Annotated in this window: 92 protein-coding genes and 3 tRNA genes (2 of these 95 running past the window's edge); 66 read left to right on the forward strand and 29 right to left on the reverse strand. The window is 57.9% G+C overall.

The annotated features are described in order from the left end of the window. A protein-coding gene (gene galR / locus ACA373_RS13960) for an HTH-type transcriptional regulator GalR (protein ID WP_125287364.1) crosses the window boundary here: on the reverse strand, positions 1–510 show its 5' portion. The gene continues 492 nt to the left of window position 1, outside the view; only the first 510 of its 1002 coding nucleotides appear in the window; the start codon lies at positions 508–510; the stop codon falls past the left edge of the window. A gap of 353 nt (positions 511–863) precedes the next feature. Here galR and ACA373_RS13965 point away from each other — a divergent pair, with 353 nt between their 5' ends. The 8 genes from ACA373_RS13965 (at position 864) to ACA373_RS14000 (ending at position 18385) form a co-directional block, all read left to right on the forward strand. After that, on the forward strand, positions 864–3134 hold the full coding sequence (locus ACA373_RS13965; protein ID WP_301730079.1) for a molybdopterin guanine dinucleotide-containing S/N-oxide reductase: 2271 nt from the start codon (positions 864–866) through the stop codon (positions 3132–3134). 235 nt (positions 3135–3369) lie between these two features. After that, entirely contained in the window at positions 3370–3717 is a 348-nt protein-coding gene (locus ACA373_RS13970; RefSeq protein ID WP_370734686.1) for a hypothetical protein, read from the forward strand. Positions 3718–4068: 351 nt separating this feature from the next. Continuing rightward, positions 4069–5787, forward strand: a complete 1719-nt coding sequence (locus ACA373_RS13975; protein WP_301252527.1) for a penicillin-binding transpeptidase domain-containing protein — start codon at positions 4069–4071, stop codon at positions 5785–5787. A 250-nt stretch (positions 5788–6037) separates the two neighbouring features. Further along, positions 6038–8968 carry a S8 family serine peptidase gene (locus tag ACA373_RS13980; RefSeq protein ID WP_370734687.1) on the forward strand — a complete coding sequence of 977 codons (2931 nt, stop codon included), beginning with the start codon at positions 6038–6040 and terminating at the stop codon, positions 8966–8968. Positions 8969–9495: 527 nt separating this feature from the next. Then, on the forward strand, positions 9496–10689 hold the full coding sequence (locus ACA373_RS13985; protein ID WP_370734688.1) for an MdtA/MuxA family multidrug efflux RND transporter periplasmic adaptor subunit: 1194 nt from the start codon (positions 9496–9498) through the stop codon (positions 10687–10689). Continuing rightward, the gene (locus ACA373_RS13990; RefSeq protein ID WP_370734689.1) at positions 10686–13856 is read left to right on the forward strand and encodes an efflux RND transporter permease subunit; all 3171 of its coding nucleotides are present in this window, start codon (positions 10686–10688) and stop codon (positions 13854–13856) included. The genes ACA373_RS13985 and ACA373_RS13990 overlap by 4 nt, the downstream gene beginning before the upstream one ends. Then, positions 13853–16942 carry a multidrug efflux RND transporter permease subunit gene (locus ACA373_RS13995; RefSeq protein ID WP_370734690.1) on the forward strand — a complete coding sequence of 1030 codons (3090 nt, stop codon included), beginning with the start codon at positions 13853–13855 and terminating at the stop codon, positions 16940–16942. The genes ACA373_RS13990 and ACA373_RS13995 overlap by 4 nt, the downstream gene beginning before the upstream one ends. Before the next feature lie 9 nt (positions 16943–16951). After that, positions 16952–18385, forward strand: coding sequence for an efflux transporter outer membrane subunit (locus ACA373_RS14000; protein WP_370734691.1), 1434 nt, complete (start codon positions 16952–16954; stop codon positions 18383–18385). A 211-nt stretch (positions 18386–18596) separates the two neighbouring features. Here the strand turns inward: ACA373_RS14000 and ACA373_RS14005 are convergent, their stop codons facing one another. Together ACA373_RS14005 and ACA373_RS14010 are read right to left on the reverse strand one after the other, a co-directional pair. Further along, complete coding sequence (locus ACA373_RS14005; protein ID WP_253458721.1) at positions 18597–19172, reverse strand: cupin domain-containing protein; 576 nt, start codon at positions 19170–19172, stop codon at positions 18597–18599. Positions 19173–19337: 165 nt separating this feature from the next. Then, positions 19338–19805, reverse strand: a complete 468-nt coding sequence (locus ACA373_RS14010) for a hypothetical protein (protein WP_253458725.1) — start codon at positions 19803–19805, stop codon at positions 19338–19340. 379 nt (positions 19806–20184) lie between these two features. Here ACA373_RS14010 and ACA373_RS14015 point away from each other — a divergent pair, with 379 nt between their 5' ends. Next, entirely contained in the window at positions 20185–23208 is a 3024-nt protein-coding gene (locus ACA373_RS14015; RefSeq protein ID WP_370734692.1) for a hypothetical protein, read from the forward strand. Here ACA373_RS14015 and ACA373_RS14020 read toward each other — a convergent pair. Next, positions 23189–23440, reverse strand: coding sequence for a hypothetical protein (locus ACA373_RS14020; protein WP_370734693.1), 252 nt, complete (start codon positions 23438–23440; stop codon positions 23189–23191). The two genes, ACA373_RS14015 and ACA373_RS14020, sit on opposite strands and share 20 nt — an antisense overlap. Positions 23441–23493: 53 nt before the next feature. Here ACA373_RS14020 and aas point away from each other — a divergent pair, with 53 nt between their 5' ends. Together aas and lplT are read left to right on the forward strand one after the other, a co-directional pair. Beyond that, positions 23494–25659, forward strand: coding sequence for a bifunctional acyl-ACP--phospholipid O-acyltransferase/long-chain-fatty-acid--ACP ligase (gene aas, locus ACA373_RS14025; RefSeq protein WP_369895941.1), 2166 nt, complete (start codon positions 23494–23496; stop codon positions 25657–25659). Continuing rightward, positions 25652–26866: a lysophospholipid transporter LplT gene (gene lplT / locus ACA373_RS14030; protein WP_253458737.1), complete on the forward strand. Its 1215-nt coding sequence runs from the start codon at positions 25652–25654 to the stop codon at positions 26864–26866. The genes aas and lplT overlap by 8 nt, the downstream gene beginning before the upstream one ends. 83 nt (positions 26867–26949) lie before the next feature. Here lplT and ACA373_RS14035 read toward each other — a convergent pair whose 3' ends face one another. From ACA373_RS14035 to mutH, 4 genes are all read right to left on the reverse strand, one after another. Next, entirely contained in the window at positions 26950–27990 is a 1041-nt protein-coding gene (locus ACA373_RS14035) for an NADP(H)-dependent aldo-keto reductase (protein WP_301252541.1), read from the reverse strand. 180 nt (positions 27991–28170) lie between these two features. Further along, positions 28171–28386 (reverse strand): YgdI/YgdR family lipoprotein, encoded by a 216-nt coding sequence (locus ACA373_RS14040; protein WP_125287384.1) that lies wholly within the window; start codon positions 28384–28386, stop codon positions 28171–28173. Positions 28387–28550: 164 nt separating this feature from the next. Then, positions 28551–29261, reverse strand: a complete 711-nt coding sequence (locus ACA373_RS14045) for a TerC family protein (RefSeq protein ID WP_370734694.1) — start codon at positions 29259–29261, stop codon at positions 28551–28553. Positions 29262–29329: 68 nt separating this feature from the next. After that, positions 29330–30016 carry a DNA mismatch repair endonuclease MutH gene (gene mutH / locus ACA373_RS14050; RefSeq protein ID WP_253458745.1) on the reverse strand — a complete coding sequence of 229 codons (687 nt, stop codon included), beginning with the start codon at positions 30014–30016 and terminating at the stop codon, positions 29330–29332. A 687-nt stretch (positions 30017–30703) separates the two neighbouring features. On the opposite strand from mutH, the gene rppH reads away from it, so the two are divergent. The 8 genes from rppH to ACA373_RS14090 all read left to right on the forward strand — a co-directional run bounded on the left by rppH (position 30704) and on the right by ACA373_RS14090 (position 37426). After that, positions 30704–31228: an RNA pyrophosphohydrolase gene (gene rppH / locus ACA373_RS14055; protein WP_125287387.1), complete on the forward strand. Its 525-nt coding sequence runs from the start codon at positions 30704–30706 to the stop codon at positions 31226–31228. A gap of 11 nt (positions 31229–31239) precedes the next feature. Further along, positions 31240–33486, forward strand: a complete 2247-nt coding sequence (gene ptsP / locus ACA373_RS14060; protein WP_253458747.1) for a phosphoenolpyruvate--protein phosphotransferase — start codon at positions 31240–31242, stop codon at positions 33484–33486. Between the two features lie 139 nt (positions 33487–33625). Then, on the forward strand, positions 33626–34507 hold the full coding sequence (gene lgt / locus ACA373_RS14065; protein ID WP_253458750.1) for a prolipoprotein diacylglyceryl transferase: 882 nt from the start codon (positions 33626–33628) through the stop codon (positions 34505–34507). Continuing rightward, positions 34504–35298 carry a thymidylate synthase gene (gene thyA / locus ACA373_RS14070; protein WP_253458753.1) on the forward strand — a complete coding sequence of 265 codons (795 nt, stop codon included), beginning with the start codon at positions 34504–34506 and terminating at the stop codon, positions 35296–35298. Before lgt ends, thyA begins: the two co-directional genes overlap by 4 nt. A 296-nt stretch (positions 35299–35594) precedes the next feature. Further along, positions 35595–36137: a prepilin-type N-terminal cleavage/methylation domain-containing protein gene (locus ACA373_RS14075; RefSeq protein ID WP_370734695.1), complete on the forward strand. Its 543-nt coding sequence runs from the start codon at positions 35595–35597 to the stop codon at positions 36135–36137. Continuing rightward, positions 36128–36679 carry a prepilin peptidase-dependent protein gene (locus tag ACA373_RS14080; RefSeq protein ID WP_253461231.1) on the forward strand — a complete coding sequence of 184 codons (552 nt, stop codon included), beginning with the start codon at positions 36128–36130 and terminating at the stop codon, positions 36677–36679. The genes ACA373_RS14075 and ACA373_RS14080 overlap by 10 nt, the downstream gene beginning before the upstream one ends. After that, a complete protein-coding gene (locus ACA373_RS14085; protein WP_253458756.1) occupies positions 36676–37116 on the forward strand; it encodes a DUF2509 family protein in 441 nt (146 codons plus the stop codon). The genes ACA373_RS14080 and ACA373_RS14085 overlap by 4 nt, the downstream gene beginning before the upstream one ends. 16 nt (positions 37117–37132) lie before the next feature. Next, the gene (locus ACA373_RS14090; RefSeq protein WP_253458758.1) at positions 37133–37426 is read left to right on the forward strand and encodes a prepilin-type N-terminal cleavage/methylation domain-containing protein; all 294 of its coding nucleotides are present in this window, start codon (positions 37133–37135) and stop codon (positions 37424–37426) included. 1 nt (position 37427) lies between these two features. Here the strand turns inward: ACA373_RS14090 and ACA373_RS14095 are convergent, their stop codons facing one another. Next, complete coding sequence (locus ACA373_RS14095; RefSeq protein WP_253458761.1) at positions 37428–37574, reverse strand: hypothetical protein; 147 nt, start codon at positions 37572–37574, stop codon at positions 37428–37430. 230 nt (positions 37575–37804) lie between these two features. Between ACA373_RS14095 and ACA373_RS14100 the strand changes: the two genes are divergently transcribed. The 7 genes from ACA373_RS14100 (at position 37805) to ACA373_RS14130 (ending at position 51255) form a co-directional block, all read left to right on the forward strand. Then, entirely contained in the window at positions 37805–38554 is a 750-nt protein-coding gene (locus ACA373_RS14100) for an oligogalacturonate-specific porin KdgM family protein (RefSeq protein WP_253458764.1), read from the forward strand. A gap of 104 nt (positions 38555–38658) precedes the next feature. Continuing rightward, positions 38659–42027 (forward strand): exodeoxyribonuclease V subunit gamma, encoded by a 3369-nt coding sequence (gene recC, locus ACA373_RS14105; RefSeq protein ID WP_370734696.1) that lies wholly within the window; start codon positions 38659–38661, stop codon positions 42025–42027. 139 nt (positions 42028–42166) lie between these two features. Continuing rightward, positions 42167–45052, forward strand: coding sequence for a pitrilysin (gene ptrA / locus ACA373_RS14110; RefSeq protein ID WP_370734697.1), 2886 nt, complete (start codon positions 42167–42169; stop codon positions 45050–45052). Continuing rightward, positions 45049–48585, forward strand: coding sequence for an exodeoxyribonuclease V subunit beta (gene recB, locus ACA373_RS14115; RefSeq protein WP_370734698.1), 3537 nt, complete (start codon positions 45049–45051; stop codon positions 48583–48585). Before ptrA ends, recB begins: the two co-directional genes overlap by 4 nt. After that, positions 48576–50399, forward strand: coding sequence for an exodeoxyribonuclease V subunit alpha (recD, locus tag ACA373_RS14120; RefSeq protein WP_301252548.1), 1824 nt, complete (start codon positions 48576–48578; stop codon positions 50397–50399). The genes recB and recD overlap by 10 nt, the downstream gene beginning before the upstream one ends. Before the next feature lie 11 nt (positions 50400–50410). Then, the gene (locus ACA373_RS14125) at positions 50411–50743 is read left to right on the forward strand and encodes a hypothetical protein (RefSeq protein WP_370734699.1); all 333 of its coding nucleotides are present in this window, start codon (positions 50411–50413) and stop codon (positions 50741–50743) included. After that, entirely contained in the window at positions 50740–51255 is a 516-nt protein-coding gene (locus tag ACA373_RS14130) for a type II toxin-antitoxin system YafO family toxin (protein ID WP_253458783.1), read from the forward strand. The genes ACA373_RS14125 and ACA373_RS14130 overlap by 4 nt, the downstream gene beginning before the upstream one ends. Before the next feature lie 360 nt (positions 51256–51615). On the opposite strand, the gene argA is transcribed toward ACA373_RS14130, so the two are convergent. Continuing rightward, a complete protein-coding gene (gene argA, locus ACA373_RS14135) occupies positions 51616–52959 on the reverse strand; it encodes an amino-acid N-acetyltransferase (RefSeq protein ID WP_253458786.1) in 1344 nt (447 codons plus the stop codon). A gap of 224 nt (positions 52960–53183) precedes the next feature. Here argA and amiC point away from each other — a divergent pair, with 224 nt between their 5' ends. Further along, positions 53184–54434, forward strand: a complete 1251-nt coding sequence (amiC, locus tag ACA373_RS14140) for an N-acetylmuramoyl-L-alanine amidase AmiC (RefSeq protein WP_370734700.1) — start codon at positions 53184–53186, stop codon at positions 54432–54434. A gap of 83 nt (positions 54435–54517) precedes the next feature. Here the strand turns inward: amiC and ACA373_RS14145 are convergent. The 3 genes from ACA373_RS14145 to ACA373_RS14155 form a co-directional block, all read right to left on the reverse strand. Further along, positions 54518–54594: transfer RNA gene (locus ACA373_RS14145), tRNA-Met, on the reverse strand. 59 nt (positions 54595–54653) lie between these two features. Beyond that, positions 54654–54730, reverse strand: a tRNA-Met gene (locus tag ACA373_RS14150). Between the two features lie 57 nt (positions 54731–54787). After that, positions 54788–54864, reverse strand: a tRNA-Met gene (locus ACA373_RS14155). Between the two features lie 203 nt (positions 54865–55067). Here ACA373_RS14155 and mltA point away from each other — a divergent pair. Together mltA and tcdA are read left to right on the forward strand one after the other, a co-directional pair. After that, positions 55068–56210: a murein transglycosylase A gene (mltA, locus tag ACA373_RS14160; RefSeq protein WP_253458791.1), complete on the forward strand. Its 1143-nt coding sequence runs from the start codon at positions 55068–55070 to the stop codon at positions 56208–56210. A gap of 52 nt (positions 56211–56262) precedes the next feature. Next, a complete protein-coding gene (tcdA, locus tag ACA373_RS14165; protein ID WP_253458794.1) occupies positions 56263–57063 on the forward strand; it encodes a tRNA cyclic N6-threonylcarbamoyladenosine(37) synthase TcdA in 801 nt (266 codons plus the stop codon). A 17-nt stretch (positions 57064–57080) separates the two neighbouring features. Here the strand turns inward: tcdA and csdE are convergent, their stop codons facing one another. Together csdE and csdA are read right to left on the reverse strand one after the other, a co-directional pair. Then, complete coding sequence (csdE, locus tag ACA373_RS14170; RefSeq protein WP_301730098.1) at positions 57081–57524, reverse strand: cysteine desulfurase sulfur acceptor subunit CsdE; 444 nt, start codon at positions 57522–57524, stop codon at positions 57081–57083. Between the two features lie 2 nt (positions 57525–57526). Next, a complete protein-coding gene (csdA, locus tag ACA373_RS14175; protein WP_370734701.1) occupies positions 57527–58732 on the reverse strand; it encodes a cysteine desulfurase CsdA in 1206 nt (401 codons plus the stop codon). A 224-nt stretch (positions 58733–58956) separates the two neighbouring features. Between csdA and ACA373_RS14180 the strand changes: the two genes are divergently transcribed. From ACA373_RS14180 to rlmM, 4 genes are all read left to right on the forward strand, one after another. Then, a complete protein-coding gene (locus ACA373_RS14180) occupies positions 58957–59181 on the forward strand; it encodes a YgdI/YgdR family lipoprotein (RefSeq protein WP_253458800.1) in 225 nt (74 codons plus the stop codon). A 338-nt stretch (positions 59182–59519) separates the two neighbouring features. After that, positions 59520–60434, forward strand: a complete 915-nt coding sequence (locus ACA373_RS14185) for a transcriptional regulator GcvA (protein WP_125287404.1) — start codon at positions 59520–59522, stop codon at positions 60432–60434. 57 nt (positions 60435–60491) lie between these two features. Then, positions 60492–60887 carry a DUF423 domain-containing protein gene (locus ACA373_RS14190; RefSeq protein ID WP_253458802.1) on the forward strand — a complete coding sequence of 132 codons (396 nt, stop codon included), beginning with the start codon at positions 60492–60494 and terminating at the stop codon, positions 60885–60887. Next, positions 60880–61980 carry a 23S rRNA (cytidine(2498)-2'-O)-methyltransferase RlmM gene (rlmM, locus tag ACA373_RS14195; RefSeq protein ID WP_301730100.1) on the forward strand — a complete coding sequence of 367 codons (1101 nt, stop codon included), beginning with the start codon at positions 60880–60882 and terminating at the stop codon, positions 61978–61980. Before ACA373_RS14190 ends, rlmM begins: the two co-directional genes overlap by 8 nt. 97 nt (positions 61981–62077) lie before the next feature. Here rlmM and xni read toward each other — a convergent pair whose 3' ends face one another. From xni to queF, 3 genes are all read right to left on the reverse strand, one after another. Beyond that, positions 62078–62830, reverse strand: a complete 753-nt coding sequence (gene xni / locus ACA373_RS14200; protein WP_301252645.1) for a flap endonuclease Xni — start codon at positions 62828–62830, stop codon at positions 62078–62080. Between the two features lie 39 nt (positions 62831–62869). Beyond that, positions 62870–64228 (reverse strand): nucleotide 5'-monophosphate nucleosidase PpnN, encoded by a 1359-nt coding sequence (ppnN, locus tag ACA373_RS14205; RefSeq protein ID WP_253458809.1) that lies wholly within the window; start codon positions 64226–64228, stop codon positions 62870–62872. Positions 64229–64406: 178 nt separating this feature from the next. Then, positions 64407–65249, reverse strand: coding sequence for an NADPH-dependent 7-cyano-7-deazaguanine reductase QueF (gene queF / locus ACA373_RS14210; RefSeq protein ID WP_253458812.1), 843 nt, complete (start codon positions 65247–65249; stop codon positions 64407–64409). Between the two features lie 125 nt (positions 65250–65374). Between queF and syd the strand changes: the two genes are divergently transcribed. From syd to ACA373_RS14230, 4 genes are all read left to right on the forward strand, one after another. Continuing rightward, on the forward strand, positions 65375–65929 hold the full coding sequence (syd, locus tag ACA373_RS14215; protein WP_253458814.1) for a SecY-interacting protein: 555 nt from the start codon (positions 65375–65377) through the stop codon (positions 65927–65929). Between the two features lie 566 nt (positions 65930–66495). After that, complete coding sequence (locus ACA373_RS14220; protein ID WP_253458816.1) at positions 66496–66822, forward strand: YqcC family protein; 327 nt, start codon at positions 66496–66498, stop codon at positions 66820–66822. Continuing rightward, on the forward strand, positions 66822–67616 hold the full coding sequence (gene truC, locus ACA373_RS14225; protein ID WP_370734702.1) for a tRNA pseudouridine(65) synthase TruC: 795 nt from the start codon (positions 66822–66824) through the stop codon (positions 67614–67616). The genes ACA373_RS14220 and truC overlap by 1 nt, the downstream gene beginning before the upstream one ends. A 2-nt stretch (positions 67617–67618) precedes the next feature. Beyond that, a complete protein-coding gene (locus ACA373_RS14230) occupies positions 67619–68068 on the forward strand; it encodes a flavodoxin (RefSeq protein ID WP_301730103.1) in 450 nt (149 codons plus the stop codon). Between the two features lie 37 nt (positions 68069–68105). Here the strand turns inward: ACA373_RS14230 and garD are convergent, their stop codons facing one another. Beyond that, the gene (gene garD, locus ACA373_RS14235) at positions 68106–69665 is read right to left on the reverse strand and encodes a galactarate dehydratase (protein ID WP_301252643.1); all 1560 of its coding nucleotides are present in this window, start codon (positions 69663–69665) and stop codon (positions 68106–68108) included. A gap of 499 nt (positions 69666–70164) precedes the next feature. Here garD and ACA373_RS14240 point away from each other — a divergent pair, with 499 nt between their 5' ends. From ACA373_RS14240 to ACA373_RS14265, 6 genes are all read left to right on the forward strand, one after another. After that, positions 70165–71508 carry an MFS transporter gene (locus tag ACA373_RS14240; RefSeq protein ID WP_253458824.1) on the forward strand — a complete coding sequence of 448 codons (1344 nt, stop codon included), beginning with the start codon at positions 70165–70167 and terminating at the stop codon, positions 71506–71508. Positions 71509–71517: 9 nt separating this feature from the next. Beyond that, on the forward strand, positions 71518–72855 hold the full coding sequence (locus tag ACA373_RS14245; RefSeq protein ID WP_253458827.1) for a glucarate dehydratase family protein: 1338 nt from the start codon (positions 71518–71520) through the stop codon (positions 72853–72855). 21 nt (positions 72856–72876) lie between these two features. After that, positions 72877–74211 carry a glucarate dehydratase gene (gene gudD, locus ACA373_RS14250; RefSeq protein ID WP_301252642.1) on the forward strand — a complete coding sequence of 445 codons (1335 nt, stop codon included), beginning with the start codon at positions 72877–72879 and terminating at the stop codon, positions 74209–74211. A 20-nt stretch (positions 74212–74231) separates the two neighbouring features. Continuing rightward, positions 74232–75002, forward strand: a complete 771-nt coding sequence (garL, locus tag ACA373_RS14255; protein ID WP_253458833.1) for a 2-dehydro-3-deoxyglucarate aldolase — start codon at positions 74232–74234, stop codon at positions 75000–75002. A 21-nt stretch (positions 75003–75023) separates the two neighbouring features. Next, entirely contained in the window at positions 75024–75905 is an 882-nt protein-coding gene (garR, locus tag ACA373_RS14260; RefSeq protein WP_253458835.1) for a 2-hydroxy-3-oxopropionate reductase, read from the forward strand. Positions 75906–75967: 62 nt separating this feature from the next. After that, entirely contained in the window at positions 75968–77110 is a 1143-nt protein-coding gene (locus tag ACA373_RS14265) for a glycerate kinase (RefSeq protein WP_253458838.1), read from the forward strand. Between the two features lie 169 nt (positions 77111–77279). Here ACA373_RS14265 and barA read toward each other — a convergent pair whose 3' ends face one another. Next, complete coding sequence (barA, locus tag ACA373_RS14270; protein ID WP_370734703.1) at positions 77280–80021, reverse strand: two-component sensor histidine kinase BarA; 2742 nt, start codon at positions 80019–80021, stop codon at positions 77280–77282. Between the two features lie 86 nt (positions 80022–80107). Between barA and rlmD the strand changes: the two genes are divergently transcribed. From rlmD to eno, 5 genes are all read left to right on the forward strand, one after another. Further along, positions 80108–81424 carry a 23S rRNA (uracil(1939)-C(5))-methyltransferase RlmD gene (gene rlmD / locus ACA373_RS14275; RefSeq protein WP_301252640.1) on the forward strand — a complete coding sequence of 439 codons (1317 nt, stop codon included), beginning with the start codon at positions 80108–80110 and terminating at the stop codon, positions 81422–81424. A gap of 27 nt (positions 81425–81451) precedes the next feature. Next, the gene (gene relA / locus ACA373_RS14280) at positions 81452–83680 is read left to right on the forward strand and encodes a GTP diphosphokinase (protein ID WP_253458847.1); all 2229 of its coding nucleotides are present in this window, start codon (positions 81452–81454) and stop codon (positions 83678–83680) included. Positions 83681–83903: 223 nt separating this feature from the next. Continuing rightward, positions 83904–84686 carry a nucleoside triphosphate pyrophosphohydrolase gene (gene mazG / locus ACA373_RS14285; protein WP_253458850.1) on the forward strand — a complete coding sequence of 261 codons (783 nt, stop codon included), beginning with the start codon at positions 83904–83906 and terminating at the stop codon, positions 84684–84686. Between the two features lie 326 nt (positions 84687–85012). Further along, positions 85013–86650 (forward strand): glutamine hydrolyzing CTP synthase, encoded by a 1638-nt coding sequence (pyrG, locus tag ACA373_RS14290; protein ID WP_253458853.1) that lies wholly within the window; start codon positions 85013–85015, stop codon positions 86648–86650. A gap of 199 nt (positions 86651–86849) precedes the next feature. Continuing rightward, the gene (gene eno / locus ACA373_RS14295) at positions 86850–88145 is read left to right on the forward strand and encodes a phosphopyruvate hydratase (RefSeq protein ID WP_253458856.1); all 1296 of its coding nucleotides are present in this window, start codon (positions 86850–86852) and stop codon (positions 88143–88145) included. A gap of 92 nt (positions 88146–88237) precedes the next feature. Here the strand turns inward: eno and ACA373_RS14300 are convergent, their stop codons facing one another. Then, positions 88238–89242 (reverse strand): hypothetical protein, encoded by a 1005-nt coding sequence (locus ACA373_RS14300; protein WP_253458859.1) that lies wholly within the window; start codon positions 89240–89242, stop codon positions 88238–88240. A 136-nt stretch (positions 89243–89378) separates the two neighbouring features. Between ACA373_RS14300 and queE the strand changes: the two genes are divergently transcribed. Further along, the gene (queE, locus tag ACA373_RS14305) at positions 89379–90050 is read left to right on the forward strand and encodes a 7-carboxy-7-deazaguanine synthase QueE (protein WP_253458861.1); all 672 of its coding nucleotides are present in this window, start codon (positions 89379–89381) and stop codon (positions 90048–90050) included. A gap of 86 nt (positions 90051–90136) precedes the next feature. On the opposite strand, the gene queD is transcribed toward queE, so the two are convergent. Continuing rightward, on the reverse strand, positions 90137–90496 hold the full coding sequence (gene queD, locus ACA373_RS14310; protein ID WP_125287429.1) for a 6-carboxytetrahydropterin synthase QueD: 360 nt from the start codon (positions 90494–90496) through the stop codon (positions 90137–90139). Positions 90497–90801: 305 nt separating this feature from the next. Between queD and cysJ the strand changes: the two genes are divergently transcribed. The 3 genes from cysJ to cysH are packed head-to-tail and all read left to right on the forward strand — an operon-like array spanning position 90802 to position 95119. After that, positions 90802–92607, forward strand: coding sequence for an NADPH-dependent assimilatory sulfite reductase flavoprotein subunit (gene cysJ / locus ACA373_RS14315; protein ID WP_301252636.1), 1806 nt, complete (start codon positions 90802–90804; stop codon positions 92605–92607). 52 nt (positions 92608–92659) lie between these two features. Further along, entirely contained in the window at positions 92660–94375 is a 1716-nt protein-coding gene (cysI, locus tag ACA373_RS14320; protein WP_370734704.1) for an assimilatory sulfite reductase (NADPH) hemoprotein subunit, read from the forward strand. A 12-nt stretch (positions 94376–94387) separates the two neighbouring features. Then, the gene (cysH, locus tag ACA373_RS14325; protein WP_253458870.1) at positions 94388–95119 is read left to right on the forward strand and encodes a phosphoadenosine phosphosulfate reductase; all 732 of its coding nucleotides are present in this window, start codon (positions 94388–94390) and stop codon (positions 95117–95119) included. A 246-nt stretch (positions 95120–95365) separates the two neighbouring features. On the opposite strand, the gene ACA373_RS14330 is transcribed toward cysH, so the two are convergent. The 4 genes from ACA373_RS14330 to ACA373_RS14345 all read right to left on the reverse strand — a co-directional run bounded on the left by ACA373_RS14330 (position 95366) and on the right by ACA373_RS14345 (position 97759). Further along, positions 95366–95911 (reverse strand): hypothetical protein, encoded by a 546-nt coding sequence (locus ACA373_RS14330; protein ID WP_301730118.1) that lies wholly within the window; start codon positions 95909–95911, stop codon positions 95366–95368. Between the two features lie 17 nt (positions 95912–95928). Beyond that, positions 95929–96318, reverse strand: coding sequence for a hypothetical protein (locus tag ACA373_RS14335; protein WP_301252633.1), 390 nt, complete (start codon positions 96316–96318; stop codon positions 95929–95931). A 149-nt stretch (positions 96319–96467) separates the two neighbouring features. Next, entirely contained in the window at positions 96468–96752 is a 285-nt protein-coding gene (locus tag ACA373_RS14340) for a YciI family protein (RefSeq protein WP_125287434.1), read from the reverse strand. Between the two features lie 8 nt (positions 96753–96760). Then, positions 96761–97759, reverse strand: a complete 999-nt coding sequence (locus tag ACA373_RS14345) for an aminopeptidase (RefSeq protein WP_253458873.1) — start codon at positions 97757–97759, stop codon at positions 96761–96763. A gap of 252 nt (positions 97760–98011) precedes the next feature. Here ACA373_RS14345 and cysG point away from each other — a divergent pair, with 252 nt between their 5' ends. The 13 genes from cysG (at position 98012) to rpoS (ending at position 109208) form a co-directional block, all read left to right on the forward strand. Further along, on the forward strand, positions 98012–99418 hold the full coding sequence (gene cysG, locus ACA373_RS14350; protein ID WP_253458876.1) for a siroheme synthase CysG: 1407 nt from the start codon (positions 98012–98014) through the stop codon (positions 99416–99418). Between the two features lie 9 nt (positions 99419–99427). Further along, the gene (cysD, locus tag ACA373_RS14355) at positions 99428–100336 is read left to right on the forward strand and encodes a sulfate adenylyltransferase subunit CysD (protein WP_253458879.1); all 909 of its coding nucleotides are present in this window, start codon (positions 99428–99430) and stop codon (positions 100334–100336) included. Between the two features lie 9 nt (positions 100337–100345). After that, positions 100346–101773 (forward strand): sulfate adenylyltransferase subunit CysN, encoded by a 1428-nt coding sequence (cysN, locus tag ACA373_RS14360; RefSeq protein WP_253458881.1) that lies wholly within the window; start codon positions 100346–100348, stop codon positions 101771–101773. Beyond that, positions 101773–102378, forward strand: coding sequence for an adenylyl-sulfate kinase (cysC, locus tag ACA373_RS14365; RefSeq protein ID WP_301252628.1), 606 nt, complete (start codon positions 101773–101775; stop codon positions 102376–102378). Before cysN ends, cysC begins: the two co-directional genes overlap by 1 nt. A 56-nt stretch (positions 102379–102434) precedes the next feature. Continuing rightward, a complete protein-coding gene (locus ACA373_RS14370; protein WP_253458885.1) occupies positions 102435–102752 on the forward strand; it encodes a DUF3561 family protein in 318 nt (105 codons plus the stop codon). Positions 102753–102954: 202 nt separating this feature from the next. Continuing rightward, the gene (gene ftsB / locus ACA373_RS14375) at positions 102955–103260 is read left to right on the forward strand and encodes a cell division protein FtsB (protein WP_125287441.1); all 306 of its coding nucleotides are present in this window, start codon (positions 102955–102957) and stop codon (positions 103258–103260) included. 3 nt (positions 103261–103263) lie between these two features. After that, positions 103264–103974 carry a 2-C-methyl-D-erythritol 4-phosphate cytidylyltransferase gene (gene ispD, locus ACA373_RS14380; protein WP_301252626.1) on the forward strand — a complete coding sequence of 237 codons (711 nt, stop codon included), beginning with the start codon at positions 103264–103266 and terminating at the stop codon, positions 103972–103974. Continuing rightward, positions 103974–104453, forward strand: a complete 480-nt coding sequence (gene ispF, locus ACA373_RS14385) for a 2-C-methyl-D-erythritol 2,4-cyclodiphosphate synthase (RefSeq protein WP_125287443.1) — start codon at positions 103974–103976, stop codon at positions 104451–104453. The genes ispD and ispF overlap by 1 nt, the downstream gene beginning before the upstream one ends. After that, the gene (gene truD, locus ACA373_RS14390) at positions 104453–105490 is read left to right on the forward strand and encodes a tRNA pseudouridine(13) synthase TruD (protein ID WP_301730123.1); all 1038 of its coding nucleotides are present in this window, start codon (positions 104453–104455) and stop codon (positions 105488–105490) included. The genes ispF and truD overlap by 1 nt, the downstream gene beginning before the upstream one ends. Before the next feature lie 77 nt (positions 105491–105567). Next, positions 105568–106329, forward strand: coding sequence for a 5'/3'-nucleotidase SurE (surE, locus tag ACA373_RS14395; protein WP_125287445.1), 762 nt, complete (start codon positions 105568–105570; stop codon positions 106327–106329). Next, positions 106323–106949, forward strand: coding sequence for a protein-L-isoaspartate(D-aspartate) O-methyltransferase (locus ACA373_RS14400; RefSeq protein ID WP_301252623.1), 627 nt, complete (start codon positions 106323–106325; stop codon positions 106947–106949). The genes surE and ACA373_RS14400 overlap by 7 nt, the downstream gene beginning before the upstream one ends. 156 nt (positions 106950–107105) lie before the next feature. Beyond that, a complete protein-coding gene (gene nlpD, locus ACA373_RS14405; RefSeq protein WP_301252622.1) occupies positions 107106–108173 on the forward strand; it encodes a murein hydrolase activator NlpD in 1068 nt (355 codons plus the stop codon). 51 nt (positions 108174–108224) lie between these two features. Then, positions 108225–109208 carry an RNA polymerase sigma factor RpoS gene (rpoS, locus tag ACA373_RS14410; RefSeq protein ID WP_370734705.1) on the forward strand — a complete coding sequence of 328 codons (984 nt, stop codon included), beginning with the start codon at positions 108225–108227 and terminating at the stop codon, positions 109206–109208. A 67-nt stretch (positions 109209–109275) separates the two neighbouring features. Here the strand turns inward: rpoS and ACA373_RS14415 are convergent, their stop codons facing one another. The 3 genes from ACA373_RS14415 to narL form a co-directional block, all read right to left on the reverse strand. After that, on the reverse strand, positions 109276–110574 hold the full coding sequence (locus ACA373_RS14415; protein WP_253458896.1) for a hypothetical protein: 1299 nt from the start codon (positions 110572–110574) through the stop codon (positions 109276–109278). A 163-nt stretch (positions 110575–110737) separates the two neighbouring features. Continuing rightward, positions 110738–113290, reverse strand: coding sequence for a DNA mismatch repair protein MutS (mutS, locus tag ACA373_RS14420; protein ID WP_370734706.1), 2553 nt, complete (start codon positions 113288–113290; stop codon positions 110738–110740). A gap of 321 nt (positions 113291–113611) precedes the next feature. Continuing rightward, positions 113612–114259: a two-component system response regulator NarL gene (gene narL, locus ACA373_RS14425; RefSeq protein WP_253458950.1), complete on the reverse strand. Its 648-nt coding sequence runs from the start codon at positions 114257–114259 to the stop codon at positions 113612–113614. A 313-nt stretch (positions 114260–114572) separates the two neighbouring features. Here narL and ACA373_RS14430 point away from each other — a divergent pair, with 313 nt between their 5' ends. After that, a protein-coding gene (locus ACA373_RS14430) for a NarK family nitrate/nitrite MFS transporter (RefSeq protein WP_370734707.1) crosses the window boundary here: on the forward strand, positions 114573–115343 show its 5' portion. The gene runs 624 nt beyond the window's last position; the window shows 771 of its 1395 coding nt (coding positions 1–771); it begins with the start codon at positions 114573–114575; its stop codon lies beyond the right edge, outside the window.

Consider the following 115343-nt stretch of genomic DNA (forward strand, 5'->3'; position numbering starts at 1 on the left):
ATGGCGCGTTGCCAGCCACGAGCCGTAGCGATCGTCCAGCGCAATGCAGCGCTTTTCAAAACCCGGCAGCGCACGGTTAATCAATACCATGCCGGGGATCTGCTTCATCAGAGGGATCAGGTCGGCGTCCGGGATTTTTTTGGTATGCACCACCAGCGCGCCGCAGCGATGCCGGATCAGCTGTTCAATCGCCTGGCGCTCTTTTTGCTCATTGTGATAACCGTTGCCAATCAGCAAAAAGTTGCCGGTGCCGTAGGCGACCTGCTCGACCGCCTTAACCAGCGCGCCGAAAAAGGGATCGGAAACGTCGCCGACGACCAGCCCCATGGTTTCCGTTGACTGCTGCGCCAGCGCGCGCGCGTTAGCGTTGGGATGATACTGCAACTCTTCCATTGCGCTGTTAACGGCCTGGCGAGAAGCGTCGCTGGCTTTAGGCGAATTATTAATTACGCGAGAGACCGTAGCGACGGACACACCCGCCAGCCTGGCGACATCCTTAATGGTAGCCATAGTGACAAAGCCTTCCAGGGTAAACGTTTACATGGCTCCAGTGTTGCGGAAATTGCCAGCTACTTCAAGCGGGCAGAATGCTGCGAATGTCGCAAAGCCGATGAAAAAGGCGAGGTATTATCGGCGGATCCTTTTACCGGGGCGTCTTTCCCTTAACGCTTTGCCGCTTCCCGCGCACAAGTACGCCAGCCCAGGCATTTGCAAAGAGCAGCTTCAGTAATGTGCTTTTAGCGCATCAGGCACCGGGTCAGCGGGCTTTTACCACCGCATATCGGCCGCACAGAAGTTTGCTGAAACGCACCGGAAAAATGGTAGCCTGTAGGCTGACACGAACACCAGCCGGACTGCCTGCCATGACTCTAAAAAAAGTGCCGCATCTCGCCCACTGGGGCGCCTTTACCGCCGTTGTCGAAAACGGCAAACTGCAGCGCTGCGAACCCTTTTTCGCCGATCGCGATCCGTCGCCAATGCTTAACACTATTCCCGAGCTGGTCTATTCCGACCGGCGCATTCGTCAGCCGATGGTGCGCCGCTCCTGGCTTAAATCGCGCGAGAAAAGCGACCGTACGCTGCGGGGACGGGAAGATTTTGTGGCGGTGGACTGGGAAACAGCGCTGGATTTAGTGGCGGAAGAAAACCGTCGGGTGCGCGATCGCTACGGCGCCGCCGGTATTTTTAACGGTTCTTACGGCTGGTCTTCGGCGGGGCGCGTTAACCATGCCCGCACGCTGATCCGCCGCTTCTACTTTACCGGCGGCGGCGGCGTCGATCAGCTGGGCAACTACAGCTGGGGTGCCGCGCAGTTTTTCCTGCCCTATATCATCGGCACCTATATGCCGTTGACCGGTCGCGTTACCGACTGGCCGAGCGTGGTGGAACATTGCGAAATTTTTGTTGCCTTTGGCGGGCTGGCGCTGAAAAACGGCCAGGTTGCCTCCGGCGGCGCAGGGCAGCACAGCCTGAAACCGGCGCTGCTTGAACTGGCGGCCAAAGGCACACCGGTGATCAACATCAGCCCGATGCGGGATGACTGCCCGGAATTTGTTAACGCCGAATGGATCCCGATCCGACCTAATACCGACGTGGCGCTGATGCTGGCGCTGGGGTACGAAGTGGAGCGGCTGGGCGCGGCGGATGGCGATTTTCTGGCTTCGCACTGCGTAGGCTATCCGCAGCTGCGCGGCTATCTGCTGGGCGACAGCGACGGGGTGGCGAAAACCCCGCGCTGGGCCAGCGAGATCACCGGTATTCCGGCTGCGCGCATTGAACTGTTGGCCAGACAGCTGATCGGTAAACGCAGTTTTATGACCAGTTCTTATTCCGTGCAGCGCGCCCATCGCGGCGAACAGCCTTACTGGATGATGATCGCGCTCTCGTCAATGCTGGGCCAGCCGGGCCTGCCGGGCGCCGGGTTCTCTTTTGGACATGGTTCCATGAACAGCGTGGGCAACCCGCGCATTGACGGGCCGGCGCCGATGATGTCAACCGGCGTCAACCCCATTGCCGACCAGGCGATCCCGGTGGCGCGCATCAGCGATATGCTGCTGCATCCGGGCGAGCCATACGCTTTCCAGGGCCAAACCCATACTTATCCCGATATTCAGCTGATCCACTGGGCGGGCGGCAATCCGTTCCATCATCATCAGCAGCTTAACCGGCTGGTCGAGGGCTGGCAGAAGCCGGAAACGGTTATCGTGCAGGATATCGTCTGGACGCCTGCGGCGCAGATGGCGGACATCGTGCTGCCGGTGACCACCTCGCTGGAGCGCAACGATATCGGCGGCTCGTCCCGCGACCGCTTTGTGCTGGCTATGCATCAGGCGATCGAACCGCAGCATCAGGCGCGTAACGACTTTGATATTTTTGCCGATCTGGCGGAGCGCCTGGGCTATCGCGACGCTTTTACCGAAAACCGGAACGAAGCGCAGTGGATTGAGCACCTTTACCAGCAGTGTGCGGTGGCGCACCAGCGCCGGGGCGTCGACTGGCCGGATTTCCAGACTTTCTGGGAACGGGGCTACGTGGAGGTGCCAGAAGGCGACAAGCCGTTTATTTTTATGGAGGATTTTCGCCGGGATCCGCAGCAAAACCCGATCCAGACCGCCAGCGGCAAAATTGAGCTGTTCAGCGAAACCATTGCGGGCTTTGGCCTGGTGGATTTTGCGCCGCATCCGGAATGGCAGCCGCCGCAGGAGTGGCTGGGAGCGGAAATCCGCCAGCGCTTCCCGCTGCATATGATCTCCATGCAGCCTGGCGATCGTCTGCACAGCCAGATGGATGCGACGCCGACGGTGCAGGCTAACAAAACGGCCGGAAGGGAAACGTTGTGGATGCATCCGGAAGATGCCGAAACGCGCGGGATTGCCGATGGCGACACCATTGAGGTCAGCAACGATCGCGGGCGGATGCTGGCTGGCGTCAGGCTTACGGACGGCGTCAGCCGCAGCGTGGTGCTGATCGCCACCGGCGCCTGGTTCGATCCGGGCTTTGGCAAAGCCTGGCTGCCGTATGACCAGGCGGGCAATCCCAACGTGCTGACGCTGGATATCGGCACCTCGTCGCTGACGCAGGGGCCAAACGCCATGAGCTGCCTGGTAGAGATCCGCAAGGCGACGGAAGTCTGATGCCAGCAACAAAACGGACACCACTCTGATAGTGCCAATAATTGTTGATAACGGAGTGAAAAAGATTAAAAATTAGCCTGCTGACAGACCGGGCAATACAGATAAAAACCGTAAAGATCGTTTCTGCTGTCCTGGAGTGGATGGCAGTTTTGAAAGCTTTCAAGGGATTATCATCCGGTTGCCCGCCGTCTGGCTAAAAAATAGCCATGACATAGCTATCAGGGAAGGATAAATTATGTACGGAACTGAAATGGATGCGGTGCCGTTTCCCGGCTATTGGGAAAAAAGCGGCGGCAGAGGGGGAAATATGCGAAATCGTGTAAGGAAGCTGGAAGAAGACGTAGCGGGCATTCGGATTGATATTGCCGTCATCAAGTCGAACTATATGACAAAGCAGGATCCCGGCGTTTTCAGAGAGGAACTGAAAGGGGAGAACAGCACCCCTTTAGAAGAGGTTCGCAAGTTGAACGTGGCAATTAGCGATGCAAAAAACGCAATTATTTTTTGGTGCGTCAGCGCCGTGATTTTTGCCCAGATCATACCCACTCTGCCAGCTATCCTGAAAATTTTCTTTCCTTCCTGAGCCCGGCAGTCATCCCGCTAAGGCGGGATGTAGCTTTCGGCAACCCACTAACGTTGCAAAAACACATAGAAATCACATGGCTGGTTACATTTTGCGGGTAACTGTTGCGAATGTGGGCTGGCGAGCAGGCTGGCCCGGTTGCTACAGTTTATGTCCCAGAGGTATTGATGGGTGAACATCAAAATAACTTTGTTTCACCGACCTGCGCAGATGCGCAGGTTTTTTTTACCTGACGCTTTTGCTAAACCGCACGGCAATAATCACGATCTGAAACACAGTTTTCCTGTTATCACCCCTGCATTTTTTGTATAACTCCCGGTCAGTTATCCGCTATTCGCCGACAGAAGAGCCATGCCCCGCTTAAAGAAATCACTGGCTAAAGACCAGGAGCCGTTTCATCCCGTTCGCTTTCGCCTGATTTGTCTTGGCGTGTTCGTTTCCATGCTGCTGCTGTTGCTCTGGGTAGGGGATTTGCAGCTGATTAATCATCCTATGCTGGAAAAACAGGCGGATGAGCGCTCGCTGCGCACGGTCACTATTCCGACTAATCGCGGCACGCTGTTGGATCGTAACGGCGAAGCGCTGGCGCTGAGCGTGCCCTCGCGCGATATCATTGCCGATCCGCAGCGCGTGCTGGAAGCCAATCCCGATTTTACCAGCGCGAAATGGGAATATCTGGCTAACGCTTTGGATCAGCGACCTGAAGAGATCGCCCGGCAGATCAAAGCCAATCCCAACCGTCGCTTTCTTTACCTGGGCCATAAAATCGAGCTGGGTATCGCTAAAGATATCGCCAAACTGCATCTTTCCGGCATTTCCACCGTCTATGACGACAGCCGCTTCTATCCGATGAGCGAGGCGACTGCGCCGCTGCTCGGCATTGTCGGCGCGGACAATAGCGGCCTGAACGGGCTGGAAAAAGGTTTTGATAAGGTGTTGCAGGGCACGGCAGGCGTAGAGAAATATCGTCAGGATGCCCACGGCAATATTATCGCCATGATTAACTATGAGCCGCCTCGCCAGCCGCCGACGGTGCAGCTCAGCATCGATAAATTCGATCAGTACACCCTGTACACTAAGCTGCGCGATGGCGTACTGCTGAATAAAGCCGATTCCGGCGCGGCGGTGCTGGTTAAAGTCGATACCGGCGAAATTCTGGGGATGGCGTCTTATCCTTCCTATAATCCCAATAATTTCAGCAACGTTTCGCCTGACCAGATGCGTAATGCGGCCATTAACGACAGCTATGAACCCGGCTCAACGGTAAAACCGCTGGTGGTGATGGAAGGGCTGGCGCGCAAGCTGGTGCGCCCGGATTCCGTGCTGGATACCACGCCTTATCGCGTTAACGGCCACCTGATCCGCGACGTGGGCCACTGGCCGCGACTGACCATGACCGGCATCCTGCAAAAATCGAGCGATATCGGCGTATCGCATATTGCGCTGGCGATGCCCGCTGAAGTGCTGGTCAACACCTTCCACTCTTTTGGCCTGGGGAAACCCACCGGCCTGGGGCTGACCGGCGAAAGCGTAGGCTACTTCCCGCTGCACCGTGAACGCTGGGCCGATATCGAACGGGCCACTTTCTCCTTTGGCTATGGTCTGCGCGTCACGCCGCTGCAAATAGCGCGTGAATACGCCACGCTGGGATCTTTCGGCGTTTATCGTCCGCTTTCGATTACCAAAGTGACGCCGCCCGTGATCGGCACGCGGGTAGCAGACGAAGATATCGTGCGCTCGGTGGTCCATATGATGGAAAGCGACGCGCTGCCCGGCGGCAGCGGCGTGCGCGCGGCGGTACCGGGCTATCGACTGGCAATTAAAACGGGAACGGCCGAAAAAATGGGCGCGAGCGGTAAATATGACGGCGGCTATATCAACTATACCGCGGGCGTAGCGCCAGCCAGTAATCCTCAGGTCGCGCTGGTGATTATGATCAACCACCCGACGGCAGGGGATCACTTTGGCGGCTCGGTCGCCGCGCCGGTCTTCGGCAATATTATCGGCCCCGTGCTCAAGCATATGAACGTGGCACCGGACGCGCTCTACTCCACGCACAGCGGCACCTGATACTGTCCAATACCTGAGGCCGCCGTCAACAAGAAGCCCACGCCAGCGCGTGGGCTTTTTTTATATTAGCCTCCCGTCATCCGCTCCGGCTTTAACGCACAAATACCTCTGTTAAACATCAGCTATTCTGACAATTGGAAATTGTGTGATCTATTAAAATATCAATATCTGTTATATCTCCAGATAAGATCTAAACTGTTTATATCAAAGCATGGATGGCTCTACTTTCATACGATCCAAGAGGACATTCGTGCACATTATCAGATCGACTCCTGACTTTCCGGCACCTTCTCAGCTATCGGTGCTGGCCGTTTTAATCAGTACGTTATTACTTGTCGGATGTGGTGGTGGTGGTGGCGGCGGCGGTGGTGGTGGCGAAACGCTGAACATGGCGCCGGCGCCTGTAAACAATCCCGCGCCAACGCCGACGCCAACGCCGACGCCGACGCCGACGCCAACGCCGACAACCGAACCCGTAGCCGAGACGACGCCGACTACCGATTCGGCGCCAACCCCAGAGCCGATGCCGGTTTCGCCAGTCGTTACCTACGGCAAGGTTAAAGTCGGTATTGTCGATTCGGGCCTGGCGGCCGGTCGTTCTGACATCAACTACGACAACGTCCATTTCGCCTCTTATCTTTCCGGCGGCAGCCAGACCCTGAACGATAATAACGGTCAGGCAGGGCACGGCACGTTGGTGGCGCTGACGGCGGCCGGCCTGGCCAGCGGGGCGTTTGCCGGCGGCGTGGCGCCGGACAGCGATTTATGGATAGCGCAGGCTTCCAGTAATAACCTTTTTTATTACCAGGATACGCAAAAGGCTATCAGCGGGCTGCTCAATAACGGCGTAAAAATAATTAACATGTCTTATGCTTCCGGCGAGCGGCTGGCTACCACGGCACAGCAGCAAAGCGCCAGAACCAGCGGGCGTTACGATCTGCTGCGTGACAGCCTGAGCAGCATCGTCAGCGCTAACGCGTTGGGCGTAGTGGTGACCGGCAACAACGGGACGTCCACGCCTTCGCCGAACGCGCAGATCCCTTTAATCTACAATGACCCCAGCCTGCAAAAAGGGCTGATCGCCGTGACCGGCTATGTGCCTGGCTATACCGTGGCGCAGGGCAGCCGTCCGCCGGAGCTGTTTGTGTTTGACGCCTGTGGCGATGTCGCCGCCTGGTGTCTGGCCGCGCCCGGCTATGCGGATTACCTGCAGGACAACGGCACGCTGGGTCGCAAATACGGCACTTCTTTCGCCGCACCTCGCGTGACCGGCGCGGCATCCCGTGTGTCGGCGCAGTTTCCGTGGATGACCGGCTACAACCTTCAGCAAACTTTGCTGACGACGGCGGATTACCACAGCGATGCCGTGGCGGGCGTCAGCCAGGACACCGCCAACGGGCGGCCCTATAACAACACCTTCGGCTGGGGAAATGTGAATGTCGATAAGGCGTTACGAGGCCCGGGGATGTTTTATGGCGATGACTTTACCGCCGCGCTGACCTACGGCAGCTACGTGTTTGCCAACGATATCAGCGGCAGCGGCGGCCTGATTGTCAGCGGCGCCAGCAACGCGGGCGGCAGCCTGACGCTGAGCGGCAATAACACCTACACCGGCGCAACACGGGTGGAAAGCAACAGTCTGTTTATCGACGGCAGCGTCGCCAGCGACGTGCGCGTAACGGGCAGCGGGCTGCTGGCAGGCTCGGGCCGGATCAACGGTAATCTGAGCAACCAGGGCACGGTGGTAACCACCGCCGCTGGCGGGCTGCGCGTGGTCGGCAGCTATCAGCAAAGCGCCGACGGCACGCTGCGGATAACGCTCTCTCAGCCGCTGACGGTTGCAGGCCCGGCGACGCTCAACGGCGCGCTTCAGGTTACCTTGCCTTCCGATACCTATATTGTGCAGACCAACGAATCGCTGCTGGAAAGCGGACAGGGCATCAGCGGGCAGTTCGCCAGCGTGGATACCGGCGTCTTCCTGAAAGGCACGGTGGCCTACAGCGCCAACAGCGTTACCGGAAATTTTCAGCGAGTGAATACCGTTCAGGCGGCCCAGGCGGCGGGACTGACCGGCAAAGCAACGCTGCAAAGCGCCGCCAACGTCGAGCGGGCGTTGCAGGCGGCCGACAGGCTGTCGACGCAGTCGGGCCTTTCCGCGCAGCAAACCGAACTGTTGCAGGATGCGGCGGCTTTCCAGCGTATCGGCAGCGGCGCGGCGGCTGAAGCGGTGCTGGATTCGCTTTCCGGCCAGGCACACGCCAGCGGCAATGCTATTCTCTTCAACAGCCTGGATTACCAGAACCAGCTGCTGAATAACCGCCTCGATCCGGCGCGGCAAAAGCCTTACGGCATGTGGGCGGAAACGGGCACGCTGCACGGCGATTTGCAGCAGGATGGTTATCAGGGCAGCCACTACCGCACCAACACTACGGCGATTGGCGTGGACAGCAGTTTCGACGTGCCGGGACTGCGGGTAGGCGCGGCCGTCACCGATAGCGAAATCCGGGCCAGCTACGAAGGCAGCGGCGGCAACAGCACCAACAGTTTGCAGGGCGTTATGCTTTATGGACAGTATGCCGTAACGCCGGAATGGTTCTGGCAGGGCAACCTGAGCTATCAGCATGGCGAGACCGATCTCGATCGCGTGCTGCTGCTGAACGGCGTGCGTTCATCTTCATCAGAAACGCGCAACGACAGCTGGCAGGCGCTGGTCAAAACCGGCTACCGCTGGTCGCTGGACGACAAGCTGACGCTGCAACCTTATGTCGGCATGAAGCTGAGCCAGCTCTATACCGGCGGCTTTAACGATGAGGCCGGCGCGCTGGGACTGCAAGGCGACAGTGCCCGTTACAGCCGCACCGTTGGCCTCACCGGCCTTAACCTGAGCGCGCCTCTGCTTGAGGTCGATCAATGGTGGTCGCTGCTTTCCGTCTACGGCGAGCACCAGCACGCCTTTACCAATCCGTCGCTGGATGTGAACGCCCGCTGGACAGGCACCGGTTCTGAAGGCGACAGCTTCGCCATTCCGGGCATGACGCTGGACAGGGATTCTCAGTGGTACGGGATGCGGCTGGACGTAGGCAAAGCGAAAGATGCGCGCCTGTTCCTGCGAGTGGACAAGCACGTGGCGGAGAAAGGCGACGAGTCGGTCTTCCGTGGCGGCGTGGATATCGCCTTTTAATCGCGGCGCGACACTGATAAAAGCTGGCCTTGCTGCCAGCTTCAGACTGCAGGCAAACTTAAATAGCGGATGCAGTCTGGTGTTTTTTACAGCGACCCAGCTGTTTCACGGCGGCAGAGGCTGAGCGGATAAGCGGACCGTTTTGGCGCATGGACGCGCCAAACGAGCCTACAGGGACGTATCTACGGCGTGTCCGTGTTCCGATCTGCCTCTGCTGCTTTTCACCGGCCCGAACGCAATTTGATGACAGAATATGAGTTTGTCAACAACCTCAAGCTGGCCTTGCTGCCAGCTTTTTTTCGCCCGTGCCTTAAAATGCCCACGCCCTGACGGCAGATGGCAATAACGCGGCGGTCTGAATTCGACGGCTGAGACTTGTAAACCACCCTTAACGGAAACCTTACGTTCTGAGCATGGAATTTAATCAGCCTGCTCAATCATAATACCGCCGGGTCAGATGACCTGCTTTTTTCTGGCGGTGACGAGATGCTGCCGCTTCTTTGTTTTATTTGATCCGACTGAGCCTCATGACCTCTACAACAGCAAAACCCTTCCGTCGCAAACTTATCCTTGCCGCTCTTATTATTCTGGCCATTTTGCTGGTCTGGCGTTTCTGGCCGCACGGCAGCGGCGCGGGCAGGCCGGGCGGCCCCGGCATGATGATGGCCGGCCCGGTAGCGGTTCACGCCGGGCTGGTTACCACCGCCGACGTACCGGTTTACCTGACCGCGCTCGGCACGGTGATCCCTAATGCTACCGTTACCGTTACCAGCCGCGTGGACGGGCAGCTGATGAAAGTTTACTTTACGGAAGGGCAGCAGGTCGAAGCCGGCCAGCTGCTGGCGCAGATCGATCCACGCAGCTATGAGGCCACGCTGGCGCAGTACCAGGGCGATCTCAGCCAGAACCAGGCGCTACTGCAAAGCGCGGAGCTGACGCTGGCGCGCTACCGCAAGCTCTATGCGCAGGACTCTTTAGCCCGCCAGGATTTGGATACGCAGGCCGCCACGGTGGGGCAGTATCGCGGGGCGGTCAAAGCCGACCAGGCGCAAATCGCCTCGGCAAAGCTGAATATTGAATTTGCACGCATCACCGCGCCGGTTTCCGGGCGCGTTGGCCTGCGCCTGGTTGACGAAGGCAATATGGTGCAGAGCAGCGACACCACCGGCCTGGTGACCATTACCCAGATGCAGCCCGCCGCCGTAACTTTCAGCGTTCCGCAAAGCAACATTCCCACGCTGATTAAGGCGCTGCACAACGGGCAGACGCTGCCAGCAACCGCGTTCGATCAGGATGGCGATAAGGCGCTGGCTTCCGGCAGCGTGCGGTTTATCAGCAACCAGATCGACACCGCTACCGGCACGGTCGAGCTGAAAGCGCTGTTCGACAATCAGGACGAGGCGCTCTATCCCAACCAGTTTGTGGATCTGCGGCTGCAAACCGGCACCCTGAAGCAGGCGACCGTGATCCCGGCGCAGGCGTTGCAGCTCAGCAGCGACGGCAGCTTCGTCTACGTGATCGGCAGCGATAAAACGGTTACGCGCCGCGCGGTGAAAACCGGGCCGACGCTGGGCGACACGCAGCAGGCGATTACCGAAGGCGTGAAGGCGGGCGAGCAGGTCGTTACCGTAGGCATCGATCGGCTAAGCAACGGCAGCAAAGTCACTGTGGTTACGGCTGATGAAACTCCGGCCGCCAGCGACAAAGCGAAAGCGCAATGAATCCGTCCCGCATTTTTATCGCGCGTCCGGTCGCCACTATCCTGCTGATGATCGGCGTGCTGATCTCCGGCGTTTTCGCCTATAAGTTTCTTTCGACCTCCGCGCTGCCGCAGGTGGATTATCCGACCATTCAGGTCACCACGCTCTATCCGGGCGCGAGTCCGGACGTGATGGCATCGGGCGTTACCGCGCCGCTGGAAAGGCAGCTGGGGCAGATGGCGGGCCTGAGCCAGATGGCCTCCAGCAGCTCGGGCGGCTCGTCGGTGATCACGCTGAAGTTCTCGCTGGATCTGTCGCTGGACGTGGCGGAGCAGGAAGTGCAGGCGGCCATCAACGCCGCCAACAGCCTGCTGCCCTCCGACTTGCCTAATCCGCCAACCTATAAAAAGGTGAACCCGGCGGATACGGCGGTGATCACGCTGGCGGCCAGCTCGGATACGCTGCCGCTGATTAAAGTCCAGGACCTGGTCAACACCCGCGTCGCGCTGAAGCTGTCGCAAATCTCCGGCGTCGGCATGGTGACGCTGGCGGGCGGCCATCAGCCCGCTATCCGCGTGCAGATGGATCCCAAAGCGCTGGCGGCGCACGGGCTGACGCTGGAAGACGTCAATACGCTGATTAGCAACAGCAACGTCAACGGCTCGAAAGGCGGTTTCGACGGCAAATACCATTCGATAACCATCGACGCCAACGACCAGCTGCGCACCGCAGAGGAATACGGCAACCTGATCCTTACATATCAGAACGGCGCGGCGCTGCGGCTGAAGGATATCGCCCATATCGAAGAGGCGGCGGAAAACAGCTATCAGTCGGCCTGGGCCAACAACAGCCCGGCGATTGTGATTAGCGTCCAGCGCCAGCCCGGCGCCAACGTGATTGCGGTGGTGGACAACATTAAAAAGCAGCTGCCGACGCTTCAGGCCGCGCTGCCGGACGGGGTAAAAGTGCAGATCCTCTCCGACCGTACCCAGACCATTCGCGCCTCCATCAGCGACGTGCAGTTTGAGCTGATGCTGTCGATTGCGCTGGTGGTGATGGTGACCTTTCTGTTTCTGCGCAACGTGGCGGCGACGCTGATCCCGAGCGTGGCGGTGCCGCTGTCGCTGGTCGGCACCTTTGGCGTGATGTATCTGGCGGGCTTTAGCCTGAATAACCTGTCGCTGATGGCGCTGACTATCGCCACCGGTTTCGTTATTGATGACGCTATCGTAGTGGTGGAAAATATCTCAAGGCGGCTGGAGCAGGGCGAAACGCCGATGGAGGCGGCGCTGAAAGGCTCGGCGCAGATTGGCTTCACCATTATCTCGCTGACCTTTTCGCTGATTGCGGTGCTGATCCCGCTGCTGTTTATGGGCGACGTGGTCGGACGGCTGTTTCGCGAGTTCGCCATTACGCTGGCGGTGTCGATTCTGGTTTCGATGCTGGTTTCGCTGACGCTTACGCCGATGCTTTGCGCCTGTCTGCTGCGCCATATCCCAGAAGAGAAGCAGAGCCGCTTTTACCGCAAGGGCGGTCAGTTCTTCGATAAGCTGGTGGCCGGTTACGATCGCCTGCTGACGATAGTGCTTAACCATCAGCGCCTGACGTTGCTGGTAGCGCTGGCGACGCTGGCGCTGACCGCGCTGCTCTATCTGGTTATTCCCAAAGGCTTTTTCCCGGCGCAGGATACCGGGTTAATCCAGGGCGTGACCGTGGCTTCTCAGGACGTTTCTTTTGGTGAAATGGCGAAGCGGCAGCAGCAGCTGGCGGCTATCGTGCTGAAGAACCCGGCGGTGGCGAGTCTTTCTTCCACTATCGGCATCGACGGCAACAATACCAGCCTGAACAGCGGGCGGCTGCAAATCAACCTGAAGTCGTTTGACCAGCGCGACGAGCGGGCCGACCAGGTGATTGCCGAACTGCAACAGGCGACCCGCAGCGTGCCGGGCATTCAGCTTTATATGCAGGCCGCGCAGGATCTGACGGTCAACGATCGGGTCACGCCGGATCGCTATCAGTTCTCGCTGGACGACGCCGACAGCGAGAACCTGGTCGCCTGGACGCCGAAGCTGGTGGCCGCGCTGGAAAAACGGCCGGAGTTCAGCTCGGTGGTCAGCGATTTGCAGGATCAGGGGCAGGTCGCCTGGGTCGAACTGAACCGCGATGCGGCGGCGCGTTACGGCATTACCGCCGCCGACGTGGATACCGCGCTGTATAACGCTTTCGGCCAGCGGCTGGTCTCCACCATTTTTACCCAGTCGAATCAGTACCGGGTGGTGCTGGAGGTCGCGCCGCAGTATCAGCAGTCTCCGGCCTCGTTTAACGACATCTGGCTGGCGGCTGCCGCTTCGTCCTCGACCACCTCCACGAGCAGCGGCACCTCAAGCGATACCGACAGCAGCTCGTCTGACAGCGCTTCTTCAACCAGCAGCGGCGGCATGGTGCGGCTGACCTCAGTCGCCACCATTCATCAGCGCATCGGCTCGCTGGTGCATATGCGGCTGAACCAGTTCCCGGCGGTGACCGTCTCGTTCAATCTCAACGACGGCTACTCGCTGGAAGAGGCGCAAAAGGCGATAGCGGAGACGCAGCAAAGCCTGAAGGTGCCGTCCAGCATGTCGCTGCGCTATCAGGGCGAAACCGAAGCTTTCCAGAACGCTACCGGCAACACGCTGTGGCTGATCCTGGCCGCGCTGCTGACCATGTACGTGGTGCTGGGCATTCTTTATGAAAGCTTTATTCATCCGGTGACCATTCTCTCCACGCTGCCGTCGGCGGCGGTCGGCGCGCTGCTGACGCTGCTGCTGGCGGGCACGGAATTCAGCCTGATTGCGCTGATTGGGGTGATATTGCTGATCGGCATTGTGAAAAAGAACGCGATTATGATGATCGACTTTGCGCTGGATGCGGAGAAAAAGCAGCACCTCAGCCCGCGAGAAGCGATCCACCAGGCCTGTCTGCTGCGCTTCCGCCCGATCCTGATGACCACCATGGCGGCGCTGCTTGGCGCGCTGCCGCTGATGCTGGCTTCTGGCTCGGGCGCGGAACTGCGTCAGCCGCTGGGGCTGGTGATTGTCGGCGGCCTGATCTTCAGCCAGGTGCTGACGCTGTTCTCCACGCCGGTGATCTATCTGTGGTTCGATCGCCTGGCCGGGCGGGCACGCCGCAGAATGTGGGCGGCTAAATGATTACGCGCTTTTTTATCTTCCGGCCCGTCACCACGCTGCTGTTAACGCTGGCGCTGCTGCTGCTGGGCGCGCTGGGCTATCGTTTGCTGCCCGTCGCGCCGTTGCCGCAGGTCGATTTCCCGACCATTATGGTTTCCGCCAGCCTGCCGGGCGCCAGCCCGGAGACGATGGCGGCCACGGTCGCCACGCCGCTGGAGCGCGCGCTGGGGCAAATCGCGGGCATTACCGAGATGACCTCCAGCAGCTCGCAGGGCTCCAGCAATATCATTTTGCAGTTTGAGCTGACCCGCGACATCAACGGCGCGGCGCGGGATGTACAGGCGGCGATCAACGCCTCGCGCAGCCTGCTGCCGAGCAGCATGCCGTCGCTGCCGACCTATCGTAAAGCCAACCCGTCCGACGCGCCGATTGTGATGCTGGCGCTGACGTCCACCACTCGCTCCAAGGGCGAGCTGTACGATATCGCCGAGAGCAAAATCGACCAGAAAATCGCGCAGGTGCAGGGCGTCGGCGACGTCTCGCTGATGGGCAGCGCGCTGCCGGCGGTCAGAATAGATCTACAGCCGCAAATGCTGACCCATGCCGGGATCTCGCTGGATACGGTGCGCGCCGCCATCGCCAACAGCACCAGCAATCTGCCGAAAGGGATGTTGCAGGGCGCTAACCAGAGCTGGGTGATTGACGGCAATAGCCAGCTGGACGGCGCAAAGCAGTACCGCGATTTGGTGGTCAGCTATCAGCACGGCCGCGCTATCCGCCTCAGCGACGTCGCCACCGTTTACGATTCGGTAGAGGACCAGTACAACGTCGGCTACTTCAACGGTTCGCCGTCGGTGATGATCGGCGTCACGCGCCAGGCGGGCGCCAATATGCTGCAAACCATTGATGCCATCAAAGCGCAGCTGCCGGCGCTGGAGGAAAACCTGCCGGCCGACGTCTCGCTGAAAATCGTGGTTGACCGCTCTCCCAACGTGCGCGCGTCCCTTTATGACACCGAAGAAACGTTGCTGATCGCCATCGCGCTGGTGATTGGCGTGGTCTTTATTTTCTTACGCAATTTGCAGGCGGTGGCCATTCCCGCGCTGGCGCTGCCCGTTTCGCTGGTGGGCACCTGTGCGGTGATGTATTTGCTCGGCTACAGCCTGGATAACCTGTCGCTGATGGCGCTGATCATCGCCACCGGCTTTGTGGTGGACGACGCCATCGTGGTGCTGGAAAACATCACGCGCTATATAGAAGAGGGGCTAAGCCCGGTGCGCGCCGCGCTGAAAGGCGCGAACGAGGTGAGCTTTACCGTGCTGTCGATGACGCTGTCGCTGGTGGCGGTGTTTATCCCGATCCTGCTGATGGGCAGCATCGTTGGCCGCCTGTTTCGCGAGTTTGCGGTGACGCTGACCGTTTCGCTGATTATCTCTATGCTGGTGTCGCTCAGCCTCACGCCGATGCTCTGTTCGCGGCTGCTGAAGCGTAAACCCGGCGTCACCGCGCGGCCGCATCCGCTTTATCAGTGGATCGAAAACGGCCTTAATCGTCTGCTGGCCGCCTACGCCCGCGGGCTGAACTGGGTGATGCGCCATCAGCGGCTGACGCTGTTTAGCTTGATGCTGACGGTGATCCTCAATCTGTTTCTCTATTCGGTGGTGCAGAAAGGCTTTTTCCCCAATCAGGATACCGGTCTGCTGATGGGGATGCTGCGCGCCGATCAAAACGTCTCTTTCCAGGCGATGAAGCCGAAAATGGAGGCGTTCGCCAGACTGATCCAGCAGGATCCGGCGGTGGACGGCGTGATGTCGTCAATGGGCAGCGGCGCGTTCGGTTCGCGCAACACCGCCAACTTTTTCGTGCATCTGAAAGACTTCGACCAGCGTGACGCGACGGCGACGGAAGTCGCCAACCGGCTGAGCGGCAAAACGCGCAACGTGCCGGGCGTGGAGCTGTTTCTGATGGCGGCGCAGGATATTCATATCGGCGGCCGCAGCGCCAACGCCAGCTATCAGTACAGCCTTCAGGCTGACAATCTGGAGACGCTGCGTGTCTGGACGCCGAAGGTCAAGGCCGCGCTGGTGGCGATCCCGCAGCTGACCAGCGTCGATTCCGACTCACAAACCGGCGGCCAGGAGGTAATGGTCACGATCGACCGCGACCGCGCCAAACGGCTGGGGGTCAACGTTGAGATGGTCGATACGCTGCTGAATAATTCGTTTGCGCAGCGCCAGGTCGCCACGCTGTACAAGACGCTGAATCAGTATCATGTGGTGATGTCGTTGCAGGATACATGGACGCGCGATCCGGAAACGCTTAACAAGCTGTATGTGATTAACGATGCCGGCGACCAGGTGCCGCTTTCGGCTTTCGCCCGCTTCAGCGGCGCCAACGCGCCGCTGTCGGTGGCGCATCAGGGGCAGTCGGCTACCAGCACGATTGCCTTTAACCTGGCGGACGGCGTTTCACTGGAGCAGGCTTCAGCACTGATTAAAGCCGCGATGGCGAAAATTGCGCTGCCGGGCGATATTCAGGCCGGTTTCCAGGGCACAGCGAAAGCCTTTGGCGATCTCACCGCGTCCAGGCCGTGGCTGATCCTTGCCGCGCTGGCGGCCGTCTATATCGTGCTGGGGATGCTCTATGAAAGCTATATTCATCCGCTGACCATCCTTTCCACGCTGCCGTCCGCAGGCGTTGGCGCGCTGTTGCTGCTGCTGCTGACCGGCACGCAGCTGACGGTGATCGCCTTGATAGGCATTCTGCTGCTGATCGGCATCGTAAAAAAGAACGCCATTATGATGATCGACTTCGCGCTGGCGGCGGAACGCAAGCAGGGCATGACGCCGCAGCAGGCGATTGTGCAGGCCTGCCTGATGCGCTTCCGCCCCATTATGATGACCACGCTGGCCGCCTTTTTCGGCGCGCTGCCGCTGGCGCTGGGCAGCGGCGGCGACGCCGATCTGCGCAGTCCGTTGGGCCTGGCCATCGCTGGCGGCCTGGCGCTGAGCCAGCTGTTAACACTGTTTACCACGCCGGTGGTTTACCTCTATCTCGATCGTGCCAGCCGCGCCGCTAAACGTCAGTGGGCGCGCCTCAGAGCTTAAATAATGACAATGAAAAAATTACCGTTTCTGTCCGGGCAAAGGACAAGTTCCAGGCTCGCGCCTGTTTTCCTGGCGCTGCTGCTGAGCGGCTGCGCCGTCGGCCCCGATTACCATCGTCCGGCGGTGAGCGTGCCCGCGCACTATAAAGAAGCGCAGGGCTGGCGCGAGGCCGCACCGCAGGATGCACAAAACAAAGGCGACTGGTGGTCGGTCTATCATGACAATACGCTGAGCGGTCTGCTGCGGCAGGTTGCCGTTTCAAACCAGAACGTGGCGCAGTATGAAGCGCAGTATCGCCAGGCCAGGGCGCTGGTCAGTGAAGCGCGCTCTGACCTTCTGCCCGGTGCGACCTATAGCGGTTCCTCAACGCGCAGCGGCAGCGCTTCCACGGGCACGGGCCAGCGCACCGCCAGCGACAGCCATTCGCTACAGGCCAGCGCCAGCTGGGAAGTGGATATCTGGGGCAAGCTGCGGCGCACGCTGGAAGAGAACAAAGCCAGCGCGCAGGCCAGCGAGGCGGAGCTGGCGAATATCACCCTCAGCGCCCAGTCCGAGCTGGCGCAGGATTATTTTCAGCTGCGCATTATGGACCAGCAGATCGTGCTGTATCAGCAAAGCGTTGAGGCTTACCAGCGCTACCTGACTATTATTGAGAATAAATATCAGGCTGGCAGCGAGTCTCGCGCCACGCTCGCGCAGGCGCAAATGCAGCTGGAAACCTCGCGGGCTTCGGCGCTCGACCTCAGCTGGCAGCGGGCGCAAACCGAACACGCTATCGCTATCCTGCTCGGTAAAACGCCGGCGGAATTCAGCCTGCCGGTAACGAAAGCGATGACCGCCACGCTGCCCGCCATCCCGCAGGCCGTGCCCTCGACGCTGCTTGAGCGCCGCCCGGATATCGCTTACGCAGAACGCACTGTGGCAGCGGCCAATGCCGCCGTTGGCGTGGCGATCGCAGGCTACTATCCCGACCTCACGCTGAGCGCCACCGGCGGCTTTACCAGCTCGGCGCTGCATAATTTGCTGTCGCTGCCGAATCGCGTCTGGTCGCTCGGGCCGTCGCTCAGCGGCACGCTGCTGGACTTTGGCGCCACCTCGGCGAAAGTGGAGCAGGCGAGAGCGGCCTATGACGCCGACGTGGCCAACTATCGCCAGGCGGTGCTGACCGGCTTTGAGGAGGTGGAAAACTACCTGGTGGAGCTGCACACGCTGCAAAACGAAATCGTGGCGCAGCAAAACGCCACCTCGGCGGCGCAGGAGTCGGCCCGCGTCACGCGTAACCAGTATGAAGCGGGGATGATTGACTATCTGGATGTCGCCACCACTGAAAACAGCAGCCTGAGCCAGCAGCAGAGCCTGCTGTCGTTGCAAAGCACGCAGTGGGTCGCCAGCGTGCAGCTGATCGCCGCGCTGGGCGGCGGCTGGCGGGAGGCATCGCGCTAACATATGGGCGTTATCGCCCCGGCGGAAACCGGTCTGAAAAGCAATTGGAATATCAGCATGGCGGGCAGTATCATTGTTAAGACTGCCCGCATTACGAATACAAATTCCAGCGCCCACAAATATCGCCACTTTAGCCGTAAAATATCTCTGGCAGCCTTAACTACATTATTTCCCGGCCGGTTGGGCCGCCAAAGCCGGGTCGTAACCTATATTATTTCCCGGCCAGTTGTGCCGCCAAAGCCGGGTCGTAACGACCGTCAAGCTGAACGAACAGGATACGGCAGGACTCCTGCGATCGGTTTGACCACGCATGATTAGTGCCCCGCTGTACAACTACGCTGCCGGGCCTGAGCAGCACCTCTGAGTCATCAAGCACGAGATAAACTTCGCCGTGTACGATCACGCAATAATCGACCGCCTCGCTGCGGTGCATCATGGGGTGGGGCGAATCGGCTTTTACCGTCAGCCCGTCGGTATAGTTAACCTGTTCAAAAAGATCTTTAATGCGGTTATCTTCCTGATCCAGATAAGAGGCATCGGGCGGCAGATCGACGAAGCGAATACGCGTGCCGTTGGTTGGCGCGTTGTGCATTACCGGTCCGCTAGTGGGATCCGGATCGTTATTAACCGGCGCGGGCGATGCCGACGTTTCCCAGACCTCGTGAAAAATCAGCCCCGGGATCGCTTCCGTCTCAATGACCGAAGGCAGCGAACCCTCGCTATAAATCGTTGATTTTCCTTTGGCGTCGTGTCCGGTAACAATGCGGTGGATGGCGGGTAACGGCATAGCGTACTTCTCCTCTGCGGCGAAAAATATAAATGCTCAGGCAATCCGAACATCCCTTTATTTCAGCCAGTATGTTTAAACATCTGTGTGACAGCGTTATGGCTGATGCAGCATAAATTGGGACGCGCCCATATAGCACGTCCGAAAAGTTTTAATCGCGCGTTATTAATGCTGCCCGGATGGCTCGGTGAAGTAGCGCAGCGTCCTGCTGTCATTCAGCATATGATCGCGCATGTAGTCCATATCAGCGGTGCTGAAATCCTTTTTTGTCTCCTGGCTGGTTTTTATTTCATTGGCTGCCAGATCGACGGAAAGCGCAGAGTGCGCGGTAGAAACATGGACGTTATCGTCGTCCAGATCCAGATAATCATATTGCGACCTGAGATTTTGCTGAAGCGCTGCTAAACGGGTTTGCTGCTGGTCGGCAACGGCCGGATCTTTGTCGAGAACGGTAGCCAGCGTGAGATTAATTTCAGATTCAAAATGATCGTCGAACGCCTGGCGGACGTTGGCAGCAAAATCTTTGATATCCGCTTCCGGTTGCAGATGAGCAAGCAACCCGCTTGTTTCCCCGTCACGAGAACGATAAGTGATGCCTACGCCAATACAGGGGCCGCATCCACCTGTCTCCATCTGCTGATTATCTCCTTTAAGCAAGGCGACCTGTCCCATCCCCAACAATCCTTGCCGAAGGTTGTCAGGGGCAACGCTTCCTTTAATGCCAGCCGCGCCATGATGCAAGCCGTTTAGCGGCCCTTGTAAATGGCGGGTTGCAGAGGCTGCCTGTTTATTCTGCTCTGTAGCCAGAGCGGGCGCCGATATGCCTGAACGATTAACCTGCACGCGTCTTCCTCAATAAAAGTGATGTGATATGAGGGGGCTTTAGTGTCCTTAACGCGTCAACGGTTCCCGTAAAATAATGGAATGGCCAGCAACCCGGGCGGAGCAATCGTTGTAAGGAACCATAAGTTTCACGTCGCCACTAAAGCGCTTTAGAAAATAAGGTGAACTTATGAAATTCGTTTCCGGCCAGCTAAGGCCATACCAAAACCCGAGCCAGGGAAACAGGTTACGTGAGGAAAGCACTACGCCGTTGCGCAGCGGAGAGGCTCACCAGGCCGGGCGGCCTGGCGGGCGTCGTCACAGTATGGATAGCGGGTCGGCGAATTTACATCTGCAACAACAGGTTACTGAGCTTGAAGAGCAGGTTAATAAGATCCGGGCAAAGGACGATCTCGAAGCCGCGCCCGGCACGTTCAGCGCTGATTTGCATCAGCATATGCTGGGCCAGCGTCGCTATGAAAAAGCGGCCACGGCTGATTTTTTGGGAACGCAAACCTGGAAGCGTATGCGGTGCGCGCAATTGAACGCTACTCCGGGCGGGCAGGTGGCCGCCGCGCAGTATGGGCTGGGATTTGCGCATGATGAAACAAGCGGTAAAGTCCCGTTCGGCAAGCTGGAGATCGGGCATGAAATGAATGGCTACTATCAGCGTATGGCGCCTTCGGGAAAAACCCTCAATCTGTGCCACCAGCTCTACCAGCTGCGTTATCCGCAGGCGAAGCAGCAGCAGCGTCTGTTTATCAACAGCGAATTTATGACGGATAAAATTGTTAAACGTTTCCAGGCCCAGCATCCCGGGCACGGGCCGTTAAAACAGGAAGCCGTCGCGCCGGGTATTATTGCCATCAGCTGCGACAGTGTGGATGACTGGCAAGCGCTGGATTTACTCGCTGATAAATTCGGCGCCCGTCCTTCGGCTTATCAGGTGGCCCGGAACGCCGTCGGCGCACAGCAGCAGCCTTTCATCAACGACCCGCGAGTACAGAATCACCTGACTGTTGCGGCGCTTCGCTCTCCTCATGCCCAGGGGCCGGTTACGCAGCTGAGAAAGATACCTGACTCGCTCAGCACCAGCGTGCTGGCCCGGGCGGATGCGGATATGATCGACGAACTTACCCGCATACTCAGCTACCCGCAGCTGGCCCAGCGTCATCAGCAAAATCCTTTGGTTGCGCAGGGATTGCAGGGCATCCGCTTTATTGCCGAAGCCATGCCCGCGCTGGCTACGGACAGCACCCGATTCGGCAACGCTCACCGGGCGCTGATGGAGGAAATGCAGGTGTTGCTGGGCGCCATAAGCCCGTACAAGGCCAACGCCTTTAAGGCGTACGCTTCGCAGCGCATCCGCGAAGCGCTGCCGCCGCAGCAGGCGATGCAGCTCAATCCGATCGAACCTTTCTTGTTATCCTCAGGAATGCAGGCGCTTACGGAAGCCCTTGAGGCCGCCCTGATCGCCAGCCGCAGCGGATTAGCGCCCCTGAAGAACGGGGAAAAGTGCACGCAATTCTATTACGAGGCCGAGGAGTATGCGGACAGCTTCGGCAAGCTGGCCGATCCGCAAAAGCAGTCGCCTGCGTTTTACACCTCTTTCTGCGACAGCTTTGTCGCCCACAACAGTCAACCCGAACACAGTTGGTCTTTGCAGGATATGATTGAGGGCATCGGGCAGGAGATGAAAAACCGCAAAAATAAAGCGGAGCCGCTTAACGTGGTTATCGACACCACCATTGAAAAAGAAGGAGAAATGAAGGCGCTAATGGGGACCTTTAGCGAAGCGTTAGCCAATAATGAACTCCGCTTATTCCTGTGCAAAAGCCATCAAAAGTTCGGCAATCTGGGCGCAACCAAAGTGCTGGGAGGGAGCCTGACGCTGGTGGGCGCGAAAACAGAGGGAAACGAAGCCCTACAAAAGCGGTTTCGCCATTACGAGGCCAGCCAGAACTGGTTTCATCATGGTGAAGGCCAGCTCCTTACGCACATTACTCATGCAGCCATCAGGCATGAGCCAAAAATGCTACAGCAGTCCATTGATAACGGTAACTTTATTGCTCAACACTGTTTTAACGGCGAAAACGGGCACGGCCGTTTTGCTGGTCACGATACCGATAAGCCTTTTTCCATGCTGAACACCTATAGCCTCGAACCGGAAGCGCGCTATCCCAGCTTTAAATTGAACGCAAATTCAGGGAAGGCGCAGCGCTGGTCGTACAGTCCTGCTGAGGTTGTAGAGAGTGATTTGATTCGCGCCCGAGGCTCCTTTGGCTTTACCGAAAGTACGATTAGCTCGATAGGTAATCTGCCGGGTTATGACGACAGAATGCTGCGTCTCAGTCACGGCAGCGAAACGAAACCTGAAAGCATTGAAAGAAACTGGATGCTGAGCAGGGAAATGCAGCTGGATCGTCCTTCTCTCACTATTGGATCAGCTCTGCATCTGGCAAAACAGCTGGTTAATGATTCCCTGACGCCGGAGCAGCGCCGTTCGCTGCACGACAGGCCCTTCAGCGAAAAGCTGCGCCAGGCGGGGAAAAATGCCGCTCCGGTAATCAGTAATCAACAAAGAAATGAAGCCAGCATCGCGGAGCTGCGCGCTACGGCGGCCCTTCCTGAAAACTTCACGCTGAATAAAGTGGCTTCGATTGTGGGGTATCTTAACCACCTGATAAGCAGTGAGGATCTGACGGAGGAAGTGGCCTACTCGGACGATCGTCAGGCGCTGGATGAACTGCTGGGGGGATTTATCGATTCCGGCATGCCCGGCGTTTCCCGTACGGGTCGTGAACAGGCGGTCAGATTACGCTGTGAGCTGAGCCTTGAAGATATGTGGAGCGACGATCCCGAAACGCGGCGGCGCGGCACCGATCATCTGCTGGCGGCTTCCGACAGCCATATCAGCCGCGGCATGGGCGTGCTTAAAGAGGCGGTGCCGGATAAAGCCTGGCAAGAAATGCCGCAAAAAGTGCGGGACCGGTTGGTCAGCGTTCTTTTCGACAGGCTGGATGTTAACAGTCAGCTCGAATTTCTGCACCATAACAGCCAGTTATCCGGACGCGGGCAGTTTACCCAGGAGTGCGCAATGCGGCTGGCCGGCAGTCTGAACGCCAGTTCGCCGGAAGCAACAAGCCAGCACTGGCAGGCCACAATAATGCAGGCCATGCTGCGTCGGGGCATTATTACGCCGGGCAATAGCTGAGAAAGGAACGGGCCGCAGGGAAATCAGCTTGCTGAGCCGGGCTGCCATCGCCTGATTTTTTATGCTGCCGTGTAGCGCAGGTGCTAAAAAAAGCGTGAGCGCTACTGGTTTTGGTTGTTCGCCAGCAGGAGCCTGTTTCTTCGGCCAGCGCCGCAAATCTTTTTGCAACGCTGCGGTATCCACACATAAATTGATTCAGCACATCCTGATTTTTATGTTCCGCCATTGTCATGCGCAGCCATATCCTGCATCGTTACAGGCAAATTTATCTGCTAAGGAGATGGCATGCTGCTTTCATTTTTCCGTCTGCTGGTTGGGGTGCTCTACCGTACCCGGCTGGCTGGCGATCTTTCCCCGCTGCACCAGCCAAAGGTGCTGATTGTGCCCAACCATATGTCGTTTCTGGACGGCATGCTGCTGGCGCTGTTTTTGCCGGTTAAGCCGGTATTTGCCGTCTACTCTTCCATCAGCGAAAAATGGTATATGCGCTGGGTGCGCCCGCTGGTGGATTTTGTGCCGCTGGATCCGGCAAAGCCGCTGTCGGTCAAGCGTCTGGTAAAAACGATCGCGCAGGGCCGTCCGGTGGTGATTTTTCCCGAGGGGCGAATTACCGTCACCGGATCGCTGATGAAAATTTACGACGGTGCCGGTTTTGTCGCGGCAAAGTCGCAGGCTACCGTTGTGCCGCTGCGGATAGAGGGCGCGGAGTTTTCGCCGTTTGGCCGCCTGGCCGGCGTGTTTAAGCGCCGCCTTTTCCCGCGTATCAGCATGACCGTGCTTCCTGCCACCACCATCCCGATGCCGGAGGCCAAAACCGCGCGGGAGCGCCGCAGGCTGGCGGGGGAACATCTGCATCATATTATGATGGAAGCGCGAATGGCGGTGCGCCCGCGCGAGACGCTTTATCAGGCGTTTCTGGCTGCCCGCACGCGCTATGGCTATTTCAAATCCTGTATTGAAGACGTCAATTTGCAGCCTGACAGCTACACGGGGCTGCTGAAAAAATCGCTGGGCGTCGGCCGGATCCTGGAGCGTTATACGTCGCCAGGTGAATACATTGGCCTGTTGCTGCCGAATACGACGGTGACCGCCGCCGCGATCCTGGGCGCGTCGATGCGTGGCCGCGTTCCGGCGATGCTTAACTACACCGCAGGCGTTAAAGGCGTGGGCAGCGCGCTGAAAGCGGCAGAGGTAAAAACGGTTTTCACCTCCCGTCAGTTTCTGGACAAGGGCAAGCTCTGGCATCTGCCCGAGCAGCTTACCGGGGTAAAATGGATCTTTCTGGAAGATCTGAAAGGAACGGTTACCACGCAGGATAAACTCTGGATCCTCGGCCATCTTCTTCTGCCACGCCATGCTGAAGTGCAGCAGCAGCCGGAAGACGCGGCGATGGTGCTGTTTACCTCCGGCTCGGAAGGTCATCCTAAAGGCGTGGTGCATTCGCATAAAAGCCTGCTGGCGAATGTGGAACAAATCCGCACGGTGGCCGACTTTACGCCGCGCGACCGCTTTATGTCCGCGCTGCCGCTGTTTCACGCTTTCGGCCTGACCGTTGGGCTGTTTACGCCGCTAATGACCGGGGCAGAAGTGTTCCTTTATCCCAGCCCGCTGCACTATCGTATTATTCCGGAGCTGGTGTATGACCGGAACTGCACCGTACTGTTCGGCACCTCCACCTTTTTGGGCAACTACGCGCGCTTTGCTAATCCGTATGATTTCGCGCGCCTGCGCTACGTGGTGGCCGGCGCAGAAAAATTGCAGGAGGGCACGCGTCAGGTCTGGATGGAGAAATTCGGCATCCGCATTCTGGAAGGGTACGGCGTGACGGAGTGCGCGCCGGTGGTGGCCATCAACGTGCCGATGGCGGCGAAAAACCATACCGTCGGGCGTATCCTGCCGGGCATGGATTCTCGTCTGATTTCCGTGCCGGGGATTGAGCAGGGCGGGCTTCTGCAGCTGCGCGGGCCGAATATTATGAAAGGCTACCTCCGGGTAGAAAAACCAGGCGTGCTGGAAGCGCCGCAGGCGGATAACGGCGAAGGACAGATGGAAGCAGGCTGGTACGATACCGGTGATATCGTCAGCTTTGACGAGCATGGTTTTTGTCAGATCCAGGGGCGCGCAAAGCGGTTTGCTAAGCTGGCGGGCGAAATGGTGTCGCTGGAAATTGTCGAGCAGATTGCGCTGAAGGCATCGGCAGAAAAACAGCACGCCGCGTCGATAAAGCCCGACGGCAACCGTGGCGAAGCGCTGGTGCTGTTTACCACCGACGGCGAATTAACCCGCGACAGGCTGCAGAAGGCGGCTCGCGAGCTGGGCGCGCCGGAGCTGGCGGTGCCGCGCGATATTCGCGTGTTGCCGCAGCTGCCGCTGTTGGGCAGCGGGAAACCCGACTTCGTTACGCTGAAAAGCATGGCGGAACAGCCGGAAAAAGAGGCGGAAAATGCATAACTCATCCGGCAGCGAAAAGCTGCTTTCGCGCGGCATGATGGCGGTTATCGCCGCGCAGTTTTTGTCGGCTTTTGGCGATAATGCGCTGCTCTTCGCCACGCTGGCGGTGCTTAAAAACCAGGTCTATCCGGACTGGAGCCAGCCGGTGCTGCAAATGGTTTTTGTCGCCACCTATATCATCCTGGCGCCTTTCGTCGGCCAGGTTGCGGACAGCTTCGCCAAAGGTCGGGTGATGATGGTCGCCAACGGCCTCAAGCTGCTGGGCGCGCTGACTATCTGTTTCGGCTTTAATCCTTTTATCGGCTATGCACTGGTTGGCGTTGGCGCGGCGGCCTATTCACCAGCCAAGTACGGCATTTTGGGCGAAATCACCGGCGGCGAAACGCTGGTCAAGGCAAATGGCCTGATGGAATCCTCAACCATTGCGGCTATTTTGCTGGGATCGATCGCGGGCGGCGTGCTGGCGGACTGGAACCTGACCGGCGCGCTTATCGCCTGCGTGCTGGCCTACGGGCTTGCCGTAGCGGCGAACGTGCTGATCCCAAAACTGGCGGCGGCGAGGGCGGGGCAAAGCTGGCATCCACTGCGCATGTCGCTCAGCTTTTTCCACGCCTGTCGCGAGCTGTGGCGCAATGGCGAAACGCGTTTTTCGCTGGTGGGCACCAGCCTCTTCTGGGGCGCGGGCGTCACCCTGCGTTTTCTGCTGGTGTTGTGGGTGCCGGTCGCGTTGGGTATTACCGATAACAAAACGCCCACGCTGCTGAATGCTATGGTCGCCATCGGCATTGTGTTCGGCGCAGGCGCGGCCGCGAAGCTGGTGACGCTGAAAACGGTCGGCAGATGTATGCCGGCGGGCGTGCTGATTGGCGTGGCGGTGGTCTTTTTCGCCTTGCAGCACACGGCGGCAGGCGCTTACGGATTACTGATAGTTATCGGCATGCTTGGCGGCTTCTTTGTGGTGCCGCTGAACGCGCTGTTGCAGATGCGCGGCAAGGAGAGCGTCGGCGCAGGCAACGCTATTGCGGTACAAAACCTGGGTGAGAACGGCGCGATGTTGATCATGCTGGGGCTTTACTCGCTGGCCGTGAAGCTGGGCGCGCCGCCGGTAGCCACCGGCGTGGGCTTCGGTGCGCTGTTTGCGCTGGCGATTGCCGTGCTGTGGGGCTGGCAGCTGGCGCAGCATCGCCACACCAGAGTGGGGAAATAAACGGATTTTCAGAGCAAAAAAGGGGCGGAAATATTCCGCCCCTTTTTACTGGCTACCGTTAACCGTTTTCGTCAAAAAACGAGTTAAGGCGACGGGAAGGTGTAGCGGCGATGGATAGCTTCCAGCCCCTGCATCACTTCCTCATCCAGCGTCAGATTATAGCTGTCGATATTCAGCTGCAGCTGTTCCAGGGTAGTCGCGCCCAGCAGCGTACTGGCGACGAAAGGCTGCTGACGGACAAAAGCCAGCGCCATCTGGGACGGGTCAAGATTATACTTTTTCGCCAGCGCCACATACCCGGCAATAGCCAGCTCGGCCTGTTCGCCGCTGTAGCGGGTAAAGCGGCTGAACAGCGTGTTGCGCGCGCCGGCAGGCTTAGCGCCGTTCAGGTATTTGCCGCTCAGCGTGCCAAAGGCCAGGCAGGAATAGGCCAGCAGCTCGACGCCTTCGTGCTGGCTGATTTCCGCCAGACCCACTTCAAAGCTGCGGTTCAGCAGGCTGTAGGGGTTCTGAATAGAGACAATGCGCGGCAGCTCGTGCTTTTCCGCCAGCTGTAAATAGCGCATCACGCCCCACGGCGTTTCGTTCGAGACGCCGATATAGCGTATTTTACCGGCACGAACCTGCTCGTTCAGCGCTTCCAGCGTCTCCAGCAGCGTGACCGTGGCGGTATCTTCCGCATATTCGTAGTTCAGCCGTCCGAAGTAGTTGGTCTGTCGCTGCGGCCAGTGCAGCTGGTAAAGATCCAGATAGTCGGTGTTCAGCCGCTTCAGGCTGGCGTCCAGCGCCTGACGGATGTTCTTGCGATCCAGCGCCTGGCCCGGTCGGATTGAAGCATCCGCACCGCGTACCGGCCCGGCGACTTTAGAGGCCAGCACCACTTTTTCGCGATTGCCGCGCGCCTTCAGCCAGCTGCCGATATAGGTTTCGGTTAACCCCTGCGTTTCCGGGCGCGGCGGCACCGGATACATCTCAGCGGTATCGATCAGGTTAATGCCGGAACGGAGCGCCAGATCAAGCTGCGCATGGGCATCGGCTTCACTGTTTTGCTCGCCAAACGTCATGGTGCCTAATCCCAGGCTGCTGATTTCCAGCGTACTGTGGGGGATGCGATGATAATGCATGTGCCGGCTTCCTTTTTTCATTATTAAAAGACCAGCCTGGCGTGCGGGGTAAAACTGTTGAAGCAAACGCCAGATCCGGCTTTTGACTATAACCGTCGGGCGTTACAGGGGGAAGAGCGGATTTATCGGGAAGTGCGGTGGGGGCCACCTGTCGGAAAGCGTCAGGTGGCGGGATTGGGCTTAGCGTTCAACAATCGATGAAACCTCATCGCCGTTGATTTGCAGCTCATGGCCGGAGCGATCGGTGTACTTCACCAGACCGGTATCCTGATCGATCTCCGGTTTACCCTGGGTCATAATCATCTTGCCTTCTTTTGTCGCCATCACGTAATCACTGCTGCAACCGCCGAGCAGCGTGGCCAGCATCAGAACGGCCGCGCCAGACATCAACTTCATACTTCGCTCCCTTAGCCTTCAATTTGCCTGCATCAGTAATAGCGCATTTTACAGAAAGCGTTAACCGCAGAACTCCTAAAAAGGCGTCACAGCACGACGAACTATTGACTTTGATCGTAAAAACAACGGGAAGAAGCCGACCGGCAGCGCCGGTCGGCCTGGTATCAGGCGTGGTTTTTTTTGCCGCGTAGCAGGTTAAGACACTCTACCGACATGGAGAAGAACATCGCGAAATAGATATAACCTTTTGGCACGTGAATATTGAAGCTTTCCAGGATCAGGGTGAAACCTACCAGGATCAGGAAAGTCAGCGCCAGCATTTTTACTGAAGGATGGCGGTCAACAAATTCACCGATAGCGCGGGCGGCAAACATCATCACGCCCACTGCAATTACCACGGCCGCCATCATAATAATCAGATGATCGGACAGGCCAACGGCAGTAATTACCGAATCAAGACTAAAGATAATATCCAGCAGCATAATCTGCACAATCGCGCCGGCGAAGGAATGAACATTGCTTTTATGTTCTTCTTCACCGCCTTCTATTGTTTCGTGGATCTCCATACTGGACTTCCACAGCAGAAAAAGCCCCCCGAACAGCAGGATTAAATCGCGCGCGGAAAAAGCGTGGTCCATCAGCGTAAACAGCGGCGTGGTCAGGCGAATGACCCAGGCAATCGAGGCCAACAGACCCAGACGCATCAGCATGGCGCCCGCCAGGCCGATACGGCGCGCGGCGTTCTGCTGCTGTTTGGGAAGTTTAGCCACCACCAGAGAAAGAAAAATAATATTATCAATACCCAGAACGATTTCCAGAATCGTCAGTGTACCCAGCGCCAGCCAGGCGTTGGGATCGGCAATCCAGTCAAACATACAACGTTGCATCCTAAACGAAAGTTAAACGAAGAGTATACTCATCCGGATGCCGCTCAGCTAAAGCTTTACAGTAAAAAATGACGTGCCAGTAAGGGCGCGGTGAAAGCCTTTTTCAGGTAGAAGCCCCTGGGCAGCGTCATTACCGGCTGGCCGTTTTCGCCAATGCCTTCCGTCAGGGCTTTGCTGTTGGCGGCTTTGGGCCGGATTTGCAGCACTTCGCCGTGGCGGGCGGTAATACGCTCTACCTGTCCCAGCACGATCATATCCATCAGCTCTTCCCAGTCGCGCCGCAGCAGCAGCTCTTCTTCTTCACTGGGACTCCACAGCAGCGGGGCGCCGACGCGACGTTCGGCCAGCGGAATTGCCCGATCGCCTTCTACCGGTATCCACAATACTCTCGCCAGCTTATGTCGCACATGGCTGGTTTCCCAGACCAGACCGCTGTTGCCGGTCAACGGTGCCACGCAAACAAAGGTGGTTTCCAACGGGCGGCCCTGCGCGTCGACAGGAATAGTTTTCAGCTCCACGCCGATGTCGGCAAAATCCTGTTCTGGTTTGCTGCCTGCGCTGGCGCCCAGATAGCGTTCCAGTAGCATACCCACCCAGCCCTTATCGCGACGCAGGTCGCGCGGTATCGTAAGGCCCGCTCTCAACGCCAGTTCGCCCAGCGTAAAGCCAGCCAGCTGGCGCGCGCGTTCCAGTAACGCGGCTTCGTTTTCCGGCGGTAAAACCGGAGAAAAATAGTCTGGCATCGCCTGCTCTTGGTTGTTGGTTAAAAAATGAACAGTAGTTTTCCATATTAAAAGGGATGCGTTCATCCCTGAGGAAAAGCGCAATAATAGCATGATTAATCGCGGCTTTTTTTTGTCACTTTGCGGCCGCGATCGGGAAGTTGAAAAGGTTATGCCTGCCTGCGCACCGACAATGAACAGGATCTTACACGTAGTTATCCACAGAAAAATGGGATAAGTCGATTTTTAAAATAATACTGTTTCGATTTACAGGCTTGACGCGGCGGTTTTACCCGGGTTACCGCATTTTTTGCTTAGGATAGCAACATATCCTGTGGATAAAAAAGTCGGTGTTCGATCTTTCGCCACCTGCCTGGTGTCGTTATTGATCGGGGGCCCTGAAACAGCAGAAGGACGCGGTAGAATTGGATAAATCCCAATATTTATAATGCGTTAACCAAAGTATTAACCTTAGGCTAAAAGGCGCCACTCTGAGTTTTCCCCAGCGGCCAGGAGAGTTCTGCACAAAGATATCCACAGAAAAGGTGAATAAGATCGCGCAAAAGTGGCGATTTCTGTTTATAACTCTACGAATGTTCGCAAGTTATCCCGCGAATGCCGTCAGTAACGGCCCAAAAGCAGTGGTTTACCGTCTGTAAGGAGTATGAAACAATCAGGCTATCCGAGTATTAGTTTTGAGGTAGTCCAGTGATCGATGATGATGGCTACCGCCCGAATGTTGGTATCGTAATTTGTAACAGGCAGGGACAAGTGTTGTGGGCCAGAAGGTATGGCCAGCACTCCTGGCAGTTTCCTCAGGGAGGCATCAACCCTGGCGAAACGGCAGAACAGGCGATGTATCGAGAACTCTTTGAGGAAGTCGGTTTGCACCGCAAAGATGTGCGCATCCTTGCCTCTACCCGGAACTGGTTACGCTATAAGTTGCCGAAACGTTTGGTGCGTTGGGACACAAAGCCGGTTTGTATCGGCCAGAAACAGAAGTGGTTTCTTCTGCAACTCTTGTGCAATGACGCGGATATCAACATGCAAACCAGCAGCACGCCGGAGTTCGACGGCTGGCGCTGGGTGAGCTTCTGGTATCCTGTACGTCAGGTTGTCTCTTTTAAACGCGACGTTTATCGCCGGGTGATGAAGGAGTTCGCCAGCGTGGTGATGCCCCTGCAGGAGAATGCCGTACCGCGAAATACGCCTTATCGACGGAAGAGAGGGTAAGCCGCTCAGATATGCTTATACAGCTGCGCGAGATAGTGGAGAAAGTGGCAGGAGCGCCCCGGCTGACCGAGGCGCTCGACATTCTGGTCAGCGAAATCTGCCTGGCAATGGATACCGAAGTCTGTTCGGTCTACCTGGCCGATCACGACCGTCGCTGCTATTACCTGATGGCGACGCGCGGCCTGAAAAAGCCGCGCGGCCGCACCGTCGCGCTGGCTTTCGACGAAGGGATCGTCGGGCTGGTAGGGCGTCTGGCTGAACCTATCAACCTTGCCGATGCGCAAAGTCATCCCAGCTTCAAATATATTCCTTCCGTAAAAGAAGAGCGCTTCCGTTCTTTTCTTGGCGTGCCGGTTATCAGCCGCCGCCAGCTGCTGGGCGTACTGGTCGTTCAGCAGCGCGAGCACCGCCAGTTTGACGAGAGCGAAGAATCGTTTCTGGTGACGCTGGCTACGCAAATGGCCACTATTCTCTCTCAATCGCAGCTTAATACGCTGTTCGGACAGTACCGGCAAACCCGCGTGCGTGCCCTGGCCGCCGCGCCGGGCGTGGCGGTGGCCGCAGGCTGGGTAGAAAGCAACCAGCCGTCGCTGGATACCGTTTCGGCGGCCTCCACGCTGGATGCGGTGCGCGAGCGCGAAAGGCTGTCGCTGGCGATGGACGAGGCTTCCGGCGAGTTTCGCCGCTACAGCAAACGTTTCACCTCCAGCGTGCATAAAGAAAGCGCCGCCATTTTCGATCTCTATTCGCACCTGCTCAGCGACAACAGGCTGAAAAAAGATCTCTTTGCGGAGATCGACAACGGCTTCGTGGCGGAATGGGCGGTAAAGAAGGTCATTGAGAAGTTTGCCGCCCAGTTTGCCAGCCTGCAGGACAGCTATCTGCGTGAAAGGGCGGGCGATCTGCGCGCGCTGGGGCAGCGTTTGCTGTTTCACCTCGACGACACCATGCAGGGCACCAATACCTGGCCCGAACGCTTCGTGCTGGTGGCCGACGAGCTGACCGCCACGACGCTGGCCGAGCTGCCGCACGATCGCCTGGCAGGCGTGGTGGTCAGGGATGGCGCGGCCAACTCGCACGCGGCGATTATGGTGCGCGCGATGGGCATTCCGACCGTGATGGGCGCGGATATTCAGCCCGAGGCGCTCAACGGCAGGCTGCTGATCGTGGACGGCTATCGCGGCGAGCTGCTGGTGGATCCGGAACCGGTGCTGGTGCAGGAATATCAGCGGCTGATCAGCGAAGAAAACGAGCTGAGCAAGCTGGCGGAAGACGTGGTGGAGCGGCCTGCGACGCTGAAGTCGGGCGAGCCGGTAAAAGTGATGCTCAACGCGGGCCTGAGCGCGGAGCATGAGCAGGCGCAGGGCGGTCGCGTGGATGGCGTCGGGCTTTACCGTACGGAAATCCCCTTTATGCTGCAAAACGGTTTCCCTTCCGAAGAGGAGCAGGTCGCGCAGTATCAGGGGATGCTGCAACTCTTCCTGGAAAAGCCGGTTACGCTGCGCACGCTGGATATCGGCGCTGACAAACAGCTGCCCTACATGCCGATAAGCGAGGAGAACCCTTGCCTGGGCTGGCGCGGTATCCGACTAACGCTGGATCAGCCGGAGATTTTTCTGGTCCAGGTACGCGCCATGCTGCGCGCTAACGTCGCCAGCGACAACCTCAGCATTCTGCTGCCGATGATCACCAGCATTGATGAAATCGACGAGGCGCTCAGGCTAATCGAACGAGCCGGAAAGGAAGTGGAAGAGATGCTGGGCTACCCGATTCCCAGGCCGCGCGTCGGCGTGATGATTGAGGTACCCTCGATGATCTTTATGATCGGCCACCTGGCAAAGCGGGTCGATTTTATCTCCGTCGGCACTAACGATCTGACGCAGTACCTGCTGGCCGTCGATCGCAACAATACGCGCGTCGCCAGCCTTTACGACAGCCTGCATCCGGCGATGCTGCGCGCGCTGAAAACCATTGCGGAAGAGGCGAAGCGGGCCAATATCGAACTCTGTCTGTGCGGCGAAATGGCGGGCGATTCCAGCTGCGTCGCCCTGCTGGTGGGGCTGGGCTATCACCATCTGAGCATGAACGGACGCAACGTCGCCAGGGTGAAATATCTTCTGCATCATATTGATTACGAAGAGGCGCAGAAGCTGGCGGAAGCGGGCCTGCAGGCGGAACAGGCAAATGAGGTGCGCCACCTGGTCGCCGCCTTTATGGAACGGCGCGGGCTGGGCGGTCTAATCCGCGGTGGTCGATAGTTCTCTTATTAAAGTTTACAAAGTTCCATCGGGCCGCCTTCGTGCGGCCTGTGCTATGATGCGCGCCTCTGCGCGGCGCCGCACGCGCGCTTTATTCATTCCGTCACCTGAAATCAGGGACTATTAATAATGGTGAAAGATGACTAACGGCTATCTGGCTTTCCCCCAATTTGATCCGGTAATTTTCTCCGTCGGGCCGATTGCCCTGCACTGGTATGGCCTGATGTATCTGGTCGGCTTTATCTTTGCCATGTGGCTGGCCGTACGCCGCGCCAACAAGCCGGGCAGCGGCTGGAAAAAAGAAGAGGTTGAGAATCTGCTCTATGCGGGGTTCCTCGGCGTCTTCCTGGGCGGCCGCATCGGCTACGTGCTGTTTTATAATATGCCGCTGTTTCTGGATAATCCGCTCTATCTGTTCAAGGTCTGGGATGGCGGCATGTCGTTCCACGGCGGCCTGCTGGGCGTTATCTGCGTGATGCTGTGGTTCGCCCACCGTACCAAACGCAACTTTTTCCAGGTGGCGGATTTTATCGCGCCGCTGATCCCTTTCGGGCTGGGCGCCGGCCGTCTGGGCAACTTTATCAATGGTGAACTCTGGGGACGCGTAGCGCCCGATCTGCCATGGGCGATGCTGTTTCCCGGCTCGCGCGGCGAAGACGTAGCGCTGGCCGCCACCCATCCTGAATGGCAGTCGCTGCTGGCTACTTACGGCGTGCTGCCGCGCCATCCTTCTCAGCTCTATGAACTGCTGCTGGAAGGCGTGGTGCTGTTTATCATTTTGAACGTTTTTATCCGTAAAAATCGTCCGATGGGCGCGGTATCAGGCTTGTTCCTGATCGGCTACGGCGTATTCCGCTTTATCGTGGAGTATTTCCGTCAGCCAGACGCCCAGCTGGGCCTGTTCGACAATTTTATCAGCATGGGGCAAATCCTTTCGACGCCGATGATTATCGCCGGCGCGATTATGATGATTTGGGCGTATCGCCGCCGTACCGTGCAACACGTTCGTGAGGAAAAATGAAACAGTATCTGGAATTAATGCAGAAAGTGCTCAACGAGGGCACGCCGAAAAATGACCGTACCGGTACCGGCACGCTGTCGATTTTTGGTCATCAGATGCGTTTCAACCTGCAGGAAGGCTTTCCGCTGGTGACCACCAAGAAGTGCCATTTGCGTTCGATTATCCATGAGCTGCTGTGGTTTCTGAAGGGCGACACCAATATCGCCTATCTGAAAGAAAATAAAGTGACCATCTGGGACGAGTGGGCCGATAAAAACGGCGACCTTGGCCCGGTATACGGCAAGCAATGGCGCAGCTGGGGCGCGCCGGACGGCCGCCAGATTGATCAGCTGGCAAAAGTGATGGAGCAGCTGAAAAACGATCCGGACTCGCGCCGCATCATCGTCTCCGCGTGGAACGTGGGCGAGCTTGACGAGATGGCGCTGGCGCCGTGCCATGCCTTCTTCCAGTTCTACGTGGCGGACGGCAAGCTTTCCTGCCAGCTCTATCAGCGCTCTTGCGATGTGTTCCTTGGCCTGCCGTTTAATATCGCCAGCTATGCGCTGCTGGTGCATATGGTGGCGCAGCAGTGCGATCTGGAACCGGGCGACTTTGTCTGGACGGGCGGCGACACGCACCTCTACAGCAACCATCTGGAGCAGGCGAATCTGCAGCTGACCCGCGAGCCGCGTGAGATGCCGAAGCTGGTGATCAAACGTAAACCCGCTTCGCTGTTTGATTATCGTTTTGAAGATTTCGATATCGAAGGTTACGATCCGCATCCTGCCATTAAGGCGCCGGTCGCCATCTGACCGACTAAGGGAGCGAGCTTTCGCTCCCTTTTTTACGACCCGACAAAGCTGCTGCCGTTCTCTTTGCTGTACTAAATTTAAGTATCCCCGTGTTGCCACCGTTATTTCTGCCTCTTTATTTCCTGCCCAGAGCTTAAGCGCCGCTATCTTGCCGCTGCTGTTCTCTTAACCGCTTTCTTTTCTGCCCGGAGCTTAAGCGCCCACCTGTCTGAACTTTATTTTTGCCGACAGGATGGCGCGGTAAAACCGCAGCGGAAAAGGTTGTTTTTCCAATACAGGCCGCAAAAAAACAGGTAATGAAACATCCAAAGCGTAAACGGCCGGAAAGCCGCTCGCATGATGGCTTTTTGTGGCTGGCAACTTTGCTCGCCAACGGCACAATAGAGCACATGAACAGAGCAGGCTTTACCTTACCGGAATTGCTGATCGTCATGACTATCGCCAGCATGCTGATGGCCGGCGCGGTCGGTGGCTGGCAGCAGTGGCAGCAGACGCAGCGGCTAAACGCGAGCGCGCGGCAAATCCAGCATTTTTTACTGCGGCTGCGCAGCGAGACAAACTGGCATAACCGGCAGGCGCTGCTGTGGAAAACGGATGGCGCTTCGTGGTGCCTGGGCAGCGGCCCGGTGCAGGCGTCCTGCCATGGCCGCCAGCGCCGAACGTTAACTGCGCCCTGGCCTGCGATAAAAATAGCCTCGCTCACGGAGGGGATGGGATTTTATGGCCGCCGCAACGTGGCCAAACCGGGCCGGATCGTGATCGTCGGCGCGGCGGGCGAACGTCATATTATCCTGTCGTCGAGGGCAAGGGTGCGCATTTGTCAGGATGCCTGTCCGTGAAGCGCGGTGGTTTTACCCTGCCGGAAATGTTAGTGGCGTTGGCGATTAGCGGCGTACTGATGCTGGGCGCGGCAAAATTTCTGCCGCTGTTGCAGATCGGCAATCTGCGGATCCTGCTGACCTTTCAGCTTCACGAAGAGCTACAGCTGATGATGAGCACGCTGGAAAAAAGCGTGCGGCGCGCGGGCTACTGTCACGGCAAATGCCAGGGCGAAGGGCTGCAGACGATCGGCGAAAAAAACGCATGCCTGCTGGTGCGCTGGGACGAGAACAGCAACGGCCGCTGGGAAGGGCCGGGCAATGACAACAGCGACTACTATGGCTTCCGGCTGCGCGACGGCAATCTGGAGGCGCAGCGCGGCGTACAGAGCTGCGACAGCGGCGGATGGGAAAAAATGAACGACCCGGACAGCATAGTAATCAGCGATTTTCGCGTGCTTAAGCAGGCGAGACAGATCCGACTGCTGCTTGGCGGCTATGCCAGACGTTTTCCGCAGCTGCCGCTAACCGTCGAGCGCTGGATCACGGCGGAAAACTTGTGAATACGCAGCAGGGAAGCGGTGCGCTGCTGATGGCGATCCTGCTGTTGCTGATGTCGACGGCGCTGCTCAACGCCACCCGACAGCAGCTGGATGCATCGTTAAGCCTTGTGGCGGACGAGCGGCTTTATCTGCGGCAGGCCAGCCTGGCCGCTTCGGCGCTGGAGGCGGGGAAAAGGGAAAAATGGGCGTCGACGGTGGTTTGGCGCTGCCTTACGGCACGGCAGCAGCCTGACTGGCGGGCCTGTTTTAAAGTGACAACGAAAGGCGAAGCCTTATTACGTGGTGACGGCGGCAAAGACACTATCGCCTTTTATCAATGGGTAACCCACGATGAACAAAATGGCCGCGTACATCCACAGCCGCACGGCTGGCTTGATTTTTGTCCGTTGGCGCAGGAAGAAGACTGCCTGCCGGACAGGGAAACCGCAGGGCTTTAGCCTGCCGGAAACGCTGGTGGCGCTGCTGCTGTTTAGCCTGAGCTCGCTGGCGCTGGTTCAGTATCAGCTGGCGCTGGGAAGAAGCTTTCAGCTGCAGCTACAGCAGCGGGAAGCGGTCAGGCTGGCCCGGCAGCGGTTCGAAGGCTATCAGGCGCCCGGCTGGCAGACGATGCTGGAACAGCAAACGCTGACCGAAGGCTGCATGCTGTTAACGGCGCGGGTTATCAGTCCTGCCGGGGCTAAAGCTGCATTATCGCAGCTGAGCTGTAAAAGCGAAGACCAACAGGAAAGTGCAGAGCTGCACAGGTAGTTTATGCTGTCGTCGTTTTGAAAAAGCCTGAAAGCAGCCAGCGGCCGATTATCTCTTTATGAGAGATAACAGCCGGAAATCTTTTTTCTGCTGCCACAGAAAAAAACAAGCTGGCAAAATAGCGAAGGTTCGGGACGTAACTATCCATTACTTTCCCTGTCATAATATTTTTGTTTTTATCAAGTGACTTTGCTTTTCAGGCGGTTTTGAAAGTTTTTATAAAAATATCTTTTCCCGTGTCAGTATTAACACAGAACGGCAGCGGCTTTTTGTATTAAGGAGGTATACCAGGACGGTTAACTATCCCGACTGAATCTGCCTGGCAATTAATGCAGTCAGTAACAGGCTCTTTTAATAAACCTTCACGGATGAAACAAGATGAAAATAGCAACGAAACTTTTACTCTCCCTCTCTTTATCCGCGGTATTTCTTCCCCCGGCGGGCGCAGATGCCGTCAAAGATGTGACCGTGGATTATCGACACGGCTACCGCCTGCGCGACCGCACCCACTACGATAAGCTGGCGCTGGGTGCCAGCCTGCCTGATAATTACGTTTTTAGCGTCGAAACCAAATTTAAAACCGGCGGCCCGGACCCGAAAGATAAATATTATAACGACATAGTTTTGAACGTAGTCGAAATGACGCTGATGAAAAACTTTTTTTATGGCGACTGGACTTTTACCCCTTTTATTCAGCCAGAGTTCAGTTCGGTGAGAACGGAATGGAAATTTGGCGTCGTGCCCTGGTATAAAATTAATGACAGCTGGTCTGTTGGCGGCATGTATCGCCTGGAGCTAAGCGACTATGCGCATGACGGCCAGTGTGGTGAAGCCGGTCACGACTATTGCAGCCTGGACAAGCACCGTACCGTTAACCGCTTTGATGCCTATTTCCGCTACCGCTGGAAAGATTTAACCACCACCTATAAATACATTTATATGCACGGTGACGATTTACTGTTCGCCAATAAGAAAAATAACTACGAGCAGGAGCTACAGTTTGATTATGTAGTTGGCGCGAACAGAGAGTGGCGGCCTTATGTCACCTTCGCCGATATCGGCCGCAGCGCTTATTCCAGCGAGCGCCAGCTCCGCTTAAGGCTGGGCGTCGCCTATACCTTTAAATAAATTTTGGCTACATAAACGGTAAACGGCCTGACAGCCGCATTTGCAACAGCCTCCGGACGGGGTAGAGTGTGCACGCAGAGCGCAACACCGTACCAGGAGCAGGCATGTTTACCGTTTATCACTCGAATCAGCTGGATCTTTTAAAAACGCTGGCGGCTTTTCATATTGAAAACCAGCCGCTGCGCGATCCTTTCCAGTCCGAAGTGGTGCTGGTGCAGAGTCCCGGTATGGCGCAGTGGCTGCAAATGTCGCTGGCCGAGCAGTTCGGCATTGCGGCTAATATTGCCTTTCCGCTGCCCGCGTCCTTTATCTGGGATATGTTTGTCCGCGTTCTGCCGGGCATTCCTAAAGAGAGCGCCTTCAGCAAAGCCAGCATGAGCTGGAAGCTGATGACTATCCTGCCGAAGCTGCTGTCGCGGCCGGAATTCGTTATGCTGAGCCACTATCTTTCTGACGACGAGGACAAGCGTAAGCTGTTTCAGCTCGCGTCGCGGGTAGCCGATCTTTACGACCAGTATCTGGTTTACCGCTCGGAGTGGCTGAACAGCTGGGAAAAAGGGCAGCAGATCGAAGGGCTGGGCGAAGCGCAGCAGTGGCAGGCGCCGCTGTGGGCGGAGCTGGTTGCCTGGAACCGCGAGCTGGGCCATCCGGAATGGCACCGCGCCAATCTTTACGCGCGGTTTATCGCCACGCTGGAACAAAGCAGTACCCGGCCGCCAAACCTGCCGGATCGCGTATTTATCTGCGGCATCTCCGCGCTGCCGCCGGTGTACCTCCAGGCGCTTCAGGCGCTCGGCAAGCATATCGATATCCACCTGCTGTTTACCAACCCGTGCCGCCATTATTGGGGTGACATTCAGGATTACGCTTTTCTGGCTAAGCTGCAAAGCCGCCGCCGCGAGCACTACAAACAGCAGCGGGAAAGCGCGCTGTTTCGTGAAGAAGACGCCGCCAGCCTGTTTAACGAGGCGGGCGAGCAGCAGCTGAGCAATCCGCTGCTGGCTTCCTGGGGTAAGCTGGGGCGCGACAACCTGTTTTTGCTGGCGCAGATGGAGTGTCGGGAAATCGACGCCTTTGTCGATATCGAACCGACCACGCTGCTGCAAACGCTACAGCACGATCTGCTGGAGCTGGAAGACAATGCCGTGATCGGCCTGAAGCGGGAAGAGTGGGAATCCAGCCTGGGCAAGCGGGTGCTGGATCCCGACGACCAGTCGGTGACTTTTCACCTCTGCCACAGCCCGCAGCGCGAAGTGGAAGTGTTGCAGGACAGGCTATTGGCGATTATGGCGGAAGATCCGCAGCTTTCGCCGCGCGACATTATCGTGATGGTGGCGGATATCGACGCCTACACGCCGTTTATCCAGGCGGTTTTCGGCAATGCGCCTGCGGAACGCTGGCTGCCTTTTTCCATCTCCGACCGTCGCGCCAGCCAGGCGCATCCTGCTTTGCAGGCCTTTATTGCGCTGCTGAGCCTGCCGGACAGCCGCTTTACCTCCGAAAGCGTACTGGCACTGTTGGAAGTGCCGGCGGTTGCCAGCCGTTTCTCTGTTGATGAAGAAGGGCTGCGGCGGCTGCGGCACTGGGTCGGCGAGTGCGGCATTCGTTGGGGGCTGGATGACGACACGGTGCGCGAGCTGGATCTGCCGCCAACCGGACAGCATACCTGGCAGTTCGGCCTGACGAGAATGCTATTGGGCTACGCCATGCACAGCGATATCGGCCACTGGCAGGGCGTGCTGCCCTATGATGAATCCAGCGGCCTGATTGCCGAGCTGGTGGGGCACCTGGCCGAGCTGTTAATGCAGCTGCGTCGCTGGCGCGAGCGGCTGAGCGAGCCAAGAGCGCTGGAGGCGTGGCTGCCGCTCTGTCGCGAGCTGCTTGGCGATTTCTTTGAAGGCGATGCCGAGGCGGAAGCGGCGCTGGCGCTGATTGAAGAGCAGTGGCAGCAGGCCATCAGCTACGGTATTCAGGCCGAATATCAGCAGGCTATCCCGCTGTCGCTGCTGCGCGACGAACTGCGCGCCAGGCTGGATCAGGAGCGGATCAGCCAGCGCTTTCTTGCTGGCCCGGTTAACTTCTGTACGCTGATGCCGATGCGATCCATTCCCTTTAAGGTGGTTTGCCTGCTGGGCATGAACGACGGCGTCTACCCGCGCACGCTGCCGCCGCCGGGTTTCGATCTGATGAGCCAGCAGCCGAAAAAAGGCGACCGTAGCCGTCGCGACGACGACCGCTATCTGTTTCTGGAAGCCATTAACTCCGCTCAGCATCAGCTCTATATCAGCTATATCGGCCGCACCATTCAGGACAATTCGGAACGATTCCCTTCGGTGCTGGTCAGCGAGCTGGTGGATTATATCGGGCAAAGCTTCTGTCTGCCGGAAGACCGTCAGAGCGATGTGGATACCAGCGCGGCGCGGGTTATCGCGCATCTGCATCACCTACACAGCAGGATGCCGTTTGCGGCGGAAAACTTTCTGCCGCAGGCGCGTTATCAGAGCTATGCGGCGGAGTGGCTACCGGCAGCGAAGGCGAGCGGCGTGCCGCATCCGCCATTTATGCAGCCGCTGCCGGAGGAAAATATTACCGAGCTTAACTTCGACCAGCTGCTGCGTTTCTGGCGTCATCCGGTACGCGCCTTTTTCAGCCTGCGGTTGGGCGTCAGCTTCAGCGCGGAAGACATGGAACTGCCGGATGCGGAACCTTTTATTCTGGATAACCTCAGCCGTTACCAGCTCAATACCCAGCTGCTGAATACCCTGATTGAAGGCCAGCCGGGCGAACCGCTGTTCGATCGTCATCGCGCGGCGGGCAATCTGCCGTATGGCGCCTGGGGCGAACTGTTCTGGCAGGATCAGCTGGCGGATATGGCCGAACTGGCCGGCGTGGTGCGCGAGCAGCGCAAGGATGCCGTCAGCCAGGAAATCAATCTTCAGGTTGGCGGGCTTCAGCTGAGCGGCTGGCTGCCTGCCGTACAGGACGATGGCCTGCTGCGCTGGCGGCCAGGCCACCTTAACTTTACCGACGGGCTGGCGCTGTGGCTGGAACATCTGGTCTACTGCGTGCTGGGCGGCAGCGGCGCCAGCCGCATGTACGGACGTAAAGAGAGCCGCTGGTGGTTCCCGCCGCTCTCCGCCATTGAGGCCAGCGGCTGGCTTGAACGCTATATCGAAGGCTATAAAGCAGGCATGTGCGCGCCGCTGCTGCTGCTGCCCAAAACCGGCGGTGCCTGGCTGGAGGCCTGCTATGACGAAAAGGCGGCGGCGGTCTCTTACGATGAGGCGACGCAGGCAAAAGCGCGCAATAAGCTGCTGCAGGCCTGGCAGGGCAATATGCAAATAGAAGGCGAGGGCAGCGATCCCTATCTGGCCCGGCTGTTCCGCACGCTGGATGAAGCAACGCTACAGCAAATCACGCACAACGCCGAAGTCTGGCTGCTGCCGCTGCTGCGGATGAATGACATTAACTGAGACATCCTGTAGTGTTACTTTATAACCCCATTTCGCTTTTTTTTCTGTCCGCTCTTAGCCAGCGGAGTCTTTAGGGTCGTCGTTTAGCTGTCGCCGCTTCGGGGGCGCAGAAAGCACGTTAGATTGTCGAGGAGTTTGAATGCGTCGTTATGCAGTCTGGTTCACCACGCTGTTTCTGCTTTTTACCTTCTGGAGTCCGCTGAGCCAGGCACAGTCAGGCTGGCAGCCGATCCCTGAAGCTATCCGCAAAAGTGAAAAAGATCCGCGCCAGTATCAGGCGATCAAACTCGACAACGGCATGACGGTACTGCTGGTTTCCGATCCGCAGGCGACAAAATCCCTGTCGGCGCTGACGCTGCCCATCGGCTCGCTGGACAACCCGCGTAACCAGCAGGGTCTGGCGCACTATCTTGAGCATATGCTGCTGATGGGGTCAAAACGCTATCCGCAGCCGGATAATCTGGCGGAGTTCCTGAAAAAGCACGGCGGCAGCCACAATGCCAGCACGGCGTCCTACCGCACGGCTTTCTACCTGGAAGTGGAAAACGATGCGCTGGCCCCGGCGGTGGATCGGCTGGCGGATGCCATCGCCGAGCCGCTGCTGGATCCGGTTAATGCCGATCGTGAGCGCCACGCGGTGAATGCCGAGCTGACGATGGCGCGCTCGCGCGACGGCTTGCGCATGGCGCAGGTCGGCGCGGAAACGCTGAATCCTGACCATCCCAGCTCGCTTTTTTCCGGCGGCAACCTGGACACGCTGAAAGACAAACCGGACAGCAAGCTGCACGATGCGCTGAAGGATTTTTATCAGCGCTACTATTCGGCCAACCTGATGAAAGCGGTGATTTACAGCAATAAGCCGCTGGCGGAACTGCAAAAAATCGCGGCCACTACGTTTGGCAGAGTGGCGAACCACAATGCCGCAGTGCCTGCGATTACCGTGCCGGTGGTGACGGATCAGCAGAAAGGCATTGTGATCCACTACGTGCCGGCCCAGCCGCGCAAGCAGGTCAGGATCGAGTTTCGCATCGACAATAACAGCGACCAGTTTCGCAGCAAGACCGATACGCTAATCGCCTATCTGATCGGCAATCGCAGCAAGAACACGCTTTCCGACTGGCTGCAAAGCCAGGGCCTGGCCGATTCTATTGATGCCGGCGCCGATCCGGTTATCGATCGCAACGGCGGCGTCTTTTCCATCTCTATTTCGCTGACCGATCGGGGGCAGGCAAACCGCGATCGGGTGGTGGCCGCCGTGTTCAGCTATCTGAACAAGCTGCGTAACGAAGGCATCGACAAACGCTATTTTGATGAAATGGCGCACGTGTTGGATCTGGACTTCCGCTATCCGTCGATCACGCGTGACATGGACTATATCGAATGGCTGGTGGATACCATGCTGCGCGTACCGGTTACCGACACGCTGGTCGCGTCCTATGTCGCCGATCGCTACGATCCGCAGGCGATTAAAGCGCGTCTGGACGGCATGACGCCGCAGAACGCCCGGATCTGGTTTATCAGCCCGAACGAGCCGCACAATAAGACCGCCTATTTCGTTAATGCGCCTTATCAGGTCGATCGCATCACGCCGGAGCGTTTTGCCGCCTGGCAGAAGGAAAGCGCGGCTATTTCGCTGGATTTGCCCGTGCTGAATCCCTATATCCCGTCTGATTTCACGCTGATTAAACCGGCGCAGCAGGTTGACCGTCCGCAGACGCTGGTTAACCAGCCGGGCCTGCGCGTGTTTTATATGCCAAGCCGCTTTTACGCGGACGATCCCAAAGCCAACATTACGCTGGCGCTGCGGAATAAAGAGGCGATGAGTACCGCCAAAAATCAGGTACTGTTCGGCATGAATGACTACCTGGCAGGCCAGGCGCTGGACGAGCTGAACTCGCAGGCTTCGGTTGGCGGCATCAGCTTCTCCACCAGCGAAAACGACGGCGTAACCTTTAACGCCAGCGGCTTTACTCAGCACCTGCCGGAGCTGATGCAGACGCTGCTGAAACAGTACGCCAGCTATCAGCCAACGCAGCAGCAGCTGGATCAGGCGAAGTCCTGGTATCTGGAGCGTCTGGACGCCGCCGAAAAAGGGAAGGCCTTCGAGCTGGCTATTCAGCCCGCGCAAATGCTGTCGCAGCTGCCCTATACCCAACGCAGCGAGCGCCGTAAGCTGGTGGCCGGTATTACGCTGGCCGATCTGAAGAATTACCGCAGTATGCTGTTGGAAAAAGCGACGCCGGAGCTGATGGTGGTCGGCAATATGACGCCGGAAAGCGTCAAGGCGCTGGCGACCACGCTGAAAGCGCAGCTTAACTGCGAAGGGCAGAGCAGCTGGCACAGCGATTATCTGACGGTGGATAAAACGGCAAACGCCAATTTACAACAGGCCGGCAGCAGCACCGATTCCGCGCTGGCCGCGCTGTACGTGCCGCTCGGCTATGAAGAGTTCGACAGCATCGCCAGCAGCGCCATGCTCAGCCAGATTGTGCAGCCGTGGTTCTATAACCAGCTGCGTACTGAGGAGCAGCTTGGCTATGCGGTATTCGCCTTCCAGATGCCGGTTGGTCGCCAGTGGGGCATCGGCTTCCTGCTGCAAAGCAACGTTAAGCAGCCCGCTTATCTGCTGCAGCGCTTTGAGGCGTTCTATCCGACGGCGGAAAAGCGCCTGCGCGAGATGAGCAAAGAGGATTTCGCCCAGTATCAGGCGGCAATGATCAACGAGCTGAAGCAGCGTCCGCAAACGCTGGATGAAGAAGCGGGCCGCTACAGTAAAGATTTCAACCGGCAGAACTACCGTTTCGACACCCGTGAAAAAGTGGTTGCCCGTATTCAGGCGCTGACGCCAGAGAAGCTGGCGGCCTTTTTCCACGATGCGGTCAGCAAACCGCAGGGCCTGACGCTGCTGTCGCAGATCTCCGGCAGCCAGCACGACAAGGCCGACTATGCGAAGCCGGCGGGCTTTACCACCTGGCAGGAAGTGTCGAAGCTACAGCAATCTTTTCCGGTGCAAAGCGATAAATGAAGGTCCAGCGTCTCGATCCCCTGACGCTGCCGCTGAAAGGCGAAAGGCTGATAGAAGCCTCGGCGGGCACGGGGAAAACCTTTACCATCGGCCTGCTCTACCTGCGTCTGCTGCTGGGGCTGGGCGGCGAAGCGTCGTTCGGGCGGCCGCTTTCGGTTGAAGAGATCCTGGTGGTGACCTTTACCGAAGCGGCCACCGCAGAGCTGCGCGGCCGCATCCGTGAAAACATCCACCGGCTGCGTATCGCCTGCGTGCGCGGATATACGGCTGACGGCGTACTGGCCCAGCTGCTGACGGAAATCGACGACCTGCCGCAGGCGGCCGCGCAGCTGCTGGCCGCAGAGCGCCAGATGGACGACGCCGGGATTTTTACCATCCACGGCTTCTGCCAGCGCATGCTGAACCTGAACGCCTTTGAGTCAGGCATGCTGTTTGAGCAGCAGCTGATTGAGGATGAGTTTCCGCTGCGCCGTCAGGCCGCCGCCGACTTCTGGCGCCGCTACTGCTATCCGCTGCCGCTGCCGATAGCGCGGGTAATGACCCAGATGTGGCAGGGGCCGGAGCAGCTGCTGACCACGCTGCTGCCCTGGCTGAACGGCGAAGCGCCGGTGCTGAAATATCCGCTTGATTTGCAGGAAACCTTTAGCGAACGTCACGACAAAATTATCGCGCAGATCGACGGCCTGAAAGCGGCCTGGCTGGCGGCCGGTAATTTGCACGATCTGATAGCGCAATCGGGCGTGGATAAGCGAAGCTACAGCAGTAAGCACTTACCTAACTGGCTGGACAAGCTGAACCAGTGGGCGATGGCGGAGACGCTGGACTATCTGTTTCCCAAAGAGCTGGAACGCTTTGGCCAGCGCGTGCTGCATGAAAAAACCAAAAAGGGCGAGCCGCCGCAGCATCCGCTGTTCGAAGAGATCGACCGTTTTCTGGCCGAGCCGCTGTCGCTGCGCGATTTAGTGATCGCCACCGCGCTGGAGGAAATCCGCCAGGCAACCCAGAAAGAGAAGCGCCAGAACGCGCTGCTGGGGTTTGACGATTTGCTACAGCGCCTCGACAGCGCGCTGCGGCAGCCGGGCGGCGAGGCGCTGGCGCAGGCGATCAGAACCCGCTATCCGGTCGCGCTGATTGATGAATTTCAGGATACCGACCCGCAGCAGTACCGTATTTTCCGCGGTATCTACGGCCAGCAGCCCGACAACGCGCTGCTGCTGATTGGCGATCCCAAACAGGCGATTTACGCTTTTCGCGGCGCGGATATTTTTACCTATATGAAAGCGCGTGGGGAAGTCAGCGCTCACTACACGCTGGAAACTAACTGGCGCTCGTCGCCGATGATGGTTAACAGCGTTAACCAGCTCTTTTCCCGCATGCAGGATCCCTTTCTGTTCAGCGAAATTCCCTTTATTCGCGTTGAGCCAGCCGCGCCCAACGCCGCGCTGAGCTTTACCGTTGAGGGCAAGGAGCAGCCCGCGCTGCGCTTCTGGCTACAGCCGGGTGAAGGCGTGGGCGTGACGGAATATCAGCAGTTTATGGCGCGCCAGTGCGCGGCGGATATCTGCCGCTGGCTAAGCGCGGGTCAGCAAGGCACGGCGCAGATCGGCAAGGGCGACGAGCTGCGGCCGGTGCAGGCTTCGGACGTCACCGTGCTGGTGCGCAGCCGCAGCGAAGCCGCGCTGGTACGGGAAGCGCTCAACGCCCTGAATATTCCTTCGGTCTACCTTTCCAACCGCGACAGCGTGTTCGCCACCCAGGAAGCGCGTGAAATGCTGTGGCTGCTTCAGGCGGTGCTGGCGCCGGAGCAGGAACGCATTCTGCGCAGCGCGCTCGCTACCAGCATCTTCGGGCTGGATGCGCCGACCTTGCAGGATCTGAGCGAGGACGAGCGCAAATGGGATGCGCTGGTGGATGAGTTCGACCACTATCGTCAGCGCTGGCTGAAGCGGGGCGTGCTGCCGATGCTGCGCGAGCTGATGGTCAACCGGCAGATTGCGGAAAACCTGCTGGCTTCGGAAAGCGGCGAGCGCCGCCTGACCGATCTGCTGCATCTGGGCGAGCTGCTGCAGGAAGCTTCCGCGTCGCTCGACAGCGAGCACGCATTGGTGCGCTGGCTGGCGCAGGAAGTGGCGCAGCCCAACGGGCAGTCGGCCAGTCAGCAGCTGCGGCTGGAGAGCGATCGCCACCTGGTGCAGATCGTCACTATCCATAAATCGAAAGGTCTGCAATATCCGCTGGTGTGGCTGCCGTTTGTTGCCAACTATCGCGAAGCGGCCACGGGCATCTATCACGATCGACAGAATTATCAGGCGCTGCTGGATCTGCGCGAGGACGAGGAAAGCCTTGAGCTGGCCGAGCAGGAGCGGCTGGCCGAAGATCTGCGCCTGCTCTATGTGGCGCTGACGCGCTCCGTTCATCACTGTAGCGTGGGCGTTGCGCCGCTGATCAAGGGCAACCGTAAAAAAGAAGGCAACAGCGATCTGCACCGCAGCGCGCTGGGCTGGCTGTTGCAGCAGGGCGAACCGGCTGACGCCACCGCGCTACGCGAGCAGCTGCTTACAATGCAAAACGAGGCGGTAGAAACCGTGCTGGCGGAGACGCCGGAAAGCGCTCCCTGGCAGCCGCAGCAGCACGCCTTACACGCGCTCAGCAGCAAAGCGATGGCGCGCAAGCTGCGCGACGAGTGGCGGGTGACCAGCTATTCCGGGCTACAGCAGCACGGCCATTCCGTCACGCTGGATCTGCTGCCGCGCCTGGACGTTGACGCGGCGGGCGAGGCGCAAAGCCAGCAGGCTGCGCAATTGACGCCGCATACTTTTCCTCGCGGCGCGGCGCCGGGCACTTTTCTGCACGGCCTGTTTGAAAACCTCGACTTTACCCAGCCGGTGGATGAAGCCTGGCTGAGCGAACAGCTTGCCGGACAGGGGCACGACCTTGCCTGGCTGCCGGTGATGAAACAGTGGCTGGAAAACGTGCTGACCACGCCGCTGAATGAAACCGGCGTCAGCCTGAGCCAGCTACCGGCGGAAAGCCGTCAGGTGGAGCTGCAATTTTATCTGCCCATCAAACAAATGCTGATGGCGGAAAAGCTGGATCGGCTGGTGCGCCATTACGATCCGCTGTCGGCCGGCTGCCCGCCGCTTAACTTTCAGCAGGTGCAGGGAATGCTGAAAGGTTTTATCGATCTGGTGTTTTGCTGGCAGGGAAAATATTATCTGCTGGATTATAAATCCAACTGGCTGGGCGAGTCGGGCGAGCACTACACGCCGGAAGCGATGGCGGAAGCGATGCGCGCGCACCGTTACGATCTGCAATATCAGCTTTATACGCTGGCGCTGCATCGCTATTTGCGTCATCGTCTGGCTGACTACGATTATCAGCGCCACTTCGGCGGCGTTATCTATCTTTTCCTGCGCGGCGTGGACGGTACGGCGCGTGAAAACGGCATCTTCCGCACCTGCCCGGAAGCGGCTTTTTTGCAGTCGCTCGACGCGCTGTTTGCCGGGGAATTTCAGGAGGAACTATGGCCATAGCGCAACTGCTGCTCTCCGCCTGTGAGGCGCGACTGCTGCGTCCGCTGGACGTGCAGTTCGCCCGCATGGTGGCGGGCGACGATCATCCCGCACTGATGCTGGCTGCGGCCTGCGTCAGCGCCGAAGCGGGCGAGGGGCACGTGTGCCTGCCGCTGACGCATCTCAGCGAAGCGCTGCTGTTCGGCGGACGCCATCCTGAGCTGGCCGGTCAGCTGTGGCAGGCCGTTGGCGAGCCGGACTGGCATCACCTGCTGTCATCGGCGCAGGCCGTGGGCGACGGCACGACCGCAACGCCGCTGGTACTGCATCAGCAGCGGCTCTATCTGCATCGCATGTGGCAGTCGGAAGGGCAGGTGGCGCAGTTTATCGTGCGTGAAGCCCATACGCCCTTTGACGAACAGCGGCTGCGCAGCGCGCTCGACAGGCATTTTGGCGAGCAGCCGGATAACTGGCAGAAAATCGCCGCAGCGGTGGCGATCACGCGGCAAATTGCGGTGATCTCCGGCGGACCGGGAACGGGCAAAACCACCACGGTAGCCAAACTGCTGGCGACGCTGCTGGAGCTTTCTTCCGGCTCGCTGCGTATTCGCCTGGCCGCCCCGACGGGTAAAGCGGCGGCGCGGCTGACCGAATCCCTGGGCAAAGCGTTGCAGCGGCTTGAAGTCAGCGAAGCGGAAAAACAGCGTTTTCCTGCCGAGGCCACCACGCTGCATCGCCTGCTGGGCGCGGTGCCCGGCAGCCAGCGGATGCGCTATCACGCGGGCAATCCGCTGCATCTGGATCTGTTAGTGGTGGATGAAGCTTCTATGGTGGATTTGCCGATGATGGCGAGCCTGATCGCCGCGCTGCCGCCGCACGCCAGGGTGATCTTTCTGGGCGATCGCGACCAGCTTGCCTCGGTGGAAGCGGGCGCGGTGCTCGGCGATATCTGCCGCTGCGCGGAGTCCGGCTACAGCAGCCAGCGCGCGGAAATGCTGATGCGCCTGACCGGCTGCGAGATTGCAGGCCAGGAGGACAAGCTGGCGCCAGCGGTGCGCGACAGCATTTGCCTGCTGCGTAAAAGCTACCGTTTCGACGCCTCATCGGGCATCGGGCAGCTGGCGCTGGCGGTCAACGCGGGCGATATCCATCAGGTTGAAAAAGTATTTAACGCGGATTTTGCTGATATTACCCGCTTTACGCTGAGCAGCAGCGCAGAGTATCAGCATCTGCTGGACACCAGCGTGGCAGGCTATCGCGACTATCTTGAGCAGATTGCCGACCAGGCGGAACCTCGCCGGGTGATTGAGGCGTTTGGCCGCTTTCAGCTGCTGTGTGCGCTGAGGGAGGGGCCGTTTGGCGTGTTCGGACTTAATGAGCGTATTGAGGCCGCCTTGCAGAAAAAACGGCTGATCCAGCGCCAGCCGGGCAGCAAATGGTATATCGGCAGGCCGGTAATGATCGCCCGCAACGACAGCGCGCTGGGGCTGTTTAACGGTGATATCGGCATTGCGATGAACGATGCGGAAGGCGCGCTGAAGGTGTTCTTCCCGCTGCCCGACGGCAGCATTCGGGCCGTGCAGCCCAGCCGCCTGCCGCCGCATGAAACCGCCTATGCGATGACCGTGCATAAATCACAGGGCTCGGAGTTTGATCATACGCTGCTGGTGCTGCCGAATCAGTTTGCGCCGGTACTGACGCGCGAGCTGGTTTACACCGCCATCACCCGCGCCAGAGAACGCCTGACGCTGTATGCGGATAATCAGGTGCTGAACAGCGCAGTGAAGATGCGCACGCGCCGCCGCAGCGGCCTGGTGGAACGGCTGGCGGGGTAAAGTGGGGCGAAATGTCATTAACGCTTGCGCATACTTTTGACGAACGCTGGATTTTAGCTGAGGCAAGATCGTATAATTACCAGGCAATTTGCAACAGGAGGCTAATTATGGCCGTTATGAGATTTAGGGCAGCAGGAAATGCCATTGAACATACCTCGGTGAAAAGACCTGATGAAGATCTCCGTTGTAGTAAAGCTCAGGCATTAAAGCGTGCTTATGAAGGAGCTGTTCCCCACGCTCCCGGGCATGGCATTTCTGAAGAGCGCGCGCTGGAAATCTCTCAGCAATTCGTTGATTTGTATGAAAATAAAGAAAAGCGCAGGAGAGGTTTTAAGCTGGCATGACGCTAAAGGGAGATGTTTATGTCAGCGAGAATTATGAATATCTGATGGAACAGGACATAAGCCAGGGAAAGACTGAGCTTGAAACAGCGCTTAATGATTTCAAAATATATTGGCCAGGCCCTGGCTTCCATCTGAGTTTTGGTAAAGATAATCAGTTCACTCGCCCTTATAGCCCCGCTCCGGGCATTTTAAGCTGTTCAATCAGGAAAGTGCATGTCAGGCCCGTGGTATTCACACCTGTTCATGGATGGAATGGAACTCGGGCTGCATGGGATCTGCAAAAAATTCCCCGCAAAGCGACCAGTAATACTTATCTTATCTATGCGGTTAATAGCAACAGGGACGCCCTGGTTATGGCGTTGCTAAAAAACGCTCATTATGCGACGCAGTCAAATGACCTTATGCAAGGTTTTATGGAAACAGCGGATAACTGGTATGCGGATATGGGCATAAAACCTCTTCCCGTTGCCGGCCACGATTCTGTCTGGTCTGTCCATATCTGGAAAAAATAATACCGTTCCTGTCCTGCTTATGTAAATCCGTGCCTTCCGCCATGACAGCAGGCTATGCACTTGCACGAGCCTTACTGCGCAATAAATCCCAGCAAAAGGTAAGCAGTGGATGATCAAGGGCTGAGCGAAACGATTAATAAGGCTCTGGCGGGTCCTTAATTTTATGAGGCCGGGTGCGTGCAACTAAATCAGCCCAATCTCAGTTACCGAAGCAGACCGGTATAAACTCATTCGTGCGGACTCGTTACGCGCGCCCCTGTGCGAAAATAGTCTACTTATCTGCCAGACCCCGATGTCAGCAAAAGGCGGGGAAACTATAAAAAAACGTAGCGTCCCGCGCTTTGTTAATCATCGCAATTTTTACGCCATCCGCGCATGGCTCAGATCGGCCATCAGCACCTTTGAGCGGCGCTGGTAGTTATACATCTGCTTTTTGCTTTCCGGCAGCTCTTCGATATCGACCGGCGTAAAGCCGCGCTCCTGGAACCAGTGAATGCTGCGTGTGGTCAGCACAAACAGCTTTTTCAGCCCCATCTGCCGCGCCTGCAGCGCCACTCTTTCCAGCAGCGCTTCGCCGCGCGACGAGCTGCGGTAGTCCGGGTGTACCGCGACGCAGGCCATCTCGCCGATTTTCTCTTCCGGGAAAGGGTAGAGCGCCGCGCAGCCGATGGTGAGGTTATCCCGCTCGATAATCGTAAATTTGTCGATTTCGATCTCTAACTGCTCGCGCGAGCGACGCACCAGAATGCCCTGCTGCTCCAGCGGGCGGATCAGCTCAAGGATGCCGCCGATGTCGTTGATGGTGGCGCGGCGGATCTGCTCGGCGCTTTCCATCACAATCTGCGTACCGATACCGTCACGCGAGAACAGTTCCTGCAACAGCGTGCCGTCCTCCTGATAGCTAATCAGGTGGCTGCGGCGCACGCCGCTGCGGCAGGCCTTCACCGCGCCGCGTAAAAAGCGCACGGTCGCAGACAGATAGTCATGGCCTTCTTCCAGCTCGATAATGCGCTGCTGCGCTTCGTTCGGGAACAGCTCGGAGATAATTGCGCCTTCGCTGTCGGTCACGCCCTGTTCCGCGCAGAAGCCGATCATTTTTTCCGCCTTCAGCTTGATCGCCAGCTGGGTGGCGACTTCTTCCGAGGTCAGGTTAAAGCTCTCGCCGGTCACGGAAACGGCAACCGGCCCCAGCAGCACGATAGCGCCGCTGTCGAGCTGGCGGTGAATAGCCTCTTCATCGATGCGGCGGATACGGCCGCTGTGGCAGTAATCCACGCCGTCATCCACGCCCAGCGGCTGCGCGATAATAAAGTTGCCGCTGACGACGTTGATATGCGCGCCCTGGAGCGGCGTGTTGTTCAGGCTCATCGACAGGCGCGCGGTGATATCCAGCTGTAAACGGCCTGCCGCCTGCTTGACCAGCTCCAGCGACTGCGCGTCGGTGACGCGGGTATGCTTGTGATAAACCGGCTCCAGCTGATGCTCCGCCAGATTGGCGTCAATCTGCGGCCTCGCACCGTATACCACCACCAGGCGAATGCCGAGGCTGTGCAGAAGGCCAATATCATTAACGATGCTTGAGAAGTTATCATGCTCAATGGCTTCGCCGCCCAGCATAATGACAAACGTCTTACCACGATGGGCATTGATATAGGGCACGGTATGGCGAAACCCCTGAACCAGCTCGGTACTCCGTTCCTTCACGGCAAACCCTCTATGAATTATTATTCGCTAAAAATGTATTTTTATTCTTTTATCGCGTGGGCGCAAGTGCCAATTTTCAACCTTCTCTTTAACGTAGCTTAACGCTGCGGCCCGTGAAGGGCTTTTGGGGGTGACACCGGCAGCAGGATTCGCTACAGTTTTGCGCCTGGTGGTTTTTTGGTTTTATTTTTCTTTACAAAACAGCAATTTCTTACTGGAGTGGCATGTCTGATTTACCTTCGCCCGGCCGACGTCGCTGGCTACAGGGCGCTGGCGCAGCGCTGCTGCTGAGCGTCAGCAAAGCGGGACTGGCGGCAAGCAGCCATATTGTGGCCGTGCGCATCTGGCCGTCTTCAACCTATTCCCGCGTCACGCTGGAATCCAATACTCCGCTGAAATATAAACAGTTTGCGTTAAGTCATCCTGAACGCATAGTGGTGGATATCTCCGGCGTGCACCTGAATCAGACCCTGCATCAGGTCGGGCATCTGGTGCGCAGCGACGATCCCTATATTAAAAGCGCGCGCGTCGGCCAGTTCGATCGCCATACGGTGCGGCTGGTGCTGGAGCTGAAGCAGAGCGTGACGCCAAAAGTCTTTACGCTCGATCCGGTCGCCGGCATCAAAAACCGCCTGGTGCTGGATCTCTATCCGGCCAGAAACCGCAGCCATAACCATGAAGACGATCCGCTGCTGGCGCTGTTGCAGGATTACAATAAAGGCGAGCTGGAAAGCGGCCAGCCCGCTTCCGCGCCGTTGCCCGGCAAAGCGGGGCGGGATCGTCCGATTATTATCATGATCGATCCCGGTCACGGCGGCGAAGATACCGGTGCTATCGGCAAGCATAAAACCAAAGAAAAGGTCGTGGTGCTGAAAATCGCCCGTCGGTTGAAAGCGCTAATCGATAAGCAGCCCAATATGCGCGCGCATATGACACGCAGCGACGACGTATTTATTCCGTTGAAGGTGCGGGTGGCAAAAGCGCGCAGATTACGCGCCGATCTGTTTGTTTCTATTCATGCCGATGCCTTTACCAGCCGGGCGGCGCGAGGCTCTTCCGTGTTCGCGCTGTCGACTAAAGGCGCAACCAGCACCGCCGCGCGCTATCTGGCGCAAACGCAGAACGAATCGGATCTGATCGGCGGCGTCAGCATGAGCGGCGATCGCTACCTTGATCACACTATGTTCGATATGGTACAGAGCCTGACCGTTAACGACAGCCTGAAGTTCGGCAAGGAAGTGCTGGGACATATGGGCAAAATTAATCATCTGCACAAGAAGAAGGTGGAGCAGGCGGCTTTTGCGGTGTTGAAAGCGCCGGATATTCCTTCCATTCTGGTGGAAACGGCTTTTATCAGTAATCTGGAGGAGGAGCGCAAACTGCGTACGGCAGCGTTCCAGCGTCAGGTGGCGGAGTCGATTCTGGCAGGGATTAAAGGCTATTTTGCCCACGGCGCACCGTTAGCACCAAGATAGGAAAGCGGGCGGCGACAGGTCGTCCGATAAAATAAGAAAGTTGGAACGCCAGAAACAAAAAAACACCCGAAAGGGTGTTTAGTTGGTTGCGGGAGCCGGATTCGAACCGACGACCTTCGGGTTATGAGCCCGACGAGCTACCAGGCTGCTCCATCCCGCGTCCGATGCTGACGCTTCCATCACGGCAGACTTTTTTACTACTACATTTTCCTGAGAAAATGGTTGCGGGAGCCGGATTTGAACCGACGACCTTCGGGTTATGAGCCCGACGAGCTACCAGGCTGCTCCATCCCGCGTCCGAACTTCCTGGCGCTTCCATCACGACAGGTTTACTGCTTTTCCCCGGAGGGAATTGGTTGCGGGAGCCGGATTTGAACCGACGACCTTCGGGTTATGAGCCCGACGAGCTACCAGGCTGCTCCATCCCGCGTCCGTGGATGCGCACTATACTCTCCGGCGATTTTGTTGCAACCCCTTTTTGCAAATTAACGCCTGAAATCGCCCTTACTGCTTAATTTGTCAGCCGATTGTTGTATTGTTGTGCAAAACCGACGCTTCTTTTTGGCGAGGACGTTTTAATCTGTGGGGCGCTTTGCTATCTTCGCCTGCAATTGCGTATAAAGGTAGAGAATAATGAAAGGACGTTGGGCAAAGTATATGGTCACCGGGGCGTTAATCGCCCTGCTTGCGGGATGTTCCTCCAAACCTACCGATCGCGGCCAGCAGTATAAGGACGGCAAGCTGCAGCAGCCGCTGGGGCTGGTTAATCAACCTAACGCCAAAGGGCGCCCCGTTAACGGCAAAGATTTTGCCGATCAGCTGCTGGAAATCCAGGCCGCTTCGCCAGCCATGTTTTCCCGCCAGCTCTCCACCTACAGCGCGCTAAAAAGCTGGCTGATGGCGGGCGGTGATACGCGGCAGCTGCGCCAGTACGGCGTGGATGCGTATCAGATGGAAGGCACCGACAATTATGGCAACGTGCAGTTTACCGGTTACTACACGCCGGTTATCCATGCCCGCTACACCCGCCAGGGCGAATTTCAGTATCCTTTATACCGCATGCCGCCGCGCGGCAAGCGCCGTTTGCCAAGCCGAGCGGAAATCTACAGCGGCGGCCTGGATGAACGCTACGTTATCGGTTACAGCAATTCGCTGATGGATAACTTTATTATGGACGTGCAGGGCAGCGGCTACGTTGACTACGGCGACGGCCGTCCTTTGACCTTCTTCGGCTACGGCGGCAAGAACGGCCATGCTTATCGTAGCATCGGTAAGGTGCTGATCGATCGCGGCGAAGTGAAGCGCGAAGATATGTCGATGCAGGCTATCCGCCAATGGGGCGAAAACCACAGCCCGGCCGAGGTGCGCGAGCTGCTGGAGCAGAACCCGTCCTTTGTCTTCTTTAAGCCGGAAGAGTTTGCGCCGGTACGCGGCGCGAGCGCGGTACCGCTGATCGCCAAAGCTTCGGTGGCCGCCGATCGTTCGCTGATCCCGCCGGGCACGGTACTGCTGGCGGAGGTGCCTTTGCTGAACGATAAAGGCAAGTTCAACGGCAAATATGAAATGCGCGTGATGGTGGCGCTCGACGTGGGCGGCGCTATTAAGGGCCAGCACTTTGATATCTATCAGGGTATCGGCGAGCAGGCGGGCCATATGGCAGGCTGGTATAACCACTACGGTCGCGTCTGGGTGCTGAAAGCGGCGCCGGGCGCGGGCGTTTCTCCTTTCTCTATGGCACAAAATGGCAATGCCGGTGCGGCGCTGGTCAGTCGATAATTAAGGTCAACGGGCCGGCGTTTCCGGCCCGTTTCCGACGTTGAGGTAAATCATGAGGGTTCTTTCCGACGCCTGGCTACAGCGCTTTGGCGGCACGGCACGCTTATATGGTCAGTCTGCTCTGCAACTTTTCGCCGACGCGCATATCTGCGTGATCGGCATTGGCGGCGTAGGCTCCTGGGCCGCTGAAGCGCTGGCGCGCACCGGTATCGGCGCCATCACGCTGATCGATATGGACGATGTCTGCGTGACCAATACCAACAGGCAGATCCACGCGCTGAAAGGCACAGTAGGGCAGGCGAAAACCGAGGTAATGGCGCAACGCATCCTGGCCATCAACCCGGAATGCAAAGTGACCTGCGTGGATGACTTTATCACTGCGGAAAATACGGCTGAGCTGATGAGCGGCGGCTTTACCTATGTGATTGACGCCATCGACAGCGTGCGGCCAAAAGCGGCGCTGCTGGCCTGGTGCCGCCGTAATAAAATCCCGCTGGTTACCACCGGCGGCGCAGGCGGTCAGATCGATCCCACGCAGATCCAGGTGGCGGATCTGGCGAAAACGATTCAGGATCCGCTGGCGGCTAAGCTGCGCGAACGGTTAAAAAGCGATTTCAATATCGTTAAAAACAGCAAGGGCAAGCTGGGTATTGACTGCGTGTTTTCCACCGAGGCGCTGATGTATCCGCAGCCGGACGGTTCCGTTTGCGCTTCACGCAGTACGGCGGAAGGGCCAAAGCGGATGGACTGCGCTTCCGGCTTCGGCGCGGCCACGATGGTCACCGCCACTTTCGGCTTCGTGGCCGTTTCCCACGTGCTGAAAAAAATGATGGCGAAAGCGGCGCGCGCCTGACGCCGCTTCTGATTTGCTTAACCCGCTTCGCTCGCCGCCTTCACTACCGCTGTCGCCAGTGCCGCCAGACCGGCGCTGCGCGAGGCGCTGAGCTGATCGCGCAGCCCCAGGTCATCAAACAGCGCCAGCGGATCGCTCTGCAATATCTCTTCGGGCAGCTTTCCTTCCACGCTGACCAGCAGCACCGCCAGCAGTCCGCGCACGATGCGGCCCTCGCTGTCGCCGTAAAAGTGCAGGCTGCCGTCGGGCGACTGTCTATGTCCCAGCCAGACGCGGTTTTCACAGCCGCTGAGTTCGATTTCCGCCGTTTTCCACTCCTCCGCCAGCGCGGGCAGCTGTTTTCCCAGCAAAATCAGCTGGCGATAGCGTTCTTCCCACTGCGTAAAGGCGGAAAAAGTCTGTTTTAAGCCGTCGGCGGTAATCAGCGTGCCGAACGGGTGCGGAGCCGGTAAAGTCGTCATAGTTAATCTGCCAAAAGTTCCAGTGCGGTGGTCATGGCGCTGACCAGCGCTTCAACATCGTTAAGCGTATTATAGGGCGCAAAAGAGGCGCGCAGGGTGCCGTTGACGCCAAGTGCCTGTAGCAGCGGCTGGGCGCAGTGCTGGCCGGCGCGCAGCGCGATGCCGCTTTCCGCCAGCAGCGTAACAATATCACTGTGGTGTACGCCCGCGATATCAAAGGCGAGCAGGCTGGAGCCGCTGGCACGGAAGCTGCGAAAGCCGGGCAGATCCGCCAGCCGCTCTTCCGCCACGTCGGCCAGCCCGCAGCTCCAGCTTTCTGCCGCCGCCATATCCACTGTTTCCAGCCAGCTCAGCGCCGCGCTCAGCCCGATGACGCCCGCTACGTTGGGCGTGCCTGCCTCAAAGCGCCAGGGCACCGCCTGCGGCGTAAAGCCGTCAAAGCTGACGGTGGTCAGCATTTTTCCGCCGCCCTGCCAGGGCTGCATCGCTTCCAGCAGCGCCGTTTTGCTATAGAGCACGCCTGTCCCCATTGGCCCATAAAGCTTATGGGCGGAAAAAGCATAAAAGTCGATATCCAGCGCTGCTACGTCGGGCGGCCGATGCGCCACGCCTTGCGCGCCGTCTATAACCACCTTTGCGCCCGCGCGATGCGCCAGTGCGACGGCCTTGCTTAAATCCGGGCAGCCACCGGTGACGTTGGACATTTGTCCAAGCGCCAGCACCCGCGTACGCGCATTCAGTAAGGTTTCCAGCGTCGCGATGCCGGGCAGCAAATCTTTGCCGATCGGCCACTTCACCACTTTGGCGCCGGTCTGCTCAGCCACCATCAGCCATGGCACCAGATTGGCGTGATGCTCGGCTTCGCTGACGACGATCTCATCGCCTGGCCGCAGGCGTGGTCGAAAATAGCCCTGGGCGATCAGGTTGATCGCTTCCGTGGTGCCTTTGGTCCAGACAATATTGCTGGCGAGCGGGGCATTCAGCAGTCGCGCCACCTGACCACGGGCATTTTCATAGCGGTCGGTTAGCGCACGCGCGGCGGCAAACTGGCTGCGATGCACGGTTCCGGCCCCCTGACTGTAGAACGCCTGGGTGGCTTCAATCACCGCCGCTGGCTTCAGCGTGGTGGCCGCGCTGTCAAGATAGATGCCGGCTTCGTCCAGCGCGGGAAACTGCTGGCGAAAATGAACAGGCGAAAATATGCTCATGTTCTCCTCGGATAAGGGTGGATTGATGCGGTTTTTACCGAATCCAACTGAATTACAGGCGCTTTCCTGGCAATGTCTGAAAAGCGAGTTATCCTGATTTATGCAAGGTTTAAACTATTACCCGCAAATAAGCTTTCTCAGGACAGGCAATTTACTCGCTTTTTGCCTCGGGATCGCGCATTGCGGGTGGTTTATCGCATTACTATCTGCAAGGAGATATAAAGATGAAAAAATTTGCTGCTATTATGGCCGCCTGCGCCATGACTTTTGCCCTGGCTGCCTGCTCAAGCAATTATGTTATGCATACCAATGATGGCCGTACCATCGTCGCCGACGGCAAACCCGTAGTAGATGACGATACCGGTATGATCAGCTACAAAGATGCTAACGGCAACAAGCAGCAGATCAACCGTTCAGACGTAAAAGAAATGGTTGAAATGGGCCAGTAAGTTTCAGGCAAAAAAAAGCACCGCAATTTGCGGTGCTATTAAATCTCTATGGACAGACAGGGTAAATCTAAAAGCGGTAGTCGGACTACCCGATCTGCAAAAGGCAGATCAATTGCAAACACAACATCACGACCACAAGCCAAAAGCCTTCTAAAATCCCCGCGCAAGCGCTTCAATTTCAAACTGCTTTTCGTTCCGGCTCAGGAAGTGCGGCAACTATAGGTATTTGCTGGTGCATCCTCAACGGACAAATTATAATGGCTCGGATAAAAAAAACTAATACGTAAAGCTGCGTCAGCGGCCTTATGTCCGAAGCCAACATTCTGTAACCGGTAATCATGTCGAAACGTCTTCCTCCTTTAAATGCCCTGCGCGTATTTGATGCTGCCGCACGTCATCTCAGTTTTACCCGGGCCGCAGAAGAGCTTTTTGTGACCCAGGCGGCGGTAAGCCATCAGATCAAGTCACTGGAGGATTTTCTGGGCCTTAAGCTGTTCCGGCGGCGTAACCGCTCTTTATTGCTTACCGAGGAAGGCCAGAGCTACTACCTGGATATCAAAGAGATTTTCACCGCGCTGAACGACGCTACCCGCAAGCTTCAGGCACGGAGCGCGAAGGGCGCGCTGACCGTCAGCCTGCTGCCCAGCTTTGCGATCCAATGGCTGGTGCCGCGCCTGTCCAGCTTTAACTCAGCTTATCCGGGGATAGACGTGCGTATCCAGGCCGTCGATCGGGAAGAAGAGAAGCTGGCGGATGACGTAGACGTGGCTATTTTCTATGGGCGCGGCAACTGGCCGGGCCTGCGGGTGGAAAAACTTTATGCCGAATATTTGCTGCCTGTCTGTTCACCTTTGCTGTTAACCGGCGATAATCCTCTTAAAACGCCTGCCGATCTGACGCGCTTTACGCTGCTGCATGACGCTTCCCGTCGCGACTGGCAGGCCTATACGCGCCAGCTGGGCGTAAATATCAACGTGCAGCACGGCCCTATTTTCAGCCACAGCGCGATGGTTTTACAGGCGGCTATCCACGGCCAGGGCGTGGCGCTGGCGAACAACGTGATGGCGCAAACGGAGATAGAAGCGGGCAGGCTGGCCTGTCCCTTTAACGACGTGCTGGTAAGTAAAAACGCTTTTTATCTGGTTTGTCATGACAGTCAGGCAGAACTGGGTAAAATAGCCGCCTTTCGTCAGTGGATCCTGGCAAAAGCAGCCAGCGAACAGGAAAAATTCCGCTTCCGCTACGAAAGCTGAACCCTTAATCATGCGTTGCCAGGGCGGCGGCGCGTGCTGTCTCAGAGGATGATAAGAATGTCGAGTCGTGCAATGCTGATTTTTACGGCCATCAGCGGGTTTGTTTTTGTCATGCTGGGCGCATTTGGCGCTCATGTATTAAGCCGGTCACTGGGGCCGGGCGAAATGGCCTGGCTGAAAACCGGCCTGGAGTATCAGGGTTTCCACACGCTGGCGATCCTGGGCCTGGCGGCAGCGATGCGCAGCCGCGCCAATATCTGGTTTTACTGGAGCAGCGCGCTGCTGGCGCTGGGCACCGTACTGTTTAGCGGCAGCCTTTACTGTCTGGCGCTGTCCCATCTTAAGCTTTGGGTTTACGTTACGCCGGTAGGAGGTTTCTGCTTCCTGATTGGCTGGGTTTTAATGTTGATTGGCGCGCTGCGTCTGAAGAAAAGGGCAGAACGCCATGAATAAAGTTTTACTCTATTGCCGTCAGGGCTTTGAAAAAGAGTGCGCGGCGGAGATCACCGCGAAAGCCGCAGCCAGAGAAGTATTTGGCTTTGCGCGCGTAAAGGAAGATTCCGCTTACGTGCTGTTTGAATGCTATCAGCCTGAAGACGCCGAAAAACTGCTGCGCGAGCTGCCTTTCAGCGAGCTGATTTTTTCGCGTCAGATGATCGTTGTGGGCGAGCTGCTGCGCGATTTGCCTCCTGAGGATCGCGTCACGCCGGTGACGGGGATGCTGACCGGCGTAGTGGAAAAGGGCGGCGAGCTGCGGGTTGAAGTGCCGGACACTAACGAGAGCAAAGAGCTGCTGAAATTCTGCCGCAAGTTCACCGTGCCGCTGCGTTCCAGCCTGCGTTCGGCGGGCATCCTGCTGAATTACGAAAGCGACAAGCGTCCCGTGGTGCACGTCTTTTTTATCGCGCCGGGCTACTGCTACGTCGGCTACTCGCTGCCGCAGAACAACTCCCCGTTCTTTATGGGCATTCCACGGCTGAAGTTCCCGTCCGACGCGCCAAGCCGCTCGACGTTAAAGCTGGAAGAAGCGTTTCACGTTTTTGTACCGGCCGACGAATGGGAAGAACGCCTGGGCAGCGGCCTTTATGCGGTCGATTTGGGCGCCTGTCCCGGCGGCTGGACTTATCAGCTGGTGAAGCGCAGCATGATGGTGCACGCCGTTGATAACGGCCCGATGGCGCCGAGCCTGATGGATACCGGGCAGGTTTTCCACCATCGCGAGGACGGCTTTAAATATCGCCCGACGCGCAGCAACATCTACTGGCTGGTATGCGATATGGTGGAAAAACCGGTACGCGTGGCTAACCTGATGGCCGACTGGCTGGTGAACGGCTGGTGCCGTGAAACCATTTTCAACCTCAAGCTGCCGATGAAAAAGCGCTATGAAGAAGTCTCACAAAACCTGGCGATGATCGACGAAAAGCTGAAGGCCAACGGCATCAACGCGCAAATTCAGGCGCGCCAGCTTTATCACGATCGCGAAGAAGTTACCGTGCATATTCGCCGCATCTGGGGCGCAACGCCAGGACGCCGCGACGAGCGCTAAAGAGAGTCCGGGCCGCAGACCGCTGTCAAAAGACAGGCGGCAATTAAGTTGCCGCTATGTCCGTTATCAACGTCAGGCCCGGGACGCGCGCTTGCCTTTACGGCAGCCGCAGATCCTTCAGGTTGCCGGCCAGATGCAGATCGGTTTTCAGTGTCGCCACCTCGCGGCAGAGATGCGCCATCTCCTGCTGCTGCTCCAGCTTCTTGCGCCATTTATCCGCCACTTCCGGCAGCCGCTCGTAAATCGCCGCTAGCGAGCCGTAGGTTTGCAGCAGCTCTGCCGCGCTTTTCGCGCCAATGCCCGCCACGCCTGGGATCTTACTGCTGCTGATACCGGCCAGCCCCCAGTAATCCGTCAGCTGCGCGGGCGCTACGCCAAACTCCTTTTCAATAAACGGCAAATCCAGCCAGCGCTTCTGAAAGTAGTCGCGGATTTGAATATTTGGCGCCAGCAGCTGGCAGTAGCCCTTATCGGTCGACACTATGGTTGCCTGATGGCCGCTGTCGGCAACCTTTACCGCCAGAGTGGCGGCAAGATCGTCCGCCTCTTCGCCCGGCGCGTGCCAGCAGGCCACGCCCGCCGCCTCAAACGCCGCCCGGATCTGCGGCATCTCTGTTTTTAATGTGTCCGGCATGGGCGCGCGTCCGGCTTTATAGTCCGGCAGGCGCTGATGACGCCAGCCTTCGTGGCGATCGTCGTCGTCAAACACCGCCACCGCATGGGTCGGCTTGCTGTGCAGGATAAGCTGTTGCACAGCATGGATACAGGTTTCCTGGCAGGGAGAATCCTGCACGGCGTGGATGCGACGAATCAGATTCAGCGCATCAATAATCAACAGATGAATAGTCATAGTGGATACTGAGCGGCACGGCTGCCGCTCCGCTGAGGGTTACTTAATGATTTCGTAGCAGGGGATGTAGGCCGTTCCCGGCAGCTTCATGCGGTGCTGGGCAACAAATCCCTGTAACAAATCGTCCATGCGGCGCATGATTTCTGCATCGCCGTGTATCTTATACGGGCCTTGTTCCTTAATCGCTTTGATCCCAGGCTCCTTGACGTTGCCCGCCACAATGCCGGAGAACGCGCGGCGCAGCGAGGCCGCCAGCTGTTCGGCAGGCTGATTGGGATAAAGATTAAGATTGGCCATATTTTCGTGCGTGGGCATAAACGGCACCTGCAAATTCGGCGCGATGCGGATTGACCAGTTAAAGCTATAGGCGTCGCCCGTCTCGCGCCGATGCTCTTTCACTTTCGGCATAGCGTTTTTCATCAGGCGCGCCACTTCCGCCGCGTCATCGATAATAATGGTGTAGTGCTGACGCGCGGCTTCGCCCAGCGTGCTGACGATAAACTCATCCAGCACGCGGAAGTAATCGGCGCTCTCTTTCGGGCCGGTGAGGATCAGCGGCAGCACCTGATCGCGGTTCTGCGGATTCATCAGGATGCCCAGCAGATAGAGCAGCTCTTCCGCCGTACCCACGCCGCCCGGGAAAATAATGATGCCGTGGGCGATACGCACAAAGGCTTCCAGACGTTTTTCAATGTCCGGCATGATAATCAGTTCGTTGACCAGCGGATTCGGCGGCTCGGCGGCAATGATCGACGGTTCGGTCAGGCCGATAAAACGGCTCTCTTTGTAACGCTGCTGCGCGTGGCCCACGGCGGCGCCTTTCATCGGCGCTTCCATGACGCCCGGCCCGCAGCCGGTACAGATATTCAGCTCGCGCAGGCCCAGCTGCGAACCGACGTTGCGGCAGTACTGATATTCCACGGCGTTGATCGAGTGGCCGCCCCAGCAAACCACGGTATTCGGCAGCTCGCCGACGTGCAGCGCCCTGGCGTTACGCAGCAGCGAAAACACCAGGTTGGTGATGCGCACCGAGTCATCCACGTCCTGCTGCTGAAAGCCGCTGTCAAACTGACCATTTACAAACAGAATGTCGCGCAGCACGGCAAACAGGTTGGCCTGTAGCGAGCGAATGATGCGACCGTCGACAAAGGCTTCCTCCGGCGGATTAATCAGCTCCAGCTTGACGCCGCGCTCGCGCCGCAGCACGTTGATGTCAAAGTTTTCAAAACGCGACAGCAGTTCATGGCTGCTGTCCGTCTGGCTGCCGGAGTTAAGTACGGCAAGGGAACAGTTGCGGAAGAGTTGGTAAAGGTCGCTGCTGGCGGTGCGCTTCAGCATATCGACTTCCAGTTGAGACAACAGATCCATGGAGCCTAATGGGCTGATATGTGTGATCAAATTAACTCCTTTACACCCGTCCGGGCGGTGGTCGCTCCCCATCAAAAGCCCGCCGGATAAACGGCGAGCGTGACGGCGAAAAAATGTTCCCGGGCACCCGATGCCCGCTTCAGATTAGCCTTCTTCTCAAACAGTTAACAACGTTATCGTGCGTTTATGCGCGACGGTACGCAAAGTGCTACTGGCGTACCAGCCTGGACAGGCCGGGTTTAAATGCGCCGTTGCTGCGCCAGGGATTGATATCCAGGCCGCCGCGACGGGTATAGCGGGCATAAACGCTCAGGCTTTCCGGCTGGCAGAAGCGCAAGATATCATTGAAAATGCGCTCAACGCACTGCTCATGAAATTCGTTATGGTGCCGGAACGACACCAGGTAGCGCAGCAGCGCCTCACGCTGGATACGCGGGCCGCGATAGCTGATTTGCACTGAACCCCAGTCCGGCTGGTTGGTGATCAGACAGTTGGACTTCAGCAGATGGCTCACCAGTTTTTCTTCCACTACTTCCGGCTGCGTGGCCTGCTGGAGATAGTCGGTGCTGAAGGTATAGCTGTCGATCTCAATATCCTGCTCGTCAATGCAGTGGCCGCTGAAGTGGCCTATCGGCTGGCCTTCAATTTCCCGCAGCCGGAACAGCGCAACGCTGACCTCGCCCTGCGCGCAGGCGCTGAGGTCGCGCTCCAGCGTCGCCCGGACTTCGCCCCAGTCACCAAAGCGGGTCTGATTAAAGCTGTTAAGATAGAGCTTAAAGCTCTTGGACTCGATCAGGTTAACGCTGTGGGCATCCAGGCTGACTTCGCCAATCGCCACCTGCGGCAGGCCTTTGGCATTCAGCCAGGAGAGTTCGTACAGCGTCCAGATATCGGCGCCGTGGAAGGGCAAACTGTCAGGATAGAGCCCCAGCGGCTCACGGTTCATGCTTCTTGGCACCGCCTGGAGCAAAGAAGGCTGATACTGGTCGTGGTACTCTGTAGGTTTTCCTAACGTCAGGCCGCTCAGCGCCTGATGTGTATCTGAAGACATTGCATTACCTTATAGCCTGATATGACAGGTGAAGTGATCAATCGTCTGCGGCCGGGAAGGCCCGGGCGACGTAACTAAAAACGTATAGCCTTAGTGTAACTCAGGCACCAGAGAGTGAAAAAAGAATGATTGATGAAACCTCCCGCGCCCTGGCTGATTTTACCCGCAACTATTGCGACCGGTGGGTCAGCGAATGCGGTCATCCGCCCGCCAGCAGCGAGCTGTATGGCGTTCCCTCGCCCTGCGTGCAGCAAACCGTTGGCGATGAGGTCTGGTGGCTACCGCAGCCCTTTACCCTCGCCAAAAACCTGGAAAACGTAGAGCGCGCGCTCGATTTACAAATTCAGCCTGCCGTCGTTGCCTGGTACACCTCGCAGTTTGCAGGCGATATGAAGACGCTGGTCAACGGCCAGCCCTGCACGCTGCTGCAAATATGGAGCGAAGACGATTTCGAGCGTATGCAGGAAAACTTGATCGGCCATCTGGTTATGAAGCGCCGTCTTAAACATTCGCCTACGTTTTTTATTGCTACCACACCATCCGAGCTGGAAATCATTTCCGTATGTAATTTGAGCGGGGAAGTGATTCTGGAAAAGCTGGGTACTAAAAAGCAGACGGTACTGGCCGCGAACCTGGAGCAATTCCTTGTTTCTTTACCGATTATTGATCCCTTAAGGTAAAGCGTCATTTATCTTGTGAGAGATCTCTTACAGAGTCTGTAAGAGATCGCTTTTATATCTTAAGAAAAAAAGGCGTTTTCTCCGGTAAAAGCAAAGCAAATCATAAAGTTGTTATAACGCTTTTCGTAAAAAAACCTGCCGGGGTCAAAAAAAAGTTTTCAGCCTATTGTTTGTCAGGTTCATTAAGGCAAACTTGATCCTGTCGCAAGGGATGGTGGCTTAAGGAACAAGCCGGTCGGTAGACTGAAAGCACCTGTTAAGGACTTCAGATCTGCGCAAGATATCTCAGGAGTGAGAAAAAGGGACACCTCCGGGAAGGAGAAACGTACTGCCGGAGAGCGGTAAGCCAGGATGCTCAGGGACATCGCCATTGACGGTGAAAGTGTAGGGAAAACTGCAGGACAAAGTTATCAGGGATGAGCAGGGAGCACTAAAAGTAGCTGGATTGCTGCGAACGAACCGGGAGCACTGTTTTTACAGTGCTCCCTTTTTTTCGTCCATACTTATCCCGTTGTCGGCGGTAATGCTATGCTTGCGACCCTTTAAAACTGACCAGGAGAGCTTAGATGAGCCGGGAACTTGAAATCCGCAATCGCCTGCAGGCTATTGAGCAGGCCTTACATGACGCCGGGCTGTGGCAAAACTGCGCGCCAAACGCCGAGGCGTTTGAAAGCACCGAGCCTTTTTGCGTAGATACCATGATGCCGATCCAGTGGCTACAGTGGGTTTTCCTGCCGCGTATGCAGGCGCTGCTGGATGCGCAGTCTGCTTTGCCGGTAAAGCTGGCTATCGCCCCTTATTATGAAGTGGCGCTGGAAGGTGCTATTCCGGGCCGCGCCAATCTGCTGCACATGCTGAACCAGCTTGATCAACTGTTCGAGCACGACGCCTGATGTTGGAGATCCTTTATCAGGACGAGTGGCTGGTCGCGGTGAATAAACCCTCAGGCTGGCTGGTGCACCGCAGCTGGCTCGACAGGCATGAAAGCATTTTCGTGATGCAAACCGTGCGCGATCAGATAGGCCAGCACGTATTTACCGTTCATCGGCTCGATCGCCCCACGTCGGGCGTGCTGTTGATGGGCTTATCCAGCGAGGTCGCCCGCCTGCTTTCGCAGCAGTTTGAGCAGCACCAGCTGCAAAAAACCTATCATGCCGTGGTCAGAGGCTGGCTGGATGGCGAAGAAACGCTGGATTACGCATTAACTGAAGAGCTGGATAAGATCGCTGACAGGTTCAGCGAGCAGAATAAGGAACCGCAGCCTGCCGTGACCCACTGGCGCGCGCTGGATAAAGCGGAGCTGCCGGTGCCGGTCAGCCGATACGATACCTCGCGCTATACGCTGATGGAGCTGAAGCCGCAGACGGGCCGCAAGCACCAGCTGCGTCGGCATATGACCCATCTGCGCCATCCGATTATCGGCGACAGCGCGCACGGCGATCTGCGGCAGAATCGCAGCGCGGCACAGCACTTCGGCATGACGCGGCTGATGCTGCACGCCAGCGAACTGCGGCTGACGCATCCGGTAACGGGCGAGCCTTTGCTGCTGCGCGCGGGTCTGGACTCGGTCTGGCAGGGAATGATGGCGCAGTTTGGCTGGGAAGACGCTCTCCCCAATCTTCCCAGGGTTGAGTTTGCGGCATCTTGCCTGCAGGATAGCGGTTCAGACCAGGCAACGAGGAGATAAGCATGGCGCAAATAGGCATTTTTGTAGGGACGGTTTACGGTAACGCGCTGCTGGTGGCGGAAGAGGCGGAGCCTTTATTGACGGATGCCGGTCATCAGGTGGAAATTTTTGAAGATCCCACGCTTGAACAGTGGCAGCGTTACGCCGACGGCGTGGCATTGGTGATCACCTCGACCACGGCTCAGGGCGATCTGCCGGACAGCATCACGCCGCTGTTTTATGCTATCAAAGACAAGCTGGGCCATCAGCCCACTCTGCGCTACGGCGTGATTGCGCTGGGCGACAGCAACTACGATGATTTCTGCGGCGCGGGGAAAAAGTTCGATGCGCTGTTGCAGGAGCACTCGGCGAAGCGGGTCGGCGATGTACTGCTGATCGATGCTAACGACTATCCGGAGCCTGAAACGCTTTCTTCGCCGTGGGTTGAAGCCTGGCTGAAGCAGCTGGATTAATAGCCGGGCCTTCGCCTTAAAGGGAAGGCCCGCAGCATCAGGTAACCGGTGCCGGATTGAATACCGCCAGCGAGTTACGGATCCCCCAGCGGTCGGACCAGGTTTGTTTCCGGCCGCTGGCGATATCCAGGATCAGCTCAAACAGCCGCCAGCCTACCTGTTCTATGGTTTCCTCGCCCGTCGCAATCGTCCCCGCATTGATATCCATTAAGTCATGCCATCTTTCCGCCAGCGCGTTGCGCGTCGCCATTTTGATTACGGGGATAGCCGCCAGGCCGTAAGGCGTGCCGCGTCCTGTAGTAAACACCTGCAAAGTAATGCCGGAAGCCATCTGCTGCGTGCCGCAGACGAAATCACTGGCGGGTGTGGCGGCATAGATCAGGCCGCGTTTGGTGGGGCGCTGGCCTGGCGACAGCACCTCAACGATAGCGCTGCGGCCCGATTTGGCGATAGAACCCAGCGCCTTTTCCACCACGTTCGCCAGCCCGCCTTTCTTGTTGCCGGGCGAAGGGTTAGCGCTGCGATCGGTTTTGCCCATATTCAGATAGTCATCGTACCAGGCCATCTCTTCCAGCAGCCGCTGGCCGACTTCTTGTGTCGCCACGCGCGGCGTCAGCAGATGCACCGCATCGCGCACTTCGGTCACCTCGGAGAACATCACCGTCGCGCCGCAGCGCACCAGCAGATCGGAAGCGAAACCTACCGCCGGGTTGGCGGTTACGCCGGAAAAGGCATCGCTGCCGCCGCACTGCATACCGACGATCAGTTCCGCTGCCGGTACCGTTTCACGCTGGCGCTGGTTCAGGCGTTGCAGATGGCGTTCGGCAACCTGCAAAATATCGGCAACCATAGATTCAAAGCCAACATGCTTCTCATCCTGTAGGCGCACCACGTCATTATCATCCAGCGAAATCGCCTGTACGTCGGGCGTGCCTTCCAGCAGGCGCTCGGGCTGAAGTTTCTCACAGCCCAGGCCGACAATCATTACTTCGCCGCCGAAGTTGGCGTTCAGCGCCAGGTTGTGAATGGTACGGATCGGCACCACGGCGGCCGGCGCGTTGATCGCCACGCCGCAGCCGTAAAGGTGATTCAGCGCCACCACGCCATCGACGTTAGGATATTTTGGCAGCAATTCACGCTCAATAATCTGCACCACGTAATCGACCACGCCCGCCACGCAGTGCACGCTGGTAGTAATCCCCAGCAGGTTGCGCGTGCCCACGCTGCCGTCGGCGTTGCGATAGCCTTCAAAGGTGTAGCCTTCAAGCGGCGGCAGGGCGGGCGGCACATTGTTGGCCAGCGGCAGGCTGGCGAGATCCGGCGCTTCCGGCAACACCACCAGCGACTCGTCAATCCAGCCGCCGCGAGGAATATCGCGCACCGCATAACCAATCACTTCGCCATAGCGAATAATATCGCCGCCTTGCGCAATATCGTTTAATGCAACTTTATGTCCCTGGGGAATATGTTCTTTTAGTACCAGTCCGCATGAAAAAGTCGTACCAGCCTTTAATCCATTATTATTTACAACAATGGCGACGTTATCGTTTTCATGCACCTTTATATAAAGGGGAAGATCGTTTCTGGAAATGTTCATTGCTCGACAAGTCCTGAGATAAATGAATCGGCACGTTCTTTATTTTAAAGGTGGGTGAGAAGCGTTTTCGGGTGGAATTATTCTGCTGTTGGACAGTATAGAGAGGCTTCAGGCCGAAAACATTATGCAAATGTCCGACATGGCGCGGTAACAATCAGCGTATTTTCAGGCAAGAGTACAGGCGACAGTGAGGAGGCTCACAAAGAAAAAGGGAACGTGACCGCGCCCGCAGAACCCGCTGTTTCCGTGAGCCACTCCGCAACGAATTGGGCATATGCAAGAACATCTCTGGGTTTTTCCCGTTTTAATAGTGCTTTTTACCGGTGCTTTACCTGAGTGGCCTCCCTATACTTTTTAACAAACGGGACGAGAGCTTTGAACGTTGTGATTATTCTGCCACTTAATCGCTGTGTTTAACCTGACATCATTCTGATACCCAACGCGATGTGTATGCAGTCCAGAGTGAGTTTGCCTGACCGCTATATTTCAGGAGTGCATCATGGATTCAATCAGCAGTGCTGCGAGCACCGTGCAAAAAAGAACTAATGCTCGCTACTGGATAGTGGTGATGCTATTTATCGTCACCTCATTTAATTATGGCGACCGCGCCACTATCGCTATCGCCGGTTCGGCAATGTCGAAAGACATCGGGCTGGATCCGGTCGGGCTGGGCTATATCTTCTCCGCTTTCTCATGGGCTTACGTAATAGGGCAGATCCCCGGCGGCTGGCTGCTGGACCGGTTCGGCTCAAAGCGCGTCTATTTCTGGAGCATCTTCCTGTGGTCGCTGTTCACGCTGTTGCAGGGCTTTGTCGATCTGCTCAGCGGCTTCAGCATTATCGTCACGCTGTTTATGCTCAGGTTTATGGTCGGCCTGGCGGAAGCGCCTTCTTTTCCCGGCAACAGCCGCATCGTCGCCGCCTGGTTCCCCGCGCAGGAGCGCGGCACCGCCGTCGCTATTTTTAACTCGGCGCAGTACTTCGCCACGGTGATCTTCGCGCCGATCATGGGCTGGCTTACCTCCGAAGTCGGCTGGGCGCACGTGTTCTGGTTTATGGGCGGGCTGGGCATCATCATCAGCTTTATCTGGCTCAAAGTGATCCACGATCCGAACGACCATCCGGGCGTCAATAAAGCCGAGCTGGAATATATGGAGCAGGGCGGCGCGCTGATTAATATGGATATGAAAAAAGCCGAGCGTAAGGTCAGCTGGGCGGAGAAAAAAGCGCAGATAAAGCAGCTGATTACCTCAAGAATGATGATAGGTATCTACCTGGGTCAGTACTGCATTAACGCCTTAACCTACTTCTTTATCACCTGGTTCCCGGTTTATCTGGTGCAGGCGCGCGGCATGTCCATTCTGAAGGCCGGCATGGTGGCGTCGATTCCGGCCATCTGCGGTTTCCTGGGCGGCGTGTTGGGCGGCATTATTTCCGACTGGCTGATGCGTAAAACCGGCTCGCTGAATATCGCCCGTAAAACCCCAATCGTTCTCGGCATGCTGCTCTCTATCACCATGGTGGTCTGTAACTACGTCGATACGGAATGGGTGGTGGTGTTCTTTATGGCGCTGGCTTTCTTCGGCAAAGGGATTGGCGCGCTGGGCTGGGCGGTGATGGCGGATACCGCGCCGAAAGAGATCAGCGGGCTTAGCGGCGGGCTGTTCAATATGTTCGGCAACATTTCCGGCATCGTCACGCCGGTGGTGATCGGTTACATCATCGCCACGACCGGCTCCTATAACGGCGCGCTGATTTACGTTTGTATTCATGCGTTTGTCGCGGTAATGAGCTACCTGGTGCTGGTACGCGATATCAAGCGTATTGAACTGAAACCTTTGTAAGGACGAGTTATGACGACGCAAAGCAGCCCGACGATCACCGATATGAAAGTGATCCCGGTAGCGGGATACGACAGCATGTTGCTGAATATCGGCGGCGCGCACGGCGCTTACTTTACCCGCAATATCGTGGTGCTGACCGACAGCGCCGGACACACCGGCGTGGGAGAAGCGCCGGGCGGCGAGACGATTTACCAGACGCTGCTGGATGCCGTCCCCCAGGTCAAAGGGCGGGAAGTCGCCAGGATGAACCGGCTGGTGCAGGAGGTGCATCGGGGCAACCAGTCGGCGGATTTTGATAACTTCGGCAAAGGCGCGTGGACGTTTGAACTGCGCGTCAACGCGGTGGCCGCGCTGGAAGCGGCGCTGCTGGATCTGCTGGGACAGTGCCTGAACGTACCGGTCGCGGAACTGCTGGGGCCGGGCAAACAGCGTGATGAAGTGACGGTGCTGGGGTATCTGTTCTATATCGGCGACCGGGAAAAAACCGATCTTCCTTACCTGAACGGCGAGAACGCCCCGCACGACTGGTATCGCCTGCGTCATCAGAAGGCGATGGACAGCGAGGCCGTGGTGCGGCTGGCGGAAGCCGCGCAGGATAAATATGGCTTCAAGGATTTCAAGCTCAAAGGCGGCGTGCTGCCGGGCGAGCAGGAGATCGACGCGGTGAAAGCGATGAAAAAACGTTTTCCCGAAGCGCGCATCACCGTCGATCCCAACGGTGCCTGGCTGCTTGATGAAGCTATCGCGCTGTGTAAAGACATGCAGGGCATTCTGACCTATGCGGAAGATCCGTGCGGCGCGGAGCAGGGCTTTTCGGGCCGTGAGGTAATGGCGGAATTCCGCCGCGCGACCGGCCTGCCGGTTGCCACCAATATGATCGCCACTAACTGGCGGGAAATGAACCATGCCGTAATGCTGAACGCCGTCGATATTCCGCTGGCCGATCCGCACTTCTGGACGCTGAGCGGTGCGGTGCGTGTCGCCCAGCTGTGCGACGACTGGGGGCTGACCTGGGGCTGCCATTCCAATAACCACTTCGATATTTCGCTGGCGATGTTTACGCACGTGGGCGCCGCCGCGCCGGGCAAGCCGACGGCCATTGATACCCACTGGATCTGGCAGGAAGGCGATCAGCGCCTGACCAAAGAACCTTTGCAGATCCGCAACGGCAAGATCGCCGTGCCGGATGCGCCGGGGCTGGGCATTGAGCTGGACTGGGCGCAAATTGAAAAAGCCCATGCGCTTTATAAAACGCTGCCCGGCGGCGCGCGCAACGATGCCGCCGCCATGCAATACCTGATCCCCGGCTGGACATTCGATCGCAAACGCCCGGCCTTTGGGCGCTGAACCTTACAGAAGGAATACGTTATGAGTCAGGCTACTCCACTGATCACAGAAATGCAGGTCATCCCGGTCGCCGGTCACGACAGCATGTTGCTGAACCTCAGCGGCGCCCACGCGCCATTCTTTACCCGCAATATCGTTATCATTAAAGATAATTCCGGCCACACGGGCGTCGGTGAAATTCCCGGCGGCGAAAAAATTCGCAAGACGCTGGAAGAAGCGGCGGCGCTGCTGGTCGGCCACGGCATTGGCGAATATAAAAATCTGCTCAGCCACGTGCGCAACACCTTTGCCGATCGCGATGCGAGCGGGCGCGGCAACCAGACTTTCGATTTGCGTACCACTATCCACGTGGTGACCGGCATCGAAGCGGCGCTGCTGGACCTGCTGGGCCAGCACCTTGGCGTCAACGTTGCCTCCCTGCTGGGCGATGGGCAGCAGCGCGATCGCGTGGAAATGCTGGGCTATCTCTTTTACGTCGGCGATCGCCGAAAAACCTCGCTGCCTTATCAGAGCCAGCCGGACGACAGCTGCGACTGGTATCGCCTGCGTCATGAAGAGGCGCTGACGCCTGAAACCGTGGTGCGCCTGGCGGAAGCCGCCTATGAAAAATATGGCTTCAACGATTTCAAACTGAAAGGCGGCGTGCTGGCCGGGAGCGAAGAGGCCGAAGCGGTGACCGCGCTGGCGAAGCGTTTTCCCGAGGCGCGCATTACGCTCGATCCTAACGGCGCCTGGTCGCTCAACGAAGCGATCGAGCTGGGCAAGCAGCTGAAAGACGTGCTGGCCTACGCCGAAGATCCTTGCGGCGCGGAGCAGGGCTATTCCGGTCGCGAAGTGATGGCCGAGTTCCGTCGCGCGACGGGCATGCCAACGGCCACCAATATGATTGCCACCGACTGGCGTCAGATGGGGCACACGCTCTCTTTGCAGTCCGTCGACATTCCGCTGGCGGATCCGCACTTCTGGACGATGCAGGGTTCCGTACGCGTCGCGCAGATGTGTCATGACTTCGGCCTGACCTGGGGCTCCCACTCCAATAACCATTTTGACGTTTCGCTGGCGATGTTTACCCACGTTGCGGCGGCGGCACCCGGCAAAATCACCGCTATCGATACCCACTGGATCTGGCAGGAAGGCAACCAGCGCCTGACGCAGCAGCCTTTGCAAATCAAGGGCGGCATGGTACAGGTGCCGGACAGGCCGGGCCTGGGCGTAGAGCTGGATATGGATCGCGTTATGAAAGCGCACGAGCTTTACCTGAAACACGGTCTGGGCGCGCGCGACGACGCGCAGGCTATGCAATTCCTGGTGCCGGACTGGACGTTTGATAACAAACGCCCATGCCTGGTGCGCTAACCCAATTTCTGGAGAAACCGATGAGCTACGTAAATACGCCGAACAGCTTTCGTCAGCGCCTGCTGGCAGGCGAAACCTTAATCGGCAGCTGGTGCGCGCTGGCTAACCCGCTGACCACGGAAGTGTTAGGACTGGCAGGCTTCGACTGGCTGGTGCTGGATGGCGAACATGCGCCGAACGACATCACCACTTTTATTCCGCAGCTGATGGCGCTGAAGGGCAGCGTCAGCGCGCCGGTGGTGCGGCCGCCGACCAACGAGCCGGTCATCATCAAGCGCCTGCTGGATATCGGTTTTTCCAACTTCCTGATCCCGTTTGTCGAAACGGAAGAGGAAGCGGTGCGCGCGGTGGCCTCCACCCGCTATCCGCCGATGGGCATTCGCGGCGTATCGGTTTCGCACCGCAGCAATATGTACGGCACCGTGCCGCAGTACAACACCATCATCAACGACAACATCACCGTGCTGGTGCAGATCGAAACGCAGCAGGGCGTGGATAACATTGACGCTATCGCGGCGGTAGAAGGCGTGGACGGCATTTTCGTCGGGCCGGGCGATCTCTCGGCCGCGCTGGGCTACCTGGGGCAGCCCGCCCATCCGGAAGTGCTGAAGGTGATCAAATATATCTTTGAGCGCGCCAAAGCGGCCGGCAAGCCGAGCGGCATTCTGGCCCCGGTGGAGGCCGATGCCCGCCGCTATCTGGAATGGGGCGCCGGTTTTGTTGCGGTAGGCAGCGATTTAGGCGTATTCCGTGGCGCCACGCAGGCCCTGTGCGATCGCTTTAAAAAATAACCCACTGTTCAGGAGACAAAGATGAAAATCGGATTTATAGGTCTGGGTATCATGGGCAAGCCCATGAGCAAAAACTTAATTAAGGCCGGCTACTCGCTGGTGGTGCGCGATCACAATGCGGAAAGCGTGGCGGAGCTGGTTGCGCTGGGCGCGACGTCCGGCGATTCGGCAAAAGCGGTGGCGGAGCAGAGCGACGTGATTATCACCATGCTGCCCAACTCGCCGCACGTGAAAGAAGTGCTGCTGGGCGAAGGTGGCGTAATCGAAGGCGCGAAGGCGGGCACTATCGTGATCGATATGAGCTCCATCGCGCCGCTGGCGAGCCGTGAAATTCATGAAGCGCTGGCGAAAAAAAGCGTCGCGCTGCTGGATGCGCCGGTCAGCGGCGGCGAACCTAAAGCCATCGACGGCACGCTTTCGGTGATGGTCGGCGGCGACAAAGAGCTGTTCGATAAGTGCTACGATATTATGAAAGCGATGGCAGGCTCGGTGGTTCACACCGGCGAGATTGGCGCGGGCAACGTGACCAAGCTGGCTAACCAGGTGATTGTTGCGTTGAATATCGCGGCAATGGCGGAAGCGCTGACGCTGGCGACCAAAGCGGGCGTCAACCCGGATCTGGTCTACCAGGCGATACGCGGCGGCCTGGCGGGCAGCACGGTGCTGGATGCCAAAGCGCCAATGGTGATGAACCGCAACTTCAAGCCGGGTTTTCGTATCGATCTGCATATTAAAGATCTGGCTAACGCCCTGGATACGTCGCACGGCGTAGGCGCGCAGCTGCCGCTCACGGCGGCGGTAATGGAAATGATGCAGGCGCTGAAAGCTGACGGGCTGGGCACGGCCGATCACAGCGCGCTGGCCTGCTATTACGAAAAACTGGCGAAAGTCGAAATCAAATAGTCCCGTGGTCCGGCCTGCTGATCCAGGCCGGAACCTTCCCGGCCCCGCGCACGGATTAACGTATGAAAATAGTAATCGCACCGGATTCGTATAAAGAAAGCCTGTCGGCTCAGCAGGTCGCCACGCAAATCGAGCAGGGATTCAGGGAAATATTTCCCGAAGCTCAGTATGTCAAACTGCCCGTCGCGGACGGCGGCGAAGGCACGGTCGAGGCGATGGTGGCGGCGACGGGCGGCAAAACCGTACGCCTGCGCGTCACCGGCCCGCTGGGCGAAGAGGTCGACGCCTTTTACGGTCTTTCCGGTGACGACAGCTGCGCCTATATCGAAATGGCGGCGGCCAGCGGGCTGGAACTGGTGCCTGCGGCGCGGCGCGATCCGCTGATCACCACCTCTTTTGGCACCGGCGAACTGATCCGCAGCGCGCTGGATAAGGGCGTACAGCGTTTTATTATCGGCATCGGCGGCAGCGCAACCAATGACGGCGGCGCGGGTATGGTGCAGGCGCTGGGCGCAAAACTGCTCGACAGCCAGGGCAGACAAATCGGTTTAGGCGGCGGCAGGCTTAACGATCTGGCGACGATAGACATCAGCGAACTGGATGCGCGGATCAAAAACTGCCGTTTTGAGGTTGCCTGCGACGTCACCAATCCGCTGCTGGGTAAAGAGGGCGCTTCCGCCGTGTTCGGCCCGCAGAAAGGGGCTACGCCGGAGCTGGTGGAACAGCTGGATAACGCGCTGGCGCACTATGCCCGGATTATCCGGCGGGATCTGGATATCGACGTGCTGTCGATCCCCGGCGGCGGCGCGGCAGGCGGGATGGGCGTGGCGCTGCACGCTTTTTGCGGCGCGGAACTGCGGCGCGGCATTGAAATCGTGACCGAGGCGCTGGGGCTGGACGAGCTGGTGCGGGACGCCACGCTGGTGATCACCGGCGAAGGGCGCATTGACAGCCAGACCATTCACGGCAAAGTGCCGATCGGGGTAGCGAAAGTCGCCAAGCGCTATAACAAGCCGGTTATCGGCATCGCGGGCAGCCTGACCAAAGATGTCGCGGTCGTGCATCAGCACGGTCTGGATGCGGTATTCAGCGTTATTTACAGCATTTGTACGCTGGACGACGCGCTGGAAAATGCGGCGGATAACGTGCGCATGACGGCACGGAACATCGCCGCCGCGCTGGCGATTGGCCAGAAACTTTCCTGACTCGTTCACTCCGTTTTGTTTGCCGTGGCCGGATGGGCAAGCGCGCCCGGTACAGTCTGAGAGCAAACAGGGCTTCTGTAACAACAAGCCTTTTGCATCGGCCTGCTGCTCCGCTGGTTTTCTCTCAGGCCGGGCCGTTGTGTTTTCCTTGCTGGCGCGACGCCTGGCCTCAGCGTCCCTTGCCCGCTACCCTCGTCAGCTTTTCCTGCGCCAGCCGGGCGACGTTTTGCATCTCGTCCAGTAGTTCAAACAGCTCCGGCTCGACGTCTTCAACGGGCATGCCGCCGCGCAGGCTTTGCTCCAGCTGCTGGCACAGCAGCTTCATGCGGGGAACGCCGCTGTAGCTGGCGCTGCCGTGCAGTTTATGAATGATATCGCGCAGCGCCCCGACGTCGCCTTCCGCCATATGGCTTTCAACCTGTTTCTGCACTTCAGGCAGGAAATCCACCAGCATTTGCAGCAGATCGCGCGCCAGATCGGGCTTGTTGGCCGCCTGACGCAGCGCCAGATCCCAGTCCAGAGAGGCAGAAAGCGTGCCCGGCGCGGCAAGAGGCTGCGCTTTGTGCGGCGCATAGCGCAGCAGCAGGTTTTCCAGCCTGGCCTCGTCGATAGGCTTGGCCAGATAATCGTTCATGCCCGCCTTAATCAGCTGCGCTCTTTCGCCATCCAGCGTATGCGCCGTCACGGCGACAATCGGCGTGGAGGCGTGCGCAGGCAGCTCGCGGATCAGCTCGCTGGCACGAATCCCGTCAATTTCCGGCATCTGAATATCCATCAGGATAACGTCCAGCGGCTGGGTTTTCGCCTGCTGGATCGCCATCATCGCGCTGTCGCACAGCACCACCCGTTCAACCTGTTCCTCCAGCAGAGCGCCGATCAGCTTCAGGTTCGCCGGATTGTCATCGACGGCCATCACCGTCAGCGGCAGCTTGTGGCGGCGGGGCAGATCGTTTTCTTCGCGGGTATGGTGATCGAGCAGCACCGGCAGCAGCCGCGACAGCGAAACCGGCTTCAGCAGGCAGGCACTGACGCCTTTATCTTTCAGCTCTTCCGCCCAGGTCTGCATCTGGCAGGGCAGAGCCATAATCACATTATCTGCACGCTCAAGCGCGGGCAGTGCCTGCCAGGGCAGCTGCCGCGAAGGTTCCTGGCTGACCGGCAAACCAATCAGCAGCGTGTCGTAATGCGCCTGCGGCAGCCCGGCAAGCGTTGGGCTATAGCTGACGGCCAGCGGCGTGCTGGCCAGCAGCGCCAGCGTGGCCTGCGCGGCGGCCGGATTCGCCTCTATATAAGCCAGCGTTTTGCCTTCCAGACAGGCTACGGCGCGCGGATCCTGAGCGGCATTCGGGTTCAGCGCCAGATTGACGTGAAACCAGAAGGTGGAGCCCTGATTCAACCGGCTATGAAAAGAGATCTCGCCGCCCATTTCGTTAACCAGCTTTTGCGTAATCACCAGCCCCAGCCCGGTGCCGCCATGGCGTCGGGAAATGCTGGCGTCGGCCTGGCGGAAAGCCTGGAACAGCTGCGACTGCTGCTTTTCAGCGATGCCGATGCCGGTATCGTGGATCTGCACCTCAAGGTCAACGCGGTTGTTGCTCTGGGAGCGCTTCTCAATGCAGATATCGATGTTGCCGTGTTCGGTAAACTTAATCGCATTGCCCAACAGGTTGACGATGATTTGCTGTAGGCGTAGCGGATCGCCGATAGTGTTGTCGGGCACGTCGGACTGAATGCTCAGCGTCAGCTCCAGCCCTTTTTCATGTGCGGACGGCGCCAGCAGGACGACGACTTCATCCAGGGTGGCGCGCAGCGGGAACGGGATGGTTTCCAGCACCAGCTTGCCCGCCTCCAGCTTGGAGAAATCCAGCACGTCGTTAATGATGCTCAGCAGGTTGTTGGCCGAACGCTCAATGGTATGCAGATAGTCGCGCTGTGTAATATTCAGCGGTGTTTTCAGCGTCTGGCGGGTAAAGCCAATTACGCCGTTAAGCGGCGTGCGCAGCTCGTGCGACATATTCGCCAGGAACTCCGACTTAATTCGCGCGGCCTCCTGGGCGCGTTTTTTAGCCAGATCCAGCTCGACGTTCTGGATCTCCATCTGTTCCAGGGTTTCGCGCAGATCGGACGTCGCCTGATCGATATTTTGCTGCATCTCTTCGTGATAGGCGGTCAGCGACATCGCCATTGAGTTAATGCCGTTTTTCAGCATATCCAGCTCGCCGAGCATATGGCCCGTGACGCGGCTGTCCAGCTGGCCGCGTCGAATACGATCGACGGTATTGACCATATCGCGGATCGGGCCGGTGACGTCGCGCATCAGACGATAGGCGAACAGCATGGCCAGGCAAAGGCAGAGCAGCAGCAGCAGGGTGGAAACAAAAACTTCTTTATACTGCTGCAGCCGCACCGACTGCAGATCCAGTTCAATGGCGACATAGCCCAACGGATTGCCGTTGGGTTTGGCGTCCTCGACCGGCGACTCATCGGGATAATAGCTTTCCGATAAAATGGGCGTGCGCAAAATGACCGAATTGCCCAGCCGCTGATAGCTGAAGGGGGTAGAGAAGGTCGCGTCTGCCGGCAGACGCAGCTTGTCGGCGCTGGCGTGATAGTTGGACGTGACAAAAAGCTGATTCTGCGCGTCGAAAACGGTAATGGCGCGCACGATATCGGAATGGCGACGGTGGAGCAGGCTGACCAGCTGCCGCACCGCCTCTTTGCTGTGGAACGTCATGCCGTATTCGCTGGAAACCGCCAGCGGTTCGATAATATTGATGCCGGCATCCACCAGCTGGCGCTGCAGTTCGTTATAGCGATGCACGATAAAAAACGTGCTCAGCAGCAGCCCAATCATCAGCGTAGGCGCCAGAATCAAGATCATCATTCGTGCCCGCAGGCTGTATTTGGTCATAATTATCCTGTGGCGCCGTCGCCAGTCGAATTAATCCTGATGCTGGTGTAGGCTACGCGGGTTTAACCACTGTCGAGACAAAAGTAATGGCGCAATTCTACTCTGCAAAACGGCGCGTGACGACCCGCCAGATCATGACCGTGACGGTTACTGACCTTGACGGCTCCGGCCAGGGCGTGGCGCACCATCATGGCAAAACGCTGTTTGTCAGCGGTGCGCTGCCCGGCGAGCAGGCGGAAGTAGAAATCGTGGAAGAGAAACGCAGCTGGGCGCGGGCCAGGACAAAACGGCTTCTGTCGACCAGCCCGGAACGGGTTGCGCCAGCCTGTCCTTACTTTGGCCGCTGCGGCGGCTGCCAGCAGCAGCACGCTTCGCCCGAGCTACAGCAGCGCAGCAAGGCCAAAGCGCTGTCGCGCCTGCTGAGCCAGCAAATTGGCGAGCCGGTGGCGGTGGAGAATATTATCGCCGGCAGCGCGTACGGCTACCGCCGCCGCGCTCGTCTGGGTCTGCACTATCATGCGCGCAGCCAGACGCTGCAAATGGGCTTTCGCCAGGCCGCCTCCAGCGAGCTGGTCGCCATTACGCAATGCCCCGTTTTGAAGCCCGAACTTGATGCACTGCTGCAGCCGTTGCACCAGGTACTAAGCAGCCTGCAGGCCGTAAGAAGGCTGGGCCATGCCGAGCTGGTACTGGCGGACAACGGCCCGCTGCTGGTGCTGCGCCATCTCGATCCGCTCAGCGCGGCAGACAGAGAGAAACTGGAACGGTTTTCGCATAGCCAGCAGGTCGCGCTTTTTCTGGCGCCGGACAGCGAAACGCTGGAGCAGATCGCTGGCGAGATGCCGTTCTATCAGCTCGACGGCCTGACGCTGACGTTCAGCCCGCGCGACTTTATTCAGGTCAACGGCGAGCTGAATCAGCAGATGGTGGCTCAGGCGATGGCGTGGCTGGATTTGCAGCCCACCGACCGCCTGCTGGATCTGTTCTGCGGCATGGGAAACTTTACGCTTCCTTCAGGAAAGCGGGTGGAAAATGTCACCGGTGTGGAGGGGGTTGCAGCATTAGTGGCAAAGGGTGCGTATAATGCGGGCCTGAATAATCTGAATAACATTGCATTTTATCAGCATAACCTGGAAGAAGAAGTGACGGCGCAGCCCTGGGCGGCGGAAGGTTTTAATAAGGTACTGCTGGATCCGGCCCGCGCTGGCGCGGCAGAAGCGATCCCTCACATTATTAAACTTGCGCCGGAAAGCGTGGTCTATGTTTCCTGTAATCCGACTACACTTGCCCGGGACAGCCAGATTTTCCTGGCTGCCGGCTATCGACCAGAAAGGATTACCCTGCTTGATATGTTTCCGCATACCGGGCACGTCGAATCCATGGTGTTATTCAGCCGAAAATAGCTTCCCGGAAGGAGGTTTGGAGAGGATATGGTTGCGGTAAGAAGTGCACATCTGAATACGGCCGGTGAGTTTGCGCTCGACCAGTGGATCACCAGTTTGGGGATCGCGAATCCCCAGTCATGCGAACGACTGGCCGATACCTGGCGCTATTGCGAAGAAACCACCCGCCATCATCCCGATGCGGCGCTCCTGCTCTGGCGCGGCGTCGAAATGGTGGAGATCCTCTCCATGCTCAGCATGGACAGCGAAAGCCTGCGCGCCGCGCTGCTTTTTCCTCTGGCGGACGCGGGCGTGGTGTCCGAAGAGGTGCTGGAAGAAAAGTACGGCAAAGCCATCGTCTCGCTGGTGCACGGCGTACGGGATATGGACGCCATCCGCCAGCTGAAAGCGACCCACAACGACTCTATGGCTTCGGAGCAGGTCGATAACGTCAGGCGCATGCTGCTGGCGATGGTGGAAGATTTCCGCTGCGTGGTAATCAAGCTGGCCGAGCGTATCGCCCATCTGCGCGAGGTGAAGGACGCGCCGGAAGACGAGCGCGTGCTTGCCGCCAAAGAGTGCACCAATATCTATGCGCCGCTTGCTAACCGTTTAGGGATAGGCCAGCTGAAATGGGAGCTGGAGGATTTCTGCTTCCGCTATCTGCACCCGGATGAATACAAACGCATCGCCAAACTGCTGCACGAGCGCCGCATCGACCGCGAGCAGTATATCGACACTTTCGTGCAGTCGCTGCGTGACGAGATCGTCAGGCAGGGCGTCAAAGCGGAAGTGTACGGCCGCCCGAAACATATCTACAGCATCTGGCGCAAGATGCAGAAAAAATCGCTGGCGTTCGACGAGCTGTTTGACGTGCGCGCCGTGCGTATCGTCGCCGAACGTTTGCAGGACTGCTACGGCGCATTGGGGATAGTGCATACGCTTTATCGCCACCTGCCCAGCGAATTTGACGACTACGTCGCCAATCCCAAGCCGAACGGCTATCAGTCGATTCATACCGTGGTGCTGGGGCCGAAGGGCAAAACCGTTGAGATCCAGATCCGCACGCGGCAGATGCATGAAGACGCCGAGCTGGGCGTGGCCGCACACTGGAAGTACAAAGAGGGCGGCACGACCGGCAGCGCGCGCGGCGCGTCGGGGCACGAAGAGCGTATCGCCTGGCTGCGTAAGCTGATTGCCTGGCAGGAAGAGATGGCGGACTCCGGCGAAATGCTGGACGAGGTGCGTAGCCAGGTCTTTGACGATCGCGTCTATGTGTTTACGCCTAAAGGCGACGTGGTGGATCTGCCCGCTGGCTCCACGCCGCTGGACTTTGCTTACCATATCCACAGCGATATCGGCCACCGCTGCATCGGCGCAAAAATCGGTGGCCGCATCGTGCCCTTTACCTATCAGCTGCAGATGGGCGATCAAATCGACATCATCACCCAAAAGCAGCCGAACCCAAGCCGCGACTGGCTGAATCCCAACCTGGGCTACGTCACCACCAGCCGTGGGCGATCAAAAATTCACGCCTGGTTCCGTAAGCAGGATCGCGATAAAAATATCGTCGCGGGCAAGCAGATCCTCGATAACGAGCTGGATCACCTGGATATCAGCCTGAAAGAGGCGGAAAAGCTGCTGCTGCCGCGCTATAACGTCAACTCGCTGGACGAGCTGCTGGCCGCTATCGGCGGCGGCGATATTCGTCTGAACCAGATGAGCAACTTCCTGCAATCGAAGCTGAACAAGCCGAGCGCGGAAGAAGAAGATCGCGAGGCGCTGCGCCAGCTGACGCTGAAATCCTCCGTGCCGCGCAGCAAGGAGAGCGGCCGCGTGGTGGTCGAGGGCGTCGGCAACCTGATGCACCATATCGCCCGCTGCTGCCAGCCGATCCCCGGCGACGATATCACCGGCTTTATCACCCAGGGACGCGGCATCTCTATCCACCGCGCCGACTGCGATCAGCTGACCGAGCTGATGTCGCACGCGCCGGAAAGAATTGTCGATGCGGTGTGGGGCGAAAGCTACTCCAGCGGCTACTCGCTGGTGGTGCGCGTCACCGCCAACGATCGCAGCGGCCTGCTGCGCGACATCACGACTATCCTCGCCAACGAGAAGGTCAACGTGCTGGGCGTCTCCAGCAGGAGCGATACCAAAAAGCAGCTGGCGACTATCGATATGGATATCGAAATTTACAATCAGCAGGTGCTGGGCCGCGTGCTGGCCAGGCTGAACCAGGTGCCGGATATCATTGACGCCAGAAGGCTGCATTAATGCCTTCCCCCTGCCCGGACAGGCCTGCTTAGGCGACGACCCTGCAAGCCTGCTGCCTGGTTGCCGTTTTGCGCGCCGGCCGCGTTTATCCCTGTCAGGGGATAGCGCGCTGGCCGGGCGCAGGTGGTCTGCTGATGACCGAAGCTTTATTCCTTTCCCTGCATGAATTTTGCCTTGCCATGCCGTATAGTCGTTTTTTTCTTCCTTACAAATGGACTCCGTTATGAACGCTATCGATCGCCTGCTGGGCATCATGAAAACCCTGCGCGATCCGCTAGCTGGCTGCCCGTGGGATCGTGAGCAGACCTTTGCCAGCATCGCGCCTTACACCCTTGAAGAAACCTATGAAGTGCTGGACGCCATCAGCCGCGAAGATTTTGACGACCTGCAGGGCGAGCTGGGCGATCTGCTGTTTCAGGTGGTGTTCTATGCGCAGATGGCGCAGGAAGAAGGGCGCTTTGACTTTAATGCCGTTTGCCAGACCATCAGCGACAAGCTGGAGCGTCGCCATCCGCATATCTTTGGCGATGCGCAGGTTCGCGACAGCAAAGAGGTGCTGGTGAACTGGGAAGCGATTAAAACGCAGGAACGTGCCGGTAAAGCGCAGCACTCGGCGCTGGACGATATTCCTCGCGCGCTGCCCGCGCTGATGCGCGCGCACAAAATCCAGAAGCGTTGCAGCAACGTCGGCTTTGACTGGCATACGCTTGGCCCGGTGCTGGACAAAGTTTACGAAGAAATTGATGAAGTGATGCACGAAGCCAAACAGGCGGTCATCGACCAGCAAAAGCTGGAAGAGGAGATTGGCGATCTGCTGTTTGCCACGGTTAATCTCTCGCGGCATCTGGGCAGCAAAGCGGAAACGGCGCTGCAAAAAGCCAACGATAAATTCGAGCGTCGCTTCCGTCAGGTAGAAGAAATTATCGCCGCACAGGGATTGCCAATGCAGGAGGCCACGCTGGAGCAAATGGAGGCCGCCTGGCAGCAGGTGAAGGCGAAGGAATAGCAGGGCCTGAAAAGGGAAAATCTGTTTCTCCCGTCCGTTAGCCCGTCTTTCGCGGCGGGCCAGCGCGCCCCTTTTGTTTTTTCCGCTTTGCTATCCTGGCAGCGGTCGAATTATTCCCTCGTGGCGAATAACTCGCTGACTCGATTCAACAAAAGTGTGATCGTAATCAACTTCAGCACGCAGAGAATCGGGTACTCTCGTGACGGTCAATACGATGGCTGGCACATAACCGGAAACGATTAATTGTGGCATGCAGGGGAATCCCGTATACTGTTTTCCCGTCCTGGTTATTCCATCGTCTTTAAACCTACTTTCTCAGGTTCAGCATGACAACGAACTATATTTTTGTGACCGGCGGGGTCGTATCCTCTCTGGGTAAAGGCATTGCCGCAGCCTCCCTGGCCGCCATTCTTGAAGCACGTGGTCTTAATGTGACCATCATGAAGCTGGACCCGTATATCAACGTGGATCCGGGTACCATGAGCCCTACTCAGCACGGCGAAGTCTTCGTCACCGATGACGGTGCGGAAACGGATCTCGATCTGGGCCACTATGAGCGCTTCATTCGCACCAAAATGAGCCGCCGCAACAACTTCACCACTGGCCGTATCTACTCGGAAGTGCTGCGCAAAGAGCGTCGCGGCGACTATCTGGGCGCGACCATTCAGGTGATCCCGCACATCACCAACGCCATTAAAGAACGCATCATCGAAGGTGGCGAAGGTCACGACGTGGTACTGGTGGAAATCGGCGGCACCGTCGGCGACATCGAATCCCTGCCGTTCCTTGAAGCGATCCGCCAGATGGCGGTTGACGTTGGCCGTGAGCACACCATGTACATGCACCTGACGCTGGTGCCTTATATGGCGGCGGCGGGTGAAGTCAAAACCAAGCCAACCCAGCACTCGGTGAAAGAGCTGCTCTCTATCGGCATTCAGCCTGACGTGCTGATCTGCCGTTCAGACCGCGCCGTGCCGGCCAACGAGCGGGCGAAAATCGCGCTGTTCTGTAACGTGCCGGAAAAAGCGGTTATTTCGCTGAAAGACGTTGATTCTATCTATAAAATTCCGGGTATGCTCAAATCGCAGGGCCTGGATGACTATATCTGCAAGCGCTTCAACCTGAACGCGCCGGAAGCGAACCTGGCCGAATGGGAACAGGTTATCTATGAAGAAGCCAATCCGGGCGGCGAAGTCACCATCGGCATGGTCGGCAAATATGTTGAGCTGCCGGATGCCTATAAGTCGGTGATTGAAGCGCTGAAGCACGGCGGCCTGAAAAACCGCGTAACGGTCAACATCAAGCTGATCGATTCGCAGGATGTGGAAAGCCGTGGCGTAGAAATTCTGAAAGATTTGGATGCTATCCTGATCCCTGGCGGCTTCGGCTATCGTGGCGTGGAAGGCAAGCTGATGACCGCTCGCTACGCGCGTGAAAACAATATTCCTTACCTGGGCATCTGCCTGGGGATGCAGGTCGCGCTGATGGAGTTCGCGCGTAACGTAGCCGGTATGGCGGATGCGAACTCAACGGAATTTGTGCCAGACTGTAAGTACCCGGTCGTGGCGCTGATCACCGAATGGCGCGACGAAGAGGGCAACGTTGAAGTGCGTTCTGAGAAGAGCGATCTGGGCGGCACCATGCGCCTGGGCAGCCAGCAGTGTCAGCTGACGCCGGACAGCCTGGTGCGCCAGCTGTATGGCTCCGACACCATCGTTGAGCGCCATCGCCACCGCTATGAAGTCAACAATATGCTGTTAAAGCAGATTGAAGCGGCCGGATTACGCGTTGCCGGGCGTTCTGGTGACGATCAGCTGGTCGAGATCATTGAGATCCCGAACCATCCGTGGTTTGTTGCGTGTCAGTTCCACCCGGAATTCACCTCAACGCCGCGTGACGGTCATCCACTCTTCGCCGGCTTCGTTAAGGCAGCCAGCGAGCACCAGAAGCGTTTGGCGAAATAAGTAGTTTTCATGGCAGCGCGCGAATTTATACTTGCCAGGTTTTGAGCTGAAGCAAGGCGGCTATCGAGTGGATCCCCGGCGCTTACTTTAGTAAGTGACCGGGGTGAGCCAGCCAGCACCGCTCCGGCTCGAAAGATAAGAACTATTTTCGCGCGTTGTTTGTCTGAGTTTTAAGTTAACTTGTACTGAGGAAAAACTAATGTCCAAAATCGTTAAAGTCATCGGTCGCGAAATCATCGACTCTCGTGGCAACCCGACCGTTGAAGCAGAAGTGCATCTGGAAGGCGGTTTTGTCGGTATGGCGGCCGCACCATCAGGCGCTTCTACCGGTTCCCGTGAAGCGCTGGAACTGCGTGACGGTGACAAATCTCGTTTCCTGGGTAAAGGCGTGACCAAAGCCGTTGCAGCCGTTAACGGCCCAATCGCTGACGCGGTAACCGGCAAAGATGCCAAAGACCAGGCAAACATCGACAAGATCATGATCGATCTTGACGGCACCGAAAACAAATCCAAATTTGGCGCTAACGCCATTCTGGCCGTTTCTCTGGCTGCGGCTAAAGCTGCTGCTGCCGCTAAAGGCATGCCGCTGTATGAGCACATCGCCGAGCTGAACGGCACCCCGGGCAAATTCTCTATGCCGCTGCCAATGATGAACATCATCAACGGCGGTGAGCACGCCGACAACAACGTCGACATTCAGGAATTCATGATCCAGCCAGTAGGCGCGAAAACGCTGAAAGAAGCGATCCGCATGGGTTCTGAAGTGTTCCACACCCTGGCAAAAGTGCTGAAGTCTAAAGGCATGGGCACCGCTGTAGGCGACGAAGGCGGCTATGCGCCAAACCTGGGCTCCAACGCCGAAGCGCTGGCCGTTATCGCGGAAGCGGTAAAAGCAGCAGGCTACGAGCTGGGCAAAGACATCACGCTGGCGATGGACTGTGCGGCTTCTGAATTCTACAAAGACGGCAAATATGTACTGGCTGGCGAAGGCAACAAAGCCTTCACTTCCGAAGAGTTCACTCACTTCCTGGAAGATCTGACCAAACAGTACCCAATCGTCTCTATCGAAGACGGCCTGGACGAATCCGACTGGGACGGCTTTGCCTATCAGACCAAAGTGCTGGGCGACAAAATCCAGCTGGTGGGCGACGACCTGTTCGTGACCAACACCAAAATCCTGAAAGAAGGTATCGAGAAAGGCATCGCTAACTCCATTCTGATCAAATTCAACCAGATCGGTTCTCTGACCGAAACCCTGGCTGCAATCAAAATGGCGAAAGACGCGGGCTATACCGCAGTGATTTCTCACCGTTCAGGCGAAACCGAAGACGCAACTATTGCCGACCTGGCAGTAGGTACCGCAGCGGGCCAGATCAAAACCGGTTCTATGAGCCGTTCTGACCGTGTTGCCAAGTACAACCAGCTGATCCGTATCGAAGAATCGCTGGGCAGCCGTGCGCCGTTCAACGGTCTGAAAGAAGTTAAAGGTCAGTAAGCTGACGTTTTCCCGGCCTTAAAGGTCGGGATGATCTGAAAGCCCCGTCTCTGGACGGGGCTTTTTTATTGGCTATTTACCGGCCGTCACGCTTAGCCTTTCAGTTCAACCTTCAGGTTTTTGGTGCTGCTGCCCAGGGTGCTCGCATCATCGGAAGGGATAACATAGCCCTTGTCGGCGGCCACATGCTGCCGGTAATAATCCACTACCGCCGCGTCCTGCTGGTTTGAAGTCGTGGATTTTTTCAGGCCATAAACGTTGCCGTCCGCGTCTTTCGCTTTAATGCCGTCGGGCGCGTTTGAAACCAGATCGTCCAGCGTCCCGGAAACCCTGCCGTCGCCCTTCGCGGGGCCAATGGTCATGGCCGCGTTATTGCCTTCGATATAGCTGACGTCGTAATAAGTCTGTCCGCTGCCGCCGTCAAATTTCACCTCGCCCAGCGTCGCGTTGGCGCCGTCGCCTGCGGTGCTGCGGAAATTGCCCGACCAGTTGGCATCAAAGTTCTGCGTTTTGGTTTCGCCCGGTTGCAAGGTGAGATCGTCAGGCCTGGCGCTGCCGTCGGCGTTGGGCGTAAAGGCGATGGTCATGGGCTTGTCGCCTTTGTTTTCAAACGTCAGGCTGTTTTTGGCAGGATCGAGCGCTGTATTGCTGTTTACCGCCTGGCTGCTGCTGGTGGATGAGGCGGCCGTAACGTCAGCGTTTGCGGCCGTTGTGGTCTGCGACGGCGCGGCGGTTCCGTTGGCTAAGGGCGTGGTCGAAGGGCCATTAGCGACCGCTGGCGAGGCGGCGTTGATGCGTTCGGGCGAAGCGTGTGCCTTATTCACCTGCTGCGCCAGCGAATCGATAGCGGACAGCGCCGTCTGTAACAGTTTGCCAATCTGCTGCATAAACTGATTAAACGAAGAGCTGCCCGCGTCATCCTGCCCATTTTTACTCAGCTCCGGCAGATTACTGGTCGCGGGCGAGCCAAAGCTGATGCTGCCCGTGCGCGCGGCCTGCGCGCCGGACTGCTGCTGAGGCGGCTGGAACGCGCTCGACGCCTCGCTGCTGGCATTCAGCAGTACGCGATTCAGTAAACTGCTGATGGGCATGTTCATAGGATTACCTCAGAAAAGAGTGATGAGGTTAGGTGGGATAAAAAGTTGCCGGGTTCCCCCGCACAATGTGATTTGGTTAAAAAGCCGCTATCTGTCATACTTTGCGCCCTTATTTTTACAGTCAATTGAGAGCGTGATGCAGTACCCGATTAATGAAATGTTCCAGACGTTGCAGGGCGAAGGGTTTTATACCGGCGTTCCGGCAATTTTTATCCGCCTGCAGGGATGCCCGGTGGGCTGCAGCTGGTGTGATACCAAACACACCTGGGATAAGCTGGCCGATCGGGAAACCTCGCTGGGCGATATCTTGCTGAAGACGGTGGAAACCGATGCATGGGGCGCGGCGGACGCGGAGGCGTTACTGGCGGTAATTGCGCAGCGCGGCTGGACGGCCCGGCACGTGGTGATCACTGGCGGCGAGCCCTGCATTCACGATCTGACGCCGCTGACCGAAGCGCTGGAGCAGCAGGGCTTCAGCTGCCAGATTGAAACCAGCGGCACGCATCGGGTGCAGTGCAGCGAAAAAACCTGGGTTACCGTTTCGCCTAAGGTCAATATGCGCGGCGGCTATGATGTGCTGAACCAGGCGCTGGTTCGCGCTGATGAAGTGAAGCATCCGGTGGCCCGTCAGCGCGACGTAGAGGCGCTGGACGCCCTGCTGGCGACGCTGAGCGACAGCAAGCCGCGTATCATTGCCCTACAGCCGATCAGCCAGAAAGACGACGCGACCAAACTTTGCATTGAAACCTGCATCGCGCGCAACTGGCGCCTGTCGATGCAGACACACAAATACCTGAATATCGCCTGATAAAAAAAGGCGGCACCGAGGCCGCCTTTTTAGTTAATCCCTGTCATTGTTATCCATAGGCTTCGGCGACCTCTGCCGCCAGAGCATCAGCCTTTGTAAACGCAGCCCGCCGTGCAGGTCTCTTTGATCATCACGGCGCTGAGCAGAGGCAGCGTCGGCTTCATCCGATCCCAGATCCATTTTGCCAGCACTTCGCTGGTCGGGTTTTCCAGCCCTGGGATCTCGTTCAGATAATAGTGATCCAGCCTGTCGTAAAGCGGCCTGAAGGCCGCCTTCAGTTCGGCAAAATCCATGACCCAGCCGGTATGCGCGTCCACTTCGCCGGTGATTTCGAGCCGCACCAGGAAAGAGTGCCCGTGCAGGCGGCCGCATTTATGGCCTTCCGGCACGTTGGGCAGGTGGTGAGCCGCCTCGAATTGGAAATCTTTAAACAGCGTGGTAGCCATATGACAGTCTCGGTTATTTCTCAAAAAAACGGGCGAAGTCTACCTGAAAAAGCCTTTTTTCGCACCCGTTTCCCGGCCAATCCGCACATCCTGGCCCGTAGCAAAAGCGCCTTCTGACTAAGTTCATAATAAACAATAAGTTAATTAACCGGTTTCGCCGCTATCGCTTACTTGTAAAACCGTTTAGTCATTTTGGTTATTTTATATTACCAACCCTTCTTTAAGGGTTATTATGCCAGTCGTTACCCTAACGTTATCTTGCTGTCTTTACGGCCCTGACCACCGATACTGGAACTTTCAACGCAATGACGACTCAGGCACCTCCTGCTTCTCTGCTTCCGCTTAACCCGGAACAGCTTTCCCGCCTTCAGGCGGCAACCGGCGATTTCTCTACCACGCAGCTGGCCTGGCTCTCCGGCTACTTCTGGGGCATGGTCAATCAGGCGCCGGGCGCGGTAACCGCCAGCGCGCCAGCGCCGGTCGATGCGCCAACCATTACGCTGCTTTCCGCCTCGCAGACCGGCAACGCCCGTCGCGTCGCCGAGCAGCTGCGCGACGATCTGCTGGCGGCTAAGCTGAACGTGAACCTGGTCAACGCGGGCGACTACAAGTTCAAGCAGATCGCACAGGAGAAGCTGCTGGTCGTGGTTACCTCCACGCAGGGCGAGGGCGAGCCGCCGGAAGAAGCCGTGGCGCTGCATAAGTTTCTGATGTCAAAGAAAGCGCCGAAGCTGGCCGACACCGCTTTCGCGGTCTTTGGTCTGGGCGATACCTCTTATGAGTTCTTCAGCCAGGCCGGCAAAGATTTCGATAACAAGCTGGGCGAGCTGGGCGGCGAACGCCTGCTGGATCGCGTGGATGCCGATGTCGAATACGCGGCCGAAGCGGAACAGTGGCGGAAAAAGATTGTAGAGATCCTGAAGGCGCGCGTGCCGAGCGAATCGCCGGCCGCAGCGGCAGTCACCGCTACCGGCACGGTTAACGAAGTGCTCAGCAGCCCTTACACCAAAGAAGAGCCGCTGACCGCCAGCCTGGCCGTGAATCAGAAGATCACCGGCCGTAACTCGGATAAAGACGTGCGCCATATCGAAATCGACCTGGGCGATTCCGGGCTGCGCTATCAGCCGGGCGACGCGCTGGGCGTCTGGTATGAAAACGATCCTGCGCTGGTGCAGGAGCTGGTCGGGCTACTGTGGCTGAAAGGCAGTGAGCCCGTAGAGGTCAACGGCGCTACGCTGCCGCTCAGCGAAGCGCTGCAAAAGCATTTCGAGCTGACGGTCAATACCACGCAGATCGTCGAGCAGTACGGCAAGCTTAGCCGCGATGAAAATCTGCTGGCCTTGGTCGGCGATAAGAGCCGTTTGCAGCACTATGCGCAGACGACGCCGATCGTGGATATGGTGCGTCAGGCGCCAATCGAGCTGCGCGCCGAACAGCTGACGGCGCTGCTGCGTCCGCTGACGCCGCGTCTTTATTCTATCGCCTCTTCGCAGGCGGAGAGCGAAAGCGAAGTGCACATTACCGTCGGTGCGGTGCGCTATGACATCGATGGCCGCGCGCGCGCGGGCGGCGCTTCCAGCTTCCTGGCGGATCGGCTGGAAGAAGACGGCGAAGTCCGCGTCTTTATTGAACATAACGATAACTTCCGCCTGCCGGCCAATCCCGAAACGCCGGTCATTATGATTGGGCCGGGCACCGGCATCGCGCCGTTCCGCGCCTTTATGCAGCAGCGCGATAACGACGGCGCAGAAGGCAAAAACTGGCTCTTCTTCGGCAATCCGCACTTTACCGAAGACTTCCTGTACCAGGTCGAATGGCAGCGCTACGTGAAAGACGGCCTGCTGACCAATATCGATCTGGCGTGGTCGCGCGATCAGCAGCAAAAAGTTTACGTGCAGGACAAAATTCGCGCCAAAGGGGCGGAAGTGTGGCGCTGGATCCAGCAAGGCGCGCATATTTACGTGTGCGGCGACGCCAACCGTATGGCGAAGGATGTGGAGCAGGCCCTGCTGGAAGTGGTGGCGGAGCATGGCGGTATGGATACGGAAAGCGCCGACGAATTCTTAAGCGAGCTGCGTATCGAGCGCCGCTATCAGCGCGACGTCTACTAGCCGGCCCCGCCGGATATCCGGCGGCACTAACGAATATTAAAGAGAAAGCCTTATGAGCAATGAAAAACATCCTGGCCCGTTGGTGGTTGAAGGCAAGCTGACCGACGCCGAGCGCCTGAAAAAAGAGAGCAACTATCTGCGCGGAACTATCGCGGAAGATTTAGATAACGGCCTGACCGGCGGTTTCACCGGCGACAACTTTCTGCTGATCCGCTTCCACGGCATGTACCAGCAGGACGACCGCGATATTCGCGCCGAGCGCGCCGAGCAGAAGCTGGAGCCGCGTCACGCGATGATGCTGCGCTGCCGTCTGCCGGGCGGCATCATTACGCCGACGCAGTGGCTGGCTATCGATAAGTTCGCGGCGGACAACACGATTTACGGCAGCATTCGTCTGACCAACCGCCAGACCTTCCAGTTTCACGGCATCCTGAAGGGCAACGTCAAGCCTGCTCACCAGATGCTGAGCGAAGTCGGCCTGGATGCGCTGGCAACGGCGAACGACGTGAACCGTAACGTGCTGTGCACCTCGAACCCGATAGAATCCGAGCTGCATCAGGAAGCCTACGAATGGGCGAAAAAACTCTCCGAGCATCTGCTGCCGCAGACCCGCGCCTATGCGGAAATCTGGCTGGATCAGGAAAAGGTCGCCACCACGGATAAAGAGCCGATCCTGGGCGAAACCTATCTGCCGCGTAAGTTTAAAACCACCGTAGTGGTGCCGCCGCATAACGATGTGGATCTGCACGCTAACGATCTGAACTTTATTGCCATTGCCGAGAACGGCAGGCTGGTCGGCTTTAACCTGCTGGTGGGCGGCGGATTGTCTATCGATCACGGCAACAAAGCGACTTACGCGCGCACCGCCAGCGAGTTTGGCTATCTGCCGGTCGAAAAAATCCTCGACGTCGCGGAAGCGGTCGTCACCACGCAGCGCGACTGGGGCAACCGTACCGATCGTAAAAACGCCAAAACCAAGTACACGCTGGAGCGCGTGGGCGTGGAAACCTTTAAGCAGGAAGTGGAGCGCCGCGCCGGCCTGACCTTCGAGCCGATCCGCCCTTATGAATTCACCACGCGCGGCGACCGTTTCGGCTGGGTGAAAGGGATTGATAACAACTGGCATCTGACGCTGTTTATTGAAAATGGCCGCCTGCTGGACTATCCGGGCCGTCCGCTGAAAACCGGCCTGGCCGAAATTGCGAAGGTGCACAAAGGCGACTTCCGCCTGACCGCCAATCAGAACCTGATTGTGGCGGGCGTGCCGGAAGCGCACAAGCCGGCGATCGAAGCGCTGGCCCGCGAGCACGGCCTGATGGAAAACGTCACCGCGCAGCGCGAAAACTCGATGGCCTGCGTGGCGTTCCCGACCTGTCCGCTGGCGATGGCGGAAGCCGAACGTTTTCTGCCGTCGTTCGTGACCCGCGTGGAAGAGCTGATGACGTCGCACGGCGTGGGCGATGAGCATATCGTCCTGCGCGTGACCGGCTGTCCTAACGGCTGCGGCCGCGCGCTGCTGGCCGAGGTCGGCCTGGTCGGCAAAGCGCCGGGGCGCTATAACCTGCATCTGGGCGGCAACCGCATCGGCACGCGCATCCCGCGTATGTACCGTGAAAACATTACCGAAGATGAAATTTTAACCACCCTCGATCATCTGTTGGGTCGCTGGTCAAAAGAACGCGAAGCGGACGAAGGCTTTGGCGATTTCACTATCCGCGCTGGCGTGGTGGAACCTGTTCTCGATCCGGCTCGCGATTTTTGGGCATAACGGAGGCGCGAAATGGCTGTACTCGATCTCTCGGCACTGAATGCACTACCCAAAGTCGAACGCGTAATGGCGTTGGCGGAAATCAACACCAGGCTGGAAAAGCTGTCGGCACAGGATCGCGTTATTTGGGCGCTCGAAAATCTGCCCGGCGAGGCGGTGCTTTCTTCCAGCTTTGGCATCCAGGCGGCGGTGAGTCTGCATCTGGTGACCCAGGCGAAGCCGGATATTCCGGTGATCCTGACCGATACCGGCTATCTGTTCCCGGAAACCTATCAGTTTATTGACGAGCTGACCGATAAGCTCGGTCTGAACCTGAAGGTATTCCGCGCCGAACAGAGCGCGGCGTGGCAGGAAGCGCGCTACGGCAAGCTGTGGGAGCAGGGCGTGGAAGGCATCGAACGCTACAACGAGATCAACAAAGTTGAGCCGATGAACCGCGCGCTGGAAACGCTGCATGCGCAGACGTGGTTTGCCGGTCTGCGTCGCGATCAGTCCAGCAGCCGCGCCCATCTGCCGGTGCTGGCTATTCAGCGCGGCGTGTTCAAGGTGCTGCCGATTATCGACTGGGACAACCGCCAGGTTTATCAGTATCTGAAGGAGCACGGCCTGGGCTATCATCCGCTGTGGGATCAGGGCTATCTGTCGGTTGGCGATACGCACACCACGCGGAAGTGGGAGCCGGGCATGGCGGAAGAAGAAACGCGCTTCTTCGGCCTGAAGCGCGAGTGCGGCCTGCACGAATAACGTTAAAGGGCGGAGGTTATCTTCCGCCCTCATTACAAACAAATTATTAAAACCCGCCAATCCTTGTCTTTATTACACATCCATACCCAGCGATAGTTTTCTTTGGCGCCGCTGAAGCAGATATCCAGCAGTTTTCTATAGGTTTGGTACTGCAAGAGCTTACGTAGGTTTATCACTGCTGCGGCTATACTGTCTGACGCACGCTGAACCAGATAAGGTAGTTCGCCGCATAACATGACTTTTTGCTCAGAGGGGAGCAAGGATCCTTGAGGTAAGATTATTTCCCGGCTCTGATGCCCGGAAGTATGGCGTATGCCTTTTGCTATAAGCCAGGATCCGTACTCGCTTATCGTTATTTTCCCAGGCAAAATGAATGCAAGGCCCGCTGGTCATGCCTAACGGGTTGGGCTGTAGATCTTTTACTTTTGTATGACCACTATCGGTAGGAATATAAACAGAACGACCCTGTGCCGCATCCCAATCTCCGCTATGGTAATGCCATACGTCATAAAGCGCATAGATGTCGGCGCCTGCGTAACGCATTCCGTTGGTCTTACACCATGAAGGTTTGTTTCTGCCTTCTTGATCCAGCTCTTCAGCCAGCTGTTGGATAAGATAATCAAACGATGCACGGCTGTTATCATCCATTTGAGGCAAATCCGTTAAAAATATATCGTTGGCTGCTTCACCTGGTATACCTAAAATTTGCTTGCGGTCGCCGTGTTCAAACTGTGGCGCTAATACGATTTCAATTTTCGATGTTGGGGTTATTGCTACCCTTGTTGCAACCATTTTTCTGACTTTCCCTTTCAGAATTTTTTATTATTCTTGCTGGCCACAAGAGCGGCATGAACAGCAATTGAAGCTTTTTTATTGCGAGTGTGAACACGAACGGACTGGTTAAATCCTTTACTGGCGGAATCTGGATCCAGAATGTCTGAATACTCAACGCTCGCATCAATGGCATGATGGCCAGAAGCTACGCTCTGGTTGACCTTCGAGGCGGGCAGTAAAAATTTGGGCTGGGCACGCTCTTCAACCATACGTTCCAGCTCTCTGTGATAGGCCTCTGCCTGTTTCAGCAAGACAGGATCGGACGCATAACGTTTCTCTTCAGCATTTTCTTCAGCCTGAATTTTAAGATATAGCTTGCGCTGCTCCGGCGTTAGCTGTTTCGTTTCAGGTGGATGATATTTCATAGATCCCTCCTTAATTGGCGATTTAATCACCACGATGAGGGTATCGTAGGCTAATTTATTTATGCTAACAATACCTCGCTAAGCAAAGCCTCCATCAGGGATGACGAAAGCTTTATTATGCGAGTCAGCCCTGATTTATTCCCGAAAACCTACAGTCCCACCAGCGCAGAAAAGTCCGCCGAACCGCGCGTGACGTTCACTTTAGTGACCTCGTAATCCGCCACCTTCTGAAAAGCATCCTCTGCCAGAATACGATCCAGCCGAGCGCGATCGATATCCTTTATCAGGATCACGCCGCCAGTACGGGGATCTTTACGTCCGGCGGCAATAAAGGTGCCGTCGGCAAAGTAAGTATCCAGCCAGGCGATATGCGCATCCAGCGCCGCTTCCACTTCCGGCATCGGGCGGTTATAGGTCAGACTGACAATGTACATAGGCTTCCTTAAGCTTCAGGTTGAGGATTGGCTAACTCGCGGATCAGCGGCAGCAGGATTTTCACGCTGTCGCGCGTGCGGTGCGTGATGCGGCCAGGCAGCCAGCGATCGATCCAGGCAAGGTTATCGCAGCTGGCCTGCTGCTGACAGCTTCCCTGCGGAAAATGCGCGTTACTGGTATGCACCCGATGGCCTTTTTTATCCCAGTTGGCGGCGCGAACGCTCAGCAACGGAATGCCTGCCTTATCAAACGTCTCTACCGCCGGTTCATTTTTCACCGCTTTGCCCAGCGTGGCGGCAGGAATATGCGCCGAGCGCGCCAGCGCCAGCGCCCGATCGCGCGTCTGCCGCGCCACCGGTTCAGGCGTGTTGGTGCCGCTGTTGAACCAGAGCCGGTTGCCCACGAGCAGATCGTTTAGTTTTATCACCAGCAGCGTGTTCTTTTTCTCTTCCGGCTTCATGCGGGCGAGATAATCCTCTTCGCCATGCAGCGCAGAAGCGCTTAGCGCCACAAAGCGCAGGCTGTAGTGCAGCGGCGTCGACTGTAAACGCTCCGCCAGCTCCAGCATCACCGCCACCCCGGAAGCGTTATCGTCCGCGCCCTGTAAAGTCAGGCCGCCGCGATTTTTTTGCCGATCGCTGTCGCTTAGCGGCAGCCAGGTATCGGCCTGCGCCAGAATAACTATCTGCTGCGGCACCTCGCCTGCGCGGGCGGCGATAACCGATGTCGCGATAACGCTGCGATCGCTAACGCGGCCATCCTGTGATTTATAGTGATAGTGCGCCGTAAAATCTCTTTTATTGCTCTCATAGCCCCACTGCTGAAACTGCTGTTGCAGATAGTCGGCGTTTAACATCTCGGCAGGACTGCCAGCCATACGCCCTGGAAAGTAAGTCGCGATATGGCGCAGCTGCTGTTCGGCAAGCTGACCTTCATTGGTCGCGGCGTGAAGCGGGGAAAGCACGCCCAGCGCCAGCAGGGCGCTCAGGCAAAGTCGGGAAAACATGTCACGTCCTTAATCGTCATCCTGTAACGAAACAGCGAAAATATTTTGCTGTCCCAGTATGAAAGTGTGACGGGCTCCGCACAATTACAATCCTTCTGAAAGCCCCTGAAATCGCTCCGCTAAGCACATTTTGTGCGTAGCTTTACCGTAACGTTATTCCATTCGGTAACTACTCATTCCAATTAGTAATTTCATAAGCCTCCGCGGCCGCCCTATAGTCGCGTTAACTTTTTGTTATTTAGCAAGGCTGACGTGGATTATCTTCCCCTTTTTGCAGACATCCGAAACAAACCGGTGCTGGTGGTTGGCGGCGGCGACGTAGCCGCGCGCAAAATCGAACTGCTGCGTCGCGCAGGCGCGCGGGTGCAGATTGCCGCACGCGAACTGTGTGAAGAGCTGACGGCGCTGCAGGAGAGCGGTGAAGTCGAGTGGATTGCTCGCGACTATCAGAGCGCCCAGCTCGACCTGGTCTATTTCGTGATTGCCGCCACCGATGACGGCGAACTGAACAGCCGCGTCTTTGACGATGCCAGCGAGCGCAGGCTGCTGGCTAACGTGGTCGATGACCAGCCTAAATGCTCTTTTATTTTCCCTTCTATTGTCGACCGGTCGCCGCTGGTTGTGGCTATTTCCTCCAGCGGCACGGCGCCCGTACTGGCGCGCCTGCTGCGTGAAAAGCTTGAGTCTCTGTTGCCCGCCCATCTGGGGCAGATGGCCGCGCTGGCCGGCAGCTGGCGCGACAGAGTAAAACAGCGGCTAAGCAAAATGTCAGAGCGCCGCCGCTTCTGGGAAAAGGCGTTTAACGGTCTTTTCGCCAGCCAGGTCGCCTCCGGCAATCTGACGGGCGCGGAACAGACGCTGGCTCGCCAGCTGGACGATCCGGAAGCGAGCCAGGGCGAAATCATCCTGGTGGGCGCGGGGCCTGGCGATGCGGGGTTGCTGACGCTGCGCGGGCTGCAGGTGATGCAGCAGGCGGACGTGGTGCTGTACGACCATCTGGTCAGCGACGAGGTGCTGGATTTAGTCCGACGCGACGCCGACCGCATCTGCGTGGGCAAGCGCGCCAGCGCGCACAGCGTGCCGCAGGAAGAGACTAACCGGATGCTGGTCGAGCTGGCGAAGAAGGGCAAGCGGGTTGTGCGCCTGAAGGGCGGCGATCCCTTTATTTTTGGTCGCGGCGGCGAAGAGCTTCAGGCGGCGGTTGAGGCGGGCATTCCATTTCAGGTGGTGCCGGGCGTGACCGCAGCGGCAGGCGCGACGGCCTATGCCGGCATTCCGCTGACGCATCGCGACCATGCGCAAAGCGTGCTGTTTATCACCGGCCATTGCCGGGCCGACGGCGAAGAGATGGACTGGCCATCGCTTGCCCGAGCGCGGCAGACGCTGGCTATTTATATGGGCACGGTAAAAGCCGCCGAAATCTCGGCGCAGCTTATTGCCCATGGCCGCGACGCGCAAACGCCGGTAGCGGTGATCGGGCGCGGCACGCGTCAGGATCAGCAGGTGCTGACCGGCACGCTACAGGAATTAGAACAACTGGCACAACGTGCGCCAACGCCCGCCCTGTTAGTGATAGGGGAAGTGGTCAACCTGCATCAGCAGCTGGCGTGGTTTCAACATTCAGCGCAGCGGGCGTCCGCCGTTGTGAATTTGGCTTGAGGAAAAGTTATGGATCAAAAACGACTCACCCACCTGCGTCAACTGGAAGCGGAAAGTATCCATATCATCCGTGAAGTGGCGGCAGAGTTCGGCAATCCGGTCATGATGTACTCTATCGGCAAAGACTCTTCGGTGATGCTGCACCTGGCGCGTAAAGCGTTCTATCCGGGCACGCTGCCTTTCCCGCTGCTGCACGTGGATACCGGCTGGAAATTTCGTGAAATGTACGAATTCCGCGACCGTACGGTAAAAGAGATTGGCGCCGAGCTGCTGGTGCATAAAAACCCGGAAGGCGTGGCGATGGGCATCAATCCCTTCGTGCACGGCAGCGCCAAGCACACCGACATTATGAAAACCGAAGGGCTGAAGCAGGCGCTGAACAAATACGGCTTTGATGCCGCGTTCGGCGGCGCGCGTCGCGACGAGGAAAAATCCCGCGCGAAAGAGCGTATCTACTCCTTCCGTGACCGTTTCCACCGCTGGGATCCGAAAAACCAGCGTCCTGAGCTGTGGCACAACTACAACGGCCAGATCAATAAAGGCGAAAGCATTCGCGTTTTCCCGCTCTCTAACTGGACCGAGCTGGATATCTGGCAATATATCTTCCTGGAAAATATCGACATTGTTCCACTGTATCTGGCCGCTAAGCGTCCGGTACTGGAACGCGACGGCATGTTGATGATGATTGACGACGACCGTATCGATTTACAGCCTGGCGAGAAGATTGAGGAGCGGATGGTGCGTTTCCGTACGCTGGGCTGCTGGCCGCTAACCGGCGCGGTGGAATCTGAAGCGCAGACGCTGCCTTCGATCATCGAAGAGATGCTGGTTTCAACCACCAGCGAACGTCAGGGGCGCGTGATCGACCGCGATCAGTCCGGCTCGATGGAGCTGAAGAAACGCCAGGGTTATTTCTAAGGAGCCGAGATGAACAACGTCATTGCACAACAAATTGCCGACCAGGGCGGCGTGGAAGCCTGGCTGCACGCTCAGCAGCACAAAAGCCTGCTGCGTTTTCTGACCTGCGGCAGCGTCGACGACGGCAAAAGCACGCTGATTGGCCGCCTGCTGCACGACACGCGCCAGATTTATGAAGATCAGCTCTCTTCGCTGCACAACGACAGCAAGCGTCACGGTACCCAGGGCGAGAAACTGGATCTGGCGCTGCTGGTGGACGGCCTGCAGGCCGAGCGGGAACAGGGCATCACCATCGACGTGGCCTACCGCTATTTCTCCACTGAAAAGCGCAAATTTATTATTGCCGACACGCCGGGGCACGAGCAGTACACCCGCAATATGGCGACAGGCGCATCAACCTGCGACCTGGCCATTCTGCTGATCGACGCCCGTAAAGGCGTGCTGGATCAGACGCGTCGTCACAGCTTTATCTCCACGCTGCTGGGCATCAAGCACCTGGTGGTGGCTATTAATAAGATGGATCTGGTCGAGTACAGCGAAGAGAAGTTCGAGCAAATCAAACAGGACTATCTGGATTTTGCCGAACAGCTGCCGAACGATCTGGATATCCGCTTTGTGCCGCTGTCGGCGCTGGAAGGGGAAAACGTCGCTTCCGCGAGCGAGGCGATGGGCTGGTACACCGGTCCGACGCTGCTGGACGTGTTGGAAACCGTCGAGGTCAAGCGCGTGGTGGAACAGCAGCCGATGCGCTTCCCGGTGCAGTACGTCAACCGACCTAACCTGGATTTCCGCGGCTATGCGGGCACCCTGGCGTCGGGAACGGTACAGGTCGGCCAGCGCGTGAAGGTGCTGCCATCCGGCGTGGAATCTTCCATCGCCCGCATCGTGACCTTTGACGGCGATTTGCAGGCAGCGCAGGCCGGCGAAGCGATTACGCTGGTGCTGAAGGACGAAATCGATATCAGCCGCGGCGATCTGCTGGTAGATGCCAGTACAGAGCTGAAGCCCGTGCAGGCCGCCAGCGTGGACGTGGTATGGATGGCGGAACAGCCGCTGGCGCCGGGTCAGAGCTTCGATATTAAAATCGCCGGCAAGAAAACCCGCGCGCGCGTCGAAAAAATTCAGTATCAGGTGGAAATCAACAGCCTGGCCCAGCGTCAGGTGGAAAACCTGCCGCTGAACGGCATCGGTCTGGTGGATCTGACCTTTGACGAGCCGATGGTGCTGGATAAATACCAGCAGAATCCGGTTACCGGCGGCATGATCTTTATTGACCGTCTGAGCAACGTTACCGTCGGCGCAGGCATGATCCGCGAACCGAACGAGGAAGCGGCGCAGGCGACCGGTGATTTCAGCGCTTTTGAACTGGAATTTAACGCGCTGGTGCGTCGCCACTTCCCGCACTGGGGCGCTCGCGATATTTCAGGCGGTCAATAATGGCCGCTCACGATGAAAACGTCGTCTGGCATGCGCACGCGGTAACGCGTGCGGAGCGCGAGCAGCTGCACGGTCATCAGGGCGCGGTGCTGTGGTTTACGGGGCTTTCCGGCTCCGGTAAATCCACCGTGGCGGGCGCGCTGGAGCAGGCGCTGCATCAGCTTGGCGTCAGCACCTATCTGCTGGATGGCGACAACGTGCGTCACGGCCTCTGCCGCGATCTGGGCTTCAGCGACGCCGATCGTAAAGAGAATATCCGGCGCGTCGGCGAAGTCGCAAAGCTGATGGTCGATGCGGGCCTGATCGTTCTGAGCGCCTTTATCTCTCCGCATCGGGAAGAGCGGCAGATGGTGCGCGACATGGTTGGGGAAGGGCGCTTTATTGAAGTCTTTGTCGACACGCCGCTGGCTATCTGCGAAGCGCGCGATCCCAAAGGCCTGTATAAAAAAGCGCGGGCCGGCGAGCTGCGTAATTTCACCGGCATTGACGCCGTTTATGAAGCGCCGGAACGTCCGGAAATCCGCCTGGATGGCGAACAATTGGTAACAAATTTACGGGTTCAAGTGTTAGATCTGCTGCGTGACCGCGATATTATCAAAGCCTGAGATAGCCGCGGCAAAACGCCTCAGAGCGGGCCGTATTACGCGTCAACAGGATACTTATGCATAACGTTACGCCCATGCTGGCCCGCAAAGATGACGGTCAGGAAGAGTCTTCCTGGTCGTTTCCCGGTGGAGTGGCAGGCTTTGCCTGCTACTGGTTCGCGCTCGCGATCCCTTTTATGCTTTACGGCTCTAACACGCTGTTCTTCTTCCTCTATACCTGGCCCTTCTTTCTCGCGCTGCTGCCCGTTTCCGTTCTGGTCGGTATTATCGCCAGCGTGCTGCTGCGCGGCCATCTGATTTGGACGCTCCTGCTCACCGTCGTGGTGGTTATAGGCCTTTTCTGGCTGCTGTTTACGCTGCTGAGCGGTTGGTAATCGCCCTCATTGTGGTAAGGTTTGCCCGCCCGTGGGCAAAATCTGATGTCTGAATGCGCCCGGTGGTAACAGAAGGTTGCCTGACGACGCTGTTTAGCCCCGTGGAACGCTCACCGATTCGCCAAACGGCGGCTATTTCAAGGCCGCAGTGGAGTCGGGAGAAAAGTTATGGGATGATTGAGCCGTTTTTCAGGGGGCGGGGATGGGAAAACTTACGCTGCTGTTACTTGTACTACTCGGCTGGCTGCAATATTCGCTCTGGCTGGGCAAGAACGGCCTACATGACTATACGCGCGTTAACGACGATGTTGCGGTGCAGCAGAGCAGTAACGCCAAATTAAAAGCGCGCAACGATCGGCTGTTTGCGGAAATCGATGACCTGAATGGCGGTTCCGAAGCTATCGAAGAACGCGCGCGCAATGAGCTGGGCATGATCAAGCCCGGTGAGACCTTCTATCGCCTTGTGCCGGATCGCAGTAAAAACGCGCAGGCCAATCAACAACGATAAAACATGACTATCGCAGGTACTGAGGTGATTGCCGTTGTGCCCGCTGCCGGTGTCGGCAGCCGGATGCAGGCGGCCTGTCCTAAGCAATATCTTCGCATTAACGGCAAGAGCGTGCTTGAGCACGCCATTGACGGCCTGCTGGCGCATCCGCAGGTCAATCAGATTATCGTGGCTATCACGCCAGAAGATCCCTGGTTCTTTACGCTGCCGGTCGCTAAGGATCCTCGCGTGCGCTGGGTCGCCGGCGGCAAAGAACGAGCCGACTCGGTGCTGGCCGGTCTGCAAGCCGCGCCAGAGGCCCGTTGGGTGCTGGTGCACGACGCGGCGCGTCCCTGTCTGCATCCCGACGATTTACACCGCCTGCTGGCGATTACCGCGACCAGCCGCATCGGCGGCATTTTGGCCGCGCCCGTGCGTGACACCATGAAGCGCGCGGAACCCGGCTCGCCGGCAATTGCCCATACGGTGGAGCGGGAGGCGCTCTGGCACGCGCTGACGCCGCAGCTGTTTCCGCTGGAGCTGTTGCGTCACTGTCTGCAGCGGGCGCTGCAGGAAGGTGCGTCCATCACGGACGAGGCCTCCGCGCTGGAATATTGCGGCTATCATCCCGAACTGATCGTCGGCCGCAGCGACAATATCAAGGTGACGCGACCGGAAGATCTGGCGCTGGCCGCTTTTTACCTGACTCAATTACATAATAAGGAGAGCGCATAATGCGTATCGGCCACGGTTTTGATGTACACGCGTTTGGCGGCGAAGGCCCGCTGATTATTGGCGGCGTGCGAATTCCTTATGAGAAAGGGCTGCTGGCCCATTCCGACGGCGACGTGGCGCTTCATGCGCTGACCGATGCGCTGCTGGGCGCGGCGGCGCTGGGCGATATCGGCAAGCTTTTCCCCGACACCGACGCGGCTTATAAAGGGGCAGACAGCCGCGAGCTGCTGCGTGAAGCCTGGCGCCAGATTGAGAAAAAAGGCTATCGCGTTGGTAACGTTGACGTGACTATTATCGCCCAGGCACCGAAGATGCTGCCGCACGTGCCGCAGATGCGCATTCATATCGCGGAAGATCTGGGCATCCATATGGACTGCGTCAATGTGAAAGCGACCACCACTGAAAAGCTGGGCTTTACCGGCCGTGGCGAGGGCATAGCCTGTGAAGCCGTTGCGCTGCTGATCAAGGCTGACGCTTAATGACCGCCTGGCTTTATGGGCAGCCCGCCGCCAGCGGCGTGGTCAAAGCGAACCCGGAAGATTTCGTGGTGATCGAAGATCTGGGCTACCGTCCGGACGGCGACGGTGAACAGGTGCTGGTGCGCATTCGTAAAAACGGCTGCAATACCCGCTTTGTGGCCGAGGCGCTGGCAAAGTTCGCTAAAATTCATCCGCGCGACGTCAGCTTTGCCGGCATGAAAGATCGTCACGCCGTGACCGAGCAGTGGTTCTGCCTGCGCGTGCCCGGCAAAGAGACGCCGGATTTTACCGCTTTTCAGCTGGAAGGCTGTGAAGTGCTGGAGAGCGCGCGGCATCGTCGTAAGCTGCGTACCGGCGCGCTACAGGGCAATGCCTTTACGCTTATCCTGCGTCAGATTTCCGACCGGGCGTCCGTTGAGCAGCGTCTGCAGCAGATAGCGCAGGGCGGTTTCCCGAACTATTTTGGCGAGCAGCGCTTTGGCCATGCCAACAACAACCTGATTATGGCGCAGCGCTGGGCGGCGGATGAGATCCGCGTGCGCGAGCGCAACAAGCGCAGCTTTTTACTTTCCGCCGCGCGCAGCGCGCTGTTTAATCAGGTCGTCAGCGATCGCCTGAGTAAAATGGGATCGCTGACCCGCGTGATGCCGGGCGATGCATTGCAGCTTACCGGACGCGGCAGCTGGTTTGTGGCCGCCGAAGAAGAGCTGCCTGGGCTGCAGGCGCGCACGGAGAATAACGAGCTGCGCGTGACGGCACCGCTGCCGGGCAGCGGCGATCCGGGCACCCAGGGCGAGGCGCTGGCGTTTGAGCAGCAAAGCCTGACGCACGAAACGGCGCTGATTGCGCTGCTGGCGCGCGAGCGCGTAGAGGCGGCTCGCCGCGCCGCGCTGGTGGTGCCACGTGATTTGCGCTGGAGCTGGTGGGATGATGTCACCGTCGAGCTTTCCTTCTGGCTGCCGGCGGGCAGTTTTGCCACCAGCCTGGTGCGCGAACTGCTTAACCAGCCGAACGGCGAGGCGGACGTAGCGGAATAGGCGCAAAAGGCGCGCCCCGGCGGCGGTCGGGGATGATATGATACCCAACAGATTGAAAAGAAGGGGTTAAATTCCAGATGCGAATATTGCTGAGTAATGATGACGGTATCCACGCGCCGGGTATTCAGACGCTGGCGGCCGCGCTGCGCGAGTTTGCAGAGGTGCAGGTGGTGGCGCCGGATCGCAACCGCAGCGGCGCATCTAACTCGCTGACGCTGGAAACGCCGCTCCGTACCTTCAGCTATCCCAACGGCGATATTGCGGTACAGATGGGCACGCCAACCGACTGTGTCTATTTGGGCGTGAACGCGCTGATGCGCCCCAAACCGGATATCGTCGTTTCCGGCATTAATGCGGGAGCGAACCTGGGCGACGACGTCATCTATTCCGGCACCGTGGCGGCGGCGATGGAAGGGCGCCATCTGGGCCTGCCCGCGCTGGCCGTCTCGCTGGACGGGCATCAGCATTACGACACCGCCGCCGCCGTAACCTGTTCTCTGCTGCGGGCGCTGCAGCGCGAGCCGTTGCGCACCGGCCGGATCCTGAACATCAACGTGCCGGATTTACCGCTCAGCGAAATTAAAGGTATCCGCATGACCCGCTGCGGCAGCCGTCATCCCAGCGATCAGGCTATCCCGCTACAGGATCCGCGCGGCCATACGCTGTACTGGATTGGCCCGCCGGGTGAAAAGTTCGACGCCGGTCCCGATACGGACTTTGCCGCCGTCGAAGAAGGTTACGTGTCGGTAACCGCGCTGCATGTCGATCTCACCGCGCATGGCGCGCAGGAGGTCGTTGCTTCATGGTTAGCCAGTTCGGGAGTTGAAAACGAATGGTAAACCGCCGCATTGAAACGCTGCTGGACCAGCTGCGCCACCAAGGCATTACGGATGAAGCCTTGCTGAAGGCGATTGAAGCGGTGCCGCGCGAGCGTTTCGTTGATGAAGCTTTCGAGCATAAAGCCTGGGACAATACGGCGCTGCCGATCGGCTCCGGGCAAACCATTTCCCAACCCTATATCGTGGCGAAAATGACCTCGCTGCTGGCGTTGAAACCCGAGTCGCGCGTGCTGGAGATCGGCACCGGTTCGGGCTATCAAACCGCTATCCTCGCGCATCTTGTCGGGCATGTTTGCTCTGTCGAACGTATCAAAGGCCTGCAATGGCAGGCGAAACGGCGGCTGAAGCAGCTCGATCTGCACAATGTTTCCACCCGTCACGGCGATGGCTGGCAGGGCTGGCCGGCGCGCGGCCCTTTCGATGCGATTATCGTTACCGCTGCGCCGCCGGAGATCCCGGTCGAGCTGATGAACCAGCTTGATGAGGGCGGCATCATGGTGCTGCCGGTCGGCGACGAACAGCAGCAGCTCAAGCGCATCACCCGTAAAAACGGCGAATTTCTGGTGGAAACCATTGAGCCGGTGCGATTTGTGCCGCTGGTGCAGGGCGATCTGGCCTGAGCGCCCGGCCAATTGTACGCATCTGTTAATGGCTTCTATCTGTTAATGGCACGCGACGGCCGATATTGTTACTATTCAATCTATTCAGAATTTAATGCTGCTGGCGCAGGTTTAGCCGAGCGCGGCCGCACAGTTTTGCCGTAGCGGGGGATATAAATGAGCACGGGAAGCCCGGTAGTAAAATTACGCCGTATTGCGGCGGTTTCACTCGTTGGTTTTTGGTTAGCTGGCTGTTCCAGCGATAACGCACAGGCGCCAATCAGCTCGGTAGGCGGCAACGGCAGCGCCAACAGCGGCGGGGGATTAATCACCCAGCCACCGCCGATAGCCTCCGGCTCCGGCCGCGCCGCGCCCGCAGCGAGCGGCGGCAGAAGTGAAAATGTTGTTACGCAAAATGGGCGTATCATCTATAACCGCTCGTATGGGAATATTCCGAAAGGTAGCTACAGCGGCGAAACTTACACCGTTAAACGCGGCGATACGCTGTTCTATATTGCCTGGATTACCGGCAACGATTTCCGTGATTTAGCCGAACGAAATAACGTCTCTGCGCCTTACAGCCTCAATGTGGGCCAGCAGTTGCAGGTTAGTAACGGCTCCGGCGGCACCCTGACCGGCGGCAATGCCATCACCGCAGCGGATGCAACGGCGGGCGGCGTGCCCACTCAGCCGACCACTGCGCAAATGAAGAGCACAACGGTTGCACGTCAGCCGGTTATTACGTATTCTGAGGATTCAGGTAAACCAAGTGAAGGCAAAATGTTACCTTCAGCCGGTACAAATACTGTCGCAACGACGACAGCGCCGGTAAGTGCTCCGACCGTCAGCAGCACAACGAATAGCTCTACTCCGGTAGGCAGCTGGCGTTGGCCGACCGACGGGAAGATTATCGATAACTTTTCTGCTTCCGAAGGCGGCAACAAAGGTATCGATATCGCGGGATCGCGAGGACAGCCCGTTGTATCAACCGCCTCAGGGCGCGTTGTGTATGCCGGGAATGCGCTGCGCGGTTATGGCAACTTGATTATCATCAAACATAATGATGACTACCTGAGTGCATATGCCCATAACGACACGATGCTGGTCCGCGAGCAGCAGGAAGTAAAAGCGGGTCAGAAGATTGCGACAATGGGCAGTACCGGCACCAGTTCGGTTAGATTGCATTTTGAAATTCGTTACAAGGGGAAATCCGTAAACCCGTTGCGCTATTTGCCGCAGCGATAAACCGGCAGAACCCTGGTTGTTCTGCCCTGGGATCACGGGTAGGAGCCGCTAATGAGCCAGAATACGCTGAAAGTTAATGAGTTACATGAAGACGCGGAATTCGACGAAAACGGAGCTGAGATTTTTGATGAGAAGGCTCTTGTCGGAAATGAACCTGCTGATAACGATATAGCTGAAGAAGAGCTGTTGTCACAAGGCGCTACACAACGTGTTTTGGATGCGACGCAGCTCTACCTGGGGGAGATCGGTTATTCACCGCTCCTTACGGCAGAGGAAGAAGTTTTCTTCGCTCGTCGTGCTCTGCGTGGTGACATTCCGTCTCGTCGCCGCATGATTGAAAGTAACTTACGTCTGGTAGTGAAGATCGCCCGTCGTTACAGCAATCGTGGTCTGGATCTGATTGAAGAAGGTAACCTGGGCCTGATCCGCGCGGTAGAGAAATTTGACCCTGAACGTGGGTTCCGTTTCTCTACTTACGCTACCTGGTGGATCCGTCAGACGATTGAACGGGCGATCATGAATCAAACCCGTACCATCCGTCTGCCAATCCACATTGTTAAAGAGCTGAACGTCTATCTGCGTACCGCCCGCGAACTGGCCCACAAGCTGGATCACGAGCCAAGCGCGGAAGAAATTGCCGAACAGCTGGACAAACCCGTTGATGACGTCAGCCGTATGCTGCGCCTCAACGAACGCATCACGTCAGTTGACACGCCGTTAGGCGGAGATTCTGAGAAAGCGCTGCTGGATATCCTGGCCGACGAGAAAGACAACGGTCCGGAAGATACCACCCAGGACGATGACATGAAGCAGAGCATCGTCAAATGGCTGTTCGAACTGAACGCCAAACAGCGTGAAGTGCTGGCGCGTCGTTTCGGCCTGTTAGGCTACGAAGCGGCAACGTTAGAAGATGTGGGTCGCGAAATCGGTCTGACCCGTGAACGTGTTCGCCAGATTCAGGTTGAAGGTCTTCGTCGTCTGCGGGAAATTTTGCAGGCTCAGGGACTGAACATTGAAGCCTTGTTTCGCGAATAATGCGGGCGCTTAAAGAGTGAAAGCGAAAAGCGGTGGTGCAAACCACCGCTTTTTTATTGCCTGTAAATCAGACAACTTCCTTAACTTTCTCTTTTGCGTCGGATTTCACATCCTGCATCGCATAGGTATCCATTACCGCGCCTTTATAAGCGCTCATCAACATCTGCATCGGCGTAACTTTGCCGGTCAACAGCCCTTGCGCCATGCCTTTTAGCGCGTCAAACGCGGTTTTCACGCCGCCCACGATGCCGCCTTTGATCACATCCCACGGATTGGTACTTTCTGCGCGACCCATCCCGGTCAGCACGTTGCTGAGTCCAGGAATAAAGGCCAGCGCCTTGCCCAGCTTCAGGCAAATGCCCTGAAAACCGCTTTTATTGGTGCCGTTCAGGTTGACCATTTCGTCGTTGGTGGTGGTTAAACGGCCGTCTTTGGGAAAGGCTTTATCCAGTCCCTGTTCCGCCACGTCTTTGACGATCGCCGCTTCCGTCCCGTGACGGGCATCGCCACTTTTGGTAAGGCCTTCGATTTTGCCGTTAGTGGAGATTTTACCGCGATCGCCGCCTTCCCGGTTATCCAGCGCCTTAACGTTATTTAAAAAGTACGACATGTTTTTGGCGGCCAGCGCCCGGCTTTTCTCGTCCGGGTTATTGGCCGTCCAGTCGCCGAACTGCTTTTTCAGCTCGCTCTGCTTGATATCTTTCTGATTGCCCAGGTTTTTCAACACCGGGTTCTCGTTGATGATTTGATCGGCGGTGCGGTTGTCGCCATCCATGTTTTTAAACAGCGTGCTGCTGGAAGGCGGAACGCTGGTGTCCTTTTCGCTGGCTGGCATCGTCTGCCCGCCGGCGTTCGCATCGGCAGTCCCGGTTGCGCCTGTGGCCGTCGCACCCAGCGAAGAGAGCAGCTCCTTAAGCTGAGACAGCGCGCTGCTGAGTTGCGTATCGGTTGTGCTGCTGTTGCCGGACGACTGCTGGCTCTCCTGGCTTTGTTTAAGCAGTTTGGTAATGCTGTCGAGCAGCATTTGCAGCTGCGACATCACGTTCTGCGTGTTTTTGGCGGAAGGGGAGCCGTTTTGCGCGCCGGTGCCTGAAGATTGCTGCTGCGCCAGCTGCTCCTTGAGCTTGCTCAGCTCCTCCTTGCCCTGCTTTAACAGCGAATCGATCAGCGTTTTATAATCGGCACTGAGCGAGGCCGTAGAGCTTTTCTGCGTAGTGGTGCCCTGCGCGCCGCCGTATTGCAACAGACTGGACTTTTCCGGTGCTGCGGCGAGGCTGCCGTTCTGCGCTTTACCCGGGCGCGCGGAGAACTGTCCCGCGTTAATCGCCTCGCTGTTTATCCCAACGGGATTCACTCTTAAATTCATGACACTCTCCACTGGATTAGATGAAATGACGCGGACAAAACGGCGCGATGCAGACCGCTAACGCTTTATCACTGTCATTACGTGGGAGAGAGGAGGGGGATAGTTCCATTGCAAAGAAAAGGCCCGCGTGAGGCGGGCCTGCGCTTAAACCATCAGCCTGCAACTAAACCAGCGATTTCAGACGATAGATCCATTCCAGCGCCTGGCGCGGCGACAGCGTGTCGGGATCTAACGCTTCCAGCGCCTCAACGGCCGGGGACGTCTCTTCAACCAGCAGCGGCAGCTGTGGGCCTTCCGCGCTGCCTGCGGCCGCGCTGGCCGAGCTGGCCTCCAGCTCTTTCAGCTTCTGCCGCGCGCGCTTGATCACTTCTTTCGGCACGCCTGCCAGCGCGGCAACGGCCAGTCCGTAACTTTTGCTGGCCGCGCCGTCCTGCACGCTGTGCATAAAGGCGATGGTGTCGCCGTGCTCCACGGCATCCAGATGCACGTTGGCGACGCCTTCCATCTTCTCTTCCAGCGTGGTCAGCTCGAAATAGTGCGTGGCGAACAGCGTCATCGCTTTGATGCGGTTCGCCAGGTTTTCCGCGCAGGCCCAGGCAAGAGAAAGACCGTCGTAGGTCGAGGTGCCGCGGCCGATCTCGTCCATCAATACCAGGCTGTATTCCGTCGCGTTATGCAGAATATTGGCGGTTTCGGTCATTTCGACCATAAAGGTTGAGCGACCGGAGGCGAGATCGTCCGCCGCGCCAACGCGGGTGAAGATGCGGTCGATGGGGCCAATTACCGCTTCTTCCGCCGGAACGTAGCTGCCGATAAAGGCCATCAGCGCTATCAGCGCGGCCTGGCGCATATAGGTGCTTTTACCGCCCATGTTCGGCCCGGTGATCACCAACATGCGGCGCTGCGGTGACAGCGTCAGCGGGTTGGCGATAAACGGCTCTTTCAGCACCTGCTCGACCACCGGATGACGGCCGCCGGTCAGTCTGATGCCTGGCTTATCGGTAAAGGTTGGACAGTTGAAGTTCAGGGTCCAGGCGCGCTCGGCAAGGTTGCTCAATACGTCCAGCTCCGCCAGCGCGGCGGCGCTGATCTGCAGCGCTTCCAGATGCGGCAGCAGCAGATCGAACAGCCCGTCGTAAAGGGCCTTTTCCAGCGCCAGCGCCTTGCCTTTCGAGGTCAGAACCTTGTCTTCATACTCTTTCAGCTCGGGGATAATATAGCGCTCGGCGTTTTTCAGCGTCTGGCGGCGCACGTAGTTGATCGGCACCAGATGGCTTTGCCCACGGCTGACCTGAATATAGTAGCCGTGCACGGCGTTAAAACCGACCTTGAGCGTATCCAGCCCCAGCTTTTCACGCTCGCGGATTTCCAGCTTGTCCAGATAGTCGGTGGCGCCGTCCGCCAGCGCGCGCCACTCGTCCAGCTCTTCGTTATAGCCTGGCGCAATCACGCCGCCGTCGCGCACCAGCACCGGCGGTGCATCGATAATGGCGTTTTCCAGCAGTTCGCGCAGCTCGTCGAACTGGCCCATCTGCTGGCGCAGCGTTTGCAGATGCGGCACGTCGCAGTCAACCAGCAGCGCGTCCAGCCCGGGCAGTTGCTGAAAAGCGTGACGCATTCTGGCCAGATCGCGCGGGCGCGCCGTGCGCAGCGCCAGCCTGGCGAGGATACGCTCCAGATCGCCGACCTGCCGCAGCAGCGGCGCCAGCTCAGCGGTAAAATCCTGTAGCGCGCCGATGCTTTGCTGCCGGTTGATAAGCGTTGCGGTGTCGCGGATCGGCATATGCAGCCAGCGTTTCAGCATGCGGCTGCCCATCGGCGTGACGGTTCTGTCCAGCACCGAAGCCAGCGTGTTATCGATGCCGCCCGCCAGGTTCTGGGTGATTTCCAGATTGCGGCGCGTGGCGGCGTCCATGATGATGCCATCCTGCTGACGCTCCATGGTCAGCGAGCGGATATGCGGCAGCGAGGTGCGCTGGGTATCTTTTACATATTGCAGCAGGCAGCCTGCCGCACGCAGCGCAAACTGCGCCTGCTCGACGCCGAAACCGTTCAGATCGCGGGTGCCGAACTGCATGTTCAGCTGCTGGCGCGCGGTATCCACCTCGAACTCCCACAGCGGACGACGACGTAAGCCACGACGATTTTCAATCAGCGACATGGCGGCAAAATCTTCGGGATAGAGCAGCTCCGCCGGATTGGTGCGCTGTAGCTCTGCCGCCATCGTTTCCAGATCGCTCGGCTCCGCCAGGCGGAATCGGCCGGAACTGATATCCAGCGTGGCGTAGCCGAAGCCGCGCGAACCCTGCCAGATGGCCGCCAGCAAATTGTCCTGACGCTCCTGCAGCAGCGCTTCGTCGCTGATGGTGCCGGGCGTGACGATGCGTACCACTTTACGCTCGACCGGGCCTTTGCTCAGCGCCGGATCGCCGATCTGTTCGCAGATCGCCACCGACTCGCCCAGCTGCACCAGTTTCGCGAGGTAGTTTTCCACGGCATGATGCGGGACGCCAGCCATCGGGATCGGTTCGCCAGCGGAAGCGCCGCGTTTGGTCAGCGAGATTTCCAACAGCTGAGAGGCGCGTTTAGCATCGTCATAAAACAGCTCGTAAAAATCGCCCATGCGGTAGAACAGCAGGATCTCCGGATGCTCGGCTTTCAGACGCAGGTACTGCTGCATCATGGGCGTATGGGAAGAAAGATTGTCAGTGGTCATTATCAGGTCTTCTTTTCCAGTCCATTGAATATAAAGTCGGCGCGGGACGCTGAGTTTTACTTCAAAACGGTGATTGGGCAGGCGCGCCAGCGAGGTCAGCGCAGGTGACGGGCACGAGAGCGGCGCCTTTTTCTGAGGGCTATAGTAACGCAGCGCGATCGATGCTGTCACAGGTAAAAGCCAGAGACGGGCCGCAAAGCGTAAAAATAGAGGGGGTAAAATGCGATAGCGTTGGCGAAACCGTTTAGCGACAGAGGGTGAAGCGCAGCCCTGTCCGGCGACTACTGCGGTGCCGGAAAAGCGGAGCGAAGAAAGTTTTTATCAGCCGTGGCCGTTTTGCAGCGCCCAGACGGCCGCTTCCACCCGGGATTTCAGCTTCATTTTTTTCAGTAGATGTTTAACGTGCACTTTTACCGTGCTTTCCGTAATCGACAGCTTGCGGGCAATGGCCTTATTGGTCATCCCCAGCGTGATTAGCTTCAGAATATCGCGTTCGCGGCGCGTCAGCTGTTCCACATCGCGCGCTTCTGTCGGGCGTGATTCACGCAGGCTGGCCACCAGCACGTTGGTCAGCTTTTCGCTTAACACCATCTGGCCGGCGGCGGCCTGATGCAGCGCTTTCAGCAACGCTTCCGGCTCCATATCCTTCAGCAGATAACCATCCGCGCCGTGTTTTAACGCGTTTACCACGTCATCTTCATGATCTGAAACGCTGAATACCACGATGCGCCCGGAAAGCTCGATGGTGCGCAGCTGCACCAGCGTATCCAGCCCGTTCATGCCTGGCATATTTAAATCCAAAAGGATCAGGTCGGGGTCATGCTGTTCCGCCAGTACGACGCCCTGCGCGCCGTCGCTGGCTTCTGCGATAACCTGCAAACTTTCTTCCATTTCAATCAACTGTTTAACGCCGTTCCGCAGCAGCGGATGATCGTCAATCAGCAGGATAGTGGCAGCTTCTTCTTTCACGCTTGGATTTTCCACAGTCAGAGGGCGGCGAATGATTCCCGGTTAGCTTCTTAATCTTACCGATTAAAAACGTTAACCCTATACCACTAAGGGAGTAACCATAAATTTCTTCCTTCCGCAGTCTAACTGAAAAAAGCGCCCGCTGTGCGTAGTAATTACATGAATTTTATAAATATGTTTCCGATATGTCTCTACTCATCCAGGCGCAGCGGCAGCACGGAGGCAAAAGATCACCTGCATCCACGTTGATTTGCGTCAACCCGGCGTCAGAAGCGGTTAAGCAGAATGCGCTCCATTCAAACCGGAGATGACTATGACGCAACTTGCCCCTCTTCAACCCGAAGAAAACGGTGCCGTTATCCAGGACTGGCAGCCGGAAAACGAGCGGTTCTGGCAGCAGCGTGGAAAACGCATCGCCAACCGTAACCTGTGGATTTCCGTTTTCTGTTTGCTGCTCGCTTTCTGTGTCTGGATGCTGTTCAGCGCCGTTGCAGTGAACCTGAACAAAGTTGGCTTCACCTTTACCACCGAGCAGCTTTTTCTGCTGACGGCGCTGCCTTCCATTTCCGGCGCGCTGCTGCGGATCCCTTACTCTTTTGTGATCCCCGTGTTCGGCGGACGGCGCTGGACGGCTTTCAGCACCGGTATCCTGCTGGTCCCTTGCCTGTGGCTTGGGTTTGCCGTGCAGGACACCAGCACCGCTTTCAGCATTTTTGTGCTGATCGCGCTGCTGTGCGGCTTTGCGGGCGCGAACTTTGCCTCCAGCATGGGCAATATCAGCTTCTTTTTTCCTAAAGCGCAGCAGGGCGGGGCGCTGGGCATCAACGGCGGTCTGGGCAACCTGGGCGTCAGCGTAATGCAGTTCGCCGCCCCGCTGGCCGTTTCCATCGCCGTTTTCGGCGCCTTCGGCGGCGGCGCGCAGCACACCAGCAGCGGCGAAACGATCTGGCTGCAAAACGCCGCGTGGATCTGGGTGCCGTTCCTGCTTGTCGCGACGCTGGCGGCCTGGTTCGGCATGAACGACCTGGCGGCGTCGAAATCTTCTCTGCGCGAGCAGCTGCCGGTACTGAAACGCGGCCACCTG

Origin of the sequence: Erwinia sp. STN24 (genome assembly GCF_041320675.1) — a bacterium.
Taxonomy (GTDB): domain Bacteria; phylum Pseudomonadota; class Gammaproteobacteria; order Enterobacterales; family Enterobacteriaceae; genus Erwinia; species Erwinia aeris.

Bases quoted from the DNA above. Each gene is read 5' to 3' on its own strand.
- pyrG (WP_253458853.1), top strand. From the start codon at position 85,013: ATGACAACGAACTATATTTTTGTGACCGGCGGGGTCGTATCCTCTCTG.
- ACA373_RS13970 (WP_370734686.1), top strand. From the start codon at position 3,370: ATGTACGGAACTGAAATGGATGCGGTGCCGTTTCCCGGCTATTGGGAA.
- ACA373_RS14190 (WP_253458802.1), top strand. From the start codon at position 60,492: ATGTCGAGTCGTGCAATGCTGATTTTTACGGCCATCAGCGGGTTTGTT.
- ACA373_RS14230 (WP_301730103.1), top strand. From the start codon at position 67,619: ATGGCGCAAATAGGCATTTTTGTAGGGACGGTTTACGGTAACGCGCTG.
- ACA373_RS13995 (WP_370734690.1), top strand. From the start codon at position 13,853: ATGATTACGCGCTTTTTTATCTTCCGGCCCGTCACCACGCTGCTGTTA.
- queE (WP_253458861.1), top strand. From the start codon at position 89,379: ATGCAGTACCCGATTAATGAAATGTTCCAGACGTTGCAGGGCGAAGGG.
- ACA373_RS14185 (WP_125287404.1), top strand. From the start codon at position 59,520: ATGTCGAAACGTCTTCCTCCTTTAAATGCCCTGCGCGTATTTGATGCT.
- cysD (WP_253458879.1), top strand. From the start codon at position 99,428: ATGGATCAAAAACGACTCACCCACCTGCGTCAACTGGAAGCGGAAAGT.
- ACA373_RS14000 (WP_370734691.1), top strand. From the start codon at position 16,952: ATGAAAAAATTACCGTTTCTGTCCGGGCAAAGGACAAGTTCCAGGCTC.
- ACA373_RS14265 (WP_253458838.1), top strand. From the start codon at position 75,968: ATGAAAATAGTAATCGCACCGGATTCGTATAAAGAAAGCCTGTCGGCT.
- csdA (WP_370734701.1), bottom strand. From the start codon at position 58,732: ATGAGCATATTTTCGCCTGTTCATTTTCGCCAGCAGTTTCCCGCGCTG.
- mutS (WP_370734706.1), bottom strand. From the start codon at position 113,290: ATGACCACTGACAATCTTTCTTCCCATACGCCCATGATGCAGCAGTAC.
- ACA373_RS14415 (WP_253458896.1), bottom strand. From the start codon at position 110,574: ATGAATTTAAGAGTGAATCCCGTTGGGATAAACAGCGAGGCGATTAAC.
- ptrA (WP_370734697.1), top strand. From the start codon at position 42,167: ATGCGTCGTTATGCAGTCTGGTTCACCACGCTGTTTCTGCTTTTTACC.
- ACA373_RS14180 (WP_253458800.1), top strand. From the start codon at position 58,957: ATGAAAAAATTTGCTGCTATTATGGCCGCCTGCGCCATGACTTTTGCC.
- ACA373_RS13990 (WP_370734689.1), top strand. From the start codon at position 10,686: ATGAATCCGTCCCGCATTTTTATCGCGCGTCCGGTCGCCACTATCCTG.
- ACA373_RS14245 (WP_253458827.1), top strand. From the start codon at position 71,518: ATGACGACGCAAAGCAGCCCGACGATCACCGATATGAAAGTGATCCCG.
- cysJ (WP_301252636.1), top strand. From the start codon at position 90,802: ATGACGACTCAGGCACCTCCTGCTTCTCTGCTTCCGCTTAACCCGGAA.
- garR (WP_253458835.1), top strand. From the start codon at position 75,024: ATGAAAATCGGATTTATAGGTCTGGGTATCATGGGCAAGCCCATGAGC.
- eno (WP_253458856.1), top strand. From the start codon at position 86,850: ATGTCCAAAATCGTTAAAGTCATCGGTCGCGAAATCATCGACTCTCGT.
- ACA373_RS14220 (WP_253458816.1), top strand. From the start codon at position 66,496: ATGAGCCGGGAACTTGAAATCCGCAATCGCCTGCAGGCTATTGAGCAG.
- ACA373_RS14095 (WP_253458761.1), bottom strand. From the start codon at position 37,574: ATGGATAGTTACGTCCCGAACCTTCGCTATTTTGCCAGCTTGTTTTTT.
- tcdA (WP_253458794.1), top strand. From the start codon at position 56,263: ATGAGGGTTCTTTCCGACGCCTGGCTACAGCGCTTTGGCGGCACGGCA.
- lplT (WP_253458737.1), top strand. From the start codon at position 25,652: ATGCATAACTCATCCGGCAGCGAAAAGCTGCTTTCGCGCGGCATGATG.
- xni (WP_301252645.1), bottom strand. From the start codon at position 62,830: ATGACTATTCATCTGTTGATTATTGATGCGCTGAATCTGATTCGTCGC.
- csdE (WP_301730098.1), bottom strand. From the start codon at position 57,524: ATGACGACTTTACCGGCTCCGCACCCGTTCGGCACGCTGATTACCGCC.
- ACA373_RS14130 (WP_253458783.1), top strand. From the start codon at position 50,740: ATGACGCTAAAGGGAGATGTTTATGTCAGCGAGAATTATGAATATCTG.
- truC (WP_370734702.1), top strand. From the start codon at position 66,822: ATGTTGGAGATCCTTTATCAGGACGAGTGGCTGGTCGCGGTGAATAAA.
- ACA373_RS14045 (WP_370734694.1), bottom strand. From the start codon at position 29,261: ATGTTTGACTGGATTGCCGATCCCAACGCCTGGCTGGCGCTGGGTACA.
- ACA373_RS14100 (WP_253458764.1), top strand. From the start codon at position 37,805: ATGAAAATAGCAACGAAACTTTTACTCTCCCTCTCTTTATCCGCGGTA.
- ACA373_RS13975 (WP_301252527.1), top strand. From the start codon at position 4,069: ATGCCCCGCTTAAAGAAATCACTGGCTAAAGACCAGGAGCCGTTTCAT.
- truD (WP_301730123.1), top strand. From the start codon at position 104,453: ATGACCGCCTGGCTTTATGGGCAGCCCGCCGCCAGCGGCGTGGTCAAA.
- relA (WP_253458847.1), top strand. From the start codon at position 81,452: ATGGTTGCGGTAAGAAGTGCACATCTGAATACGGCCGGTGAGTTTGCG.
- amiC (WP_370734700.1), top strand. From the start codon at position 53,184: ATGTCTGATTTACCTTCGCCCGGCCGACGTCGCTGGCTACAGGGCGCT.
- ispD (WP_301252626.1), top strand. From the start codon at position 103,264: ATGACTATCGCAGGTACTGAGGTGATTGCCGTTGTGCCCGCTGCCGGT.
- ACA373_RS14020 (WP_370734693.1), bottom strand. From the start codon at position 23,440: ATGACAATGGCGGAACATAAAAATCAGGATGTGCTGAATCAATTTATG.
- ACA373_RS14300 (WP_253458859.1), bottom strand. From the start codon at position 89,242: ATGAACATGCCCATCAGCAGTTTACTGAATCGCGTACTGCTGAATGCC.
- ACA373_RS14345 (WP_253458873.1), bottom strand. From the start codon at position 97,759: ATGTTTTCCCGACTTTGCCTGAGCGCCCTGCTGGCGCTGGGCGTGCTT.
- ACA373_RS13985 (WP_370734688.1), top strand. From the start codon at position 9,496: ATGACCTCTACAACAGCAAAACCCTTCCGTCGCAAACTTATCCTTGCC.
- ACA373_RS14075 (WP_370734695.1), top strand. From the start codon at position 35,595: ATGAAACATCCAAAGCGTAAACGGCCGGAAAGCCGCTCGCATGATGGC.
- ACA373_RS14335 (WP_301252633.1), bottom strand. From the start codon at position 96,318: ATGAAATATCATCCACCTGAAACGAAACAGCTAACGCCGGAGCAGCGC.
- mltA (WP_253458791.1), top strand. From the start codon at position 55,068: ATGAAAGGACGTTGGGCAAAGTATATGGTCACCGGGGCGTTAATCGCC.
- barA (WP_370734703.1), bottom strand. From the start codon at position 80,021: ATGACCAAATACAGCCTGCGGGCACGAATGATGATCTTGATTCTGGCG.
- cysI (WP_370734704.1), top strand. From the start codon at position 92,660: ATGAGCAATGAAAAACATCCTGGCCCGTTGGTGGTTGAAGGCAAGCTG.
- syd (WP_253458814.1), top strand. From the start codon at position 65,375: ATGATTGATGAAACCTCCCGCGCCCTGGCTGATTTTACCCGCAACTAT.
- ACA373_RS14125 (WP_370734699.1), top strand. From the start codon at position 50,411: ATGTCATTAACGCTTGCGCATACTTTTGACGAACGCTGGATTTTAGCT.
- ispF (WP_125287443.1), top strand. From the start codon at position 103,974: ATGCGTATCGGCCACGGTTTTGATGTACACGCGTTTGGCGGCGAAGGC.
- ACA373_RS14035 (WP_301252541.1), bottom strand. From the start codon at position 27,990: ATGCATTATCATCGCATCCCCCACAGTACGCTGGAAATCAGCAGCCTG.
- queF (WP_253458812.1), bottom strand. From the start codon at position 65,249: ATGTCTTCAGATACACATCAGGCGCTGAGCGGCCTGACGTTAGGAAAA.
- ftsB (WP_125287441.1), top strand. From the start codon at position 102,955: ATGGGAAAACTTACGCTGCTGTTACTTGTACTACTCGGCTGGCTGCAA.
- ACA373_RS13965 (WP_301730079.1), top strand. From the start codon at position 864: ATGACTCTAAAAAAAGTGCCGCATCTCGCCCACTGGGGCGCCTTTACC.
- garL (WP_253458833.1), top strand. From the start codon at position 74,232: ATGAGCTACGTAAATACGCCGAACAGCTTTCGTCAGCGCCTGCTGGCA.
- queD (WP_125287429.1), bottom strand. From the start codon at position 90,496: ATGGCTACCACGCTGTTTAAAGATTTCCAATTCGAGGCGGCTCACCAC.
- ACA373_RS14240 (WP_253458824.1), top strand. From the start codon at position 70,165: ATGGATTCAATCAGCAGTGCTGCGAGCACCGTGCAAAAAAGAACTAAT.
- ACA373_RS14400 (WP_301252623.1), top strand. From the start codon at position 106,323: ATGGTAAACCGCCGCATTGAAACGCTGCTGGACCAGCTGCGCCACCAA.
- cysH (WP_253458870.1), top strand. From the start codon at position 94,388: ATGGCTGTACTCGATCTCTCGGCACTGAATGCACTACCCAAAGTCGAA.
- garD (WP_301252643.1), bottom strand. From the start codon at position 69,665: ATGAACATTTCCAGAAACGATCTTCCCCTTTATATAAAGGTGCATGAA.
- ACA373_RS14005 (WP_253458721.1), bottom strand. From the start codon at position 19,172: ATGCCGTTACCCGCCATCCACCGCATTGTTACCGGACACGACGCCAAA.
- thyA (WP_253458753.1), top strand. From the start codon at position 34,504: ATGAAACAGTATCTGGAATTAATGCAGAAAGTGCTCAACGAGGGCACG.
- mazG (WP_253458850.1), top strand. From the start codon at position 83,904: ATGAACGCTATCGATCGCCTGCTGGGCATCATGAAAACCCTGCGCGAT.
- ACA373_RS14015 (WP_370734692.1), top strand. From the start codon at position 20,185: ATGAAATTCGTTTCCGGCCAGCTAAGGCCATACCAAAACCCGAGCCAG.
- ACA373_RS14330 (WP_301730118.1), bottom strand. From the start codon at position 95,911: ATGGTTGCAACAAGGGTAGCAATAACCCCAACATCGAAAATTGAAATC.
- rlmM (WP_301730100.1), top strand. From the start codon at position 60,880: ATGAATAAAGTTTTACTCTATTGCCGTCAGGGCTTTGAAAAAGAGTGC.
- nlpD (WP_301252622.1), top strand. From the start codon at position 107,106: ATGAGCACGGGAAGCCCGGTAGTAAAATTACGCCGTATTGCGGCGGTT.
- cysN (WP_253458881.1), top strand. From the start codon at position 100,346: ATGAACAACGTCATTGCACAACAAATTGCCGACCAGGGCGGCGTGGAA.
- ptsP (WP_253458747.1), top strand. From the start codon at position 31,240: ATGCTTATACAGCTGCGCGAGATAGTGGAGAAAGTGGCAGGAGCGCCC.
- ACA373_RS14340 (WP_125287434.1), bottom strand. From the start codon at position 96,752: ATGTACATTGTCAGTCTGACCTATAACCGCCCGATGCCGGAAGTGGAA.
- gudD (WP_301252642.1), top strand. From the start codon at position 72,877: ATGAGTCAGGCTACTCCACTGATCACAGAAATGCAGGTCATCCCGGTC.
- recD (WP_301252548.1), top strand. From the start codon at position 48,576: ATGGCCATAGCGCAACTGCTGCTCTCCGCCTGTGAGGCGCGACTGCTG.
- rpoS (WP_370734705.1), top strand. From the start codon at position 108,225: ATGAGCCAGAATACGCTGAAAGTTAATGAGTTACATGAAGACGCGGAA.
- lgt (WP_253458750.1), top strand. From the start codon at position 33,626: ATGACTAACGGCTATCTGGCTTTCCCCCAATTTGATCCGGTAATTTTC.
- recC (WP_370734696.1), top strand. From the start codon at position 38,659: ATGTTTACCGTTTATCACTCGAATCAGCTGGATCTTTTAAAAACGCTG.
- mutH (WP_253458745.1), bottom strand. From the start codon at position 30,016: ATGCCAGACTATTTTTCTCCGGTTTTACCGCCGGAAAACGAAGCCGCG.
- cysC (WP_301252628.1), top strand. From the start codon at position 101,773: ATGGCCGCTCACGATGAAAACGTCGTCTGGCATGCGCACGCGGTAACG.
- rlmD (WP_301252640.1), top strand. From the start codon at position 80,108: ATGGCGCAATTCTACTCTGCAAAACGGCGCGTGACGACCCGCCAGATC.
- ACA373_RS14370 (WP_253458885.1), top strand. From the start codon at position 102,435: ATGCATAACGTTACGCCCATGCTGGCCCGCAAAGATGACGGTCAGGAA.
- recB (WP_370734698.1), top strand. From the start codon at position 45,049: ATGAAGGTCCAGCGTCTCGATCCCCTGACGCTGCCGCTGAAAGGCGAA.
- ACA373_RS14040 (WP_125287384.1), bottom strand. From the start codon at position 28,386: ATGAAGTTGATGTCTGGCGCGGCCGTTCTGATGCTGGCCACGCTGCTC.
- surE (WP_125287445.1), top strand. From the start codon at position 105,568: ATGCGAATATTGCTGAGTAATGATGACGGTATCCACGCGCCGGGTATT.
- aas (WP_369895941.1), top strand. From the start codon at position 23,494: ATGCTGCTTTCATTTTTCCGTCTGCTGGTTGGGGTGCTCTACCGTACC.
- ACA373_RS14010 (WP_253458725.1), bottom strand. From the start codon at position 19,805: ATGGAGACAGGTGGATGCGGCCCCTGTATTGGCGTAGGCATCACTTAT.